Source organism: Streptomyces daqingensis (genome assembly GCF_014645895.1).
Classification (GTDB): Bacteria; Actinomycetota; Actinomycetes; order Streptomycetales; family Streptomycetaceae; genus Streptomyces; species Streptomyces daqingensis.
Genome location: NZ_BMMP01000001.1, coordinates 1 through 114,439 on the forward strand (window position 1 = coordinate 1; position 114,439 = coordinate 114,439).

96 protein-coding genes, 1 tRNA gene and 2 pseudogenes (1 of these 99 cut by a window edge) are annotated in these 114,439 nt (G+C 71.4%); 53 read left to right on the forward strand and 46 right to left on the reverse strand.

The window, feature by feature from the left end; translation table 11 throughout:
• Nucleotides 1–392 (reverse strand): annotated as a pseudogene (locus IEY56_RS00005) (IS5 family transposase); the annotation flags it as partial.
• A 169-nt stretch (nt 393–561) separates the two neighbouring features.
• Nucleotides 562–1,257, reverse strand: coding sequence for a histone deacetylase (locus IEY56_RS00010; protein WP_189034937.1), 696 nt, complete (start codon nt 1,255–1,257; stop codon nt 562–564).
• Nucleotides 1,258–1,467: 210 nt separating this feature from the next.
• Here IEY56_RS00010 and IEY56_RS00015 point away from each other — a divergent pair, with 210 nt between their 5' ends.
• Nucleotides 1,468–3,855, forward strand: coding sequence for an ATP-binding SpoIIE family protein phosphatase (locus IEY56_RS00015; RefSeq protein ID WP_189034938.1), 2,388 nt, complete (start codon nt 1,468–1,470; stop codon nt 3,853–3,855).
• A 42-nt stretch (nt 3,856–3,897) separates the two neighbouring features.
• Here IEY56_RS00015 and IEY56_RS28185 read toward each other — a convergent pair whose 3' ends face one another.
• Complete coding sequence (locus tag IEY56_RS28185) at nt 3,898–4,059, reverse strand: hypothetical protein (RefSeq protein WP_229711397.1); 162 nt, start codon at nt 4,057–4,059, stop codon at nt 3,898–3,900.
• Nucleotides 4,038–5,138, reverse strand: coding sequence for an FG-GAP repeat domain-containing protein (locus tag IEY56_RS00020; RefSeq protein WP_229711399.1), 1,101 nt, complete (start codon nt 5,136–5,138; stop codon nt 4,038–4,040). Before IEY56_RS00020 ends, IEY56_RS28185 begins: the two co-directional genes overlap by 22 nt.
• 252 nt (nt 5,139–5,390) lie before the next feature.
• Between IEY56_RS00020 and IEY56_RS00025 the strand changes: the two genes are divergently transcribed.
• The 5 genes from IEY56_RS00025 (at nt 5,391) to IEY56_RS00045 (ending at nt 11,694) form a co-directional block, all read left to right on the forward strand.
• The gene (locus IEY56_RS00025) at nt 5,391–5,789 is read left to right on the forward strand and encodes a GntR family transcriptional regulator (protein WP_229711401.1); all 399 of its coding nucleotides are present in this window, start codon (nt 5,391–5,393) and stop codon (nt 5,787–5,789) included.
• On the forward strand, nt 5,786–6,724 hold the full coding sequence (locus IEY56_RS00030; protein WP_189034940.1) for an ATP-binding cassette domain-containing protein: 939 nt from the start codon (nt 5,786–5,788) through the stop codon (nt 6,722–6,724). The genes IEY56_RS00025 and IEY56_RS00030 overlap by 4 nt, the downstream gene beginning before the upstream one ends.
• Nucleotides 6,721–7,653, forward strand: coding sequence for an ABC-2 membrane transporter-related protein (locus IEY56_RS00035; protein WP_189034941.1), 933 nt, complete (start codon nt 6,721–6,723; stop codon nt 7,651–7,653). Before IEY56_RS00030 ends, IEY56_RS00035 begins: the two co-directional genes overlap by 4 nt.
• Nucleotides 7,654–7,832: 179 nt before the next feature.
• The gene (locus tag IEY56_RS00040; protein WP_189034942.1) at nt 7,833–9,368 is read left to right on the forward strand and encodes a glycosyltransferase 87 family protein; all 1,536 of its coding nucleotides are present in this window, start codon (nt 7,833–7,835) and stop codon (nt 9,366–9,368) included.
• 388 nt (nt 9,369–9,756) lie between these two features.
• A complete protein-coding gene (locus IEY56_RS00045) occupies nt 9,757–11,694 on the forward strand; it encodes a LamG domain-containing protein (RefSeq protein WP_189034943.1) in 1,938 nt (645 codons plus the stop codon).
• Nucleotides 11,695–11,899: 205 nt separating this feature from the next.
• Here IEY56_RS00045 and IEY56_RS00050 read toward each other — a convergent pair whose 3' ends face one another.
• The 3 genes from IEY56_RS00050 to IEY56_RS00060 all read right to left on the reverse strand — a co-directional run bounded on the left by IEY56_RS00050 (nt 11,900) and on the right by IEY56_RS00060 (nt 15,090).
• Nucleotides 11,900–13,501 (reverse strand): ABC transporter substrate-binding protein, encoded by a 1,602-nt coding sequence (locus IEY56_RS00050; RefSeq protein ID WP_189034944.1) that lies wholly within the window; start codon nt 13,499–13,501, stop codon nt 11,900–11,902.
• A 904-nt stretch (nt 13,502–14,405) separates the two neighbouring features.
• The gene (locus IEY56_RS00055; RefSeq protein ID WP_189034945.1) at nt 14,406–14,648 is read right to left on the reverse strand and encodes a hypothetical protein; all 243 of its coding nucleotides are present in this window, start codon (nt 14,646–14,648) and stop codon (nt 14,406–14,408) included.
• Between the two features lies 1 nt (nt 14,649).
• Nucleotides 14,650–15,090, reverse strand: a complete 441-nt coding sequence (locus IEY56_RS00060; protein ID WP_189034946.1) for a DUF1622 domain-containing protein — start codon at nt 15,088–15,090, stop codon at nt 14,650–14,652.
• Nucleotides 15,091–15,286: 196 nt separating this feature from the next.
• On the opposite strand from IEY56_RS00060, the gene IEY56_RS00065 reads away from it, so the two are divergent.
• The 11 genes from IEY56_RS00065 (at nt 15,287) to IEY56_RS00115 (ending at nt 26,406) form a co-directional block, all read left to right on the forward strand.
• Entirely contained in the window at nt 15,287–15,634 is a 348-nt protein-coding gene (locus IEY56_RS00065; protein WP_189034947.1) for a DUF1330 domain-containing protein, read from the forward strand.
• A gap of 97 nt (nt 15,635–15,731) precedes the next feature.
• Nucleotides 15,732–16,448 carry a maleylpyruvate isomerase N-terminal domain-containing protein gene (locus IEY56_RS00070; protein ID WP_189034948.1) on the forward strand — a complete coding sequence of 239 codons (717 nt, stop codon included), beginning with the start codon at nt 15,732–15,734 and terminating at the stop codon, nt 16,446–16,448.
• Between the two features lie 104 nt (nt 16,449–16,552).
• Nucleotides 16,553–17,095 (forward strand): GNAT family N-acetyltransferase, encoded by a 543-nt coding sequence (locus IEY56_RS00075; protein ID WP_189034949.1) that lies wholly within the window; start codon nt 16,553–16,555, stop codon nt 17,093–17,095.
• A 176-nt stretch (nt 17,096–17,271) separates the two neighbouring features.
• A complete protein-coding gene (locus tag IEY56_RS00080) occupies nt 17,272–18,585 on the forward strand; it encodes an NAD-binding protein (protein WP_189034950.1) in 1,314 nt (437 codons plus the stop codon).
• Entirely contained in the window at nt 18,582–20,132 is a 1,551-nt protein-coding gene (locus IEY56_RS00085) for a TrkH family potassium uptake protein (protein ID WP_229711403.1), read from the forward strand. The genes IEY56_RS00080 and IEY56_RS00085 overlap by 4 nt, the downstream gene beginning before the upstream one ends.
• Nucleotides 20,133–20,269: 137 nt before the next feature.
• Nucleotides 20,270–21,613 carry an MFS transporter gene (locus IEY56_RS00090; RefSeq protein ID WP_189034951.1) on the forward strand — a complete coding sequence of 448 codons (1,344 nt, stop codon included), beginning with the start codon at nt 20,270–20,272 and terminating at the stop codon, nt 21,611–21,613.
• Between the two features lie 59 nt (nt 21,614–21,672).
• The gene (locus IEY56_RS00095) at nt 21,673–22,596 is read left to right on the forward strand and encodes a LysR family transcriptional regulator (protein WP_189034952.1); all 924 of its coding nucleotides are present in this window, start codon (nt 21,673–21,675) and stop codon (nt 22,594–22,596) included.
• A gap of 278 nt (nt 22,597–22,874) precedes the next feature.
• Entirely contained in the window at nt 22,875–24,140 is a 1,266-nt protein-coding gene (locus IEY56_RS00100) for a flavin-containing monooxygenase (RefSeq protein ID WP_189034953.1), read from the forward strand.
• A gap of 55 nt (nt 24,141–24,195) precedes the next feature.
• Nucleotides 24,196–24,612 (forward strand): RidA family protein, encoded by a 417-nt coding sequence (locus tag IEY56_RS00105; RefSeq protein ID WP_189034954.1) that lies wholly within the window; start codon nt 24,196–24,198, stop codon nt 24,610–24,612.
• The gene (locus IEY56_RS00110) at nt 24,609–25,277 is read left to right on the forward strand and encodes a DUF1028 domain-containing protein (protein WP_189034955.1); all 669 of its coding nucleotides are present in this window, start codon (nt 24,609–24,611) and stop codon (nt 25,275–25,277) included. Before IEY56_RS00105 ends, IEY56_RS00110 begins: the two co-directional genes overlap by 4 nt.
• A complete protein-coding gene (locus IEY56_RS00115; protein WP_189034956.1) occupies nt 25,270–26,406 on the forward strand; it encodes a M20 family metallopeptidase in 1,137 nt (378 codons plus the stop codon). The genes IEY56_RS00110 and IEY56_RS00115 overlap by 8 nt, the downstream gene beginning before the upstream one ends.
• 46 nt (nt 26,407–26,452) lie before the next feature.
• Here IEY56_RS00115 and IEY56_RS00120 read toward each other — a convergent pair.
• Together IEY56_RS00120 and IEY56_RS00125 are read right to left on the reverse strand one after the other, a co-directional pair.
• A pseudogene (locus IEY56_RS00120) lies at nt 26,453–26,773 on the reverse strand (hypothetical protein); the annotation flags it as partial.
• A gap of 51 nt (nt 26,774–26,824) precedes the next feature.
• Nucleotides 26,825–27,481 (reverse strand): TetR/AcrR family transcriptional regulator, encoded by a 657-nt coding sequence (locus IEY56_RS00125; RefSeq protein WP_189034957.1) that lies wholly within the window; start codon nt 27,479–27,481, stop codon nt 26,825–26,827.
• 326 nt (nt 27,482–27,807) lie between these two features.
• On the opposite strand from IEY56_RS00125, the gene IEY56_RS00130 reads away from it, so the two are divergent.
• From IEY56_RS00130 to IEY56_RS00140, 3 genes are all read left to right on the forward strand, one after another.
• The gene (locus tag IEY56_RS00130) at nt 27,808–29,205 is read left to right on the forward strand and encodes an MFS transporter (RefSeq protein WP_189034958.1); all 1,398 of its coding nucleotides are present in this window, start codon (nt 27,808–27,810) and stop codon (nt 29,203–29,205) included.
• Complete coding sequence (locus tag IEY56_RS00135; RefSeq protein WP_189034959.1) at nt 29,202–30,440, forward strand: FAD-dependent monooxygenase; 1,239 nt, start codon at nt 29,202–29,204, stop codon at nt 30,438–30,440. The genes IEY56_RS00130 and IEY56_RS00135 overlap by 4 nt, the downstream gene beginning before the upstream one ends.
• A gap of 526 nt (nt 30,441–30,966) precedes the next feature.
• Nucleotides 30,967–32,271 (forward strand): phospholipase D-like domain-containing protein, encoded by a 1,305-nt coding sequence (locus tag IEY56_RS00140; protein ID WP_189034960.1) that lies wholly within the window; start codon nt 30,967–30,969, stop codon nt 32,269–32,271.
• 240 nt (nt 32,272–32,511) lie between these two features.
• Here the strand turns inward: IEY56_RS00140 and IEY56_RS00145 are convergent, their stop codons facing one another.
• Nucleotides 32,512–32,910 (reverse strand): DUF5997 family protein, encoded by a 399-nt coding sequence (locus IEY56_RS00145; RefSeq protein WP_189034961.1) that lies wholly within the window; start codon nt 32,908–32,910, stop codon nt 32,512–32,514.
• A 58-nt stretch (nt 32,911–32,968) separates the two neighbouring features.
• On the opposite strand from IEY56_RS00145, the gene IEY56_RS00150 reads away from it, so the two are divergent.
• The 4 genes from IEY56_RS00150 (at nt 32,969) to IEY56_RS00165 (ending at nt 36,827) form a co-directional block, all read left to right on the forward strand.
• On the forward strand, nt 32,969–33,730 hold the full coding sequence (locus IEY56_RS00150) for a LysR family substrate-binding domain-containing protein (RefSeq protein WP_189034962.1): 762 nt from the start codon (nt 32,969–32,971) through the stop codon (nt 33,728–33,730).
• Nucleotides 33,731–34,181: 451 nt separating this feature from the next.
• The gene (locus IEY56_RS00155; protein ID WP_229711406.1) at nt 34,182–34,793 is read left to right on the forward strand and encodes an RNA polymerase sigma factor; all 612 of its coding nucleotides are present in this window, start codon (nt 34,182–34,184) and stop codon (nt 34,791–34,793) included.
• A gap of 1 nt (nt 34,794) precedes the next feature.
• On the forward strand, nt 34,795–35,790 hold the full coding sequence (locus IEY56_RS00160; protein WP_229711491.1) for a CU044_5270 family protein: 996 nt from the start codon (nt 34,795–34,797) through the stop codon (nt 35,788–35,790).
• Between the two features lie 107 nt (nt 35,791–35,897).
• Nucleotides 35,898–36,827 carry a CU044_5270 family protein gene (locus IEY56_RS00165; protein WP_189034964.1) on the forward strand — a complete coding sequence of 310 codons (930 nt, stop codon included), beginning with the start codon at nt 35,898–35,900 and terminating at the stop codon, nt 36,825–36,827.
• 306 nt (nt 36,828–37,133) lie between these two features.
• Here the strand turns inward: IEY56_RS00165 and IEY56_RS00170 are convergent, their stop codons facing one another.
• Nucleotides 37,134–38,183 carry a zinc-binding dehydrogenase gene (locus IEY56_RS00170; RefSeq protein WP_189034965.1) on the reverse strand — a complete coding sequence of 350 codons (1,050 nt, stop codon included), beginning with the start codon at nt 38,181–38,183 and terminating at the stop codon, nt 37,134–37,136.
• Between the two features lie 88 nt (nt 38,184–38,271).
• On the opposite strand from IEY56_RS00170, the gene IEY56_RS00175 reads away from it, so the two are divergent.
• Together IEY56_RS00175 and IEY56_RS00180 are read left to right on the forward strand one after the other, a co-directional pair.
• Nucleotides 38,272–38,829, forward strand: coding sequence for a TetR/AcrR family transcriptional regulator (locus IEY56_RS00175; protein ID WP_229711408.1), 558 nt, complete (start codon nt 38,272–38,274; stop codon nt 38,827–38,829).
• 304 nt (nt 38,830–39,133) lie between these two features.
• Nucleotides 39,134–39,595 carry a MarR family winged helix-turn-helix transcriptional regulator gene (locus tag IEY56_RS00180; protein ID WP_189034967.1) on the forward strand — a complete coding sequence of 154 codons (462 nt, stop codon included), beginning with the start codon at nt 39,134–39,136 and terminating at the stop codon, nt 39,593–39,595.
• Between the two features lie 133 nt (nt 39,596–39,728).
• Here IEY56_RS00180 and IEY56_RS00185 read toward each other — a convergent pair whose 3' ends face one another.
• Both IEY56_RS00185 and IEY56_RS00190 read right to left on the reverse strand, forming a co-directional pair.
• A complete protein-coding gene (locus IEY56_RS00185; RefSeq protein ID WP_189034968.1) occupies nt 39,729–40,286 on the reverse strand; it encodes a carboxymuconolactone decarboxylase family protein in 558 nt (185 codons plus the stop codon).
• A gap of 740 nt (nt 40,287–41,026) precedes the next feature.
• Complete coding sequence (locus IEY56_RS00190; protein ID WP_189034969.1) at nt 41,027–41,779, reverse strand: class I SAM-dependent methyltransferase; 753 nt, start codon at nt 41,777–41,779, stop codon at nt 41,027–41,029.
• 124 nt (nt 41,780–41,903) lie between these two features.
• Here IEY56_RS00190 and IEY56_RS00195 point away from each other — a divergent pair, with 124 nt between their 5' ends.
• Nucleotides 41,904–42,833, forward strand: a complete 930-nt coding sequence (locus IEY56_RS00195; RefSeq protein WP_189034970.1) for a helix-turn-helix transcriptional regulator — start codon at nt 41,904–41,906, stop codon at nt 42,831–42,833.
• 462 nt (nt 42,834–43,295) lie between these two features.
• Here the strand turns inward: IEY56_RS00195 and IEY56_RS00200 are convergent.
• Nucleotides 43,296–43,369: transfer RNA gene (locus IEY56_RS00200), tRNA-Pro, on the reverse strand.
• Between the two features lie 183 nt (nt 43,370–43,552).
• Here IEY56_RS00200 and IEY56_RS00205 point away from each other — a divergent pair.
• Entirely contained in the window at nt 43,553–44,911 is a 1,359-nt protein-coding gene (locus IEY56_RS00205) for an NAD(P)/FAD-dependent oxidoreductase (protein WP_189034971.1), read from the forward strand.
• 348 nt (nt 44,912–45,259) lie between these two features.
• Nucleotides 45,260–46,360 (forward strand): glycosyltransferase family 2 protein, encoded by a 1,101-nt coding sequence (locus IEY56_RS00210; RefSeq protein ID WP_189034972.1) that lies wholly within the window; start codon nt 45,260–45,262, stop codon nt 46,358–46,360.
• Here the strand turns inward: IEY56_RS00210 and IEY56_RS00215 are convergent.
• Nucleotides 46,294–47,622, reverse strand: a complete 1,329-nt coding sequence (locus tag IEY56_RS00215) for a 4-hydroxybenzoate 3-monooxygenase (RefSeq protein WP_189034973.1) — start codon at nt 47,620–47,622, stop codon at nt 46,294–46,296. The genes IEY56_RS00210 and IEY56_RS00215 overlap by 67 nt on opposite strands.
• A gap of 164 nt (nt 47,623–47,786) precedes the next feature.
• On the opposite strand from IEY56_RS00215, the gene IEY56_RS00220 reads away from it, so the two are divergent.
• Nucleotides 47,787–48,827 carry an NAD-dependent epimerase/dehydratase family protein gene (locus IEY56_RS00220; protein ID WP_189034974.1) on the forward strand — a complete coding sequence of 347 codons (1,041 nt, stop codon included), beginning with the start codon at nt 47,787–47,789 and terminating at the stop codon, nt 48,825–48,827.
• Between the two features lie 64 nt (nt 48,828–48,891).
• Here the strand turns inward: IEY56_RS00220 and IEY56_RS28190 are convergent, their stop codons facing one another.
• Nucleotides 48,892–50,139, reverse strand: coding sequence for a sensor histidine kinase (locus tag IEY56_RS28190; RefSeq protein WP_373292016.1), 1,248 nt, complete (start codon nt 50,137–50,139; stop codon nt 48,892–48,894).
• Nucleotides 50,140–50,182: 43 nt separating this feature from the next.
• Nucleotides 50,183–50,947: a response regulator transcription factor gene (locus IEY56_RS00230; protein ID WP_189034975.1), complete on the reverse strand. Its 765-nt coding sequence runs from the start codon at nt 50,945–50,947 to the stop codon at nt 50,183–50,185.
• 125 nt (nt 50,948–51,072) lie between these two features.
• On the opposite strand from IEY56_RS00230, the gene IEY56_RS00235 reads away from it, so the two are divergent.
• From IEY56_RS00235 to IEY56_RS00245, 3 genes are read left to right on the forward strand one after another with little or no spacing between them, the layout of a single operon-like run.
• Nucleotides 51,073–51,738, forward strand: coding sequence for a glycosyltransferase family 2 protein (locus IEY56_RS00235; RefSeq protein WP_189034976.1), 666 nt, complete (start codon nt 51,073–51,075; stop codon nt 51,736–51,738).
• A gap of 50 nt (nt 51,739–51,788) precedes the next feature.
• Nucleotides 51,789–52,481: a TIGR04282 family arsenosugar biosynthesis glycosyltransferase gene (locus IEY56_RS00240; protein ID WP_373292017.1), complete on the forward strand. Its 693-nt coding sequence runs from the start codon at nt 51,789–51,791 to the stop codon at nt 52,479–52,481.
• Complete coding sequence (locus IEY56_RS00245; protein WP_189034978.1) at nt 52,478–53,218, forward strand: methyltransferase domain-containing protein; 741 nt, start codon at nt 52,478–52,480, stop codon at nt 53,216–53,218. The genes IEY56_RS00240 and IEY56_RS00245 overlap by 4 nt, the downstream gene beginning before the upstream one ends.
• 57 nt (nt 53,219–53,275) lie before the next feature.
• On the opposite strand, the gene IEY56_RS00250 is transcribed toward IEY56_RS00245, so the two are convergent.
• Together IEY56_RS00250 and IEY56_RS00255 are read right to left on the reverse strand one after the other, a co-directional pair.
• A complete protein-coding gene (locus tag IEY56_RS00250; protein ID WP_189035339.1) occupies nt 53,276–54,592 on the reverse strand; it encodes a hypothetical protein in 1,317 nt (438 codons plus the stop codon).
• A 264-nt stretch (nt 54,593–54,856) separates the two neighbouring features.
• The gene (locus IEY56_RS00255) at nt 54,857–56,281 is read right to left on the reverse strand and encodes a lipase maturation factor family protein (RefSeq protein WP_189034979.1); all 1,425 of its coding nucleotides are present in this window, start codon (nt 56,279–56,281) and stop codon (nt 54,857–54,859) included.
• Nucleotides 56,282–56,396: 115 nt separating this feature from the next.
• Between IEY56_RS00255 and IEY56_RS00260 the strand changes: the two genes are divergently transcribed.
• Nucleotides 56,397–57,407, forward strand: a complete 1,011-nt coding sequence (locus tag IEY56_RS00260; protein ID WP_189034980.1) for an acetylxylan esterase — start codon at nt 56,397–56,399, stop codon at nt 57,405–57,407.
• Nucleotides 57,408–57,427: 20 nt separating this feature from the next.
• Here IEY56_RS00260 and IEY56_RS00265 read toward each other — a convergent pair whose 3' ends face one another.
• From IEY56_RS00265 to xylB, 6 genes are all read right to left on the reverse strand, one after another.
• Entirely contained in the window at nt 57,428–57,649 is a 222-nt protein-coding gene (locus IEY56_RS00265) for a hypothetical protein (protein WP_189034981.1), read from the reverse strand.
• A 146-nt stretch (nt 57,650–57,795) separates the two neighbouring features.
• Nucleotides 57,796–59,280: an acyl-CoA synthetase gene (locus IEY56_RS00270; protein WP_189034982.1), complete on the reverse strand. Its 1,485-nt coding sequence runs from the start codon at nt 59,278–59,280 to the stop codon at nt 57,796–57,798.
• Nucleotides 59,281–59,377: 97 nt separating this feature from the next.
• Complete coding sequence (locus tag IEY56_RS00275) at nt 59,378–60,142, reverse strand: bestrophin-like domain (RefSeq protein WP_189034983.1); 765 nt, start codon at nt 60,140–60,142, stop codon at nt 59,378–59,380.
• A 100-nt stretch (nt 60,143–60,242) separates the two neighbouring features.
• Nucleotides 60,243–60,422 (reverse strand): hypothetical protein, encoded by a 180-nt coding sequence (locus IEY56_RS00280; protein ID WP_189034984.1) that lies wholly within the window; start codon nt 60,420–60,422, stop codon nt 60,243–60,245.
• Between the two features lie 728 nt (nt 60,423–61,150).
• The gene (locus tag IEY56_RS00285) at nt 61,151–62,350 is read right to left on the reverse strand and encodes an ROK family transcriptional regulator (protein WP_189034985.1); all 1,200 of its coding nucleotides are present in this window, start codon (nt 62,348–62,350) and stop codon (nt 61,151–61,153) included.
• Nucleotides 62,351–62,397: 47 nt separating this feature from the next.
• Nucleotides 62,398–63,825 carry a xylulokinase gene (gene xylB, locus IEY56_RS00290; RefSeq protein WP_189034986.1) on the reverse strand — a complete coding sequence of 476 codons (1,428 nt, stop codon included), beginning with the start codon at nt 63,823–63,825 and terminating at the stop codon, nt 62,398–62,400.
• A 134-nt stretch (nt 63,826–63,959) separates the two neighbouring features.
• Between xylB and xylA the strand changes: the two genes are divergently transcribed.
• Nucleotides 63,960–65,126 carry a xylose isomerase gene (xylA, locus tag IEY56_RS00295; protein ID WP_189034987.1) on the forward strand — a complete coding sequence of 389 codons (1,167 nt, stop codon included), beginning with the start codon at nt 63,960–63,962 and terminating at the stop codon, nt 65,124–65,126.
• 47 nt (nt 65,127–65,173) lie between these two features.
• Here xylA and IEY56_RS00300 read toward each other — a convergent pair whose 3' ends face one another.
• Together IEY56_RS00300 and IEY56_RS00305 are read right to left on the reverse strand one after the other, a co-directional pair.
• Nucleotides 65,174–66,211 carry a sigma-70 family RNA polymerase sigma factor gene (locus IEY56_RS00300; protein WP_189034988.1) on the reverse strand — a complete coding sequence of 346 codons (1,038 nt, stop codon included), beginning with the start codon at nt 66,209–66,211 and terminating at the stop codon, nt 65,174–65,176.
• A gap of 445 nt (nt 66,212–66,656) precedes the next feature.
• Nucleotides 66,657–66,917, reverse strand: a complete 261-nt coding sequence (locus IEY56_RS00305; RefSeq protein WP_189034989.1) for an SGM_3592 family protein — start codon at nt 66,915–66,917, stop codon at nt 66,657–66,659.
• A 416-nt stretch (nt 66,918–67,333) separates the two neighbouring features.
• On the opposite strand from IEY56_RS00305, the gene IEY56_RS00310 reads away from it, so the two are divergent.
• Nucleotides 67,334–68,821 (forward strand): amino acid permease, encoded by a 1,488-nt coding sequence (locus IEY56_RS00310; protein ID WP_189034990.1) that lies wholly within the window; start codon nt 67,334–67,336, stop codon nt 68,819–68,821.
• 166 nt (nt 68,822–68,987) lie between these two features.
• Here IEY56_RS00310 and IEY56_RS00315 read toward each other — a convergent pair whose 3' ends face one another.
• Complete coding sequence (locus IEY56_RS00315) at nt 68,988–69,428, reverse strand: ATP-binding protein (protein WP_229711422.1); 441 nt, start codon at nt 69,426–69,428, stop codon at nt 68,988–68,990.
• Between the two features lie 185 nt (nt 69,429–69,613).
• Between IEY56_RS00315 and IEY56_RS00320 the strand changes: the two genes are divergently transcribed.
• From IEY56_RS00320 to IEY56_RS00330, 3 genes are read left to right on the forward strand one after another with little or no spacing between them, the layout of a single operon-like run.
• Complete coding sequence (locus tag IEY56_RS00320) at nt 69,614–70,483, forward strand: Sco1979 family transcriptional regulator (RefSeq protein WP_189034991.1); 870 nt, start codon at nt 69,614–69,616, stop codon at nt 70,481–70,483.
• 3 nt (nt 70,484–70,486) lie between these two features.
• Complete coding sequence (locus tag IEY56_RS00325; protein ID WP_189034992.1) at nt 70,487–70,723, forward strand: DUF397 domain-containing protein; 237 nt, start codon at nt 70,487–70,489, stop codon at nt 70,721–70,723.
• 29 nt (nt 70,724–70,752) lie between these two features.
• A complete protein-coding gene (locus IEY56_RS00330) occupies nt 70,753–71,568 on the forward strand; it encodes an SAM-dependent methyltransferase (RefSeq protein WP_373292006.1) in 816 nt (271 codons plus the stop codon).
• A 105-nt stretch (nt 71,569–71,673) separates the two neighbouring features.
• On the opposite strand, the gene IEY56_RS00335 is transcribed toward IEY56_RS00330, so the two are convergent.
• Nucleotides 71,674–74,670: a glycoside hydrolase family 2 TIM barrel-domain containing protein gene (locus IEY56_RS00335; RefSeq protein WP_373292007.1), complete on the reverse strand. Its 2,997-nt coding sequence runs from the start codon at nt 74,668–74,670 to the stop codon at nt 71,674–71,676.
• 345 nt (nt 74,671–75,015) lie between these two features.
• On the opposite strand from IEY56_RS00335, the gene IEY56_RS00340 reads away from it, so the two are divergent.
• Nucleotides 75,016–75,813 (forward strand): SGNH/GDSL hydrolase family protein, encoded by a 798-nt coding sequence (locus tag IEY56_RS00340; protein ID WP_189034995.1) that lies wholly within the window; start codon nt 75,016–75,018, stop codon nt 75,811–75,813.
• A gap of 81 nt (nt 75,814–75,894) precedes the next feature.
• Here IEY56_RS00340 and IEY56_RS00345 read toward each other — a convergent pair whose 3' ends face one another.
• On the reverse strand, nt 75,895–77,268 hold the full coding sequence (locus IEY56_RS00345; protein WP_189034996.1) for an SWF or SNF family helicase: 1,374 nt from the start codon (nt 77,266–77,268) through the stop codon (nt 75,895–75,897).
• Nucleotides 77,265–80,261, reverse strand: a complete 2,997-nt coding sequence (locus tag IEY56_RS00350) for an SCO1167/SCO6262 family helicase (RefSeq protein ID WP_189034997.1) — start codon at nt 80,259–80,261, stop codon at nt 77,265–77,267. Before IEY56_RS00350 ends, IEY56_RS00345 begins: the two co-directional genes overlap by 4 nt.
• Nucleotides 80,262–80,406: 145 nt before the next feature.
• On the opposite strand from IEY56_RS00350, the gene IEY56_RS00355 reads away from it, so the two are divergent.
• Both IEY56_RS00355 and IEY56_RS00360 read left to right on the forward strand, forming a co-directional pair.
• Nucleotides 80,407–80,589, forward strand: coding sequence for a tail-anchor membrane protein (locus IEY56_RS00355; protein WP_045862368.1), 183 nt, complete (start codon nt 80,407–80,409; stop codon nt 80,587–80,589).
• A gap of 206 nt (nt 80,590–80,795) precedes the next feature.
• Nucleotides 80,796–81,629, forward strand: coding sequence for a hypothetical protein (locus IEY56_RS00360; protein WP_189034998.1), 834 nt, complete (start codon nt 80,796–80,798; stop codon nt 81,627–81,629).
• A gap of 18 nt (nt 81,630–81,647) precedes the next feature.
• On the opposite strand, the gene IEY56_RS00365 is transcribed toward IEY56_RS00360, so the two are convergent.
• Entirely contained in the window at nt 81,648–82,430 is a 783-nt protein-coding gene (locus IEY56_RS00365; RefSeq protein WP_189034999.1) for a hypothetical protein, read from the reverse strand.
• An 88-nt stretch (nt 82,431–82,518) separates the two neighbouring features.
• On the opposite strand from IEY56_RS00365, the gene IEY56_RS00370 reads away from it, so the two are divergent.
• Nucleotides 82,519–83,430 (forward strand): oxygenase MpaB family protein, encoded by a 912-nt coding sequence (locus IEY56_RS00370; protein WP_189035000.1) that lies wholly within the window; start codon nt 82,519–82,521, stop codon nt 83,428–83,430.
• Between the two features lie 34 nt (nt 83,431–83,464).
• Here the strand turns inward: IEY56_RS00370 and IEY56_RS00375 are convergent, their stop codons facing one another.
• The gene (locus tag IEY56_RS00375) at nt 83,465–84,076 is read right to left on the reverse strand and encodes a class I SAM-dependent methyltransferase (protein ID WP_189035001.1); all 612 of its coding nucleotides are present in this window, start codon (nt 84,074–84,076) and stop codon (nt 83,465–83,467) included.
• A 63-nt stretch (nt 84,077–84,139) separates the two neighbouring features.
• Complete coding sequence (locus IEY56_RS00380; protein WP_189035002.1) at nt 84,140–84,568, reverse strand: PPOX class F420-dependent oxidoreductase; 429 nt, start codon at nt 84,566–84,568, stop codon at nt 84,140–84,142.
• A 128-nt stretch (nt 84,569–84,696) separates the two neighbouring features.
• On the opposite strand from IEY56_RS00380, the gene IEY56_RS00385 reads away from it, so the two are divergent.
• Together IEY56_RS00385 and IEY56_RS00390 are read left to right on the forward strand one after the other, a co-directional pair.
• Nucleotides 84,697–85,089: a roadblock/LC7 domain-containing protein gene (locus tag IEY56_RS00385; RefSeq protein ID WP_189035003.1), complete on the forward strand. Its 393-nt coding sequence runs from the start codon at nt 84,697–84,699 to the stop codon at nt 85,087–85,089.
• A gap of 114 nt (nt 85,090–85,203) precedes the next feature.
• Nucleotides 85,204–86,322, forward strand: coding sequence for a DUF6397 family protein (locus tag IEY56_RS00390; protein WP_189035004.1), 1,119 nt, complete (start codon nt 85,204–85,206; stop codon nt 86,320–86,322).
• 29 nt (nt 86,323–86,351) lie between these two features.
• On the opposite strand, the gene tesB is transcribed toward IEY56_RS00390, so the two are convergent.
• Both tesB and IEY56_RS00400 read right to left on the reverse strand, forming a co-directional pair.
• A complete protein-coding gene (gene tesB / locus IEY56_RS00395) occupies nt 86,352–87,212 on the reverse strand; it encodes an acyl-CoA thioesterase II (RefSeq protein ID WP_189035005.1) in 861 nt (286 codons plus the stop codon).
• A 34-nt stretch (nt 87,213–87,246) separates the two neighbouring features.
• A complete protein-coding gene (locus IEY56_RS00400; RefSeq protein ID WP_189035006.1) occupies nt 87,247–89,775 on the reverse strand; it encodes a DEAD/DEAH box helicase in 2,529 nt (842 codons plus the stop codon).
• 184 nt (nt 89,776–89,959) lie between these two features.
• Between IEY56_RS00400 and IEY56_RS00405 the strand changes: the two genes are divergently transcribed.
• Nucleotides 89,960–90,754 (forward strand): metal-dependent hydrolase, encoded by a 795-nt coding sequence (locus IEY56_RS00405; protein WP_189035007.1) that lies wholly within the window; start codon nt 89,960–89,962, stop codon nt 90,752–90,754.
• A 74-nt stretch (nt 90,755–90,828) separates the two neighbouring features.
• Nucleotides 90,829–91,461: a YdcF family protein gene (locus tag IEY56_RS00410; protein ID WP_189035008.1), complete on the forward strand. Its 633-nt coding sequence runs from the start codon at nt 90,829–90,831 to the stop codon at nt 91,459–91,461.
• Nucleotides 91,462–92,100: 639 nt separating this feature from the next.
• Here IEY56_RS00410 and IEY56_RS00415 read toward each other — a convergent pair.
• Nucleotides 92,101–93,891, reverse strand: coding sequence for an ABC transporter ATP-binding protein (locus IEY56_RS00415; RefSeq protein ID WP_189035009.1), 1,791 nt, complete (start codon nt 93,889–93,891; stop codon nt 92,101–92,103).
• On the reverse strand, nt 93,888–95,993 hold the full coding sequence (locus tag IEY56_RS00420) for an ABC transporter transmembrane domain-containing protein (RefSeq protein WP_189035010.1): 2,106 nt from the start codon (nt 95,991–95,993) through the stop codon (nt 93,888–93,890). Before IEY56_RS00420 ends, IEY56_RS00415 begins: the two co-directional genes overlap by 4 nt.
• Before the next feature lie 460 nt (nt 95,994–96,453).
• Here IEY56_RS00420 and IEY56_RS00425 point away from each other — a divergent pair, with 460 nt between their 5' ends.
• The gene (locus IEY56_RS00425; RefSeq protein WP_229711424.1) at nt 96,454–97,257 is read left to right on the forward strand and encodes a L,D-transpeptidase family protein; all 804 of its coding nucleotides are present in this window, start codon (nt 96,454–96,456) and stop codon (nt 97,255–97,257) included.
• A gap of 207 nt (nt 97,258–97,464) precedes the next feature.
• Entirely contained in the window at nt 97,465–98,832 is a 1,368-nt protein-coding gene (locus IEY56_RS00430) for an alpha-amylase (protein WP_189035011.1), read from the forward strand.
• A gap of 171 nt (nt 98,833–99,003) precedes the next feature.
• Here IEY56_RS00430 and IEY56_RS00435 read toward each other — a convergent pair whose 3' ends face one another.
• Nucleotides 99,004–101,967, reverse strand: a complete 2,964-nt coding sequence (locus IEY56_RS00435; RefSeq protein WP_189035012.1) for an FAD-binding and (Fe-S)-binding domain-containing protein — start codon at nt 101,965–101,967, stop codon at nt 99,004–99,006.
• Nucleotides 101,968–102,190: 223 nt separating this feature from the next.
• Here IEY56_RS00435 and IEY56_RS00440 point away from each other — a divergent pair, with 223 nt between their 5' ends.
• Together IEY56_RS00440 and IEY56_RS00445 are read left to right on the forward strand one after the other, a co-directional pair.
• Nucleotides 102,191–104,149 carry an ABC transporter ATP-binding protein gene (locus tag IEY56_RS00440; RefSeq protein ID WP_189035013.1) on the forward strand — a complete coding sequence of 653 codons (1,959 nt, stop codon included), beginning with the start codon at nt 102,191–102,193 and terminating at the stop codon, nt 104,147–104,149.
• 127 nt (nt 104,150–104,276) lie between these two features.
• A complete protein-coding gene (locus tag IEY56_RS00445) occupies nt 104,277–105,581 on the forward strand; it encodes an MFS transporter (RefSeq protein WP_189035014.1) in 1,305 nt (434 codons plus the stop codon).
• Nucleotides 105,582–105,650: 69 nt separating this feature from the next.
• Here IEY56_RS00445 and IEY56_RS00450 read toward each other — a convergent pair whose 3' ends face one another.
• The gene (locus IEY56_RS00450; RefSeq protein ID WP_189035015.1) at nt 105,651–106,937 is read right to left on the reverse strand and encodes an exo-beta-N-acetylmuramidase NamZ family protein; all 1,287 of its coding nucleotides are present in this window, start codon (nt 106,935–106,937) and stop codon (nt 105,651–105,653) included.
• A gap of 139 nt (nt 106,938–107,076) precedes the next feature.
• Here IEY56_RS00450 and IEY56_RS00455 point away from each other — a divergent pair, with 139 nt between their 5' ends.
• Nucleotides 107,077–107,589 (forward strand): O-acetyl-ADP-ribose deacetylase, encoded by a 513-nt coding sequence (locus tag IEY56_RS00455; RefSeq protein WP_189035016.1) that lies wholly within the window; start codon nt 107,077–107,079, stop codon nt 107,587–107,589.
• 17 nt (nt 107,590–107,606) lie between these two features.
• On the opposite strand, the gene IEY56_RS00460 is transcribed toward IEY56_RS00455, so the two are convergent.
• The 5 genes from IEY56_RS00460 to IEY56_RS00480 form a co-directional block, all read right to left on the reverse strand.
• Nucleotides 107,607–108,758, reverse strand: coding sequence for a questin oxidase family protein (locus tag IEY56_RS00460; protein ID WP_189035017.1), 1,152 nt, complete (start codon nt 108,756–108,758; stop codon nt 107,607–107,609).
• Nucleotides 108,759–108,897: 139 nt separating this feature from the next.
• Nucleotides 108,898–109,548, reverse strand: a complete 651-nt coding sequence (locus IEY56_RS00465; RefSeq protein WP_189035018.1) for a LutC/YkgG family protein — start codon at nt 109,546–109,548, stop codon at nt 108,898–108,900.
• Complete coding sequence (locus tag IEY56_RS00470) at nt 109,545–111,059, reverse strand: lactate utilization protein B (protein WP_229711426.1); 1,515 nt, start codon at nt 111,057–111,059, stop codon at nt 109,545–109,547. Before IEY56_RS00470 ends, IEY56_RS00465 begins: the two co-directional genes overlap by 4 nt.
• The gene (locus tag IEY56_RS00475) at nt 111,056–111,772 is read right to left on the reverse strand and encodes a (Fe-S)-binding protein (protein WP_189035019.1); all 717 of its coding nucleotides are present in this window, start codon (nt 111,770–111,772) and stop codon (nt 111,056–111,058) included. Before IEY56_RS00475 ends, IEY56_RS00470 begins: the two co-directional genes overlap by 4 nt.
• A gap of 493 nt (nt 111,773–112,265) precedes the next feature.
• A complete protein-coding gene (locus IEY56_RS00480) occupies nt 112,266–113,432 on the reverse strand; it encodes an NAD(P)-binding domain-containing protein (RefSeq protein WP_189035020.1) in 1,167 nt (388 codons plus the stop codon).
• Nucleotides 113,433–113,493: 61 nt separating this feature from the next.
• Between IEY56_RS00480 and IEY56_RS00485 the strand changes: the two genes are divergently transcribed.
• Nucleotides 113,494–113,928: a YjbQ family protein gene (locus IEY56_RS00485; protein WP_189035021.1), complete on the forward strand. Its 435-nt coding sequence runs from the start codon at nt 113,494–113,496 to the stop codon at nt 113,926–113,928.
• 155 nt (nt 113,929–114,083) lie between these two features.
• On the opposite strand, the gene IEY56_RS00490 is transcribed toward IEY56_RS00485, so the two are convergent.
• Nucleotides 114,084–114,439, reverse strand: the end of a protein-coding gene (locus IEY56_RS00490) for an IclR family transcriptional regulator (RefSeq protein ID WP_189035022.1). Its footprint extends 412 nt past the window's final position; the window shows 356 of its 768 coding nt (coding positions 413–768); the start codon falls outside the window, past its right edge; its stop codon occupies nt 114,084–114,086.

Below are 114,439 nucleotides of genomic sequence, written 5' to 3' on the forward strand. Positions count from 1 at the left end.
TTTGGACGTCAGTCCGCCTCTCGAGCGTCCGAGCGCCTGGCAGTGCCCCCTTTTCGTGCTCCGGCGGCGTGCTGGTGTGCGCGCACGGTGGTGGAGTCCACGCACACGATCGACCAGTCCACCGTGCCGACGGCGTCCGAGTGCTGCTGGACCCGGGACAGTATCCGGTCCCAGGTCCCGTCAGCCGACCAGCGGCGGAACCGTTCATAGACCGTTTTCCACGGCCCGTACCGCTCAGGCAGGTCCCGCCAGGCCGCACCGGTCGACAACTTCCACAGAATCCCGTTGATCACCTGACGTCTGTCCCGCACAGGGCGACCCATCCGAGAAGACGGCAACAGCGGCTCGATCCGTTCCCAGGCATGATCAGTCAGCTCATGACGACGAGGCACCACAACTAACCAACGCCGACACCCACTTTGCGGACACGCCCTAGGGCCTGTCGGACAAATCCCGCCTGGCTCGCGCCGCCTGGCACGCACGTCTGCTGCGTTGTCGAATCGACCGAGTAGCCCAGGCTTGGGGCGTGGCCCGCCCCGAACGTCGCGTCCGTCGGCTTCGCTACACCGGGTCCGCGTCCGGCTCGAACGTCGTGAGCAGTTCCGCCACGGCTTCTGCCGACCAGTGGCCGGCGGCTCCCGGGCGCGACGTCAGGTACGCGGCGATGCGCCCGGGGGACCACGCGTGCGCCTCCGCCAGCCCGGAGGCGAGCTGCCACAGGTAGGCGGCGGCCGGAGGGTTCCAGGCCACGTCGTCGCGGCCCCAGGGCGCCGTGAACGTCAGTACGGGCAGACCGTCGAGTGTGCCCGCGCAGATCAACGTCTCGTAGCGCCCCGGCCCCAGCTCGGCCCGGCCCGTGGCGAGTGCCTCGCCGAGGTCCAGGTCGGTGCCCGGTTCCCTGCGCATCTCCTGAGCGGCGATGTCGGAGAACTGCCCCGCGGTGAGGAGGTACGCCCGCGCCGCCGTCTCACCGGCGCAGCCGGGGTCGTAGAAGGCGAGGCCCCCCGTCCACGTCGGCGACTCCAGGGCGAAGTACAGCTGGCCCGGCAGCATGACCGGCACCGTGCGCTCGGGCCCGCGGGGGTCGCGGCAGCCGGGGCAGGCGTGGCGCGCCCCGGGCGGCCTCCCTCCCGTCAGGTAGTAGCCGAGCCGCGCGAGATGGAGGTTGGACCCGAAGGCCGCGTACCACACGCGGTCCACCTGCGCCGTGGACTCGAACCGCTGCTCCGCGGGCGCGAGTTGCCGGGGGATCGTCATGCACACCGTTCCGCGGGGCTCGTGGGGGCGACTGCGGGGCCGGACGGCGGGGGCACCGTCGGCGGGGCAACAGCATGCCAGCCGCTGCTCGCGGCGGCCGGAGCGGGCCGTCACCGGCCCGGTACGCGGGCCTCGGCGTCCCCGGAACGGTGAGGCCGCGGGGTCTCTCGCGACCCGAGGGACAATAGGTGTGTGGATGGGAGAAAAACCATGGGAAGCACCTCTCACCGACCCGGAAGAGGGCTGGGCTTCTGTCTCCCCTACACGGTCACCGTCGTACTCGACCACACAGGCACTGTGAGCGGCTGGTCGCAGGAAGCGAGCGAGCTGCTGGGGTACGGCGGCCCGGACGTGATCGGGAAGCCCTTCACCGACCTCGTGGCCGAGCCTCCGCCCAGGGGAGCGGTTCCCGAGGACGGCTTCACGCAGCTGCGGCACAGCGACGGCACCGGCCGCGAGGTGGCGCTGCGCGTCACCCCGCTCGACAGCGACGGCTACGGCAGCGGCCAGACCGGCTGGATGGTGCTCGCCACGCCCGCCGAGACCGCGGCGCAGTGCGAGCAGGGCGTCGCGATCCGCCGGGCTCTCGCAGCGCAGCCCGAGCAGCGCGGGATGGCCGTCCACGACACGGACCTGAACGTCCTGAGCACCAACGTCCCTCCCGGGGCGCCGGAGCTCGGCGGAGTGCTCTACGGGCCGGACGCCGAGGCCTTCCGCGCCGTGCTGCGTGAGGCGACCACCACCGGCCGCCCCGTCTTCGACCGGGAGGCGGCGCTGCGCACCGACGGGCGCCGCCGCACCGTCTCCCAGAGCGTGCTGCCGCTCTCCGACGTGCACGGCGACCGCAGCGGCGTGCTGTCGTTCTGGCGGGACACCACCGACCAGACGCGCATGCGCAAGCACCTCGAACTGCTGCGGGAGTCCGCGGTGCGGATCAGCGCCTCCCTGGACGTCCGCCGTGTCGCCCAGGACCTCGCGGACATCCTCGTGCCGGGCCTCGGCGACCTCGCCACGGTGGAGCTCGCGGAGTCCGTCCTGATCGGCGACGACCCTCCCGACGCCGGCCGCTGGGACCGCCAGCGCCTCGTCCGCGTCGCGGGAGCCACCACGGGGCCGTGGCCGGAAGGCCTGCTCGCACCCGGCACCCCGTGCCCGCCGCTTCCCGACAGCGAGGACCTGCGGACCGTGCGGAGCGGCGAGGCCGTCGTCACCGACCGCCGGGGCGCCGTCGCCGCCGTGGGCGAGGGGCAGCAGCGGCTCTTCGTCCCTCCCGGCGGCCACTCGCTCGCCGTCGCCCCCATCAGGGCCCGGGGCCTCGCCCTCGGCCTCGTCTCGGTGTGGCGCACCGACCAGACCGACGCCATCACCGAGGACGAGCGGGTGCTCCTCACGGAGATCTGCTCCCGCGCGTCGATCTCCCTGGACAACGCCCGCCGCTACACCCGCGAGCACCGCTCGGCCGGCGCCCTGCAGCAGCGGCTCCTCCCGCGGCCGGCGACCAGCACCATGGCGGCCGAGACGGCAGGCAGCTACCGCCCGGCGGGCGGCGGCAACAGGGTCGGCGGCGACTGGTTCGACGCGATCCCCCTTCCCGGCCTGAGGACCGCCCTCGTGGTCGGGGACGTCACGGGCCATGGCCTGTACGCGGCGGCTGCCATGGGGCGGCTGAGGACCGCCATCCAGACGCTCGCCGCGCTCGAACTCGACCCCGACGACCTCCTGCACCACGTCGACGACCTCGTCCACGACCTGGCCGCCGAAGCGGACCCGGAACAGGGGGACACGGGCGGAGCCACGTGCCTGGTGGCGGTCTGGGACCCCATCAACCAGCAGTGCACGATGGCCAGTGCCGGGCACCCTCCGCCCGTCCTCGTCACCCCCGACGGGGACGTGCGCCTGCTGGACCTTCCGCCGGGGCCGCCGCTCGGCGTGGGCGGCATGCCCTTCGAGAGCCACGTCGTGCGCCTGGAGCCCGGCAGCGTCCTCGCCCTCTACACGGACGGTCTCGTCTGCGACGACGGCGACTTGGAGCGCGGCATGCGGCGGCTCTGCGACGCCCTCCAGGAGCGCTGCCGCAACGTCGAACCCCTGCAGGAGGTCGGGCCCGCCCTCCTGCGCGACCTTCTGGAGGGCCACCAGCGCAACGACGACGTCGCGCTGCTGCTCGCCCGCACCCGCGCCATCTCGCCGTGGCACACCATGAGCTGGACGCTGCCCGCCGAAGCCGAGTCCGTCGGCCAGGCCCGTTCGGCGGCTGTGCGCCAGCTCGCCGCGTGGGGTCTGGGGGAGATCGCCTTCAGTGTCGAACTCGTGGTGAGCGAACTGGTCACGAACGCCGTCCGCTACGCCGGCGGCCCCGTCGGACTGCGTCTCATCCGCTCCCCGGACGCCCTCATCGTCGAGGTCACCGACCCGAGCAGCACGGCGCCCCGCCTGCGCCGGGCGCGGGAGACCGATGAGGGCGGGCGCGGACTGTGGCTCGTCGCGCAGATGACCACGCGGTGGGGGAGCCGGTACAGCCGGGAGGGCAACAAGACGATCTGGACGGAGCAGCCCCTCACCCCCGAGCCGCTGGTCGCGCCTCTCGAGACGGCGTGACCGCCGGGATGTCCCGGGCGGTACCGGTCCTCACGGGGTGTCTCAGGGGGTGTCCGGTTCCCGCGCCAGCCCGGCGGCCGCGAACGACGCCTCGTCGCGCGGCGTCGTGCCGTCCGTGATCCACCAGTGGGTGGGCCCTTCCCCGTACAGGCCGAACAGCCCGCCGTGTGCCCAGTTCAGGATCAGCTCGTCCTTTCCGTCCACGTCGAAGTCGGCAGCCCCCGCGGGGCGCGCGTTGCGGTCCCTGCGGGGCCCTTCCGCACCTCGCGGCCGACGGCGACGCGGTCGCCGCCGTCGATGAGCGTCGCGCCGTCGTAGGTGGCCACCAGGATGCCGTCGCGGCCGTCGCCGTCCGGGTCGGCCGCCAGGAAACCGCCGGGCCCGTAGTCGGTGGCGGCACCCTCGGGGACCTCGGGCAGCCGGTGCCTGGCCGGTGTGCCGGAGCGTCCGCTGTACACGGTGAGCGAGCCGCCGACCTCCGGCGGCTCGGTCTCGTAACCGGGCTCGTCATTGCGGCTGCCGTCGTCCCCTATGGCCACGTCGCGCTCACCGTCCCCGTCGAAGTCGCCGAACGCGTGGGCGTTGCCGGCGCGGAGCCGCTTGCTGACCGGAGTCAGGCCGGAGCCCCGGCGGGCACGGTGGAGGACGGCGCGGGACTGCTCGCCGTCGTTTGCCTCGTGGACGAGTACGGAGGTCGGCCGCGGCTCGCCGGACGGGTCGATGTCGTCCGCCGCGAGATCGCCCTCCGGGACCGTCACGTCGGTGTCGGTCCGCGCCGGCACGCCGGAGCGGGTGAACGGGCCGTACAGCACCGCCAGGGACGAGTCCTCGGCCCCCGGTCCGTTTCCGGTGCGCGCCGCGAGGTCGTGGTGCCCGTCTCCGTCGAAGTCGCCGCGTACGACGTCCGAGAGGCCGAGCGGCGAGACACCCTCCGGTAGCCGCACCGGGGTCGCGCGCGCTCCGGCCGCGGGGCCGCGGGAGCCGCCCCAGCTCACGTACGGGACGGCGCGGTACTCGTCCTCGGCCTCGTTCCCGACCCGCTTGTCCTCGACGACCGTCACGAAGTCCGGGAAGCCGTCGCCGTTCACGTCGTCGGGGTCCTGCGATCCCTTCCCCGGGACCGGCGGGCGGCTCTCGCGCGGCGGTCCGGGCACCGGGACCTCGTGGGAGACGCCGCGGCCGGCCGTCGTGTCCGTCGCGTCGGTGCCGCATGCGGTGAGCGTGGCCAGGACCGCCCACGCGACGGCGGCCGGCGGGACGGCCCGGGTCCTACGAGACTTCATGCGCACAACCTCGCAGCCGTGGCACGCCGTGCGGGCCGGATGCCCGCGACTGTTGCCCGTCTGTCGAACACCCCGCGGGGCGCGCTCCGTTCACCGCCTCCGTCCCGCATTTCTCCGGGGCGCGGCGCTGGTGGGAGCGCGGGCGGCCCGAGGCCGGGCCCCGGTCCGAGTGCGGGATCGACGATGCCGCTTGACATCCGCATCGAGGCTCGTCCACCCTTTCACTACTCAATTAGTGAAAGGGTTGAGTGTGTGAGCACCGGGGGAACCGTCGAGTTCCGCATCGACCGCCGCAGCGGGGTCGCGACCTACTGGCAGATCGTCCAGCAGGCGAAGCAGGCGCTGAGGCTCGGACTGCTGCGGCCCGGTGACAAGCTGCCCACCGCCCGCGAGGTCGTCGAGGCCACCGCGATCAACCCGAACACCGTCCTGAAGGCATACCGCGAACTCGAGCGTGAGGGCCTCGTCGAGGCCCGCCGGGGGCTGGGCACTTTCGTGCGGGCCTCGCTCGGCGCCGCCGGCGACTCGCGCTACAGGGCCGACCTGGAGGACTGGGTCGCCCGCGCCCACGAGGACGGTCTGGGCCGGGAGGACATCACGGCCCTCTTCGACTCCGTCCTCGACGGACATTTCCCGCAGGAGACCCCATGACCGACGCCGTGGCCGCGCTGGAAGCGGCCGGAGTGGGCATGTCCTGCTCGCGCCGGAGGGGAGCCGTCGTCGAAGACTGCTCCTTCCGCCTTCCCCAGGGCCGGATCTGCGCCCTCGTCGGGCCCAACGGGGCCGGGAAGACCACGCTCCTCCGGCTCGCCGCCGGGCTGCTCCGGCCGGCCCGCGGCACCCTGTCGGTCCTCGGCCGCACCCCGGCCGCCGCACGCGGACGCGTCGCCTACGTCGCCCAGTCCAAGCCGCTCCACCCCCACCTGTCCGTCGCCGACACGCTCCGCTTCGGCGCGGAGCTCAACCGGGACACGGGGCGGTGGGACCAGCCGGCCGCCGAGCGGATCGCGTACGGGGACGAGACCCTCGACCCGTTCACGAAGATCCGCGCCCTCTCCGGAGGGCAGCGCACGCGGGTGGCGCTCGCCCTGGCTCTCGGCAAGCGGGCCGAGCTGATGCTGCTCGACGAGCCCATGGGCGACCTGGATCCGCTGGCCCGAAGGCAGCTGACCGGTGCCCTGATGGCCGCCGCCGAGAGCGGCACCACCATCGTGATGTCCTCGCACGTCATCACCGAGCTCGAGAGCTCGTGCGACTTCCTGCTCCTGGTGGCGGGCGGCCGGCTGCGCCTCGCCGGCGCACTCGAGGAGGTGGTGTCCGCGCACACGCTGCTCACCGGCACGTCCGCTCTCGACACGTCCCGGCAGACGGTGATCGAGCAGCGCTCCGTGGGCCGCGGCCGCACCGCCCTGGTGAGGGCGGACGGCGCACCGGTCGGGGAGTGGCTGGCCGAGCGCCCCACCGTCGAGGAAGTCGTACTGGCCCACCTCCGCAACACCCAGGCACCACCCCTCCTCGCCGAGGAGGCCGCACCCGAATCCGCCCGGCGCGCACCGCACGCCCGATCACAGGAGAACGCCGCATGACCGCCAGCACCGAGCGGGGCGCCGACGCCCCCGACCGCATACCCGGCGACCACCGCCACCTCTGGACGGTGATCCGGCTCCACCGGCCCGCCATGTGGGTGTGGATCGCCTTCGTGGTGCTCACGACGGCGGCCATGCTCTGGCTGCGCTACGGCCCGTACGGAACGGGCGCCGTGGAGATCCAGGAAGGGTGCGGCACCGCGGGCGTGCGGGACTGCAGCATGATCCCGAACGACGCGGAGGCCCTCTTCCAGTTCTGGAACCTGCTCGACCAGATCTCCTCGGTGCTGCGGAACATCGCCCCGGTCGTCGCGGCCTGGGCCGGCGGGGCGGTCGTCGCACGCGAACTGGAGAACGGGACAGCAGAGTTGGCGTGGACCCAGGCCGTCACACCCACCCGCTGGCTGAAGGAGAAGCTTGCGGTCCCCGCTCTCTTCCTGACGGTCGGGACCGGCGCGCTCGTGCTGCACTTCCGCACGCTTCTGTACTGGGCCGACGCCCACAACCTGCTCGGGGCGGGCTACGACATCCAGGACTTCTACTTCGCGTTCGGGCCGTCCACCGTCGCCCTCGTCCTGTTCGGCCTGGCCATCGGCGTCCTCACCGGCTTCCTGGCACGCGGCACCCTGCCGGCCCTCGCGGTCGCGGGCGCCGTCACCTGGATCTCCACCTGGCTGATGAACCCCTGGCGCACCCAGATCTGGCCGACCGTCACACACCCCCGGAAGGGCGAGGGTCCCTTCGGTTACGCGGCGATGCCCTGCCAGTGGAAGCAGGCCGACCACAAGTACTCCGTGGACGCCTGCCTCGGCGCGAAGCCGGCCTCCCTCTACTGGCCCGTGCAGCTCGTGGAGACGGGATTCCTCCTCCTGATCGGCGGGCTCGCCGTCGCGGCCGCCTTCTGGCTGCTGCGCCGCCGCACCCCCTGAACTGAGCGCCGCGTCGCCGCCGTCAGCCCGACGAGGGGACGGTGGCGCCGTCCGGCGTGCCCGAAAACAGCCGCACGCGCGCCGCCGGGCGCCTCTGCCCGTCCCTCCCCGCGCGAGGCGGTCCGCTCGCCCCCCGAGTACCAGCCGGACCGAACACACCACGACCGAACGAGGGGACCATGACCGCGACCAAGCCGATGGAGCGAGCCGCGCCGGCACCCGGCGCGCCCCGCTGGAAACGGGACAGCGGACTGTGGGAGCCGGCGGGCCTGGCGCTGTGCGCGGCGCTCGCACTCGCTCTCGCCGTCTCGTCCCCGCCGTGGGTGCCGCAGCAGATCTGGGGCATGTGCGCGGCACCCGCCTACGCTGCCGCAGCCGTGGCGGCGTGGAGACGCCCCGGGCGGTGGGCGCCGCTCACCCGGGCGATCGCCGTGGCCGGAGCCATCGTGCTGCCGCTGGTGCTGCTGGCCGTGCTCGGCAAGGCGCAGATGGAGGTCGGCGTCGTCGAGCGGGCGGGGGAGCTCCTGCTGTCCACCGGCAGCCCCTACGCGGACGATCCGCGCCAGGTCAGCGACTTCAACCCCTACCTTCCCGGCATGGCGCTGTTCGGCCTGCCCGGAGCGGTGTCCGGCGACGTCCCCGGTCTCGGCCTCCTCGCCGGGCCGCGCCTGTGGTTCGCCGTCTGCTTCCTCGCGGCGATGGCCGCCGCGGCGCGTGTCGCGGGGGCTGGCTCCCGGACCCGTCCGGCGCTGACGCTGGTCGCCGCCTGCCCCGCCGTCGCGCTGCCGCTGGCGATCGGCGGCGTGGACCCGCCGGTCGTGGGGCTGATGTGCCTGGGGCTCGCCTTCGCGGGCAGGGGGGACGGCGGCCGTGCCGGCGTCGCACTGGGACTGGCCGCCGCGCTGAAGTGGACGGCCTGGCCGGCCCTGCCGGTCGTCTTCGTCCTGCTGGCGGTACGTCACCGCGAGGCCGTCCTGCGGTGCGCGGCGTCCGCGGCGGGCGTGCTCGCCCTGGTCTCCGCTCCGGTGCTCCTCACCGGTGCACGGGCGTGCGTGCAGCACGTCGTGCTCTATCCGCTGGGTCTCGCCGACGTCCCGTCGTCCGCCGCGAGCCCGCTCCCGGGGCACCTGCTGGCGACCCGCGTCCCGCACGGGAACGCCGTCGCCGTCGGCGCGCTGGCCGTCTGCGCCGCCTTGATGGCCGCGTCGCTCCTCGTCCGCCCGCCCCGCGGCGGCTCCGCCGCGGCCGAGCGGATCGCGCTGGGCCTGGCGCTGGCGATGCTGCTCGCGCCGGCCACCAGGAGCGGCTACGTCATCTACCCGCTCGTCCTGTTCTGCTGGTTCCGCCTCGCACGCCCCGGCGCCGACGGCGCGGACCCCGCGCCCGCACGAGCCGGAACGGCCTGCCGCTACGGCCGCCTCATCGCCGCCCGGGCACCGCGGACGCCCGTCCGTCCGCCCTGCAGCAGCGACCCGCACTGCGCGGGCCGTCACCCCCGCCGTGGAGGCACCGCGGGCGCAGCCGGACGCCGGTGCGCCGTCCACCGGCAGCCGGGACGGCGGGAGGTCCGCCACACCGCACGGACCGAAGGGCGGCGGGGCCGCACGAGGTTCGCCGCGCTGGCGCGCTGGTCCGGTCTCCTGCCGGGGTCGCGGTCCGGTTCGGGGTCGCCGTCCGGTTCGGGGCCGGGGGCCGGGACGCGGCCGCGGTCGTGACGAGCGGGGGTGTCGCGGGGGCGGAACGACGGGTCTGGCACAGCGTGTGCGGCTTCGCCGGATTCGCCTCCGCGGCAGCCGGGAGGCGGCGTGGCGCCCGGGCATAGTCCGCGGTGGAGGCGGGCCGGTGGGACGAACCGGCACCACTCGCCACCAACTCACTCACCGGCCGGACAAGCTTTGGCCCAAGGCTGCTAAGACTATGGCGCTCGGGGCCCGAGTGCGCTGGACTTGACGTCGACCACCCATGACATCGACGCGGATCCCGGCGTCGAATCCGCACGCGAAGCATCGCCTTGTGACCACGTCACCCCCGCGACCCCCGATGCCTCGCGACGGAGACGCCGTGAACCGCCGGGAATCGACCCGGGGGAACCGGATGGACTGCGTGAACCTCTCAGATGCGGAGCTGCTCCGTCTCGTACGGGCGGGCGGGGAGAGCTCCGCCTCCGCGCTCCAGGAGCTCGAGCAGCGCCACTTCCCCGCCGTGCGGACCTTCGCGGCAGTCAGCGCCGTCCACATGCAGGCCGCCGCCGAACTGGCCTACCAGGCCTGGCAGGGCGCGCTGCGGCAGCAGCTCGACGGCGGAGCGGACGGCGCCGTGCGCGCGGGCGCGCTCTCGTCCGTCCTGCGGACGGCGTCAGCCTGGGCGCAGGGCCACCAACGCTCCGTGCTGCACCCGCAGTTGGCTGCCTGGATCGACGCGACCGGCGCGATGATGCTGACCGGCACGGCGCCGGGGAACCCCTACTCGGTCGCCGCCCGCGCCTTCGCCGGCTTGCCGCCCCACAGCCAGACGGTCCTGTGGCACCGGACGGTCGAGGGCGACGACAGCACGTTCACCGGCCGGCTGGCAGGCGCCGGACCGGGCGAGGTGCCGATGCTGCTGAGCCGGGCGACGGAGGAGCTGTACAGCTCGTACATCCACGCCCTCGGCGACGCGACGCACGAAGAGTGCGGCCGCTACCACCGGCTCGTACTGGCCTACGCGGACACGCGGGCCGCCAACGTCGCCACCGAGGTCTCACCCCACCTCCAGCGGTGCTCCCGCTGCTCCGGGATCGTCACCGACCTCGGCAGCGTGCGCCACGACAGCGGTGCTCTGCTGGCGCAGGCGCTGCTGCCGTGGGGCGGCCTGGAGCACGCCACGCGCGGCACGTACGGGGACGCGACCTTCAGCCTCATGCCCGGCCCAGGCGAGACGGACACCGCCACCGCCGCACTGCCGGCCGACGACTGGAAGCCCGAGGGCCCGGCGCCCGCCCCCACCGCCGACGGGGGCCCGTGGCCCCGGACCCAGCCGGCCGGAGGAGGGAGGCACGCGGCCCTCGCGCCCGCGCAGAGCAGGAGGCGGCACGCGGCCCCCGCGGCTGCGGGCAGGGGGCACGCGCGTCCGAGCTCCAGGCGCCGCGTCGACCTGGTGGTGCGGTGCACCGCGCTCGCCGGCGTCTGCACCGTCGGCGCCGCCTTCGCCTTCGGCCTCGCCGGGAGCGACGGTGGGGGCAGCAGTCCGCAGGTCAAGGCGCCGGCGCTGTCGGCCAAGGAGGCGCCGGCCGCCATCGACACGCCCAGCCCGGCCCGTGCGACGGCCAAGGCGAAGTCCACCTCGCGGCCCTCCACGAAGCCGCCGGAGACGAGCGCTCCGGCACCCCGGCCGAGCGATCCGCGGCCCTCCGCGCCGTCCGTCGGCAGCGCCTCGGTGGCGTGGCTGTTCGAGCAGGCCGACGGCAGGAACGTGACGTCCGACAGCTCGGGCAACGGCAAGGACGGCTCGCTCTTCGGCGCGTCCCGTCCGACACCCGTCAACGGCGTTCTGCCCCTCGACGGCAGCCAGTTCGTGGCGGCCCCGGGCCCCGTGGTGGACACCAGCAGCAGCTTCTCCGTGTCGGTCCAGGTAAGGCTGGACCGCACGGACGTCTCGCAGACCGTCGTGAGCCAGGACTCGTCCGAGGCCAGCGCGTTCATGCTGCGGTACGACGCGGACGAGGCCCAGTGGGAGATGCGGCTGCCGAGGCAGGACTCGGGGGACGCAGAGGGGGAGGCGGACGTGGCCGTCTCGCAGGGCCCCGCCAGGCCCGGCGTCTCGACCCACCTGACCGGTGTCTACGACGACGCGGCCAACCAGGTCCGCCTGTACGTGGACGGCCGCCTGGCCCAGACCGTGCCGCGCACCGACGACTTCGCGTCGTCGGAGAGGTTCATCGTGGGCCGCGGGCTGTCCGGCAACGAGTTCTTCCAGGGGCTCGTCGGTGCGGTCGACGACGTCCAGGCGTTCGGGAGGGCCGTCTCCTCGGCCGAGGCGAAGGCGCTGGCACAGAAGTCCTGACGGGTTCCCGTCCCGCCCGCGCCTCACCGTGGCGCGGGCGGCGTGCGTCCTGCCCGGTTCCCCGGCTCGCGGGGCGGCGCGGCGTGCACGGCGCCCTGCGAGCCGGGGATCTCGCTGCCTCAGCAACGGACGGCCGCTGCACGGACGCACGCCCGTGCAGCGACCACCGCTCGCCTGACGTCCCGTGGCCGGAGCCCGGCCGGCCTCAGCTGCTCACCCCGCGGTCGAGCTCCCAGAGCTGCAGCAGCGACGAGGAGTTGAGCGCCCACTCCACGCCGGTGATGTCGTCGTGTGCCGCGACGTACTGCTTGCCCTGCCACAGCGGCAGCACGGGGACGTCGTCGGCCACGATGTCCTGGGCGCGCGCGAAGTTCTCCGAGGCGTCGGCGCGCTCCGGCTCCCGCCGGGTCTCCGGGATGAGCTCCTCGCGGATCTCCTTGCTGGAGTACGGGGAGTTGAGGACGTTGTCCTTGGCGAAGAAGGGCGCGATGAAGTTGTCCGCGTCGGGGAAGTCCGGCAGCCAGGCGAAGCCGTAGACCTGGTACTCCCCCCTGAGCGACGCGGTGCTGTACGACGTCGGGGGCTCGATCTCGACGCTCGCGTCGAACAGCCCGGAGCCGTTGAGCTGCTTCTCCAGCAGCGCGAACTCCTTGGCGCCGGAACCGCCCTTGCCGACCTGTGGGTAGTGGAGCGAGAGCCTCACCGGGGTCTTCACGTCGGCCTTGCGCAGGGTGCGCTTCGCGGCCTTCTCGTCCGGCTCCCCGTACTCGTTGAAGAAGGAGTTGGTGTGCCCCACCAGCCCGCCCGGCACGACCGAGAACAGGGGCTCGGCGGTACGCGGATACACCGTGCTGACGAGCTGCTTGCGGTCGATGACCTGGGCGAACGCCTGACGGACGGCGCGCTGGCCCACCGTCTCGTCCTCCGTGTCGAAGACGAGGTAGCGGACGGCCTGTCCGGGCTGCTCGACGAGCTTGATCTGGTCGTCGCGGTCCTTCTCCAGCTGCTCGATGTAGCGCGAGGAGACGCCGCCGTTCATCAGGTCGACGTCGCCCGAGTCGAGCGCCTTCTGGAGGCTCTTGGAGGAGTTGAAGAAGCGCAGCTCGATCTTCTGGCTCTTCGCCTGTGAGGCTCCCTGGTAGTCGGGGTTGCCGGAGAGGAGCACCTTGCGCCGCTTGGCGTCGAAGTCGTCGAGTACGTACGGTCCGGAGCCCGTTCCCTTGAAGCCCTTGGCGAGCCGGTCTGCGGGATAGGTCTGGCTGTCGACGATCGAGGCGGCGGGCGTGGCCAGCTTGTAGGGGAAGGTGGCGTCCGGCTTCTTGAGGTGGAAGACGACCTTGTTGCCGGCCTCCGCCTCGACCTCGTCGACGTTGCTGAACAGCGAGGCCGGCCCGCCCTTGAAGTCGATGAGGAGGAGGCGTTCGAGCGAGAACTCCACGTCCTCGGCGTTGAGTTTGTTCCCGTTGGAGAAGGTCAGCCCGTCTCGCAGCGTGCAGCTGTACTGCTCGTTCCGCTTGTCGGTGAAGCCGCACTTCTCGGCGGCGTCGGTCACCGGTTCGGTGCCGGTACGGGGCGGCCGCAGCAGCGTCTGGAACGTGTTGCGCATGATGTTCCAGGAGCTGTCGTCGTACGAGGCCGCGGGGTCGAAGGGCGCCGGGGTGTCCTCGGTGACCGCGACTCTCGCGGTCGTTCCCACCACGATGGTCCCGCCACTGCCCTCTTTCCCGCTCATCCCGCCGCTGCAGGCGGCGAGAGTGGAGGCGAGCAGCCCGGCCAGGGCAAGTGGCGTAAGAGTCCTGCGGTTCATGAACGGCGCCCTCCTTGATCTGTCCCACAGGCGAATGGCGCGGAGAGACGCCAATACTTCCGCAGTGACAGTCCGATGCCGGATGGCGCGGAACGCCACCCTGCACCGGACGAAAGATCACCGGGTCCGCAGGACGGATGCAGGAACGTATCGCACGTCAACGAACCAATGCGGGCACAGTGGTTCGTGGATCGCCCGTCTGACTCGATATCCACCACATGAGTTCGGAATTTTCGATGCCTTGCTCGATTATAAGCGCCGGAGCAGCAACTCCGGTGAGGTGCGGGCGAGTTCGTTCATCATTGAGCGTCCGTCAAGAACTGGAAAACGCCAATGTCCGGTGCCCCTTGGGGAATTGGTTCCTGATTTCCGGATCGCTGCGTCATTGTCCTGGTATGGCAAGCCGGATGGAAGGCGCCGGGGTGAACCGCGGGCGGTGAAATGTGTTCCGGTCCCGGGTGGTTCCAGAAGTCGTCTCGTGAATCCGGCTGGTGGAGATGGACCCCGGGCGTCCTGGCGCGACCGTATTCAGGTCCGCTCAGGCCGCCGAGTTCTTCCCGACATTGTGCGAGGTGGCTGGAATGGCAGGGGTCGAAACGTGGACTTTAGCACCGTCCGCAGTCCGTGAATGCCGGTCCGGACGGGGCCGCCGGGAATCGCCTCCCGGGTGCCCGGCGCGCGACGGCGGCCGACTGCGGGAAGGGGCCCTACGCGACGCCCGGAGGATGCGGGACCAGCGGGATGCCTCTTCGCGAACGCAGTCCGCTCCGGCCGGAACGCACGTCGGTCCGGGCTGCCGTGACCTCGCGGACGACGCGGACCAGCATGGCCGAAATGCGCCTCCCGACGCGGCAGGGGAAAGCTCCTCGTCCGTCGCGACGGCCCCCGCATGGCCCGGCTCCGGTCACGTGCTCTTCTCGGCGACGCCGTAGGCGGCGACCTTGCGGACGGCGATGATCGCCACCGTCAGCAGGATGCCGCTCCACGACAGATCCCCGGCGAGGCGCATCAGCCCGGCCGCCATGAGGAAGTCCAGGAGCAGCGGCAGCGCCGTGCGGATCCTGCGCGTGGCCGCGTAGGCCGTCAGGAAGACCACCACGCCGGCCGCGGTGACGAGGAGCGCCGCCGCCTCGATCGCCGTGGCCACCTCACGGCGCCTTTCGCCGGCCGGTGCCGGTGCCCGCCTCTGCTCCGGCGGGCCGGCCCGGTTCCGCTTCCGCGTCGCTCTCGATCTCGGCCCGCTCCTGGGCGATCTCGCGGCTCAGGAAGTAGTTGAGCGCGGTCCGGATGGCGGCGATCGCGGCGAGCTGCCCGATCTCGGTGAAGCTGGGCGCCACCGCGGTCCGCAGCACGTCGCCCGCGAGCTGGAACTCAAGGCCCAGCACGAGGAACCGTCCCAGCGTCAGCCGGATGCGGTTGAAGCCCTCCGCGCGCCCGCGGCCGCGTACGACCGTCGCGACGAAGCGCCCGAACGCCCAGCACGCCCCCAAGAAGATGATCAACGCGCCCGCGGTCTCCACCACCCGTACGAGGATGCCGATGGCCTCACGCAGGTCCGGTTCCGGCAGTACCTCCCACGAAAGGATCATGCCTGGGCGTTACCCGTCCGCCCGAGCCCCTCTCACCGGCCCTCTCCCAGGCCCTTCCAATGGCAGACACGCCAGGCCGCGGCGTCGGAGCCCGATGAGCTGCGGCCCTGGAGTCGATTACCCGTCAGGTAATCGACCCCGGTGGTCGACGGTGCGACGCTTCGGGCGACCGAGCCGGAACCGCTGGAAGGACGCCATGCCCGCCTACGTCATCGCGCATCTGCGAGAGGCACCCCCGCACCCGGACATCGCCGAGTACATCGAGCGCCTTCCCGCCACCTTCGAGCCGTACGGCGGGAGTTACCTCGTGCACGCCGCGCAGCACGAGATCAAGGAGGGCAGCTGGCCCGGGCACGTCGTGATGATCGGCTTCCCGGGGGCCGCCGAGGCGCAGGCCTGGTGGGACTCGCCCGCGTACCGGGAGATCGCGCCGCTGCGCCGCCGCCACATCGAGGGCGACATCATCCTGGTGGACGGCGTTCCCGAGGGCTACGACCCGGCCGCGACCGTGCGGGCGATGCGCGACGCCCTGCCTGCCGGATAACCCCGCCGGCGAGGCCGTCCAGGGCAGGCCAGGTGGGGCCCCGTCCGCGGGCGGCCCTCGTCGCCGGCCGGGTCAGCCGCCGCCGTACCGTTGCCGCATGTCACACGACCCGCACGACCCGCAACCGCCGCGGCCGGCCGAGGCGCTGCGCGCGGCCTACCGCGCCTTCGACGCCGTGGTCTCGACGGTCACGGACGAACAGTCGTGGCTGCCGAGCGGTTGCGCGGGCTGGTCGGTGCGCGACCTCGTCTTCCACTGCCTGGGCGACGCGCGCCGCGGTCTGGTCGCGCTGCACACACCCGCCGAAGGGCGCCCGGACCGGGACGCCGTCACGTACTGGGAGGACTGGCGCCCCGGGACGGCCCGCGCGGACGCCGGGCGAAGGCACGTGCGGGCCGTGGCCAGCTTGTTCCCGCACATGGACGAACTCCGCGAGGAGTACGCCGAGACGGCGGCCGCGGTCGCGCACGCAGCGGCGGTGACGGCAGCGGACGAGGAGGGAAGCGCGGCGGCCGGGAAGCCGGTGGCGACGCAGGGCCATGTCCTGACCGCCGGCGACCTGATGTGCACGCTCGCCGTCGAGGCGACGGTCCACCATCTCGACCTCGTCGTGTCGTTGCCCGACGCCCCCGGGCCTTCGCCGGAGGGCCTCCGGCTGGTGCGGCGCACGCTCGACGGGCTCCTCGGGCGGCCGGCACCGGCCGCGTGGGACGACGCGCGGTACGCACGGGTGGGAACCGGGCGCGAGTCCCTGACGGACGCCGACCGGGAGGCTCTGGGAGCGGACGCCGACCGCTTCCCGCTGTTCGGCTGAGCACCCGGCCGGCGCGGCCCGGGGCGCGAAAGCCGTCCCCAACCGCCTTCCGTGCCGAATTAATTGGTTTGCCGCCGTTCGGTCCGTGCGGATAGGAAACCTCCATGCTGAGGGGCGAGAAGGTCGGGCTCAGAGCCCGGCACGACGAGGACATTCCGATACTGCGGTCGGAGCTCTACGGCGACGTGGTCAACTCCTCGCGGTCCGACGGCGGGCCCTGGCGGCCGGTCACGCCCGGCTCGAAGGACGCGCCGTTCGTCGTCGACGACAAGGAGCAGCAGACCGCCTCGTTCTCCGTGGTGGAGCTGGAGGGCGGTTCGCTGATCGGCAGCGCGAACCTGTGGGGCATCGACACCCACAACCGGTTCGCGCACATCGGGGTGGGGCTTCTGCCGTCCTCCCGCGGCAAGGGCTACGGCACCGACGTGGTCGGGGTGCTGTGCCACTACGGGTTCGTCGTGCGCGGCCTGCAGCGGCTGCAGATCGAGACGCTGCCCGACAATGCCGGGATGCTGCGGGCCGCCGAGCGCAACGGCTTCGTCCGGGAGGGCGTGATGCGCGCCGCGGCCTGGGTGCTGGGCGAGTTCATGGACGAGGTGCTGCTGGGGCTGCTGGCCCACGAGTGGAAGCCGGCGTCGACGAGCTGACCCGTCCGCAACGGCACGGGGCATGACGCTCCGTGAGCGTCGAACCCCCGTGCCCGGGCCCCGGCCCGAGGCCCACGTCCCGGCACGCAGCCGCGTCGAACTGCCCCCCCGCCGTCCGGAGCCTGCCGCGGGCGGTGCGGCGGTCGTCAGGCATGCGTGCGTGCCACGATGCTGACATGCAGGTCATCGTGGTGGGTGCGGGCCAGGTCGGCCACACCGTGGTCAAGTCGCTCGCCGAGACGCACGAGTGCACGGTGATCGACCTCGACGAGGAGCGCCTGCAGGCCCTCTCGCACACCTACGACGTGCGGATCACGCACGGTAGCGGCGTCCGCCGCGAGACGCTGCTCGAAGCGGGCGTGGCCGATGCCGACCTCGTCCTGGCGTGCACGTCGCGGGACGAGGTCAATCTGGTCATCGCGATGCTCGCCCGCAGGCTGTCGTCGGCGCGGACGGTGGTGCGCGCCACCGACATGGACTACCTGGCGGCCTGGCGCGCGGGCGACCTGGACGTGGACCTCCTCGTCTCGACGGCGTTCGAGACCGCGAGCGCGGTAGCACGCGTCCTCGACGTTCCGGGCGCCCGCCACGTCGACTTCTTCGCCGGCGGGGAGGTGGTCGTACTCGGGATCGACGTGCGCGAGGAGAAGCCCCCGGAGTTCACCGGCTGCCTCAGTGGTGCCGCGGAGCGGCCCGCGGCGTCGCGGCTCGTCGCCGTCGTACGGGACGGGAGCTGGATCAAGCCCGGCTCCCCCGCGGAAGTCCGCCCCGGCGACTGGGCGATCGTGATGGCCTCGCTCCCCGCCGCGCGTGCGTGGAGCCGGCTGGTCGCGGGCGCCGACCCCGTCGACGACGTGGCGCTCTTCGGCGGCGGGCGCGTCGGGACGGCCGTCGCCCAGGTCCTGCTCGGCAAGGGGATCTCCGTGCGGCTCATCGAACCGGACCCGGTGCGGGCGCTCGCGGCCGCCGACTCGCTCGCCGGGGCGCGCGTGTTCCAGGGGACGGGCCTCGACCCGGAGTTCATCCGCCGCGAGCGCATCGGCACGGCCAGGGCGGCCGTGTTCGCCAGCGGCGACGACTCCCGCAACCTCCACGCCGCGGTACTGGCGAAGGCCCACGGGGTGGAGCTCACGATGACGGTCCTCCAAGACCCCGCCGCGGCCCCGGTCTTCGAGGCCGCGGGTGTCGACGTGACGATCGACCCCGGTGACGAGACCGCGGAGAAGATGGCCCGCTTCACGTTCCACGAACGTACGCACCAGGTGGCGATGCTGGAGGACGACCGTTTCGAGGTCCTCGACGTCACCGTCCGGCCGGAGAGCCGGTTCGCGCACCGCCCTGTCGACGCGCTCCCCGGAGCCGGTGTGGGAGCCCTCGTCCGCGACGGCACGGCGCTCTTCCCCGGCGGGGACGACCTGCTGCGCCCCGGAGACCGCGCGATCGTCCTCACCGAGCCCGAGAACGCCCCGGCGATCGAGCGCGACCTGTGACGCTCCCGCGCCTCACGCCGGTCCGCCGGCGGCGCCCGTACCGGCGGATCGGCGTCGACGTGCGGACGGCACTGGGGACCGTCGGCGCTCTGCTCACGTGGTTCGCCGTCGCGTTCGCCGCCCCGGCGGCCGTCGCGCTCGCGTCGGGCGGACCGCCGTGGCCCTTCCTCGCCGCGGGACTCGGAGCGGCCGCGGCGGGCCTGGCGCTGAAGCGGCTGACGGGCAGGCGTCCCCCGCTGGGCGTCCGGGAGGGGTTCCTGGTCGTCGTCGCCGTCTGGCTGCTCGTGCCCGCCTTCGGTGCGCTGCCGTTCGTCCTGGGCCGCGTCCCGCAGCTTCGCCACCCCGTCGACGCGTACTTCGAGGCGATGTCGGGGTTCACCGCCACCGGCGCGACCGTCCTGACCGACGTGAGCGCGCTCGAACCCGCCATGCTCTTCTGGCGCCAGTCCACCCAGGTGCTGGGTGGACTGGGAGTCATCGTCCTCGCGCTGGCGGTGCTGCCGCGGCTGCGCATCGGCGGCCGTGAACTCCTCAGCTACGAGCTGCCGGGAGGCTCCGTCGAGGTCGAGTCGCTCGGTACGACCATCCGCGACACGGCCCAGCGGCTCTGGAAGGTCTACGTCGCGGTGACGGTGCTCGGCGTCCTGGCCCTCGCCTCCCTCGGGTGGAGCGGGCTGGACCGGCGCATGGACCTCGCCGGTGCGTTCTCCTACGGGACGTCGGCCGTGGCCCTCGGCGGATTCGCCCCCGACGCCGGCTCGGCCCGGGGTCTCGCCCCCGTGACGCAGTGGGTGCTGTGCGGGCTGATGACCGTCGCGGGAGTGAACCTGCTGCGGCTGTACCGCCTCGCCGCGCTGCGCCAGTACCGGGGCGTGGCCCGGGACGAGGAACTGCGGCTGTATCTCTGCCTTCTCGTCGTGGGCACCGCGGTCCTGGCTGCCGAACTCGTGCCGGGCGGTTCCGCGGAGGACGCGCTGGGAGACGTCCGGCACGCGGCGTTCCAGGCGGTCTCCACCATGACCACCACCGGCCTGGCGACGCTGGACTGGTCGGCGTGGGGAACGCTCGCGACGGTCACCCTGCTGGGCCTGATGTTCGTCGGGGCCTGCGCCGGATCGGCGAGCGGCTCCATCAAGGTCGTCCGCCACCTCACGCTCTTCCGCTTCGCCCGCCGCGAACTGGAACAGGCCGTCCATCCCGACGCCGTCATCCCGGTACGGGTCAGCGGAAGGGTCGTCGCGGCCCCCGCGCTCCGCTCCGTACTGCTGTTCGTCGTCCTCTACGTGGTCACGCTCGCCCTCGGGACGCTCTGCGTCGCCGTCGACGCCGCGACGGGCAAAGGCGGCACGGACGCGTTCACGGCACTGGGCGCCGCCGCGGCGTGCCTGGGGAACGTGGGCCCGGCGTTCGGCGAGGTGGGCCCGTTCGGTTCCTACGCGCCGCTCGGCCCGGTGTCGAAGACCGCCCTGACGGCCCTCATGCTGCTCGGCAGAATCGAGATCGTCCCCCTGGCGGTGCTGCTCCACCGGAGCTACTGGCGCGCGTAGCAGCCGCAAGCGGAACCGGAGGGCATCGAAAAGACCGTGGGCACCATCGATTTTTTCCTCTGGTTGGAGACGGACACCGCGACCTACGCTGCTGCGCACTCCCGGGTACCGGGGTCCCCACTCGTGTAGGAGCACCGATGGCAGCCACGCCTGCGGATGACCGGACCACGCAAAAAGGGCTACGGCGCAGTGTCATCGCCGGGTCGATAGGCGTACTCGTCCACTGGTTCGACTGGGCGGTCTACGCCTATATGGCCACGACGATGGCGGACATCTTCTTCCCCGACCAGGACGGCACGGCCAGTCTCCTTTCCGTGTTCGCCGTTTTCGCCGTCGCGTTCTTCGTGCGTCCTCTCGGGTCGGTCATCTTCGGGCATCTCGGAGACCGCTTCGGCCGCAAGAAGACCCTTTCGATGGTCATCATCTCGATGGCCGCCGGGACCCTTCTGCTCGGTCTCATTCCGAGCTACGACACGATCGGTGTCGCGGCGCCGGTGCTCCTCGTCGTCGCCCGGGTCATACAGGGCCTCGCCGCCGGCGGCGAGTTCGGGTCGGCCGCCGCCTTCCTCGCGGAGTACTCGCCCGCGAAGCGCCGCGGCCTGGGGACCTCCTCGATCGAGGTCGGCTCCGTCCTCGGCTTCCTGCTGGCGTCCTTCGTGGTGTGGGCGCTGCACACGACGATGAGCGAGGAGACGATCCTCGCCAACGGCTGGCGCCTGCCCTTCCTGCTGACGGTGCCTCTCGCCCTCGTCGGGCTGTACATCCGCCTGAAGGTCGAGGACACCCCGGAGTACCGCGCGCTGGAAAAACTCGACACGGTCCCGGCGTCGCCCGTCGCCGAGGTCTTCAAGAGCAACCGCAGGCAGTTCCTGCAGACCGTCGGCGTCGAGACCTTCATGAACTGCACGTTCTACGTGGTGCTCGTCTACCTCCTCACGTACCAGGAGGAGGTAGTGGGGCTGCATCCGGATCAGGCGGCCCTGCTGTCGACGGTCGCGTCCCTGGTCGCCATCGCCCTCATCCCCCTCTCGGGCATGGCCTCCGACCGGGTGGGGCGCAAGCCGGTCCTGCTGACCGCCGCCGGACTGCTCATCGCGGGCGCCGTGCCCCTCTTCGCCCTCATGCGGCAGGGCTCCGAGGCGGCCGCCTTCGCGGCCACCGCCGGGCTCGCGGCCATCCTGGCGGTCATCCTCGGAACGCACTCCGCGACCGTCGCCGAGCTCTTCCCGACCCGCACCCGGCAGAGCGGGCTGTCCATGGCGTACGCCATCGCGGGCGCCTTCTTCGCCGGCACGCTGCCGTATCTCAACACGTGGCTCATCTCGGTCACGGACGATCCGATGGTCCCGGCCTACACCCTCGTCGCCGTCGGCGTCGTGGGGCTGCTGACGGTGCTGACGATCCCGGAGACCAAGGGCACCGACCTCCTCCATGAGGCGGACAAACCAGCAGGTGGACGAGTTTCCGCGCCCGTAGACTGAGCGGGCGGCGAGGGCATGGACGGTGTGCCTTCCGCGGCCCGTGACGGACGGGAGGGCCGATGCTCAACGTGACCCTGCGGCAGCTCGACTACCTCGTCGCGGTCGCCGAGCACGGCACGGTCACCGCCGCGGCGCAGGCCCTGCATCTCTCCCAGTCGACGGTGTCGACGGCGATCGCCGACCTCGAGCACATCCTCAAGATCAGCCTGTTCGTGCGGCACGCCCGCGGGCTGTCGCTCACCCGCGACGGCGAGATGGTCCTCGCCGAGGCCAGGCACCTGCTGCGGGACGCCGCGAACCTCGAACGGCGTGCGGCCGGGCTCAGAGGCGAACTGGCGGGGGAGCTGCACATCGGGTGCTACTCGACGATCGCGCCGCTGCTGCTGCCCGCCGTCGTCACCGAGTTCATGCACCGCTACCCGGCCGTCGACGTGAACTTCTCGGAGGGGTCGCAGAACGCGCTGCTGGAGGAGATGGACCAGGGGAAGAGCGACGTGGCCGTCATGTACGCGTACCGGTTCCGGGACCGCCTGACGGACCTCGGCCACGCGGCCACCAAGCTCACCGCCGTGCCGCCACACGTCCTGCTGCATCCGGAGCACCGTCTCGCCCAGTCGGACACCGTGTCCCTGCGCGATCTGGCCGGGGAGCCCTACATCCTCTTCGACCTCGAACCGGGCGGGCAGTACTTCCTCTCCCTTTTCGACGCGGAGGGCGTGAGACCCGACATCCGCTTCCGCACGCCCAATTCGGAACTCGTGCGCTGCCTCGTCGCCCGGGGCGCGGGATATTCGCTGCTGAGCCAGCGGCCGCGGACGACCGTCAGCTACGAGGGACTTCCGTATGTGACGAGAGAACTCACCGCAGGGCACGAAGGACTCGACGTCGTCGCCGTCACGCCGGGCGACCGCATGCGCAGCCAGCGGGTCGTCACGTTCATCGAGATGGCCGTGGAGCTCCTCAGACCCGAGGTATTGAATTAACCGAACGGACCTACGGAAATCCGTTCTGGCTGGCGGCACTTCCTCTCCGTACGATGATGAACGAAATCCCCGGGCGACGCCGCCGTGACGGATTCGCCGCGTGCGGCGACGCCGCATGCGGAACCCGTCGCATTCCGGAATGCGGGGGCCCCGGCGAGGCCGCCGGACCGACCGGGGCGCCGCCGATCTCGTTCCGTCCGGGGCCGTTCGCCGGAATGCGAAGCCACGCGGCCGGATCCGGCTCGCGGGCACAGCAGACGAAGTCAGTGGAGGTACGGATGTCGAGCACAGCGACGGAGGTTCTCGTCGTCGGCGGTGGCCAGGCCGGGATCGCGATGAGCGAGCACCTCGGCGCCTACGGCGTCCCGCACGTCGTCCTGGAGCGTGAACGCCTCGCGGAGCGGTGGCGTACGGCGCGGTGGGACTCCCTCGTGGCGAACGGCCCGGCGTGGCACGACCGCTTCCCGAACCTGGAGTTCCGGTGCGACCCCGACGCCTTCCCCACGAAGGACGAGGTGGCCGCCTACCTCGCCGAGTACGCGGAGAGGATCGGCGCTCCGATACGCAGCGGGGTAGAGGTCACCTCCGTCACCAAGAACATCGGCGAGCCCGGCTTCCGCGCGACGACGTCGGAGGGCACAGTCGACGCCCGCTACGTGGTGGCCGCGACGGGGCCCTTCCAGAAGCCGGTGATCCCGCCCGTCGTGCCGGGCTCGGCACGCGTCCACCAGATCCATTCCCACGACTACCACCATCCGGGCCAACTCCCGGACGGCGGCGTCCTCGTGGTCGGATCGGGGTCCTCCGGGGTGCAGATAGCCGACGAACTGCGGCGGGCGGGCCGGGAGGTCCACCTCGCCGTCAGCCCGCACGACAGGCCCCCGCGCCGCTACCGCGGCCGCGACTTCGTCTGGTGGCTCGGCGTCCTCAACAAGTGGGAGGCCGCGACCCCGCCCCAGGGCGCCCAGCACGTGACGATCGCGGTCAGCGGCGCACGCGGCGGCCACACCGTCGACTTCCGCGACCTCGCCGCAGAGGGCATCACACTGGTCGGCAGCGCCGAGTCGTGGGAGGACGGGAAGATCCGCTTCGCCCCGGACCTCGAGCACAACATCGCCCAGGGCGACCACAACCACCTGTCGCTACTGCGGGAGGCCGACGCCTACGTCGAGCGCAACGGGCTCGACCTGCCCGCCGAGCCGGAAGCCCACCGCCTCCGCCCCGCCCCGGAGTGCGTGACGAACCCGCTGCGCGAACTCGACCTCGCGGCGGCGAACGTCACCTCGATCGTCTGGGCCACCGGCTACACGCAGGACTTCGGCTGGCTGAAGGTCGACGCGTTCGACGAGCAGGGGCGTCCCCGGCACCGGCGGGGCATCTCCTCGGAGCCCGGCGTCTTCTTCCTCGGTCTGCCCTGGCAGTCACGACGGGGGTCGAGCTTCATCTGGGGCGTCTGGCACGACGCGAAGTTCCTCGCCGACCACATCATGATCCGCCGCTCCTACCGCGCCTACGGCTCCGTGGAGGAGCCCGCGGTCCTGTGAGCGGGGGAGCGGTTCCGCGTACCGTCCGGCAGCCCCGCGAGACTGGAGAACTCCCGTGAAGCACACCAGAATCCGCACCTTCAACACCAAGGACACCTACCCCGAGCAGAACCTCGACAACGACCTGTGCCAGGCCGTCGTCGCAGACGGCGTCGTATACCTGCGGGGCCAGATCGGGCAGGACCTCGAAACCGGCGAGAGCGTCGGCATCGGCGACGTCGAGGCGCAGGCGGAGAAGGCGATGGCGAACATCGCCATGCTGCTGGAGGAGGCGGGCGGCGAGCTCGAGGACGTCGTCAAGGTCGTCGTGTACCTCACCGACATCCGCTACCGCGAAGCCGTCTACCGCGTGATGGGGCGCTGGCTCAAGGGCGTCTTCCCCGTCTCGACCGGCATCGTGGTCGAGGCCCTCGCCCGCCCGGAGTGGCTCGTGGAGATCGACGCGACGGCGGTTCTCGGGGGGCGCGCATGACGTTCTCGATCCTGGCCAGGGACGGCTCCGGCGCCTTCGGCATGGCCGTGACCTCGTCCTCCCCGTGCGTGGCGGCTCGCTGCCTCCATCTGCGGTGCGGCGTGGGGGCCGTGGCCTCCCAGAACATCACCGACCCCCGCTTCGGCGACTGGCTCCTCGACAGGCTCGCCGAGGGGGACCCGGCCGGCGAGGCCCTGGCGAGGCTCCGCGAGCACGACGGCACGATGGACTACCGCCAGGTGGCCGTCGTCGCGGCGCAGGGCGCTCCGGCCGTGCACAGCGGCGGGCGGACCCTCGGCGTCCACCACGCGCGGACGTCGGACCACGCGGCGGCCGCCGGCAACCTGCTCGACAGCACCGGAGTCGTCGACGCGGTCCTGGAGGGATTCGAGTCCGCCGGCGGGGAGTTCGAGCAGAGGCTGCTCGCAGCGCTGGGCGCGGGTCTGGCGGCAGGCGGCGAAGCCGGCGACCTCCACTCGGCCGGCCTGGCGGTCGTACGCGACGCCGGCTGGCGCGAGACGGACCTCCGCGTCGACTGGAGCGGGACGCCCCTCGCCGATCTGGGCGCACTGCTGGACGTATGGCTGCCGCAGCGGCAGGACTACGTGACGCGAGGCATCGACCCCAGCACGGCCCCGGCGTACGGGGTGCCCGGCGATGAGTGACGTCAAGAGCCGCATCCAGGACGGCGTCGAAGCCGTCCGCGACGAACTGATCGCACTGTCGGAGGACTTGCACCGCCACCCGGAGACGGCCTGGGAAGAGGTCGAGTCCGCCGGGAAGGTGGCCGAGGTCCTCGGCCGCAACGGCTTCGAGATCACGCGGAACTTCGTCGGTCTTCCCACGGCCTTCCACGCCCGCCTCGGATCGGGAAGCCGGCGCATCGGCTTCATGGCCGAGTACGACGCCCTGCCGGGCATCGGGCACGCGTGCGGCCACAACCTGATCTCGGCGATGTCGGCGGGCGCGGCCATCGCCCTGGCCCGGCGAGCGGGCGAACTGGACCTCACCGTCGAGGTGTTCGGCACCCCTGCCGAGGAGGGCGGCGGCGGCAAGATCGAGATGCTCGACCGCGGCGCGTTCGAGGGGCTCGACTTCGCGATGATGGCCCACCCCGCCCCGGTGGACGTCGCCCGTGCCGCCCCCTTCGCGGTGTCGCACTCGGCCGTCCGCTACACGGGCAAGGCGGCGCACGCGGCGGCGTACCCCACCCATGGCCGGAACGCCGCGGACGCGTTCACCGTCGCGCAGGTCGCCATCGGGCTGCTGCGCCAGCAACTGCCCCCGAGCGTCCGCGTGCACGGCATCGTCACCTCGGGCGGGGAGGCGCCGAACGCCATCCCGCAGACGACCCGCGGGCGTTGGTACGTGCGGGCGAAGGACATGGCTGAACTCGCCGAGACCGAGGAGAAGGTGCGCCGCTGCTTCGAGGCCGGCGCCCTCGCCACCGGGTGCGAGCTGGAGATCGAGCCGGAGTCCCAGCCGTACTCCGACTTCCGCACCCATGAGGCCGCGTTGGAGCTGTACGAGCGGAACGCCGTGCGGCTGGGGCGCCGGCTCGTCACCGAGGGCGCCGAGATGCAGATGAGCCGCGCGTCGACCGACATGGGCAACGTCTCGCACGTCGTCCCCGCCATCCACCCCTACGTCGGGCTCGACTGCTTCCCGGTCCTCAACCACCAGAAGGAGTTCGCCGACCACTGCGTCGGTGAGGCCGCCGAACGCGCCATCACCGACGGTGCGACGGCGCTCGCCTGGACGGCGGCCGACCTGGCACAGCGCTGGATGAACTGACCCGACAGGACGGACGGGACGAGGCGGGCCGGCGGGCCCGGGAGTCTCAACTGCCCTGCCATGCCGCCATGTTGACCTTGACGCGAGTTTCACCAGAGGTGACCGGCCTGGTCGGCCTGCCGGGGAAGTCTCGGGCGGCCGACCAGACGGTGAGGTCGCGGGCGATCTCGTTGATGCCGGCCGCCGTGGTGACCTCGTGCTCGTCGCGGGAGGTGTCACGGCGGACGATCTCGTAGCCGCCTTCGTCCAGGACGGCCACTGAGGCGAACCACTCGGGGCCGTTCTCGTCGGGCTGGAGGACCACGAAGGTGTCGTCGGAGGCGTCGAGGTCGCTGATCATCATGAACAGCGCGTCCTCGGAGGGGTCAGGCGGTCATGACCTTCGCCGAGGCCGGCCGGCTCCAGGACCGACGTCACGTCACGCGCTGGCAGCCCTGGTCCGGTAGGCGCGGAGGAAGGTTCGCACTCCCTCGACGACGAGCGGCCGGACGCGGGCGTCCTCCACCGCGTTCGCCGAACCGAGCCTGTCCATCGCGACGCCGAACGTCAGCGCGATGAACTGGTCGGCTGCGAGCCGGGGGTCGGGGACGTCGAGCAGGCCGGCCTCGCCGAGGGCGGCGAACTGCTCGGCCAGCGCCTCGTCCGGGGTTTCGGCCATGGAGTTGTAGCCCCTTCGCGGCAGGTGGCCGGATTCCGCACGGACGAGGCGTTGCAACGTCGCGTACTCCGCCGAGCCGAGCATGTCGGTCGCGATGCGCATCGAGAACGTGACCAGGACGTCCTCGAGCCGGTCCTCCGCGCCGGCTGCGCCGGAGAGGCCGGCGAGGGTGTCGTCCAGGGTGCGCCGGATGGTGCTGATCAGTGACTGGCCGACGGTGTCGACGACTGCCAGCAGCAGCGTCCGCTTGTCGCCGAAGTAGTCGTAGACCGTCCGCTTGGAGACCCCTGCCCGGGCGGCGACCGCGTCGACGCTGGACCGGTCGAAGCCGTCGGCGAGGAACAGTTCCCGGGCCGCGGAGAGGATCGCGGCCCGCTTCGCAGCGGATCCCTCGCGCAGTGTCTTCGTGGTCGGCATGACGGCATCTTAGCCGTTCTACACTGCACGGTGTAGTGTAATAATGGCTTCGGTGCACCGGCCCTGCCGTCGTTCCGCCTGTCGGAGCCTGCAAGCGCACCCACGAGACCGCCCTTCCGGCCCCGTCCCGATTCCGTACTCCGCATCCATTCCGAAGGACGACGGACGAGGGACTCGGCCGTCCACGAAGCACGAAGCGCCGAAGACCAAGCACACCGCGCCACGCGTCGACGACGACGCGTGTGTCCGTACCAGGCACGGCGAGACGGCAGCGCCCCACGCGGGCGCGCCACGTCCACGCCCGGCCATCGAAGGAAGGAACGCCCATGACCGTGACTCTGGCTCCGCCCGCCCGTATCAGTAAGGTTCCCGTCGCGGCGCTCGGCCTGCTGGCGGTCGCCACCGGCGCCCTGGAGTCGGTGGTGACGCCGACGCTCCCGCTCCTGCAACGCGAGCTGCGAATGAGCCACGCCGAAGGCGCGTTACTGAGCATCGTGCTCCTCATCACCGGTGCACTCATCACCCCCGTCGCGGGCAAGCTCGGCGACCGGTACGGCGGGAAGCGCGTCCTGATCCGCCTGATGGCGGTGGTCTGCGCCGGCGGTCTGGTGTCAGCCCTCGCGCCGAACCTTCCGGTACTGCTGCTCGGTCAGGTACTGCAGGGAGCGATGGTGGGCGCGCTGCCGCTGTCGTTCATCCTGGTCCGCGACCATCTCCCCGCGGGAGAGGCGAAGGTGGCCATCGGGGTCGTCAGCGGTCTGTTCGTGGGCGGCGGGATGGCGGGAACGCTGTCGGCCGGACCCGTGGCCGAAGGGCTCTCCCGGCACTGGATGTTCGCGCTCCCGACCATCGCGGTCGTCGCTGCCACCGTGCTCGTGGGCAGGCTGATGCCGCACGACCGGCCGGGCCGCTCGCACGAGGCGGGCATCGACTGGCCGGGCCTCGGCCTCCTGAGCGGGACGCTGGTCACGCTCATGCTCCTGCTCGCGCTGGCGCCCGACATGGCCTCGCAGCCGCTCGTCCTCGGCGCCCTCGTCGTCGTCCTGGCCGGGTTCGCGACAGCGTGGACAGCCGTCGAGCGCCGTGCGGCCTCGCCGATGGTCGACCTGCGCATGCTGGCGCGCCCAGAGGTGTGGAAGTCGTGCGTACTCACGTTCGTGATCTGCGTCGGTACCTCGGTGGCGGTCTATCTCGTCCCGCAGCTCTTCGCGGTGTCCGCCGACGCCTACGGCTTCGGGGCCAGCGCCACCGAGATCGGCTTCTTCCTGCTGCCCGGCGCCGTGGCCGCGTCACTGGCCGGTCCGCTCGGCGGGCTCGGGGCCCGGCGCCTCGGCTCACGCGCCGTGGTCGTCGCCGGGGTCGTCATCATGGTCACCGCTCTGCTCGCGCTGGCCGCCGTACACACAGAGATCTGGCACCTCGTCGTCGGCAAGATGTTCATAGCCCTCGCCAACGGCCTGTGCGTCACGGCGATGGTGACCAGTACCGCCACGAACGTCGGCCAGGGTGACACCGGCATCGCCACGAGCCTGGTCCTCGTGACCCGCGTGGTCGGCTTCGCCGTGGGCGTGCAGATCAGCGGGGCGATCCTCACCGCCGGCACGCCTGCCGGGTCGGACGTCCCGGCGGAATCCGCCTTCGTCACCGGCTTCGCCGTCGCAGGGGCCGTCACGGCGCTCTCCCTGCTCGTCACCCGCACCATGCGCAAGGGAGCCGAGCGATGACCCGCAACGGTCCGACGGAAGGCACGCGTACGCCACGGGGGCGCGAGGTCCTGGTGTCCGGTGCCGGAGTCGCGGGACTCGCTCTCGCGTACTGGCTGCGCCGTCACGGGTTCCTCGTGACGGTGGTCGAGAAGGCGGGGTCCCCGCGGCGCGGGGGGTACCCGGTCGACGTGCGCGGCACCGCACTCGAGGTGGTCCGGAGGATGGGCGTCCTGCCGCCGCTGCGGGCCGCGCACATCGAACTGCGCCGTCTGACCTTCCTCGCAGGCGACGGCGGCGAGATCGCCTCGGTCGAGCCGCAACTGCTCACCGGCGGCGTCGCCGGCGAGGACCTGGAGGTGCGGCGCGGGGACCTCGCCTCCGCGCTGTACGCGGCCGTCGCCGACGACGTGGAGATGCAGTACGGCGACCGCATCGAGGCCCTCCAGGACTCCGGCCACGGGGTCGACGTCACCTTCCGCGGGGGCGGCAGGCGCACCTTCGACCTGGTGATCGGGGCCGACGGGCTGCACTCGCACACCCGCGAGCTGGTGTTCGGGCCTGAGGAGGACTTCCACCGGTACCTCGGCTACTGCTTCGCCGGATTCACCCTGCCCAACACCTTCGGGCTCTCCCGCGAGACGGTGCTGTGGAACGAACCGGGCAGGGCCGCCGCGCTCTACGCGGTGGAGGAGGGGGACGACGTGCACGCCCTCCTGAACTTCTCCCGTCCGGAACCGCCGTTCGGCGCGTTCCGGCATCCGGAAGCCCAACGGGACCTCGTCGCCGGGGTCTTCGCCGGAGCGGGATGGGAGGTCCCGGGACTGCTCGCCGCCATGCGCGACGCGGACGACCTGTTCTTCGACACCGTCAGCCAGATCCGCATGCCCCGCTGGTCCAAAGGCAGGGTCGCCCTCGTGGGCGATGCCGCGTTCGCGCCCTCATTCCTCACGGGGCAGGGCTCCAGCCTCGCGCTCGTCGGGGCGTACATGCTCGCCGGCTCGCTCGCCGGAAGGGGCCACGAGGCGGCGTTCGCCGCCTACGAGAACAGCACCCGGGAGTTCGTCACCCTGAACCAGGACCTCGTCGGCGAGGGCGGCGCCGCGCTCTTCCCGGCCACCGCCCGGGACTTGGAGCACCGCAACGCCATGCTGCGGGATCTGCCGGCGGCGCCGTCCGCACAGGGACGGCCGGCCCACTCGGCCCTCGCCCTGCCCGAGTTCGGCTCCGCGGCGTCCGCAGGACGCACGAGCTGAGGCGGCCGGTCACCGGTGGTCGGGCTGGGCGTCCGGTCCGGGCCCGTCGCCGGTGACCTCGGCGCGCTCACCGCGCAGCCCGGCCGGACCGCCCGGACCGGCTGAGCACCGGCGTCGCGGGTGCGCAACCCGCCCAGCAAGCCCCCGCCTGCCCGGCCGCCGGCACCGCTCGGCCCCCCCCCGACGGCTCCTCCCGCGGCGAGGCCGGTTCGTCCAGAGGCCCGCCCCGCGCCTCCTCGTCGGCGGCCACGCCCGGCTACAGAACCGGCCAAGGGGAAGTGAGCGATAACGGATTGATTACCCCGATTGTGTGACAACTGCTATGTCACGTTTCGGACCTCCCTGCAACCATTCCAAGTTCCTACATGTCGCAAGTGGTGGTACATCGGTCAACCAACCCTGAGGTCATGGGAGGTTCCTTGCTTTTCCGCTCGAACCGGTCAGCATCCGGGTCCCAGCCGCCGCAGCCCGGCGGCCCTCTGACGACCCGACCGGTCACCGTCGACAGCTCGGCGAAAGGCCGCCCGTGAAGCGAACGATCACCTTGATCATCGCGCTGATCGTCACCATGCTGCCGGTGACGACGGCGCACGCCGCCGTCAAGAAGGCCAGACCGCCGCTCAGTTGCGAGTCTCGGACGTTCACCTCGAGCCCGGGGCCGCGCTTCAACGATCCCGAGGACCCCGGCGCCCAGATGAAGATCATGGGTCCGATCATCGAGTCCATCGACAGCGCCAGCTGCGGGCAGACCATCCGCGTCGCCATGTACTCGATCAGCAACGCACAGCCGGGCCCGGACTTCGCCGACGCCCTGATAGCCGCCCATCAGCGCGGCGTCATCGTCAAAGCGCTGATGGACGTCCACAGCGACAACGCGGTCTGGCAGTCGCTGGTCGACGAGCTGGGCAACGACCCGCGGGCCTCCAGCTTCGCCGCGATGTGCCCGGGCGGCTGCCTCACCCACTTCCGCGGCTCGTCCCTGCACGCGAAGTACTACATGCTCAGCGGAGGGAGCGACGCGAACAGGACCGTGACGGTCAGCAGCGCCAACCCCACCTCCGCGCAGGCCAGTACGGCGTGGAACAGCAGCGCCACCGTCAAGGGCAACGTCGCCCTGTACAACTCCTACGTCCGGCACTTCGCCGCCATGGCCAAAGGCGCCCTGAACGGCCCGGGCCCGCTGTCGCCCGACTACTACAACTCCAGCAGCGGCAAGGCCGCCAGGAAGCTGTCGCCGCCCTCCTACCAGTGGCCCAAGGCACGGGCCAAGAGCGACACCTGGGTCGACTTCCTCGGCAACATCAAGGCACCGGCCACCGTCAACATCGCCATGTTCCAGTGGACTTCGCACGGGAAGCCGGGCGACCGCAACTACCTGGAGCTGCCGAAGAAGCTGGTGAGCCTGGCCCGTACCGGCGTGAAATTCCACATCCTGATCACCGCCGGCCAGGTCGACGACAGCGTGCAGGACTACCTGAAGAACCGGTCGAACATCTACGTCCACGACACCACCCGCGGCACCGACGGGAACGGCTACGCCCGGCACTACACGCACGACAAGTACATGATGGTCAGCGGCACTTACGCGGGAAAGCCCAACTCGAAACTCGTGTTCGTGGGTTCCGCGAACTGGACGAGCAACGGCGTCTGGCACAACGACGAGTCGGACCTGAAGCTGGTCGGCAGGACCGACTACGACACGTTCATGACGGACTGGCAGAACCAGTACGAGCGCTGCTGCGGGACCGCGGGACGGCAGATGAAGGCCGAGGAGCGCGCTGAGAACGTGGCGCGGGAGATTCCCGTCGACCCCCGGCAGGCCCGGGAGTAGGCGGCTCCGCCGGACAGCGACGGGGAGCCGGTGTCCGACGTCGAGAAGCTCCTGGCAGACGGCCGAAGGGTCATGGGGCCCGAGGGCCTTGGCCGTCGCCGAGAGCTTCTCGACGTGCTCACCGAAGCCGGCGCCGGGAGGCCCGTCCCGGCCCTGACTTCTGGCACTGCGGCGGACGCCGGCACCCGAGGCCGGAGTCGACGGCCCGGAATGTTCACCCCGGCGTCGCGGTCAGCGGGTTCATCCGCTCCGTTCCGCCTGCTCCTTCGCCTTGTTCTTCTCCTTGATGCGCGCCGCTTCCTTGCGCACCTCGGCCTGGGTGGCGCGTTCCCGCGTCAGCCACTCGGGGGGTTCCTTCTTCAGAGCTTCGATCTGCTCGGTGGTGAGGGGGTCGGTGACCCCGCCCCGCGCGAGGCCCGAGGTGGAGACACCCAGCTTCGCGGCCACAACCTGGCGGGGGTGCGGCCCGTTGCGGCGAAGTGTCACCAGCCACTCCGGAGGTTCGGCTTGCAGCGCGTTCAGCTCGCTGCGCGAGACGACACCCTCCTGGAACTCCGGGGGCGTGGCCTCGAGGTACACACCCAGCTTCTTCGCCGCCGTCGCGGGCTTCATGGTCTGGGAGTTCTGGCGCGACGTCATGGTGTCCAGGGTATCGAGTGGGCGCCGGGCTTCTGACCACGGTCGGTAACCTGGCGTTGTGACCAGCTCTGACGCATCCTCCTCGTTCCGGGTCGCCTACGTGCCGGGCGTGACGCCGACGAAGTGGGTGCGCGTCTGGAACGAGCGGCTGCCCGGCGTTCCGCTCACTCTCGTCGCGGTGAGCGCCGCGGAAGCGTCGGACGTGCTGCGGGACGGCGGCGCCGACGCGGGCTTCGTACGGCTGCCGGTCGACCGCGCGTACTTCAGCGCCATCCCCCTCTACACCGAGACGACGGTGGTCGTGGTTCCCAAGGACCACGAGATGACGGTGCTCGACGAGGTGACGACCGGGGATCTGGCCGACGACATCGTGCTGCATCCCCTCGACGACACCCTGGACTGGGAGCGTCCGCCGGGCCGGCCGGCGATCGAGCGGCCCGCCACGACGAAGGACGCGGTCGAACTGGTGGCGGCGGGAGTGGGCCTGCTCGTCGTCCCGCAGTCGCTCGCCCGTCTGCATCACCGCAGGGATCTCACGTACCGGCCGGTCACGGACGCCCCGCAGTCACGCGTCGCGCTGTCGTGGCCGGAGGAGGCGACCACCGACATGGTCGAGGACTTCATCGGGATCGTCCGGGGGCGGACCGTCAACAGCACGCGGGGGCGCGTAGCACCAGCGGCACAGCCGAAGCGCGCGTCCACGGGCAAGACGCAGGGCACGTCCGCCAAGACGCAGGGCAAGTCCGCGGGGAGAAACCCACGCCGGGCTACCGGTGGCCCTCGGGGCCACAAGCGCCGCGGGCCTCGCCGCCGGTCTTGACGGGGACTCCGCGCGCCTGATCGGACCCGGACCCCGGGTGGGGCCGTGGTCTTCCGGGAGGTCTGCTACGGCGTGGTGCCGGTGTGTGCCTCACTCCGGGCGGATCAGCCGGGTCCCGTAGGCGAAGACCACGGCCTGTACGCGGTCGTCAGCTCCAGCTTCGTGAGGACGCGGTTCAGATGCGTCTTGACGGCTCGCACGCCGGAGCCGGCGGACCGCCGCCGGTCCTCGTCCACCGCCGCAGAGCCGCAGAGCCGCAGAACCGCCGCGAGCTGCGGGCGTCTTCCCCGGCTCACGCCCCGGACGGCGGCGGGGGCCGTTCGCCGGACGCCGGGAGGAGCCCTCGGCGAAAGTGTCCGGGCGAAAGCGTGAACTCGACCCGTGCCTCGTGCGGAGTGGGAGTGACCGGGCTCGGTATTCGCCCGGCGAGGCGAGACGAACGGAGCCCGATGTGACAGCGCCCTCCCAGGTGGAGCGCCGGCCGGATCCCACGGAGGACTCGGCCCTGGTGCAGGCGTCACAGGCCGATCCGCAGCGGTTCGCCGAGCTGTACGACCGGCATGCGCCGGACATTCACAGATACGTGGCACGGCGCCTCGGGGAGAGCGCAGCGGACGACGTCGTGGCAGAGACCTTCCTCGTGGCCTTCCGCCGGCGGGACCGCTTCGACCCGTCCCGCGGCGCGGCCCGGCCGTGGCTGTACGGGATAGCCAGCAACTTGATCGCCGGACACCGCCGTTCGGAGGTCATGCAGTACCGCGTGCTGGCGAAGACCGCGGTCGACCCGGTGGTCGAGGGCCACCACGACCGCGCGGACAGCCGGGTGGCCGCGGCCGCCGTGGCCCGCCAGCTGGGTGCGGCTCTGGCCCGTCTCACCAAAGGCGACCGCGACGTACTGCTGCTGGTCGCGTGGGAGTCGCTGACCTACGACGAAGTGGCGCAGGCGCTCCGCATCCCCATCGGGACAGTGCGCTCCCGACTGAACCGGGCTCGCAAGAAGGTCCGGAAAGCGCTCGGTGGAGTCGATCCCACCGCGGCAAGCGAGGAGTTCACACGTGGATGAGATGACACCGCTGCGGCGTATGCGGGCCGAGATCCCGCGCCCCGGCGCGGATCGGCTGGCCACGGGCCGGGAGCGGCTCCAGGCCGCGATCGACGACGAAGCCGCCGCAGCCGGCACGGAGCTGCGACGACCGATCATCACAGGGGGATTCATGAACGGCACGAAGGAGAGCTCGCGCGATCCCGTACGCAGACGGCGAGTGCTGAGCGTCGCGGTGGCCGCCGCGGCGGCCGTCGCCGTCGCCGCCACCGCGGTCGTCACCGACAACATCGGCGAGAAGCCGGACGGTTCGGCGGACGTGGCGCGTCCGAAGAGCACGCACGCGGAGGGGGTGCTCCTCAGGGCGGCGGAAGAGGCACGCAGGGGCCCGCAGCCCGAAATCCCTCGGGACGACCAGTTCGTCTACACCAAGGACGTCACCGAGGAGACCGACCGCAAGACCGGCAAGAGCAAGACCCACACGGACGAGAGCTGGAACTCGGTCGACGGCTCGAAGCACTCGTGGAACGTCCATCTCGGGGAGGGAAATTGGACCAACCCGAACGAGGACGGCGTCCGGCCGCCGATGTACGACTGGAGCGAGCTGAAGAAACTCCCCACGGACCCGGTGAAGCTCGTTCTCAAACTGTGCAGCCCGGTCGATCCGCCGCTGAAGCCGAAGTCACTGAATGGAGTGAGCAAGGAGGAGTGGAGGGACCTCCACATGCAGCTGGAGGGGATCGTGCTGCGGGCGCCGGTGATACCCAAGGAGCTGCGGGCCACTGCCTTCGAAGCGCTCGCCATGGTCCCCGGGATCAAGGCCAAGCCGATGAAGGACGCCGAGGGCCGCCCCGCGGTCGGGGTCTGGGCCGAGAACGCGCTTTTCGAGGACAGTCTGCTCGTCCTCGGCAAGGACAGCCACAAGGTCGTCGGGCACACGGGCGTCCGTGGTCAGTACGACCAGTTCTCGCACACGGAGGAGTACGCGATCGTCGACAAGCTCAAGCAGAGGCCGTGAGGCCGGCAGAACCGGTCGGCGGGCACTCACGGCGCACGGGGGCCGTGGGTGCCGCCAACGACTCGGTGAGCCGGGCCGATTCGAATCGATCAGTGACGGAGGGAATCATGCGTGACATCAGGATCTCAGGCGGCAGCGGGCACGACTCCGGGGGTTTCCGTCACCGCAGGAAGCTGCTGACCGTCGTGCTGGCCGCTACGGCGGCGGTCGCCGTCACCGCCACCGTCGCTGTCGCCGTCGACTACGGCGACGGGAACGGCAGTTCGGCGTCGGCGGCCTCGGGCGCCTCCGACGCGCAGGGTCGCGGCGAGGGCAAGCGGGAGGTCGACGCGGCGAAGGTCCTCCGCGCCGCCGCGGACCGCCTCCGGGAGGAGGAGAAGGACGCGAAGACCGACGTTCCCCGCGACGACCAGTTCATCTACACCGAGAACATCGTCAAGGAGACCGACCGCAAGACCGGAAAGACCGATGTCAGACCGGCCGAGAACTGGGATTCAGTGGACCGCCGCAAGCGCGGGTGGGTGAACGAGATAGGCGGCAAGGGCTGGTCGGTCCCGCCGCTGGGAAGGCAGGAGTCCACGTGGCCGCCTCCCGGCTGGGAGGCGCGGGAGAAACTCCCCAAGGACCCGGAGGAGTTGATCCTCTACTTGGCGAAGGGCCACACCGGGGGAAAGAAGCCGAAGTCCCTCGACGAGATCGACGAATTCGAGTGGATGCAACTCCAGTTCTCGCTGAAGGGCCTGGCCACGAGCCCGGTGGAGCCCAAGGGGCTGCGGCCCGCCGCATTCGACGCCCTCGCGAAGGTTCCCGGAATGAGGGCCACGGCAGGCGTGAAGGACGGCGAGGGAAATCCGTCTGTGGGGGTCTGGTTCGACTACAAATTCAACAAGGACCAGAAGCTCGTCCTCGACGAGGACAGCCACGAATACCTCGGAGACAGGGCGATTCGCACCACGCTGAACAAGAAGAAGAGCTACGACCAGTTCATCCACATCGACGACTTCGGCGTCGTCGACGAGGTCAAGCAGCGGCCCTGACCTCCACTGCCGACCGGCACACATGAGGCAGGCGGCGCCACCGGAGCCCCCGGTGGCGCCGCCGTGTTCCGCCCCGGACCTACCGCCGGCAGCAGGTCCGAGGCGGCCTGCACCGTCAGACGCCGCCGGGGCGTGCCGCGGTCGGGGCCGGGACGCCCTTCCGCGCGACGGCCAATCGACCGGCGCCGCCGACCGCGGGGGATGGTGACGCTGGACAGCTCTGCGACGTCCAGCTCCGCGGCGTCCTCATCTGCGACGTCCTCGACGATGACGCCGAAGGACGCCGACACCCTGTGAACCGCGCCCTCAGGGATTCATGATGATCTTTCCCACGTGCCCCCTGCGGGCGAGCTCCTCCTGCGCCTGCGCCGCCTGCTCCAGCGGGAAGGCCGCGGCGACGACGGGGTGGATCTCGGCCCTGCGGGCCAGGTCCATGAGCATGTCGAAGTGAGTGGGCGTGTGCATCGCGGAGCCGATCACCTGCCCGTTGTGCAGGTAGAGGCGGCGCACATCGAACGTCACCTCGTACCCGCCGAGTGCCCCGGCGATGACCCATCGGCCGCCTTCCCGCAGCAGCGGCAGCCCCTCGCCCACCAGGTCGCCGGCGACGACGTCGAGGGCGACATCGACGCCCTCAGGGGCGGCGTCGTGAATCTGCGCGGCGATGTCCCGTGCGCGGTCGAGGACTTCGTGTGCACCTGCCTCGCGCACCGAACCGATCTTCGATCCGCTGCTGATGGCGAGCACCTTCGCGCCGCGCGCGCGGGCGATCTGCACGAGGGCGATGCCGACGCCGCCGGACGCTCCCGAGACCAGTACGGTCTCCCCTTCCGCCAGCCGGCCGCGCTCGATCATGCCGAGCGCCGTGCCGTAGGCGGTCGGCAGCGTCGCGAGCTGGTCGTCCGTGAGCGGGGAGTCCGTCACGTCGTGCACGCGCTCGGCCGGTGCGGACACGTACTCGGCGTAGCCGCCGTCGCGTTCGCTCCCCATGAGGCCCACCGGGTTCGCATGCGGGCCCTGGCCGTCGTAGATCGCCGGGTCGACCACCACCCGACGACCCACGAGGCCCCCGTCCGTGCCGGCGCCGACGGCCACGACCTGGCCGGCCACGTCGGCGCCCTGGATCCGCGGGAATTCGATGGGGCCTCGCCATCCCGACAGTGCGGTCGGGTCTCCCGGGCGGCCGTACGCGCCCTCGCGGGTCCACAGGTCGGTGTTGTTCAGCGCGACCGCGCTGACTCGAACGAGCACTTCACCGGTCTGCGGCGCGGGCACTGCCACCTCCGCAGGCTCGAGAACCTCCGGCCCGCCGTGCTCTGCGATCCGCACCGCTCGCATGGTCTCGGGTACGCGCATCGTCTGAACCTCCTCGTAGGTATACTGGTCTGTGAATCTGACGGTACACCGATCTGTGAAGGGTGTCCGAATGCAGGATGAGCCGCCCATGACACCGGCCGGCCGTCGCATCGTGACGGCTGCTGAGGAGCTTTTCTACGACCGCGGGATCACGTCGGTCGGTGTGGACCTGATCGCCGAGTACTCAGGGGTGACCAAGCGGACCCTCTACAACCAGTTCGGTTCGAAAGACCACCTCGTGGCGGTCTACCTCGCGGAGCGCGACAAGCGCTGGCGGTCGCGGGTCCGCGAGACCGTCGACGGCTGCGACGACCCCGCCGAAGCCGTCACCGCCCCCTTCGAAACGCTGCGGACCTGGAGCGAGGCCAATACCCGCGGATGCGCGTTCATCAACGCACTCGCCGAACTTCCGGACCCCTCACACCCCGCGCACCGCATCGCCGCGGACCAGAAGCACTGGCTGCTGACCCTGTTCAAGGAGCTCGCCACGGCTGCGGGATGCGCGGACGCCGACACCCTCGCCACCCGGCTCCTCGTACTGCACGAGGGTGCCCTCGCCACGCAGCCGCTCCCACTCGACACACTGCCGGTGAGCACCGACCTGGCACGCGCCCTGGTCCGAGCGAGCACAGCGCCCGGGCGGTAGGCCGAAGTCGCGTTCTGGCGCCTACCAATCCAGAACCCTTCGGCTTTCGAGACGAAAGGCATAGAGGCACCCCCAGGCCGCGCTCCTGCACCACACCGGGAACTGCTGACGCGGCCGGGGAGCGGCTCGGATCGGAGACTCGCAGTGCTGGCGGCGGTGGTACCTGCTGGCGATCTGTGCCCCGTCGACTGCTCTGTGCGCCGCGCGGTCCTTGAGTCTCCCACCACCCGGTACGGCAGCAGCCGTTGGCCGAACGGCCCGTAACATGAGGGGCCGACAGCCACGCGGGAGTGCCTCTTTCACCATGTCCTCCTCACGCCCCGGAAACCAGCTGCCGTTCCTCCTTCTGGCCACGTTCCGCAGCCTCATAGACGAGTTGCACGTACGCCTCGCCGAGCGGGGGCATCCGGACCTCCGGCCCTCGCACGGTTTTGCCATTCAGATGGTGAGCAGGGGCGGCAGCGTGTCGGACCTGGGCAGACGTCTCGGCGTGTCCAAGCAGGCCGCCAGCAAGACCGTCGCCGGACTGGAGGGGCTGGGCTATGCCCGTCGGGTCGCGAGCGTCACCGACCAGCGCCAGGTCGAAGTGCAGTTGACCCCGCGCGGCGTCGAGGCGCTGACCCTCTCGGGAGAGATCCTCAACGAGCTTCGTGAGGAGTGCGCCGCTGTCGTGGGTGAGCGGGAGATGGCCACGGTGGAGGACGCGTTGGCACGACTGGGCCCCCACGACGCGACGGAGCAGTTCCTCGGCTGGCTCGGTACCTGAAGCTGGCGCGCGGCCCCTTCTCGAGGCAAGCGGATGCCTGACGGCAGCGAGCAGTAACGTCCGCGCGTGCCGCATCGCGTCCACGCGCGACCGAGCGACCTGCAGCGGCAAGTAGGGAGACCGATGTGGGGAGTCAGTGGCCGGGGTGCCACTCGAACGCCTCGAAGGGCTCGTCCAGCGGCGCCTCGGTCATACGGTTCGCGTACGTCGAGATGGTGTACACGCCCAGGCCCAGCACGACCTCGAGAGCGTTGCGCCGCGTGAAGCCGGCCTTCAGGAAGGTCTCCATCTCCTCCGGCTCGACGTGCCCGTGCCCCTTCACGACCGCGGTGGTGAACAGCCGCATCGCCTCGAGTCTGGCGTCCTGAAGCGGCTTGCCTGTACGCAGTGCCTCGATCACGGCATCGTCGGTGCCGGAGCGAGCCAGCATGGACGAGTGCATGGCCACGCAGTAGTGGCACTCCACCCTGGCGGCCAGGGTGAGGATCAGCACCTCTCGTTCGAGCTGGCTCAGTGTGGTCTTGTTGAACACGCCGTTGCCGGTGATGAACGTTTCGAGCAGCTCGGGCGACTCCGCCATGAAGGAGACAGGCGCAGGCAGGAAGCCGAAGCCCTTACTGGTCCGCTCGAGGATGGGCCGGGAGGCTTCGGGAGCCGACTCGGCATCGTGACGTGTGAACTGGGGCGCCATCGGTTTCCTCTCGATTGTGGGACGGGCGCGGAAGCTCGCCGCTGGGGACGGAGCAGATCCGTGGGCGGGGGTCGTGGCAGCCGGGGCAGTTCCTCGGTGGGTCTTCCTGGAGCAGGTGGCTGGGTGGCCGGCACCGAGCCGAACAGGCCGCTCGGCCACAGCTGTTCGGCGAGGAGCGCGGAGGGATCGTCGGCCGTCGTCAGGCCGTCGCTCCGGCGACCCCGCTGTGCCGCCTCACCGGCGTGCGCGGCGTCTCCCACTCCGCTCTCCCGCGCCAACGCCCGACAGCGAGGCCGGAGTTGACGCGCTGAAACCGTCCCAGGCCGACATGGGTCGCGGCCCATGGCGACCACTTCGGCGTCGACCCCGCTGACCTTGGGGCCGTCCCGCGACAGTGCGTCAAGCAGTTCGTTGAGGTCTGCGCAGGTCGACGACTGACACCCCCTCCCCGTTAGTCAACTTGGTTGACGGTATCACGGTGAGTGTTGCGCAACCCCGGCCTCTCTCGGGGCAGTTGGCGGCTGCCAGAGGGCAACTGCGGGGCGTGACAGCTGCGTAAGCCGGGCGTCGGGCGCGGTGACCGCAATCCAGCGCCGCTGCCGGCGACTTCGCGCGCGTCGATGCGCTCTGCCGAAAAGGCAGTACAGGTGCTCATCGGTGACGCTTGAAAGAGCTGATCGAGGCGGCCCCGGAGCGCCTCTGCCGGGCGTCGCCGTCCAGAGTCGGCCCGGGCGAAATGCTCAAGGACGTGTTGCCTGCACGAAGGTGACCCGGCCGAACCTGAGATGGGCGTGCGCGACTTCCCGGGCGTCGCCGAACCCGGCCCCGGCCAGCAGTGCGACGAGGTCGTCGCCGTGATCGCGGGCCACGACCGGGCTTCGCGCCACCCGAGAACGCCCGAGGCGGGGCAGGTGACGGAAGGAGCGGATCACCCCGTGCTCCTTGCTCTGGCCGCGCTCGGACGAGCCGCCGTGCTCGCCGTGCGAGGCGGGGCCGGCGAGGTCGGCGATGGTGACCGTTCCTCCCGGCCGGAGGACGCGAAGCGCCTCGCGCGCGAACCCTGTCCGTCCCTCGTCGTCGACGTGGTGCAGGGCCAACGACGAGATCACGTGATCGAGCGACGCGTCCTCGGAGGGAAGCCGGTCGGCGTATCCCTGGACGAGGGTGAGAGGCAGACCGTGGCGGCGCGCCTTGCGCACAGCCCTGCGCAGCGCTTGTCCGTCGGGGTCGAGACCAGTCACCAGAGCGCCCGGCTGAGCCGCGAGCACGGTCAGCGACAGATTGGCCGTGCCGCACCCGACGTCGACCACCGCCTGGCCGGCTCCGACGTCCGCGAGCTCGGCCACCCTCTCGTGCAGGGCACGGACCCGGGCCACCCGCGAGAAGACGTCGTAGAGCGGGAGCAGCCAGGTCTTTCCCATGCCGGGCAGAAACGGGCGGTCCCGCTCCTCGGGGGTGCGCTGATCGAAGATCCGTACGCCGTTCGTCGTCATGGGCCCTCCTGTGGCCTGGGTGGCGGGTCTGCGGGTCACCTCGGGGGTCCCCGGGCAAACCCGGTGCCGGTACTCCCAGTCTTGGACATCCTGTGGTCAACCAGCAGGATGTACGTTGGCTCGTATGGCACATTCTTCGGTCACGGAGGCACCAGGAGCTGCCTCGGCGCTGCGGAGGGTGCGATCGGACGGAACGCCGGTCTACCGCTACCGGCAGCGGCCCGGCGCGCCGCCTGTCTCGGTGGCCCGCTTCGATGCCGCGGCCGCACACGCCGACCTGCCGCCCGACCACCGGCACGTCCACGACTTCCTCGTCCTGCTCCATGTCGAGGAAGGCACGGGCTTCTTCACCCTCGACGGAGCCGAACGGCGGCTGCACGCGGGCGAGGTCCACGCCGTGGCGCCCGGGCAGGTCATCGGTGTGTCTGCGTCGCAGCTCGCCGACTGCCGGGCCTGGTCGGTCGCGTTCACGCCGGACGCCGTCCCCGCGCTGGCATCGGTCTCCCCGCTGACCTGGGCACACCACCCGCTGCTCGCCCTGTTCACGCCCGGCGCGGGCTGCGGGCGGGTTGACGGGCCCGACCGGGAGAGTTGGTCGACCTGGATGGCGGACCTGGCCGACGAAGTCGCCGACCCGGACCGTCTCGGTGCCCACGAGGCCGTCGCCGCACTCCTCACCCGGATCCTGGTAGCCGCCGCGCGACTGGCACCGTCCGCGCCAGGCACGCCGGGCCCCCTTCTCGAGCGGGTCTTCGCCGAGATCGAGAAACGATTCCGCGAACCCGTCACCGCCACGGACATCGCCCGCGCACTCGGCTACACCCCGGGCCACCTCACGACCGTCCTACGCCGCCGCACCGGCCGCCCACTGCTGGAATGGATCACCGAACGCCGCATGACCGAGGTCCGGCGCATGCTGCGGGAGACCGAGCTGCCGCTGGACGCCGTTGCCGCCCGAACCGGCCTCCGCGACGCCACCTACCTCGTCCGCCGCTTCCGGGCCCGCTACGGCATCACCCCGCAACGATGGCGCCGCACCCTGACCGCCCCCTGACGACGGCCGACGGAACTACTCCGGGCTCTCGCTGAACCGCCGGCGAGCAGCGTCGATCAGGCTCACAGCACGGAGCCGCCGCCCGATACGACAAGCCAACAGGCCACGCCGGACGGACAGTTACCCCTCACGACCTGATCGTGCAAGCCCGAGCCCATCCTGCTGCGGGTAGCCGGGTGCGGCAAGCGCCCAGGCCTGTCACTTGCCCCGCTCGGCGACGTGGAGGTCAGCTGCCCTTGTCAGAAACTGCCGGGACGCTTTCTGAATCAGCCATGATCACAGGCGCCGGAACCTTGCAGCCGCTGGACAGCGACCCGCCGCCGGTCGCGAGACAGCCGATCCGCAATGCCTGAAGGCGGGTTCGGACGGGCTGGGGGATCTGCTGGGCGAAACTGGGAGAAACAAGCCCGCAGCATGAAGAAGAGGCACCCCGTAGGATGCCTCTCACCTGCTAATTCTCTGTCGGGACGGCGGGATTTGAACCCACGACCCCTTGACCCCCAGTCAAGTGCGCTACCAAACTGCGCCACGTCCCGGTGCTCGTCGGTCCGGGGCTTTGCCCCTCGCCGCTCGCGCACAAAGAACAATACATGACGTCCGAGGGTGCTCGCGCACCCCTTCCGTGGCCGGTGGGGGCGCCCGGGGGCGGGTTTGGTGATCGGGGCGGCGGGAACTGCGGGCAGGGTCCGCGTAGGTCCCCGAGGTCTGGAGTACCGACCGTGAGCCGGTCCCGCATAGTCATCGTCGGAGCCGGATTCGCCGGCTATCAGGCAGCACGGACGCTCTCCCGGAAGTACCGCGGAGTGGCAGAGGTCGTACTGGTGAATCCGAACGACTACTTTCTGTATCTGCCTCTGCTGCCCGAGGTCTCCGCCGGCGTGCTGGAGCCGCGGCGGGTGTCCGTTTCGCTGGCGGGGACGCTGCGGGGCGTGCGCCTGGTGCTGGGCGAGGTCGATGGTGTCGACCTGGCGTCGAGGAAGATCACTTACGTCGATCCGGAGGGCGAGGCCCGCGAGCTGGGCTACGACCGTCTCGTGCTGACCGTCGGCAGCGTCAACAAGCTGCTTCCCATTCCGGGTGTGGCCGAGCACGCGCACGGTTTCCGGGGCATGCCGGAGGCGCTGTACCTGCGTGACCACATCTCGCGGCAGATCGCGATGGCCGCGTCGTCCGACGACCCCGCCGAGCGGGACGCCCGGTGCACCTTCGTGGTGGTCGGCGCGGGGTATACGGGTACCGAAGTCGCGGCGCACGGCAAGCTGTTCACCGATTCGCTCGCGAGGCAGCACAGGCGGGCCGGCAACGGGCTGCCCGGAGACAAGCAGCCGCGGTGGATGCTGCTCGACGTCGCGCCCCGCGTGCTTCCGGGGCTCGACGAGCGGTTGTCGAAGACCGCGCACCGGGTGCTGGCGAAGCGCGGTGTCGACGTCCGTACGGGGACGTCCGTGAAGGAGGCCACGAGCGAGGGGGTGCTCCTCGACGACGGCGAGTTCGTCAGGACCGAGTCCCTGATCTGGTGTGTGGGTGTGCGGCCGGATCCGCTGGTCGAGGAGATGGGTCTGCCTTCGGAGAAGGGGCGGCTCTGCGTCGACGAGTACCTCCAAGTGCCGGACCACCCCGAGGTGTTCGCGTGCGGTGACGCCGCCGCGGTTCCGGACCTCACGAAGCCCGGTGAGTACACGCCGATGACGGCGCAGCATGCCGTACGGCAGGGCAAGGTCGTGGCGCGCAACGTCGCCGCGTCGCTGGGTACCGGGGAGCGGCGCCCGTACAAGCACCACGACATGGGGTTCACGGTCGATCTCGGTGGCGTGCAGGCGGCGGCCAACCCTCTGGGGGTGCCTCTGTCGGGGCCGGTGGCCAACGCGGTGATGCGCGGCTACCACCTGGCGTCGCTGCCGGGCAACAGGGTGCGTGTCGCGGCGGATTGGCTGCTGGACGCGGTGCTGCCGAGGCAGGCGGTGCAGCTGGGTCTGGTGAGGTCCTGGTCCGTGCCTCTGGAGTCGGCGTCGCCCGAGGTGGCGTCGCACCCCTACGAACCGCGGGGCGGATCTTCCGGGACTGCCAGTTCCGCTTGAGGTCTCGGAGCCGTCCCGGAGCCAGGGTGCGGCCCGCCTTCGCCGTATCAGGGGCCCGGGCCGCAGCTGGGGGGTGAGGGCTCTGTCCACAGATCGCGCTCCATCCACAGAAAGTAACGGGTCACGACGGAAAGTGACACGTGTCGGCTAGCTTCTCCATACCGCTGGCGAACGTCGCCGGGAGGGACGGAGAAGGGGGATGCCCATGCACGGGGGACTGCCCGTCATCGGGGTCAGTGTGCTGGTGTACGGGGTCGTCGGCGCCCTGGTCATAGGGCGCGACGCCCTGAACCGGTGCTTCCGCGGGCAGGGGCGCCGGAGGCGCGGCGGAGGACGGGGGGTGACGCCATGCGCAGCAGCGTCACAGTGATCGTCCCCGCTCATGACGAGGAAGAGGGGCTGCCCGCGACCCTTGAATCGGTGCTCAAGCAGACAGTGCCACCGGAGCAGGTGATCGTCGTGGACGACGCCTCCGGTGACGGCACGGGCGACGTGGCCCGCGGCTACGGCGTGCAGGTCCTGCGCCCTCCCCAGAACCTCGGCAGCAAGGCACGAGCGCAGAACTACGCGCTGCCGCACTGCACATCGGAGCTCGTGCTCGCGGTGGACGCCGACACAGTCCTGGCCCAGGACTACATCGAGCGGATCGTCCCGGCGTTCGACGATCCGGCCGTCGTGGTCGCGGCGGGCAACGTGCAGACGCGCTTCGCGAGGACGGTGTGGGAGCGGGGCCGCTCAGTGGAGTACCTCTTCGGCTTCCACTGGCACCGCCCGATCCAGCAACGGGCGAACAGCCCCATGGTGTGCTCGGGTTGCTGCTCGGTCTTCCGCAGGGAGGTGCTGGTCGGATTCGGCGGTTTCCCGGAGCGGACCATCGTGGAGGACATGGACTTCACCTGGTCGCAGCAGATCGCGGGGCGGCGTGCGCGGTACGTCGGCGAGGCCGTCGCGTGGGCGGCGGACCCGGAGACCCTGCTGTACCTGCGCAAGCAGGTCTGGCGCTGGATGGCGGGCTTCTGCCAGAACGTGCGCCTGCACACGGGGCAGTTGATCCGGCGCAAACCGATACTCGCGGTCTGGGTGCTGCTGGCGATGCTGGAGATCCTGACCGCACCGCTGTGGTGGAGCGCGCCGGTCGTGCTGACGGTCTGGCTGGGGCACGGCGTGGTGCCCACGCTGCTGTGGTGGCTGAGCGCGGAGCTGGTCTTCACGCTGCCACCGCTCATCTACGCCGCCCGAAAACGCAGACTCAAGCTGCGTGAGGTGCTGCTGAACATCCCCTGCGTCTACCCCGCCAAGCTCGTGAACCTCTGGTACGCGTGGAAGGCCGTCGCCGTGGAGCTCGTCCTCGTACCACTGCGCCTCTCCGAGGGGCTGACCGTCTACGAGAAGGGACGCGGGCCGGCAGCACCGTCGCCGGTGCTGTCGAGCAGAGCGAGCCCGGCGTAGTTCTCCGCCAGTTCGGCGGCCGCGGTGCGGGAGGAGGCGATGCGCTCCAGCTGTGCGAGCTGGAGGTGGGTGTCGAAGGGGGACTGGTCCGGAGCGTTGTGGAGGGTCGTCGTCATGAAGTAGGAGAAGTGCTCGGCCCGCCAGACGCTTCGCAGCCGGCGGGCTGAGTAGGTCTCGAGAGCGTCGGTGTCGCCGGAGGCCTGGTGTCGTGCGAAGGCGTCGGCCAGCACGGCGACGTCGGCGACCGCGAGGTTGAGGCCCTTGGCGCCGGTGGGCGGCACGATGTGCGCTGCGTCCCCGGCGAGGAAGAGCCTTCCGTGCTGCATGGGTTCGGTGACGCTGCTGCGCATGGGCAGCACCGCCTTGGAGGTGATGGCCCCGCGGTTGAGTCGCCAGTTCGGGTCGCTCGCGAGGGCGAACCGGGTGTCTAGCTCGTCCCAGATCCGCTCGTCCGGCCAGTCGTCCGGATCCGTCCCGTTCGGCACCTGGAGATAGAGGCGGCTGACGGTGGGGGACCGCATGCTGTGCAGCGCGAACCCGCGGGGCGAGTGCGCGTAGATCAGCTCCTCGCAGGAAGGCGGCGCGTCGGCGAGGACACCGAGCCAGGAATGGGGGTATTCGCGCTCGTAGGTACGGGCGACGGAGGCGGGCAGCGCCGCGCGCGAGACGCCGTGGAAGCCGTCGCAGCCGACGACGAAGTCGCAGTGCAGGACGCGTTCTTCGCCTCCGTAGGAGTACCGCACCGCGGGCTGCGTGGTGGGGCTGGAGAAGACCGTCCTGTGCTCAGCGGAGTCCGCCTCTTGGCCTGCGGCGATGCCGTCGACGGTGTGCACCTCTGCATCGAAGAGCAGGGGCGAGGTGTCCTGAAGCTCGGCGAGATGGAGGGAGATGAGGTCTTTGACGATTTCGGTCTGCGCGTAGATGGTCACGCGGCGGCCGTCGGCGAGTGACGGGAAGTCGATGTGGTGTGCGCGGCCGGCGAAGCGCAGTTCGATGCCGTCGTGCACGAGCCCTTCCCGGTCCATCCGTTCGCCCGCTCCGCATCCGCGGAGGACGTCGACTGTGGTCTGCTCCAGCATTCCCGCCCGCTGGCGATGCTCCGCGTACGCGCGGTCGCGGCTCTCCAGTACGACGCTGGCGATGTCGGCCTGGTGCAGCAGCCGGGCGAGCAGCAGACCGGCTGGTCCGGCGCCGATGATGGCGACGGTGGTCTCGTGCGGCACGTGCGCGGGGGCGGCTTGCGTTCGCGTTCCGTCCGTCATCAACGAACGGCTCCGCCTGTCGTGTGCTTGTCTGTCCCGCTCAGGTGTTCGTGGTGCATGCGGTGATCGTCTCAACCGGACGGCGGTCTGACCAGACCTTACGGAACGCTGACACACGGGGCGGAACGGGCGGACGCACCGAGGTGCGACCGTAGCGTTGCCTCATGCGCGTATTGGTCACAGGTGGAGCGGGGTTCATCGGTTCGCACGTCGTGTGCGCACTGGAGGCGGCGGGGCACGAGGCGGTGGTGCTCGACACGGCACCGGCAGGTCAGGGCCTTGTCGGAGATGTGCGGGACAGGCACGCGGTGCGCCGGGCTCTGGAGGGCGTCGACGTGGTCTGCCACCAGGCCGCCATGGTCGGCTTGGGCAAGGGCTTCAGCGACGCGGCCGAGTACGTCAGCCGCAACGACTTCGGCACGGCTGTGCTCCTCGAGGAGATGGCCGAGGCCGGAGTGCTGGGGCTCGTGCTGGCCGGCTCGATGGTGGTGTACGGGGAGGGGCGTTACAGCTGCCCGCTCCACGGTCCGGTGCGTCCTGGGCCGCGAGCCGTACAGGATCTGGACAGCGGCCGGTTCGAGCCGCCGTGTCCACACTGCGGTGCGGCGCTCGAGCCCGGCCTCGTCGGTGAGGAGGCACCCGTCGACCCGCGGAACGTCTACGCGACGACCAAGCTGGCGCAGGAGCACCTCGCGGCCGCATGGGCGCGCGCGACGGAGGGCCGGGTGCTGAGCCTGAGGTACCACAACGTCTACGGCGACGGCATGCCCCGGGACACGCCTTACGCGGGTGTGGCCTCCTTCTTCCGGTCGGCCCTGGAGCGTGGCGAGGCGCCGCGCGTGTTCGAGGACGGTGCGCAGCGGCGTGACTTCGTCCACGTCGACGACGTCGCCGCGGCCAACCTCCGGGCGCTGGAGGCCCTGAGCGAGCGGCCGGCGGGGCAGCTGCACGCGTACAACACGGGGAGCGGCACGCCGCACACCGTCGGGGAGATGGCTCACACGCTGGCTGCGGCGTTCGGGGGGCCCGAGCCGGTGGTGACGGGCGAGTACCGCCTGGGGGACGTCCGCCACATCACCGCTTCCTCCGAACGGTTCCTTCACGACCTCGGCTGGCGTGCTCGGGTGGGTTTCACGGAGGGGATGACGCGGTTCGCCCGCGCGGAGCTCGCCCCCTCTGCGGCGGTACCGGCCCTCGCTCGCTGAGCGCCCCGCGGTCGCCTGGGCCGGAGGACGTCACTACCCCGGGCGGACGGCGTACTACAGCGGTTCATTGCGCTGCGGGGAGGATGACCTCGAAGCAGCAGCCTCCCGGCACGTTGCGCACCGCAGCCCGTCCCCGGTGTGCTTCGACGATGCCGCGCACGATCGCCAGACCCAGCCCCGCCCCTTCGGTGGGCGTGCGGGCGTCGGTCCCGCGCCAGCCGGTGTCGAAGACCCGGGGGAGGTCCCCTGCCGGTATGCCGCCGCACTGATCGGTGACCGACAGCACGACGGTGCGGGCTTCCCTCCGTGCGGCGACAGCCACTGTGCCGTCAGCGGGGGTGCGGTGGATGGCGTTGACGAGGAGGTTGGCGAGGACCCGCGTCATCTCCCGGCCGTCCACTTCGACCGGGGCCTGTTCGACGCCTTCCTCGGCCAGGCGCACCCCGCGTTCCACCGCGAGCGCGTCGGCTCCGGCGATGGCGTCGCACACGAGGTCGTAGACCGATACGCGGGTGGGGGAGAGCGTGAGAGAACCGGCCTGGATGCGCGAGAGTTCGAACAGGTCGCCGACCATCCCCGTCATGCGTTCCACCTCCCCACGGATCTGACGGTGGTAGCGGGCGGGGTCCTCCGCTATGCCGTCCTCGAGGGCTTCCGCCATGGCCCGCAGGCCCGCGAGCGGCGAACGCAGGTCGTGCGAGATCCAGGCGACCAGTTCGCGTCGTGAGGCCTCCAGGGCTCGTTCGCGTTTCCGGGACGCCGCGAGCCTCGCGCTGGTGTCTTCCAACTGCCTTGCGAGAGCCGTGAGTTCGGCTGGCATGGGGGTGGCGGGCGGCACGAAACCCCCGTCGCGGGGCCGTGGAAACACGCTCGTGCGGCCCCCGCCGCGAGTGCGGCCGCTCTCGGCACCGGGGCGGGCGGGAGCCTCCATCGTGCCGGACACATCCGCCCGCTCCAGGCGACCGCCCTCGCCCGTGCTCCCGTCCACGCGCAGGGCCCCGCTCCCGTTCCCGACGCTTTCGGCGTCGCCGAAGCCGTCTTCTCCCAGCGCGCGCGCCGCCTGTTCAAGGGCCCGGTGACCGCTGATCACCCAGCGGCCGAGGAGCAGCGCCGTCACCGTCGCCGTCACGGCGGCGACGGCGCAGACCGTCGTCACCACTCCGAGGTCGTGCTTGTTGAGCAGCATCGCCCACGCCACGGACAGCGTGCCCGCCAGCATCGAGCCCACCGCCACGGCGGTCAGCACGGCAAGCGAGACGGCGACCGACCTGCGGCGCAGTGCCCGGAGCGCCACCAGGCCGGCGAGGCCCACGGCCGCCGCGCCGAGAGCCGCGTGCAGTGCTATGAGCAGAAGGTCACGCACCTGCGCCTCCGCGGTCCGTTCCGGGTGCCTGGTCTTCCGCTGCCCCTGCCGCGCCAGGGGCGTCGAAGCGGTAACCGACGCCCCACACCGTGGTGATCAGACGCGGATGTGCAGGGTCGGCTTCGACCTTGTGCCGCAGCCGCCGCACGTGCACCGTCACCGTCGACAGATCGCCGAAGTCCCAGCCCCATACCTGCGTCATCAACTCCTCGCGGCTGAACGCCCGTCCCGGATTCCGCAGGAAGTGCGCCAGAAGGTCGAACTCGCGCAGTGTCAGTGCGAGAGGGCCGCGTGCGTCGGAGACCGTACGGGCGGCGGGGTCGAGCGTGATGCCGCCTCCGCCCAGCAGCGGCCCCTGGACGGGCTGCGCGGCCGCGCGGCGCAGCACCGACTCGACGCGCAGTACCAGTTCGCGGGGGCTGAAGGGCTTGGTGACGTAGTCGTCGGCGCCTACCTCGAGGCCGAGGATGCGGTCCTCCTCGTCGCCACGAGCGGTCAGCATCACCACGGGGACCGGGCGTTCCTCGCGGAGCTTCCGGCACACTTTCAGACCGTCCAGGCCGGGCAGCATCAGGTCCAGCACGACGAGGTCGGGCGGAGCGGTGTGTGCGCGGTCGAGGGCCGCGAGCCCGTCGGCGGCGCGGTCGACCGTGAAGCCGGATCTGTCGAGGTATCCGGCCACCACCTCCGTCACGGTCGGGTCGTCGTCGACGACCAGTACCCGGCGGCGGGGCGGCGGCATGGGCTTCGTTCGCATGCCGGCGAGTCTGGCACCGGCGGCGGCTCCTGGGGATGTGCGGAACCCGCTCGGGGCGCTGACGTCAGCCTTCCGTAAGGTGCGTCGGTCCCTTATGTCCGTTCTGGGTTCGTAGGGTGAGGCAGATGACCAACTCCCAGCCATGGCAGGGCGACCTCGTCCTCCCCTGCCTCAACGAGGCCGAGGCGCTGCCCTGGGTTCTGAAGCGGATTCCGGCGGGATGGCGGGCTGTCGTCGTCGACAACGGCTCGACGGACGGGTCCGCCACGATCGCCCGCGAGCACGGGGCGCACGTCGTGCACGAGACGCGCCGCGGCTTCGGAGCCGCCTGCCACGCCGGACTGCTCGCCACTCAAGCCGAGTTCATCGCCTTCTGTGACTGCGACGCCACCCTGGACCCCGGTGCGCTGCCACGTGTCTCCGCACCCGTCCGGGCGGGCGAGGCGGATCTCGTACTGGCGCGCCGGCGGCCTGTACAGCGCGATGCCTGGCCGATGCACGCGCGTGTCGGCAACCGGGTCCTGTCACGGATGGTGCGACGGCGCACCGGAGTGCGCCTGAACGACCTCGGGCCGATGCGTGTGGCACGGCGCGAGGCGCTGCTGGACCTCGAACTGAGCGACAGGCGCAGCGGCTACCCCCTGCAGATGGTGGTGCGCGCTGCCGATTCCGGCTGGCGTATCACCGAGACCGAGATCGACTATCTGCCGCGGGCGGGGAAGTCGAAGGTGACCGGGACCTGGAGGGGCACCTGGCACGCGGTCCGGGACATGCGGGCGGTGCTGCGATGACCGGAGTGCCCCGCGCAGCAAGGAACGCCGCCGTGCCCTCGCCGGACGGCATGGCTCAGGAACTGCCCCTGACGGCCGGAGCCCCCTCGCAGCTGCGCGCCTCCCCGCCCTCCCGGACGACGGTCCTCGTCATCGCGAAGGAACCCGTACCCGGCCGCGTCAAGACACGGCTGACCCCGCCGTACAGCCCGACGGAAGCAGCCCGGCTGGCGGAGGCCGCGCTCCACGACACGCTGTGCACGGTTGCCCGCACACCCGCGGGCAGGCGCGTGCTGGTACTGGAGGGACGTCCCGGACCGTGGCTTCCCGCTGGATTCGAGGTCGTCCCGCAGGGCCGGGGAGGCCTCGACGAGAGAATCGCCTCCGCTTTCGAGCAATGCGACGGTCCCGCTCTGCTGATCGGCATGGACACCCCGCAGGTCACGCCGGGACTGCTGGCGCAGTCGACCGGTCCGCACGCGTGGGATGAATGCGATGCGTGCTTCGGACCTGCCGCGGACGGCGGTTTCTGGGCGCTCGGATTCCGCCGTCCCCGGCCCGACCTGGTCCGCGGAGTGCCCATGTCCACCTCCCGTACAGGTGAAATGCAGCGGCACCGCCTCGCCGAGGCGGGGTTGACTGTGCGGGAATTGCCCGTGCTGCGCGACGTGGACACCGCCGCCGACGCGGAGCAGATCGCGGCGCACTGTGACGGAAGCTTCGCCGCAGTGCACGCCGGCCTCAGCCGGGCGGTGGCCCCGTGAGCGCACCGGCACTTCCCTGGTGTGCGGACGCCGACCCGTACGCCGAGGCACTGCGCGCGGGCCGCGGCCCCCTGTTCCTCCGCCGCGCGGACGGATGGCTCCTGCCGCTGGAGGTGGAGCGGTGGTGCCGGGGCGCCGACTCCGGTGACATGAGCGTCCTGCGGCTGTGCGCGGGCGCCGTGCTCGACATCGGCTGCGGGCCGGGGCGCCTGGTGGCGGCGCTGTCCCGCATGGGGCTGCCCGTCCTCGGTGTCGACACGTCCCCGGCCGCCGTCAGCCGCACGAGACGGATGGGCGGCGCGGCGCTGAAGCGGTCCGTGTTCGCACCGCTGCCCGGGGAGGGCCGGTGGCAGTGCGCACTTCTGCTCGACGGCAACATCGGCATCGGCGGCGACCCCGTGGCGTTGCTGGACCGGGTCCGCGAACTCCTCGCACCACAGGGACGGTTGTACGTCGAAGCGGCATCTGTCGAGGTGGAGGAGCGGATAGAGGTCCGGCTCGACGACGGCACCGGAGGCTACGGTTCCGCGTTCCCCTGGGCCCGTCTGGGACGCAGCGCGCTGCGGGACGCGGCCGTCGGAGCCGGATGGAGCGTCGTACGTGAATGGCACTACCAGGAGCGCCCGTTCCTCTGCCTGCGGCCTCTCGCCATGAAGCGCACAGGGCTGGGAGAGCAGCCCGGAGGCAGGCGGATCATCGCCTCATCGGGACGAGCGGGTCTTCCCGCCGACAGCTGAAAGGCGTCCGGGCCGCGGCTCCGACTGCCGCCGGAGCGCTGCGCCGGCGTCCCGCGGTCACCATCCGGTGACGAGCAGATGGTTGACCGTCAGGGCCAGGCCCGCCTGCGCTCCCAGCCACCACCGCGTCGAAGGCGACGGCAGCAGCGCGGTCGCGGGCAGCAGCCACAGCGTGAACGGCAGCCAGATGCGTTCCGTCTCGCCCTTGCTCATCCCCGACAGGTCCGCGGCCAGCAGGCAGCACACTCCCGCTGCCGTCAGCAGCTTCAGTGCGCCCAGTCGCCGCTCCGGCCCGGCCCCCGCGTCCGGCACGCACGCCCGTCGCAGCGCAGCCACCACCGCGGGGCCGACGACCGCCACCTGGGCAGAGAGATTGCCCCACACGAAGTAGCTGTACGGGCGGACGCGTGCGGCGCCCTGGTAGTAGCGCTCGACGAGAGTGAAGTACCCCTCGAACCACCAGAATCCGGCAGCGGTGAAGGCGGCGAACCAGGGGGCCATCCCCAGCAGGACGACGGGCACCGGTCGCACTGTGCGCGCCGCGGCGAGCACACCCAGGGCGACGGCCGCCATGAGCACGAGGCCGTACGACAGGTAGCACAGAAGACCGAACAGCAGGCCGGAGCAGAGCGCAGCAGTTCGCGGGACTCGTGTCCTCCGTGTCGCCGACAGCGCGAGCAGAGCCACTGCCCAGGCGCTGACCGCGGTGAAGTACCCGTCGGCGGACACCCCCATCCACACCGCTGCGGGCGCGAGTACCACGAAGGGTGCGCACCGGCGGGCGGCGTCCTCCGTGACCAGCGCGCGGACAGTCACCAGTACCGCCGCAGCCGCGGAGGCACCCACCGTGATGGCGAAGGCCGCTGCCCACCCTCCGCCGTTCAGCCCCAGCCGGTCGAGGCCGACGAAGGTCAGCAGCGCGGCGGGGGGATGGCCGGCGACGTGGGGAGGCCAGTTGTCGGGTGCGTCCATGAGGATGCGGCCGGTGAACTCGCGCAGCGTGGCTCCGACGTCCCGCACCTCGTCGACCGACTGAAGGTATTCGTACTTGGCGGCGAGCCGATGGGCGACGCCCCTGTGCCATCCGTCGACGAGAGCGAGCGACCAGCTCCACGCCATCGCTCCCGCCCAGCAGACGACGGGAAGAGCGCGCCAGGGCAGCGTCCGGGCGAGTGACGGACCGTAGGCGACGGCCAGCACGGCGAAGCTGAGGGCGGCGAAAGTGCCCGGCCCCCAGTGCGGAAGCCAGTACGCGGACATCGGGGGCCAGCGCAGCCGGAGCGTCCCCGCGCTGTCCGGATAGGAGCGGCCCACGAGAGCGGCGGCGGTGAACAGCAGCACGGCCGCGGCAACTGCACACAAGTCGAACGGCACCCCGCGGGAGGCCGGGCGGCGGCTGCCATCCGGGGCTGCGGTGCGACGGCCGTCGCACCGTGTGTCCCGCGGAGTCTGCGCACCGCCGGCGGGATCGGAGGCACCGCGTGCGATGCCGGTCTTCCTGTCAGCGGAGGGAGAGGGAGTGGTCACCGTCCCACCGTAGGGCGCTGACCAGCGCACTTCGCGTCTCAGGCGGCAGGCGTAAGGCACATGTCATATCCGGCACGTGACGCCATGCCAGACGCTCCGCCGGCAGCGCGTTCAGTCCGGCTCAGGGGCCGGTAGGGCGGCCACCGGCGGAAGGTACTCGCGGACCAGCGTGCGGTGCCACCAGTCACCGGTCTCCCGCCGCTCCTGCCACGTCGTGAACCGGTAGCGGTACAGAAGCGCCCGTACGTGCCGCGGCGGCGACTGCGGAAAGGGGTTGCGGCGCAGCAGGCGCAGCGTGTCCCGGTCGCCTTCGAGCAGGCGGGCGACGAAGGGTTCGAACCATCCGAGCGCGTAGCCCGGCGAGAGGGCGGCGAACCACATCTGCCAGTCCAGTCGCAGATGGTAGGGCGCGAATTGGCGCGGCATGCGGCTCACGTCTCCCGGCTTGCCCTTGAACTCGTACTCCCACCAGCGGGTGTCCTCCGTCAGCCGCTCCTCGTCGGTGCCTTCGATCACGATCTCGTGCCGCAGCCTGGTGACGCTGCCGAACGCCCCGTAGGTGTTGGCCAGGTGGAGAGTGTTGAAGGAGGCGTTCATCTGCTGGCGGCGGCTGACCATGTTGCGCACGGGCCAGTAACTGAGCACCACCATCACCGCGGTGACGGCGCAGACCAGCACCGTGAACCACACAGGCGTCTCTCCGTACGAAGGTGGAGCCGCCAGGGGGGAGCTGTCCACGGCCGAGACGGCGAGGACGATCGTCAGCCAGTTCAGCCACGAGAAGTTCCCCGACAGCACCAGCCACAGCTGCGTGACGACGACGGCGGCCGCGGCGAACGTGGCAACGGGTTGCGGCAGCAGCAGCCCGAAGGGCACGACGAGTTGCGCCACGTGGTTCGCCGCCACCTCGACGCGGTGCAGTGGCTTCGGCAGCCGGTGGAAGAACCAGCTGAGCGGCCCCGGCATGGGCTGCGTCTCGTGGTGGTAGTCGAGGCACGTCAGCTCCCGCCAGCACCTGTCGCCGCGCCACTTGATGAGACCGGCCCCGAACTCGACGCGGAAGAGCAGCCAGCGCAGCAGCCACAGCACCAGTACGGGCGGCGCGGTTTCCGCGTTGCCCAGGAAGATCGCCAGGAAGCCCGTCTCCAGCAGCAGCGACTCCCAGCCGAAGCCGTACCAGAGCTGCCCGACGTTGACGATCGACAGGTACAGCAGCCACAGCGCCGCCCACATCAGCATCGACAGCCACAGTGGTACGGCGTCGGCGGCCCCCGCCGCGACCGCCGCGGCGAGCGCCGCCCCTGCCCAGGAACAGGCCGCGAACAACCGGTCCGAGTAGCGCCAGTGGAACACGCTGGGCGAGGCGCGGAACGGCACGCGCCGCACGAACACGGGTACGGGCGTGAGCCCCCGCGAACCGATGAGCGCGCGGAACTGCAGTGCGGCGGAGACGAACGCGACCAGATAGATCCCCGCCAGCGCACGCTGCAGTACGAGCCGGCTCAGCCAGTATTCGGATGCCGCAAACCAGTCCATGGTGCACGGATACCACCAGCGGGCGTTCTCACGGGCGGCCAAGTGCGGCGAGCCGCCGGTGCGCGGCCCCATGCGATGCTGTGGCCTGCAGTCGCGTACGTGTGAGGGGAATGCCGTGCCGTTGACCGACATGCCGCTGGAGGCGCTCCGCGCGTACCGGCCCTCAGTCCCGGAGCCGGAGGACTTCGACGACTTCTGGACGGGCACTCTCGCAGCAGCGCGCGAGGCCGCCGCGGCGGCTGCTCCCGCGGAGTTCCGTCGCCTGACGGAGTCCCCGTTGCGCACGGTCGAGGTCTACGACGTGCGGTTTCCCGGCTGGGGCGGTCAACCGGTCGCGGCCTGGCTGCTGCTGCCGGCAGGCGCCGACCGCCCGCTGCCCGCCGTCGTCAGCTACATCGGCTACAGCGGCGGCAGGGGACTGCACACCGACCATCTGCTGTGGAGCGCGGCAGGCTACGCCCACTTGGTGGTCGACAGCCGCGGCCAAGGACACGACACTCCTGACCCGGATCCGGTGCCGGGCCCCCAGTACGTTGCCGGGTTCATGACGCGCGGCATCGACGGTCCCGAGCACCACTACTACCGCCGTCTGATCACCGACGCCGTACGGGCTGTCGACGCGCTGCGGGGACACCCGGCCGTCGACCCCGCCCGTATCTCCGTCACGGGCCACAGCCAGGGCGGGGGACTGGCGCTCGCGGTGGCCGGACTGCTCGGCGCGGAGGTAGCCGCCTGCCTGCCGGACGTGCCGTTCATGTCGCACATCCGGCGCGGCGTCGAACTCGCGGCAGCGGGACCGTATCCGGAGGTCGCCCACTACTTGGGCGTGCACATGCGCATCGCCCCGGAGAGGGTCTTCACCACGCTCAACTACTTCGACGGGCTGCACTTCGCGAGGCGCGCCACTGCCCCCGCGCTGTTCAGCGTGGCGCTGATGGACCCCGTCTGCCCTCCGTCGACCGTGTTCGCCGCCTTCAACGCCTACGAGAGCGGCGACAAGGAGGTCGTCGTCTGGGAGTTCGGCGACCACGGGGGCGGCCGCGGTTCGCAGACGCCCGAAGCGCTGCGCTGGCTCCGCTCCCACGGCCTGGCGCCCGACCCCGTCGACGGTGCGCACAGCCGCTGAGGCGAGCAGCGCCCGCTGCGTCAGCGGCCCTGGCCTGCCTTGCCGCCCACCGTGTCGGAGGCGGCGCCCACCGCAACGCCGAGTACGACGAGGGCGCAGGCCGCGAATATCTCGTAGCCCTCGAGGAATCCGACGCGGGCGATGAGCCCCCAGCCGTCGAACCAGCCGGAGAAGTGGTGGACGACACCGCCCACTCCCTGCACGATCAGGACGAAACTGATGAAGCCAAGGATCTTGTTCATGACCGCAGGCTAGGAGCGGCCGCCGCCGGATCGCTGTCCGCCGAAGGCAGCCGCCGCCGCGACTTAAGTCGCCGTCTCAAGTCACCGTCTCAAATCACCGCCACGGGCAGGCGTCTTGGTGCGGTCCCGCCCGTCGGGGCCGCACCTCACTCCGTTCCGGTCTCGCCCGGCCCAGGCAGCACCAGGTCCCGCTTGAGGACCTTCCCCATGTCGTTGCGGGGCAAAGCCTTCAGGCAGTGCACCGTGCGCGGCCGCTTGTACGGGGCGAGCTGCGCGGACACGAACTCGGTCAGCTCTTCCGAGGACGGCGGCTGCGCCGGGTCGGTGGCCACGATCCACGCCACGACGTGCTCGCCGAGGTCCGGGTCGGGCGCGCCCGTCACCGCGACCTCGGCGACCTTCGGGTGCTCCAGCAGGACGTTCTCGATCTCCCCCGCCCCGATCTTGTAGCCGCCGCTCTTGATGAGGTCGGTGCCCTTGCGGCCCACCAGGCGCACGTTGCCCTCGTCGTCGAGCGTCGCCATGTCCCCGGTGCGGAACCAGCCGCCGTCGAACGCGTCGGCTGTGGCGTCCGGACGGTTGAGGTACTCGGTGAAGAGGTTCGGCCCTCGCACCTGCACCTCCCCGACGACTTCCGCGCCGGTCTCGCCGCCGGAGCCGACGCGCTGCCCCGACTCGTCCACGAGACGCAGATCGACGTCGGACAGCGGCACCCCCACCGTGCCCGGCCGGGGTTCGCCGCCGGCGCGAACGCTGGTGTTGATCAGCGTCTCGGACATGCCGTACCGCTCGATGACGTGACGTCCCGTCGCGGCGGCGATGCGTTCGTGGTCGGAGAGCGGCAGGGGAGCGGAGCCGGAGACCAGCAGCCTCGCTCCGGACAGCGCGGGCACCAGCCCCGGTTCGCTCTGCAGCGCCTCGGCGAGCCGGTGGTACATCGTCGGTACGCCGAAGAGCATCGTGCCGCCGGCCGAGAGGGCGGCAGCGACTCCTTCGGGTGAGAACCGGCCGAGGTGGTGCAGCCTCCCGCCGCGGCGCAGGGGGCCCAGGACTCCGAGGATCAGACCGTGCACGTGGAAGAGGGGCAGGCCGTGCACCAGTACGTCGTCCTCGGTCCACTCCCACGCGTCGGCAAGGGCGTCCAGGTTGCTGGCGACGGCGCGGCGGGAGAGGACGACTCCCTTCGGCGGCCCCGTCGTGCCGGAGGTGTACACGATCAGACCGGCCGACCCGGGATCCGGGTCGGGAGCCGACGCCCAGCGCGCGGAGGTGCCGTCCACGTGCGTGGCGACGTCCGCCCGGGGCAGCCCTCCCAGGGTCTCCGGCAGCGCGGTGTCCGCCGCGGCGAGCACCAGGGAAGGCGAACTGTCGGCGACGATGTGCGCGAGCTCCCGCTCCCCACTGCGGGGGTTGACCGGCACCGCGGGAACTCCCGCCAGCAACGCGGCAACGACCGCGACGCCCGTCTCCAGGGTCGGGGCGGCCCACACCAGGACCCGGTTCGCGTCGCCCAGGCGGACCGCCGTCTCCCCGGCCGCGGCGGCGAGTTGGCTGTAGCTGAGCGTGCGGTCGCCGAAACGCAGTGCCGTGCGGTCGGGCACAGAGTTCAGCGCGGGGAAGAGCGAGGACACCCGGCTCCCTCCTTCGTGATCCGGATCGGGAACCGTCAGCATCTCATCCGCCTGCGCCCCGGTGACCAGGCGTGCGCCGGGCGTCCCGGCGCGGCGGTCATCCGCCCGTGGAGTGCGGGAAGAGCGAGGTGAACGCGTCCATGGGATCCGTCAGGCCGCGCGAGAAGGGCGAGTCGAACTGCCAGACGAGGAAGAGCAGGAACGCGATGAGAGCGGTGAACAGTCCCGCCAGCAGCAGCTCCCTGGCGGACCGCTGGATCTGCAGGGCGAAGAGCATCCCGACCGACACCACCGCTCCCGCGAAGAGGCCCAGCCAGACCACCCCCGGCAGGGTCGGTTCGGCGCTCCCCTCCCGCTCCGTGCGGGCGGCGTCGACCGCGGCGACCTTCTCCGCCATCGCCGCGTAGGCCTGCTCCTCGCGTGTGCTGCGAGGCGCGAACTCGAGGACGTCCTCGCGGAGCTCTGCGAGCAACTGCTCCCCGCGCTGCGTCAGTTCGCCGTTCTCCTTCATGTGCGGCCATTCGGTCGCGACCGTGTGACGCACGTACGCGCGGACGTCCGACCTGATGCGGTCGCGCTCGGCAGGGGGAAGGACCTGCGCCCGCTCGTACACCTCGTGCAGGGCCTGGGCCTCGTCCCCGACCACCTCGTCGGCGACGTTGCGGGCCTCCCAGACGCCGGCGATCGCCAGCCCCAGCACGATCGCGTACACCACGCCGATCATCATCGTCATGTACTCGATCACGTCCGGTGTCTCGGACGGATCGGTCTCGGTGATGCGCCGCTGCCGCAGTACGACGACGCTCACCACGAGGGCGCAGGCCATGAGGATGCCGAGGAGCAGGACGAGCCAATCGGGCATGGATTTCTCCCGTGAGGTCGGATGCGGTGGTGTGCGGAAGCGCGCGGACGGCTGAACGGCCGCGGGGAGTACGACGGGTCGGCCCTTCGGCCGGGCAGGGTCAGCCGGAGAACGGGGACGAGCCGGACGTGCCCGTGCCGGACGACGACGTGCCGCGGCTGCTGCGGGAGCGCAGAGCGGCCGCCGCCAGAACGGCCGGGGCCACGATCAGCAGGGTGCGGGTGACCAGTGGCAGCTCGCCCCCGGAGTCCCGTTCGACGGGGGTGAGCCGGGCGGGCATCGGCCGCCGGGACGCGGCCGGTGCGGGCGGGGCCGGGGGCTTCGCTGCCGGCTCGCGGGCGGGAGGGGAGGACGGCGCCGGCGCAGGACGGGAGGGCGCCGCCGGCCGGTGCACGGCCGGGGACGGGGACGTCGAACTGCGGGAGGGTGTCGGCTCGGGCTCGGGCTCCGGCGGCGGGGGCTCGGCCGGCGGAGGAGGGGAGGGTTCGGGGGGCGGCGGGGGAGTGGGCCGCGGCGTTTCAGGAACGCACGGGCAACCGGCCTCCACCTGCACCCGTACGCCTCCGGCTACGACGACGAGCTCCGCGCCGGGGCAGCGTCCGTGCCGCGTCGTCAACTCGGCCGCCGCATCGCCTGCATGGACAGAGAGATGCGAACCACCCGGCGTGGCATGCCTGTTCACGCCCACCGGGGGGCGCGGCTCGTGCGTCTCCGGCGGACGGGCATCGCCGCCGGTGTGCGCCGAGGGTATGCCGGTGTCGTAGTGGGTTCCGGGCGGTCCGGGCGGGGACCAGGCCGCCGCGGGAGCGACACAGCCCAGGGCAAGGGCCGTACCGGACAGGGCTGTTGCCGCTGCGCCGTACCATCTCAGCAAGAGGTGCCGTCGGTTCACACGGTCGAGAATGTGCCGGGACGGTGATGCTCCGTGGTGGCATCCCGTCAGCTTTCCCCCGAAGTGCTGAATTCTCCGCTGTTGCCGGTTAGCGGACGGTGTGCCGCTCCGCGCGCTCAGCGTGCGGCGGCGTAGGGCAGCGGGTCGCTCAGCACCGTGCGCACCACCGAGTGCGCCGCCCCGAGCGACGGGCCGGCGCTTCCGATCGCGGAGACGGCCAGCTCCGGCACAGCGCCCGGCGCCGCGGTGCGCCGCCGCAGCTCGGCATCGAGAGAGGGCAGCAGCCACGGCGCCAGCCCGGCGAGCGTTCCGCCCAGCACCACTGCCCGCGGGTCGAGAAGGTTCACGGCCGCCGCGAGCGCGATGCCGAGCGCTCTGCCCGCCCGGCGCAGGGCGGCGAGCGCAGCGGTGTCGCCGCGCTCGGCCCGGGCCTGCAGCTCGGCGAGCGCCGCGCTGCGGCCGCCCGCGCCATGCGCCTCGACGCCCGCGGCGCCGAGCATCGCGGCCTCTCCCGCGTACTGCTCCAGGCAGCCCGATCCGCCGCAGGCGCAATCGGGGCCGTCCGGCTCCACGGGTACGTGGCCCAGCTCGCCGGCGAACCCCCGCCTGCCGCGCAGGAGCTGACCGTCCAGCACGACGGCCGCCCCGATGCCGACCTCGGCGGAGACGTGGACGAAGTCGGCCGGGGCGTCCTCCGGCTCCCGCTGCCACAGTTCGGCGAGCGCGCCGAAGTTGGCCTCGTTGTCGACGGTCAGCCGGAGGGGGCCGGGCAGGTGTTCGGCGATGTCGGTGTTGTGCCAGCCGAGGTTGGGGGCGTGCACGACGGTCGTGGAGGACCGGGTGACCAGACCCGGTACGGCCACCGCCAGTCCCGCGGGCCGCAGTCCGGCCGCGCCGGCGTCGTCCGTGACGCGTTCGGTGAGCGACCCGAGCCGCCGCAGCACGGCCGCCGGGCCCTCTCCGCGGTTCGGCGCCTCGTCCGTCCGGCGGGCACGTACCTGTCCGCGCAGGTCGACGGCGCACACGGTGAGATGGTCCACGCCGATCTCGGCTCCGAGACCGCACGGCCCGAGGTCGGTGAGGGCGAGGGCGTTGCCCGGCCTGCCGACGCCTCCGGAACGCCCGGGACCCAGCTCCACGAGGAACCCCGCACGCAGCAGCTCCTCGACGAGCGTGGAGACCGACGCCCTGGTCAGTCCGATCCGTGCGGCGACGGCGGCGCGCGAGACCTGGCCCGCCTCGGCGACCGCGTGCAGCACCCGGGACAGGTTGCGCCGCCGCATCTCCCGCTGCGAGCTGGGCGCGGGGATCGCCATCAAGGTCCCATCCTCCGGGGGTGTTTCGGGGAAAGCGAGGGCGCGGCTCAGGACCGCCGCAGCAGCGTATCCGCACCTGAGAGGGCGTCCGCGATCCGGGTCAGGGCGGCATCGTCGCGGGGCACGGCTTCGTAGGAGGGCCCTTCGGCGGTGCCCCAACGGCGCGCCACCGCGGCCGGATCCTCCTCCAGCAGCAGCCCCGCCGCCTGCGCCGCCGCACCGAGCGCCACCAGCTCCTCGGCGCGCGGCACCAGCACGGGCCTGCCGGACAGGCGACGCACCGTCTCGCGCCACGCCGTGCCCTTCGCGCCGCCGCCGATGAGCAGCAGCGGCGCGTCCGGTCGGCCGTCGTCCCCGAGTACCTGGTCGAGTGCGCGCAGCAGGGAGAAGACGGCGCCGTCGTAGGCGGCCTGCAGGACCTGACCGGCGGTCGTGCTGTGCCGGAGGCCGCTCAGCAGCCCTGAGGCGTAGGGCAAGTTGGGGGTGCGTTCACCGTCGAGGAACGGGAGGAGTGCGAGATCTCCGCCGCTCTCCACCGCCTCCCTGCCGAGAGAGAGCAGCGACGCGACGCGGTCCACGGCGAGCGTGCAGTTGAGGGTGCACGCCAGTGGCAGCCAGTCCCCGCGCGCGTCCGCGAAACCGGCGACGGTGCCCGTGGGGTCGGCGGGCCTGCGCTCGGAGACGGCGTAGACGGTGCCCGACGTGCCCAGGCTCAGCACCGGCAGGCCGGGCGTCAGGCCGAGCCCGAGAGCGGCGGCCATGTTGTCGCCCGTGCCGGCCGCGACGAGCGCGCCCGCGGGCAGGGGAAGTCCCGGCCGTACGGTGCCCGCGGCCTCACCCGGTTCGAGGACGCGCGGCAGCAACTCGGGCGGGAGCCCGATGAGTTCCAGCGTCTCCTCGTCGTAGGACCCGTCGGAGCCCGCCCACCATCCGGTACCGGAGACGTCGCCGCGGTCGGTGGTCCCGGCACCGGTGAGCCGTCCCGTCAGGTAGTCGTGCGGAAGCCGGACGGCAGCGGTCGCCGCCGCCGCGTCCGGTTCGTTCTCGCACAGCCACGCCCACTTGGTGACGGTGAAAGCGGGCCCGGGGACGCTCCCGATGCGGTCGGCCCACGCCCGCGGGCCGCCCAGCCGTTCGATGAGCCGGTCGCTCTGGGGCGCGGACCGTACGTCGTTCCACAGCAGGGCCGGGCGTACGGGCCGTCCGGCGGTGTCGAGGGTGACGAGTCCATGCTGCTGGCCGCCCACCGAGACGGCCGACACCTCCCGGACGGACGGGCCGCACTGTTCGAGGGCGCCCTCCAGAGCGCTCCACCACTCCTCCGGGTCGCTCTCGTGACCCGGGCCCGGGGTGACGGTGTGCGGGGCCTGGCCCCGTGCGACGACCTGGCCCGTGGCGGCGTCGACGACGAGTGCCTTGGCCGACTGCGTCGAGCTGTCCACGCCGACGACGAGCGGTCCCTCTGGTGCGGACATGAACCCCTCAGCTCCCTCTTCGACGTCTTCCCACAGTGCGTCCCTGGGCGCATACTAATTTGTCAATGGTCATGACGAATAGGGGTCGCGCCCCGCGCCGCCCCGCTCGGACACATGGGGAGAGAGACAGCGAGATGAAGTACCAGCCGACACCCGACGACAAGTTCAGCTTCGGCCTGTGGACCGTGGGCTGGCTGGGGCGCGACCCCTTCGGCGAGGCGACCCGCACCCCGCTCGACCCGGTGGAGGCCGTGGGCCGGCTGTCCGAACTCGGGGCCTACGGGATCACGTTCCACGACGACGACCTCATCCCCTTCGGCACCTCGCAGGCCGAACGCGAGGCCCACGTCAAGCGGTTCCGGCAGGCGCTGGAGTCCACCGGGATGACAGTCCCGATGGCGACGACGAACCTCTTCTCGCACCCCGTGTTCAAGGACGGCGCCTTCACGGCCAACGACCGCGACGTACGCCGCTACGCCCTCCGCAAGACGATGCGCAACATCGACCTCGCCGCTGAGCTGGGCGCACGGACCTACGTGGCCTGGGGCGGCCGTGAGGGCGCGGAATCGGGTGCGGCGAAGGACGTGCGTGCGGCGCTGGACCGCATGAAGGAAGCCTTCGACTTCCTCGCCCAGTATGTCACCGAGCAGGGATACGGCCTGCGCTTCGCCATCGAGCCGAAGCCGAACGAACCGCGCGGCGACATCCTGCTCCCGACGGTCGGACACGCCCTGGCGTTCATCGACCGCCTGGAGCGGCCCGAACTCTTCGGCGTCAACCCCGAGGTGGGCCACGAGCAGATGGCCGGCCTGAACTTCCCGCACGGCATCGCGCAGGCCATGTGGTCCGGCAAGCTCATCCACCTCGACCTCAACGGGCAGTCGGGCATCAAGTACGACCAGGACCTGCGCTTCGGGGCGGGCGACCTGCGGTCCGCCTTCTGGACGGTCGACCTGCTGGAGAGCGGAGGGTACGAAGGACCCCGGCACTTCGACTTCAAGCCCCCGCGTACCGAGGACTACGACGGCGTATGGGCGTCCGCCGCGGGCTGCATGCGCAACTACCTGATCCTCCGCGAACGGGCCGCCGCCTTCCGTGCCGACCCGGCCGTGCAGGAGGCGCTGCGCACCTCACGGCTCGACCAGCTCGCCCGGCCCACCCTGGGAGAGGGGGAGACGCCGGCACAACTGCTCGCGGACACCGCGGTCTTCGAGGAGTTCGACGTGGACGCAGCAGCCGAGCGGGGCATGGCCTTCGAGCGCCTGGACCAGCTCGCGATGGACCATCTCCTCGGCGTGTGAGACCCGGCCCCGTACTCCTTTCGCGAGGGCCTTCGCAGTGGCGCCGGTCAGCGCCGGTCCGCGTTCCGGGGCACGGACTCGGGGAGGCCGAACTTGCGGAAGAGGTCGTCGCCGAAGAAGGCGGTCACGCGCTCGACGCTGTCCCGGCCCAGGGTGAGCACGTGGAGCTGGAACGGGAGGTAGTCCCCGCCCTCGTGCCGGCTGTACAGCGCGAAGGCGGGCTGCCCGTTCGCCTCGGTGGGCAGCATCAGCCCTTCGCCGGGGCCTATAGGGCACTGTGCGCCGATCAGCCGCGCTATGGCGTCCCGGCCGCGGAACCACTCGGGGAACGGAGGCATCTCCCAGACGGCGTCCTCCTTGAACAGCTGCACGATCGCCGAGACGTCGCTGTTCTCGAAGGCCTTGGCATAGCGGTCCAGCAGCTCCCGCTGCGCCGGGTCGGTGGGTTCGGAGAGATCCTCCTCGGTGAGCTCGGCCTCCTGCAGCTGCGCCCGCGCGCGCTGCAGGGCGCTGTTGACGCTCGCCGTGGTGGTGTCCAGCAGCTCCGCGACCTCCGCCGCACGCCACTTGAGCACCTCCCGCAGCAGCAGTACGGCCCGCTGGCGGGGCGGAAGGTGCTGCAGCGCGGCGACGAGGGCGAGCCGCATGCTGGAGCGCGTGACGACGACCGCGGCCGGGTCGGACGGCTGCTCGCCCCGGAACATCGCGTCGGGCACCGGCTCCAGCCACGGCACGTCCGGGGCTTCGACGACCGGGCGCTCCGGGTCGTCGCTCGGCGCGCCGAGACCTGAGGGCAGCGGACGCCGGCCCCGGCTCTCGATGGCGGTCAGGCAGGCGTTCGTGGCGATCCGGTACAGCCAGGTGCGCAGGGAGGAACGCCCCTCGAAGCGGTCGGCGGCGCGCCAGGCCCGCAGGTAGGTGTCCTGGACCAGGTCCTCCGCGTCGTGCACCGAGCCCATCATCCGGTAGCAGTGCGCCAGCAGTTCCCGTCGATATGGCTGTGCCCGGTCGAGCAGGTCGTCGCGGCCCAGCGGGGCGTCGGGAGCAGGCGCAGTGAGGGAGTCGCTGCGGGTGCCGTCTGTCATCGTTTCGCCTTTCACCTTGTCCGACGCTGCCGAGAGCCTGCCAGGTGGAGCACGAGTTTGTCGCAAGAATGTGCGAATAAATTAGGGAGGCTCCGCGCATAGAGCTACCGATATGGACATTCTCCGCCCATATGGTGCCCGATCGGAATGGGGCCGGAGGTAAAGAAGCGCTAGGACCCGCCTTCGGATCTCCGCGGGTCCGCGACGACGGGCACGGCAGCTCTCCCTGCTTCGCGGAAGCCCTCACGGCGTTGGCCGGAGGCATCCGAGTGCGCCCGCTACGAGGCGGTCCTCCGCCCGGCGCTGCACCGCATGCGACGCCCCGGCTCGATCCATGGAGATGCGGACGGCAGGCCCGGGGTCCCGTTCCAGACACGCCGAGGAAGCGGCGGTGCGGCGCGGCCGGAGTGGGCCAGGGTGTCGCGCCGCCGGTGTGCGGCGGTCCTCAGTTGTTCTTGCCGCGGCGCCGCTTGCGCTCCCGGCGGCGGCTCTTGCTGAAGAACCAGCCCGCCGGGGGCTCGTCCGCGCGCCAGGGCTGCGGCTCCGGCGGCTGGTCCCGCCAGCGCTCCTGCAGCATCCTCGTCCTCGCGGCGGGCTCCTTCGACTCGGCGCCGCGTATGAACTCCTCGTCCAGTACGAGGTCCTCTTCCCAGTCGCCCTTTCCGGCGCCCTCGTCCGCGCTGCCGCCCCCCGGTCTGTCGTTCATCAAGCTGCCTCCGTCCGGTCTGCGGCCGGCCGGTCGGGCCCGCCGGGATCTCTTTGTGGAACGCCTTCCCCGTCGCCGGCGTTCCGCGCGCATCACGGCGGCGGCAGGGGGCAAGCGGGGCGAGTGGCCGGAAGCGGGTGCGGAGGAGGGGTGCGAAGAAGGGGTGGAGGGAAGGTGCGGGTGTCCGGGAAGGCCGACGGGTCTTATGCCTGCTTTCGTGGGCGACACCCGGGATGTCCGACCTCGCTGGGCAGGCGGTCGTTCACTGTCCGCTATGAGACTCAGGTCACCTTGACCGGCTGCTCGGTACGGGTTTCTAGTGGCCCATTGACTCTGACTGCGGAGTGAATTCTCGCAGAAGCCTTCGAATGAAGCGCCGAACGAGATTTCGCCCAGGGAACTGAAGGAACGTTGAGATGGGCGTGCGACCGTCGAATGTGACAGAGAGTGCTGAGCGTGAGCACTCAGGGCACCCGCCTTCCCCGGAAGGGCCCGCGGAGCAGGATTCCCTGAAGGCCGGACTGAAGAACCGGCACCTGTCGATGATCGCGATCGGCGGAGTCATCGGAGCCGGGCTCTTCGTCGGCTCGGGAGCGGGCATCGCCAAGGCCGGGCCCGGAATCCTCGTGTCCTATCTGCTGGCCGGGCTGCTGGTGGTGCTCGTCATGCGGATGCTCGGCGAGATGGCCGCGGCGAACCCCTCGTCGGGTTCCTTCTCCACCTACGCCGACCGCGCGCTCGGCCGGTGGGCGGGCTTCACCATCGGCTGGCTCTACTGGTTCTTCTGGGTCGTCGTCCTCGCCGTCGAGGCGACGGCGGCAGCCACCATCCTCACCGGGTGGCTCCCGTCCGTGCCCCAGTGGGCCTGGGCGCTGATCGTGATGGTGCTGCTGACCGCCACCAACCTCGCCTCGGTCGGCTCCTACGGCGAGTTCGAGTTCTGGTTCGCCGGGATCAAGGTCGTCGCGATCACCGCCTTCATCGTGATCGCGGGGCTCGCCGTCGTCGGGCTGCTGCCCGGCGCCGAGGCCACCGGCACCTCGAACCTGACGGACCACGGAGGATTCCTGCCGAACGGGCCGGGAGCCATCCTCTCCGGCATGCTGCTGGTGGTCTTCTCCTTCATGGGCAGCGAGATCGTCACCCTCGCCGCCGGCGAGTCCGCCCACCCGGAGAAGATGGTGCGCCGTGCCACGAACAGCGTCATCTGGCGCATCGGCAGCTTCTACCTGGGTTCGATCCTCCTCGTCGTCATGCTGCTCCCGTGGAACTCCAAGGCAGTGGTCGACGAGGGTCCGTACGTCGCCGCGCTGAACGAGATCGGCATCCCGCACGCGGGCACGATCATGGACGTGATCGTGGTGACCGCGGTCCTCTCCTGTCTCAACTCCGGTCTGTACACCGCCTCACGCATGGCGTTCTCGCTCGGAAGGCGCGGCGACGCGCCCAAGTCCTTCTCGCAGGTGGACAAACGGGGCGTGCCGGCGGTGGCCATCTGGTCCTCGGTGGCCTTCGGGTTCGTCGCGGTGATCTTCAACTACACGTCGCCGGACACCGTCTTCCAGTTCCTGCTCAACTCCTCAGGAGCCGTCGCGCTCTTCGTGTGGCTCGTCATCTGCCTCTCGCAGCTGCGGATGAGGCCGAAGATCGAACGGGAGACCCCGGAGCGGCACACGGTGCGCATGTGGTTGTACCCCTACCTGACGTACGCCACCATCGGGCTGATCCTCTTCGTCATCGGCTACATGTTCTACGACAAGGAGGGCCGGGAGCAGATGGTGATGTCCGTCGCCGTCGGCGCGGTCGTCCTGGCGATCGGCGTCTGGCTGCAGCGCAAGCACGGGAGCAGGGAGGAGACCGCGGAGAAGACCTCTGCGGAGGCGCACCCCGCGGCGAAGAGCTGAGCTCGCGGAGTGCCGGTCTACGGCCGGGGTGGCGGCGGTGCACCCCGGCCGGGCGCCGAGGCGCGTGACGGCTGTACCGGAGCGCGCGCAGCGGCGTGTCCAGCGACGGACGTCAGATGTGGTGGCCGAGAACGCGCTGCTTCCGGAACGGGGGGCGACCCGGTGCTCAGTAGTGCGTGGTGCAGCGCGAACAGGTCAGTTCCGCCCACACGGCGTGGCCCCGTGACGGTCCGCTGCACAGTGTGCCGGGGCGGATGCCCCAGTCGTCCGCGAGGACGCTGACGAGGAGCAGACCGCGTCCGCTCTCACCGTCGGCGTCCACCACCTTGTTCGCGCGCGGCTCCTTGGGGTGCGGTCCGCCGCCCTGGTCCGTGACTTCGAGGCACAGGCGCCGTCCCACCAGCCACAGTTCGCAGCTGACCTTCTGGCTCGCGGTGTGCCGCACGGCGTTCGTGAACAGCTCCGAGACCAGCAACTGCGCGTCGTCGCACGTCTCTTCGTCGACATGCCAATCGTGCAGGCGGTCGAGTACTCGTCTGCGCGCTTGAGCGACGGAGGTGTCCAGCGCGGGCAGACGGAACGCGTCGCGCAGTGGTCGAGCCGACACAGCGGGGGGCCGATCTTCTAAAGAGAGGGCGTCATGGGGGGAAGCCACAGCTCCACTATGGTCTGTGCGCTCACACCTGGCAAGGATCAGTATGCAAATTACAGAATCGTTCGAGCCAGGCTGTCGTCGCACGCGACGTCCGTGCCAAACTGCTTGCTCATGACAGGAGTTGGAGGCGAGCGATAGTGGTGGACTCTCGTGCGGGCGGTGGAGCACCCACCGTTCTACGGGTTGTTCTGGGCAGGCGTCTGCAGCATCTGCGTGAGAGCAGCGGGCTGTCGTACGAAGCGGCCGGCCGCGCACTCGACGTCACCCACGCCACCGTCCGGCGGATGGAGAAGGCCGAAGTCGGCCTGAAAGTTCCGTACGTCGAGAAGCTGCTGCAGACCTACGGGGTCACCGACCAGTCCGAGATCGACACCTTCCTGGAACTGGCGCGGCAGGCGAACCAGCCCGGCTGGTGGCACCGCTACCGCGACGTGCTGCCGGAATGGTTCAGCGCTTTCGTCAGCCTGGAGAGCGAGTCCCACGTCATCCGGGCGTACGAACCCCACTACGTACCCGGGCTGTTGCAGACGGAGGGCTACGCACGCGCGGTGCTGCGGGCCGGGATGCCGCAGGCGCCGGAGGAGGAGATCCAGCGTCAGGTGGCGCTCCGTCTGGAACGTCAGGCCGTCCTGGAGCGCGACGAGCCCCCGATGCTGTGGGTGGTGATGGACGAAACGGTGCTGCGGCGTTCCCTCGGCGGTTCCGAGGTGATGCGCGAGCAGCTGGACCACCTCATCGAAGCCTCACGGAAGCCTCATGTCCGGCTGCAGGTCATGCCGTTCAGCGTCGGTCCCCATCCGGCGATGTACGGGCCTTTCCATCTCTTCCGCTTCCCCCTGGAGGAGCTGCCGGACGTGGCCTGCTCGGAGAGCCTGGTCGGCGCCGTCTACTTCGACCACCGTGACGACGTGACGACCTTCCTGGAGGCACTCGACCGGATGTGCGCCCAGGCCGCACCGGTGTCGCGGACGGAGGCGATCCTCAGTGCAATGCGCAAGGAGATCTGAACCATGGGTCGTATCTACAACGGCATGCCCGCCAAACAGCTAGGCACCGAGGGCTGGCACAAGCCCTGGAGCGGAGGCAACGGCGGCAGCTGTGTGGAGGCGCTGAAACTCGCTGACGGGCGGGTGGCGCTGCGTCAGTCCGCCGACCCGGACGGGCCCGCCCTCATCTACACCCCCCACGCGATCGAGAAGTTCATCCAGGGCGCGAAGGACGGCGACGCCGACTTCCTGCTCGCATGACCTGCCACGACAATGACAAGGAGAGTGACGTGTCGGACAGTGGCTTCAGCACCGACCAGATCGACACCACCATCCCGCACCCGGCTCGGATGTACGACTACTACCTGGGCGGGATGGACAACTACGAGGTCGATCGCGAAGCCGCTGAGCGCGCACTGGGCCACGCCCCGTTCCTCCGTCCGACCGCACAGGGCAACAGGGGATTCCACCACCGGGCCGTGCGCACCGTAGTGGAACGCGGGATCAGGCAGATCATCGACATCGGCACCGGTATCCCCACCTCGCCCAACACCCACGAAGTCGCACGCGACATCGCGCCGGACACACGCGTCGCGTACGTCGACAACGACCCGATCGTGGCGACCTACGCCGGTGCGAAGCTCACCAACTCCGGTAACGCGGGCTTCGTGCTGGCCGATCTGCGCGAGCCGGAAGCGATCATGGACCATGCGGCGTCGCGGCAGCTGATCGACTTCGACCAGCCGGTCGCACTGATGCTCGTGGCGGTGCTCCACTTCATCCGGGACGACGAAGGACCGCTGGAAATCGTCCGGACGCTGACCGACCGTCTCCCCAAGGGGAGCTGTCTGATCTTCTCCCACCTCACCGCCGACTTCGACGACGATGACGCCCTCCAGCGGGCGGCGGAGATCTACAAGGGCTCGACGGCACAGCTCATCACGCGGAGCCGTGAGGAACTGATGCCGTACTTCGAGGGGTTCGAGCTGCTGGAACCGGGTTTCGTACGCCCGCCCCTGTGGCGTCCCGACGGACCTGTCCCGGAGGGCGACTCACTCCTCGTGCACCACGGGTACGCGGGCGTGGGAGTCAAGGGCGGCGCGTAGCCCCCGTCCCCCGCGGTGGCCGGAAGCCGCCGCGGGGCAGGGGCGTACGGAGGTCGGCGCCACACGCCCTGGAGCGGGCGGCGGCGCGGGATGCCTCCCGCGCCCTCAGGCGTCCGGAATGCCGAAGACGAGGGTGAACTCGGCCGGTGCCGCCGTCAGCCGGTGCTGGGGCAGAACTCCGGGACCGCATGACTGCGAGCCGATTCCGTGCTGCGCGTGGTCGAGGTTCACCCAGACCGTCTCTCCCGCGACGAGGTCCGTGGTGTGCTCCGCCGCGTCCAGTTCCTCGCTCGTCCAGCGTCGCGCGGTGAGCCAGAAGGGGTCTGCCTCCGCCTCGACGCGCAGTCCCGGACCGTGGGGCAGCGGCGGGTCCGGCGTGCCCGACCCGCCCGATCGCCCTGAGGAGTCGCGCAATTCGGCCCACTGCACGTCGGGGCGGGCGCCGTTCTCCTGGGGACGTACGTACGGCGTCTGCATGCCGTCGACGGTGCTGTGCCACAGTCCCGTCATGGAGGCCGCACGCGTGTCCGGGTAGGCCTCTCCGGGCCCTCCGCCGTACCACGTGACGTCCCCCAGGGCGGCCGGAACGCCCAGGCGCAGGCCCAGCCGGGGCAGCGGGAAGTCCCAGGCCCCCTCTGGTTCGACGGTCACGGCGAGCCGCACCTTCCCGGCGCTGGAGCTCCAGCGGTAGGTGGTGCGCAGGCCGAGACCGGTGGCCGCGGGCGCCACCCGGGTCCGCACCAGCAGTCCTTCCGGGCCGGCTTCCACGCAGTCGGTGCGGTGCCGCATCCGGTGCAGTCCGTATTCGCGCCACGTGGTGGCGCTGCGGGCCTCCGGCTGCCAGGGTGCGCCCTCGTCGTTGTCCGTGGGCGCACGCCACACGTCGAGCCGCGGACCGGTCAGTGCAAGTGGCCCCAGCCGTGTGAGGACGCCGGCCGTGTCGAAGACGGCGGAACCGAGGGTGATCGTCTCGCCGGCGTGACGGGCCGGCTCGGTCCCTGTGCGCGCGGCCGAAGAGGCGATGGCGGCCGGCGGGGAGACGGCCGACTGGCCCCAGGCGACGGTGTGCCCCTGCCCCGCCCAAGAGGTGTCCTGCGCGAGGACGGCTCGCACTGTCCAGAGGATCTCGCCCCTGCCGGACGGTCCGCCGGCCGCGCTGACCGCGTCCACGGGAAGGGTCACCGTGGCCGATTCGCCCGGACCGAGGGGCGGCACGGCCAGCGGTCCGCCGCCCGCCCGCTCACCCCGCACCTGGCAGGACCACTCGAAGTCGAGGTGCCCGAGACCGGCGAAGTCATGCAGATTGCGCACTCGTACGATCACGTCACTCGCCGTGCCGGACGTTCCGCCGGGCTCGGCGCGGGCGACCTCGATGCGGACGGGTTCGATCACCTTGGCGAACTCCGTCAGCCCGGGGGAGGGGGTGCGGTCGGGGAACAGGAGCCCGTCGCACACGAAGTTGCCGTCGTGCACCTCCTCGCCGAAGTCCCCTCCGTAGGCGAAGTAGGCCCGGCCGTCGTCCGTGCGGCGCAGCAGCCCGTGGTCGATCCACTCCCAGACGAACCCTCCCTGGCAGCGCTCGTAGGTCTCGAACAGCCGCTGGTACTCGCTGAGTCCGCCGGGGCCGTTGCCCATCGCGTGCGCGTACTCGCACAGGACGAACGGGAGAGCGCGCCGGCGCGCGTCGGCAGCGGCGTCCTCGAGCGGGGGCTCCTTCCGCTGCCCGATCAGCTCGACCTCGTCGTGCGTCGCGTACATGCGCGAGTAGAGGTCGGAGTCCGGGCACTCGGGGTCGTTCTCGTAGTGCAGGGGACGGGAGGGGTCCCTTTCGCGGATCCAGCGGGACATCGCGCCCAGTCCCGCTCCGCTGCCGCATTCGTTGCCCAGCGACCAGACGACGACCGACGGATGGTTCTTGTCGCGTTCCACCATGCGCTCGGCACGGTCCAACAGCGCCGCGGTCCACCGTTCGTCGTCGACGGGGTTGCCCTCCCAGTCGAGTTCGCCGAAGCCGTGGGTCTCCAGATCGCACTCGTCGACCACCCAGAGGCCGTACTCGTCGCACAGGTCGAGAAACGCCGGGTGCGGAGGAGCGTGGCTGGTGCGGACGGCGTTGATGTTGTGCCGCTTCATCAGCTGCACGTCCAGGCGCATCGTGGCTTCGTCCACTGCGCGCCCGTGTTCGGGGTGGAACTCGTGCCGGTTGACGCCCCGGAAGAGGACGCGCTTGCCGTTCACCTTCAGCTGACCGTCCTCGATACGGACGGTGCGGAACCCGATCCGGAAGTGCACTGTTTCGCCTGGGGTGGCCAGCCGGGCGTCGTACAGGCGGGGCGTCTCCGCGGTCCACGGTTCGACGGGCAGGACGACGTTCTCGCCTGTGGCGGCGTCGATGCCCAGCTCGGGTACGGTCACCCGTCCACGGGGCCGGCAGTCCACGCGCAAGGTCCCCTCACCCGACGTGTGGTCGTACGAGGAGTGCACTGTGTAGTCGTCCACGGCCCCTTCGGGCCGGTGGTGCAGCGCGACGTCGCGGAAGACGCCCGGCAGCCACCACATGTCCTGGTCCTCCAGGTAGCTGCCCGCCGACCACTGGTGCACCCGTACGGCCAGCACGTTCCGGCCGGGCCGCAGTACGCCGGTGACGCGGAACTCGTGCGGGAGGCGCGAGCCCTGGAACGTGCCGAGCTCGCGTCCGTTGAGCCAGACGCGGGCACAGGACTCCACACCGTCGAACCGCAGGAGAGTCTCCCCGCCACCGGGCCAGTCGGCGGGGAGGTCGAACAGGCAGCGGTGGTCGCCTGTCGGGTTCTCGTCGGGTACGCGCGGCGGGTCGACGGGGAAGGGATAACGGACGTTGGTGTACGCCGGGGCGCCGTGCCCCTGAAGCACCCAGTGACCTGGGACCACGGTCTTGTCCCAGTCGGAGCTGTCGTAGCCGTCCTCGGTGAACTCGGTGCCGGACCCGACGGCGGTGGGGGAGAGGCGGAAGTCCCAGGTTTCGTTCAGCGGGAGTCTCTTCGCGTCGGAGGCCGCGTACCAGGCGCGCGGTGCGAGGGTGCCGGTTGAGGGGGAGATGTCCTCGTAGTACTCGGGGCTCACTGCTCTCCTCGGGCGACGGTGCGTGGGAAGTCCGCTCCTGTCGCGTTTCGCGCACAGTGCTTCCCGATTCATGCACCACGTTCGCCGATCGTGCTTCGTGCTTCGACTTGTGATTGTCAGGCTTCTACAGATCCCCGTCGGCCGGAAGACGTATGCGCTTACGGTGAGGGCGGAATCTGCTACGGCTTCGCTGGTCATGCGCCGTGAAGCGTCAACTCCCGTGGTTCTGGAGGGCGTTCGCCTCTGTGACAACTTTGGCATGAACACTTCCAGTCAGGGCTGGGACCTGATACTCCTGCATGACAAAAGCACCCTCCATGTCGACCCCCCACCATGAGAGGTTCCATGAAGCTCAACAGATGGACAGCCACGGCCACGGTCGTGGCGTGCGTCGGAGTCACCACCTTCGGTGCCGCCGCCGCGTCCGCGCAGGAAGCCGCAACCGGGTACGTCGCCCTCGGCGACTCCTACTCGTCCGGCCTCGGCGCCGGTGACTACGACTCCGACAGCGGCGACTGCAAGCGCAGTGCGAACGCATACGCGAATCAGTGGGCAGCGGCCAACTCCCCCTCGTCGTTCGACTTCACCGCCTGCTCCGGCGCCCGTACCGGAGACGTGCTGAACGACCAGCTGGGCCCGCTCAGCGACTCGACCGGTCTGGTGAGCATCAGCATCGGAGGCAACGACGCGAGCTTCGCCGACACCATGCAGGCGTGCGTCCTGCAGGGCGAGGGCGTGTGCCTCGAGAAGATCGAGGAGGCCAAGGGGTACATCAGCGGCACCCTCCCCGGCCAGCTCGACTCCGTCTACAACGCGATCACCGACCGGGCACCGTCCGCCAAGGTCGTGGTGCTGGGCTACCCCCGGATGTACAAGCTGAACGGCGAGTGCTCCGTGGGCCTCAGCGAGAAGTCGCGTGAGGCGATCAACTCCGCGTCCGACGTACTCAACGACACCATCGCCAAGCGCGCGGCCGACCACGGCTTCACCTTCGGCGACGTGCGTGACTCCTTCACCGGACACGAGATCTGCTCCGGCGACTCGTGGCTGCACAGTGTCACTGTGCCGGTCGGGGAGTCCTACCACCCGACGAAGACCGGCCAGACCAGCGGTTACCTCCCGGTGCTGGAGGCCAACGCGTAGAACTGGCGGGCCGCGACGCGTCGCACTGGCGCGTCGTTGAAAGGCCCGGACAGTGCTTCGCCCCGGCCGGGGCGAGAGGCTTCAGTCCCTCTCGCCCCGGCCGGGCTCTTTCTGCCGCAGGGCGACGGCCAGCGCCGCCGCCGGATCCGTCTGCGCACCGCCCGCCGGCCACCACACGCCGCGCTCCGCGACGTAGGGCCACCAGCTTCCGTCCGGCCCGATCCGCAACTGGGCGCTCCCGTCCGGGGTGTTCCAGCTGCTGCCGGCGATGTTCAGTCCCGGCGGGTCGACTTCCTCCGCCCAGGCGGTGGCGAGCTGGTCGCGGGCCCAGGCCATCGTCTCCGGAGCCGGAGTCCATGACTCCTCCCACACGGTGAGGCCGAGTTCCCCGCCGACTTCCCAGGCGCGTACGGCGGCGCCGAACGACGCGGGAGGGACGCCGCAATGCGCCGAGAGGCGTTCGGCGATGCGCCTTCTCGGAGCCGACGCGGCCAGCCGCACCGCGTCCTGGAACGGCGTGAGCGGTTCAGGCAGGTCACTGTGCGCGTGAGCGGGTGAGAGGGCGGCGCAGAGCAACTGGTGCGCTCGGGACGCGGTTTCCGCGATCAGGAACTCGAGGGCCGCCGCGTCCACTCCGCTTGCCGGCTGCGTACCCGCACCCGTCAGCGACGGCGCGCCACCGGGGGCACTCCCGGGCGGAGGCTCGGCGGGCAGCGGACGCAGGTCCGCGCCGCGCGCGAAAACCTCCTCCGCGAGGACGCCCCGCGGCTCCACGTTGTGCCGGGTGCCGCCGAGGTCACCGGCCGGATCCTGTTCGCCCGCCGGCTCTGCCGCCGCGGACGCCGTCCCCGCAGAAGTGTGCGCCCCGAGCTCCTCCAGCAACTCCCGCTCGGTGCGGCCGCGCAACAACAGCAGCACGAAGGGATCCTCGTCCAACAGGCGCGCCAACTGGTAGGACAGCGCTGCCGTGTGCGGACAGTGGTCCCACGCCTCGCATCCGCACGAGGGGTCCAGATCGCCGATCCCCGGCAGCAGTTCGACGCCGACACTCAGGGCGTCCTCCACGAGGCGCGGCGGCATCTCGCCGTCCAGCAGCGCCGCCAGATGGCCGGACTCGCGTGCTGCCACCTCCAGCACGCGCTCCCAGTCGGCATCCGGAAGCTCCTGCAGCAGTACGTCGGAACGGTGAGCGGTTCCGTCGCGGTCGCGCACCACCGCTGTGATGCGTCCGGGCCGTACGGTGACGGCGCCGACTGCCCCCTGGCGCGCGAACCTGCGTCCCTTGCGGAGCTGTTCGCCGTCGAGCGCGGTGTCCTCAAGAGCCTGCAGCCAGCGCGTCCCCCACCACGTCCGCGCGAAGGCACGCCCCCGGGCGGGCGGGAGGGCGGCGAAAGTACGCTCGCGCTCACCGGCTCCGTCGCTCTGCCCGTGCGGTTCCCCGTGGGGCTGAGTCATGCTCCGCTCCTTCGCAGCGCGACCAGGTCGGACAGTTCGCTGTCCGAGAGTTCGGTGAGTGCCGCCTCACCGGAGCCGAGGACCGCGTCGGCGAGCTTCCTCTTGCGCCGCAGCATCTCGTCGATGCGGTCCTCCACGGTTCCCTCGGCGATCAGACGGTGCACCTGCACGGGACGGTCCTGTCCGATGCGGTACGCGCGGTCAGTGGCCTGGTCCTCCACGGCGGGGTTCCACCAGCGGTCGTAGTGCACGACGTGGGCCGCGCGCGTCAGATTCAGGCCGGTGCCCGCCGCCTTGAGCGACAGCAGGAAGACGGGGACGGCCCCGTCCTGGAAGTCGCGCACCATGTCCTCCCGCCGCTTCACCGGCGTCCCGCCGTGCAGGAGCCGGGTGGGCACGCCCCGCGACGTGAGATGGCGCTCGAGCAGTCGTGCCATCCGGACGTACTGGGTGAAGACGAGGACGCCGCCGGGATCCTCCTCGGCGAGGATCGCGCCCAGAAGTTCGTCGAGGAGCTCCAGCTTCCCCGACCGGCCCGCCAGCTCCGGGGCGTCCTCCTTGAGGTACTGGGCGGGGTGGTTGCAGATCTGCTTGAGCGACGTCAGCAGTTTCACGACGAGTCCGCGCCGTGCGAAGTCGCCGTCGCTGCCGGAGATCTCCTCCAGCCCCTCGCGTACGACCGCCTCGTACAACCCGGCCTGCTCGGAGGTGAGCGCTACGGTGCGGTCGGTCTCCGTCTTGGGCGGCAGCTCGGGTGCGATCCCGGGATCGCTCTTGTGGCGGCGGAGGAGGAACGGGCGCACCAGCCGGGCGAGCCGTTCAGCGCTCGCGGGGTCGCCGCCCTCCGCGGCGTCGGCGTAGCGCCTGCGGAAGGTCCCGAGCCGCCCCAGCAGTCCGGGCGTCGTCCAGTCCAGCACCGACCACAGCTCGGAGAGGTTGTTCTCCACGGGAGTCCCGGTCAGCGCGACGCGGGAGCGGCCCGGGATGGTGCGCAGGGCGCGGGCCGTGGCGGAGAAGGGGTTCTTCACGTGCTGCGCCTCGTCGGCGACGACCAAGCCCCAGCCTGGCGCGGGGAGTCCGGTCAGCGGACCCGCGTCGAGACGCATGGTCCCGTACGTCGTCAGGACGACTTCCCCGTCGTCCAGGCCGCCCAGGTGCCGGTCCGTCCCGTGATATCTGCGCACCGGTGTGCCCGGAGCGAAGCGTTCGATCTCGCGCTCCCAGTTGCCCAGCAGGGAGGCGGGGCAGACCACCAGCGTCGGACCGGACGTACCGGGCTGCTCCTGCCGGCGCAGATGGAGTGCGATGAGTGTGACGGTCTTGCCGAGCCCCATGTCGTCCGCGAGGCATCCGCCCAGCCCCATCGACGTCATCCGCTCCAGCCAGTCGAGCCCCCGCAGCTGGTAGTCGCGCAGCGTCGCTGCCAGCGCCTCCGGCTGCGAGGCCGGGCCGGAGTCCGGCTCCGGGGGGTCGGAGAGGTACCTGCGAAGCGATTCCAGCCAGCCCGACGCGCGTACCTCTACGGGCTCTCCGTTCTCTTCCGACGAGCCCGACAGGACCGCGCCTAGCGCGTCGGCTGTCGTGAGTTTGCGGCTCTTGCGATCCCGTGCGCGTTGCACTGCGGCGGGGTCCACCAGCACCCACTGCCCGCGGAGCCGCACCAAAGGGCGTCCCGCCTCTGCCAGTGCGTCCAGTTCGGGTCCGGTCAGCTCCGTGTCGCCGACGGCGAGGCGCCAGTCGAAGTGGAACAGCGCGTCGGTCGGCAGTTCGCGGGGCGGAGAACCCGCCGGCCCCTGCCCGGCCGGGTCTCGCGGTGCGGCTGGGCTGACGACGGCTCGCGAGGTGAGACGCCGCTGGAGCTGCCGGGGCCAGTGCACGCGCAGCCCCGCGGTCTCCAGAGCCGCGGAGACGGACGGGGTGAGAAGTTCGGCGATCTCTTCCTCCACCAGCGGCACGCGGTCCGGTACGGGTGAAGACAGCAGAGGGGTGAGCGGGTCCCAGGCGGCTGCCGCCCGGCGCAGCGTGAGCAGCGTGTCCCTCTGCACCCGCGGACCGAACGCCGCCGGGTTCGGGAAGGTGCCCGCCCAGATCTCTGCCGCGTCGCAGAGGACGGCGGGGTCGGTGACGCTGTGCACCTGCAGCACCGCCGAGAAGTGCGTCTGCTCGGTGAGACGGTCACCGGGGACGTCTGCGCCGTCGTCCCTCTCAGCGGTGTCATGTCTGCCCGTGGCACTGTCCGCGGCGTCGTCCGGCAGGCCGTCGACCTCGATACGCAACGACAGCCGTATGCCCGCGTCGTGGCCCGCCGCGACGTCGGCGGCCCAGTCGCGCAGCTGGGGGATGTGCTGTACCGGCACAGCGGCGAACGCGGCCCCACCGGCCGCGACCTCGGCCGCCGGGGTACGGGGCAGGGTGTCCGCGACGGCATCGAGGAAGGCGCGGAGCTCGCTCTCCGGCTCCGGCAGCCGCGGGCGGTCCGACGTCCCGGGCAGCGGAACGGCGTGCGCGTGCGGCGGCATGGCCGCGGCGAGGCCCCTCAGCTGCTCCGCGTCCGCCGCGTCGAGGGGCCCGAACCGCCAGGCGTCGTTGCTGGCTCCGCTCAGCCCCGGCAGCAGCCGGCCGCGTGCTGCCAGTCGTAGAGCGAGGAGGCAGGCCGCGCCCCAGAAGACCGCACCGGAGGGCCCCCGGGCGCCTGCTTCTTCCGCGGCCGCCCGTATCCGGGTGAGCACGGGCAGAGCCGCTCCCACGGGCAGTGCCAGTGCGGGCACCGCGCGCACAGTGATCACGCTGTCCGCCACCCCTTCTGGGGCGGGTAGCGCGACAGCCAGCTCTTGCAGACCGTCCCGCCCGGGAAGGGGCGGCGCACCGTCGGGGCGCCAGAAGGCGATACGTGTCAGGCGGGGCGGATCGGCGTGCAGGAGCACGGCGGAGGTCTGGGCGAGACGGGCGATCTCGGAGGGCGTCGTCACGGTCTGAGTCACAGAGCCACGCATTCTTCAAACTTGACTAGCTGCGGCGAGTGGCCGACCGTACATCAGCTCCGGGCGGAACAGGAAACGACGAGGGAACCCCGGAGCCCGGAGTGGCGTTTTACTGGACAGTGGAGGCGGGCGCACGCCGCCACGGAGGAGGCTGGAGATGACCAACAGAGGAAAGATCGCCGTCGGCGGTGTGGCCGTGGGGCTGCTCCTGTGGTGGCTGACGTCGTTCTGGATCGCCCTGGCGGTGATCGTCGGCGTTCCGGTCGTCGCCTATCTGACGCTCGACCCCTCGCAGCGCCGGCGCCTGCGCCGAGTGAGCCGCAGAGAACTGCGCCGCTGACAGCGGGACCGCCCGCTCAGGCGGTAGCCGGTCACATCGAGGTCAGCGGGAGTGTCCCGGTCGTCGCGGCGCCGGTCCGGTGCCGCCCGGCACCGGACCGGCGCCGCCGCAGGGCTGTCCGGGCTTGACGCGCGCGACGGGGCGCGCCTCGCGGCCAGCCCCGGTCAGTGGGCGCAACTCCCCTCGGACTACGTAGAGTTGCGCTCATGAGGTGGATCGCAATGGAGGCCGGTGACGCCGCGACCTGGGGCAGTACCGTCGTCGCGTTCGGCACGGCCTGCTTCGCGGTCGCCCAGGGCATCGCGCAGAGACGCGACCTGCGCCGCCAGAACGAACTGCAGGCCGAGGCCTCCCAGTTACAGCGTCGTCAGATCGAGACCGCTGAGCGCCGCGCGCTGGTCATGGAGCAGCTGCTGGCCCAGGTGACCGCCCCTTCACCGTATGTTCCGCCAGTGCCGTATCCGCCCCGGCAACGCCCGGAGGGCGCTCCCGCTGACCTGACCCCTTACGGCCAGCGCCCCGAAGTCCCAGCCCAGTGGGCCGGGGTAGGGGAGCCGGATGCCATGGCGGACGAGGACGCGCGTACCTTCGCCGCAGAACCGGTCGGCCGGACCCCGGACGGAGCGGCCGATCCGCCCATGGCCGACGCCGTGGAGCCGACGGCTGGCACCTTTGAGCCGGTCGCCGAACCGGTGAACGGCCACCCGCAGTCGATTCCCCAGCCCCCGAAACAGCAGTGGCCCGCGCCCCAGCAGTGGCCCCCGTCGCAGCAGGGCATCGGTCCATGGCACCTGGAGCGCTTCGGAAAGCACGGTTACGCCCTGCGCAACACCGGTCCCGTCACCCTCACCGGTGTCCGGGTGGACCCGGCGAATCTGCCTTCTTCGGCTCGCGGCGTTCCCGAGTACGCCGTCGTGCGGGCAGGCGAGGCCGCTGAGTTCCTGATGGCGCCGATGCGCGGAGAGCCTCTGCCCGCGCAGGTTCTGGTGACCTGGGAGGACCAGCCGCACGCTCTGTCCGTTCCCGTCCCGCCCGGGTGAGGCCGCCGGGCAGCCGCGTCAGGCCGCCGGGCGCAGGGCGACTTCGTCGAGCGCTTCAAGCAGTTGCGGGAGTTCGCTGCCACGCCCGACCGGCAGCACCTCGCCCGGCTCCTCGTCCAGCAGCAGGAACGCGATGTCGTCGGTACGCGCCACCATGCTCCAGCCAGGACCGTCGGCACGCAGCGTGCGCGCGTCGCCGGACGCGAACGCGGAGCGTATCCGGCCGGGTGGCGGCGGGTCGTGGAGGTAGGCCCGCACCTCGTCGAGGACGCGCTTCACCGATTCGTTGGGCTGCTCTCCGGCTTCGACGAACTCCACCTCGTCGTCGACCTGTTCACGCCAGGCCGCCCACTGCAGCGCGATCTCGTCGGCACCGAGCCGTCGTTGAGCGGGACCCCACTGCTCCGTGTCCGGCGGTACGAGCACGTCGTGGCCGCCTTCCTGCTGGGAGTCGGGCTCGGGATCGTGCGGCGCGGGCACGCCCGGTGCCGCGACCGCCAGAGCCAGCGGCCAGCCGGGAAGCACAGCCGCGACCGAACTCTCGGAGGGGGAGAGGTCGTACTCCATGCCGCAGTCCCAGGCCGCGACCGCGCAGGCGACGAGCGTCACGTCGTCCGTGGCGACCGTCCACCGGGCGCCCTCGCCGTCCTGCCCCAGCACGAGTCCGTAGCCCTCCGCGTACGGCTCCAGGCGGAGTCGTGCGCAGGCTTCGGGGTAGTCATCGCCGAGAACGCTGGGGAACTGGGCGGGAGTCAGCAGTACGGCCGTCAGCACGTACAGCGCGTCGTCGTCAGCGGCCACCTGGTCTCCCCTTCCGTCAGATGCCGGGAACCTTAACCCTAGAGTCAGTTCGCCGACAGGGCAGGGCCGCAGATGAGAGGGACGCAGCGTGCAGAGATACGACCGCCTCAAGCACATCCTGCAACTCGACCCCGAGACCGACTTCCTGGAGATCTACCGGCTCAGTGCCACCTACGAGTTCCCCTGGGACTACGCACGCTCCCTCGAACTCGCCCTCTACCGCACCTACGCGGTGCCCAGCATCGGACGTCTGCTCGCCCGTACGGCTGAACTCACCCAGCGGGCGCAGAAGCGCTACGACGACACCTCCCTGCTTCTCGACGCCGTCGTCGAACACGGCTTCTCCTCAGACGAGGGACGAACCGCGATCCGCCGGATCAACCAGATGCACCGCAGCTACGACATCACGAACGACGACATGCGGTACGTGCTGTGCACCTTCGTCGTGATGCCCAAGCGCTGGCTCGACGCCTACGGCTGGCGGCGCCTGTCCTCGCACGAGCAGCACGCGGCCGCCGTCTACTACCGCACTCTCGGCAGGCACATGGGCATCAGCGGCATCCCGTCCTGCTACGCGGAGTTCGAGAAGTGCCTCGACGAGTACGAAGAGGCCCACTTCGCCTGGGACCCGCAGGCCCGCACGGTCTCGGACTCGACGCTGGACCTCATGGCCTCCTGGTACCCCTCGCCCCTCGCACCCGCAGTGCGTGGTGCCGGCAAGGCACTGCTGGACGACTCGCTGCTGCGGACGTTCCGCTACTCCCCGCCGCACCCTGCTGTGCGGCGGGCCGTGCAGGGCGCGTTGCGGCTGCGGGGACGAGCGGTCCGGCTGCTGCCTCCGCGCCGTTCGCCGCACTACGCCCGGCAGAACCCGGAGATCAAGGGCTATCCGGGCTACCCGGCCGGCTACCGCATCGAGGACCTCGGGACGTTTCCGGGAACGGGCGGGCGGACGTCCCCTGGAACTCCGGGATGTCCCGTACCGCACGGCACGGAGTAGCCCGCAGACGGGTGGGCGGCGGCGGCCCTGGCGCTCAGGGCCTCCTGGTCGCCAGAGCCAGATAGCGGTCGTCCTCGTCCGCGTAGGACGTCAGTTCCCATCCCGCAGCGGCCAGCAGCGAACGGAGGTTGGGCAGGGCGCGCACGTCGTCCGCTGTCAGGGTGCGCCCCTTGTGCGCCGCGAGCGCAGCGCGGCCCACCGGGTGGAAGAGCGCGAGCCTGCCGTGCGGGCGCACCACGCGGGCCAGTTCGGACAGTCCCGGCCCCGCGGCGGGAAGATGGGAGATGAGGCCGGCGGCGAAGACGGCGTCGAGGCAGCCGTCGGACAGCGGCAGCCGCCCCACGTCGGCGACGAGCAGCTGCCCCAGGTTCCGCCGGCCGGCTTCGACCGCCGCAGCGAGCATCTCCGGCGTGAGGTCCGCCGCGAGTACCGTGCCGGTCCGCCCGACGGCGGCGCGCAGCGCAGGCAGTGCTCTCCCCGTTCCGCAGCCCGCGTCGAGCACGGTGTCGCCCTCGTGCAGGCCCAGTTCGTCCACCGCCATGGCGTATGCGGGCCCGTCGTCCGGGAAGCGTGCGTCCCATCCGGCGGCGCGGACGGCGAAGAACTCACGTACGCGGGCTGACTCGTCACTCGGCTGGTGCGGCATGCAGGCCATCATGTCGCACTGCCCGGAGCGCGGTCCGACGGTCGCACCGGGCAGCGCGCTTGGTCAGTCGGCGATGCCGGACAGCGCCACGACCTTCTCGATCCGCAGCCGCACGAGCAGTTCGCCGGGGACGGCGTTGCGAGCCCCGAACCGCTCCGCGGCGTCCTCGCCCATGTAGCGGCCGCCGATGCGCGTCGCCCAGTGCTTCATCGTCTCCAGATCGTCGCTCAGCTCCGCCCGGCCCTGGACGACGACGAACGCGTACGGCGGCCGCTCGTCGTCGACGCACAGGGCGGCACGCCCGTCCCGTGCCAGGTTGCGGCCCTTGACGGTCTCCTCGCCGGTGGTGAAGACGACGTCGTCGCCGTCGAGCACGAACCAGACAGGGGCAGTATGCGGGCTGCCGTCCGCGCGCACCGTCGAGAGTTTGGCGGTGCGGGTGCCCTCGGAGAGGAAACTGCGCCAGCCGTCTTCCGTCATCTTCTCAGCCATGCGTACATACTGCGCCCGTCGTACGTGGACCGCGGACGTGAATGCCGCATGTGAGCGTGTGGTTGCTCACCGCTTCGTGGTGGGTAGGGGTGGCACGGCAGCTGATGTGAAGAAGGGGGAACGCCGCAATGGCGCTGAATACAGGGCTCGACTGGCTGCTCGACGACCTCACCGAGCGGATACCGGCCGTGAAGCACGCAATGGTGCTCTCGACCGACGGTCTGGTCACCGCGAACAGTCAGAGCCTGGAGAAGACGGACGCCGAGCATCTCGCGGCCGTCGCGTCCGGCCTGCAGTCCCTTGCGAAGGGGTCGGGAGCACACTTCGGGGCGGGGCCCGTACGCCAGACGATGATCGAGTTCGAGGAGGGGCTGCTCTTCGTGACGGCAGCGGGCGAGGGCAGCTGCCTGTGCGTCCTCACGGGGGAGGAAGTGGACGTCGGCGCCGTCGCGTACGAGATGACCCTGCTGGTCAACCGCGTCGGCGAGCACCTCGGTCTGCCCGCGCGGAACGGGACGTAACGGCCCGGCCGGGGAGTTATCCACAGGGGAGGCGCGAAGTCCCGCAGACGTCTAATGTCGTCACTGTCAGTAGTCGCCGCAAGGGCGGCGGCTCGGATGACGACGGGGAGAGTCATGCAGGACGATGTCGCGATGAGCACGGCCGCGCGGGAGTTGGGACTGCGGCCCAAGATGCTGGAGCTGGCCGTCCAGATCGGGGAGATCCGCAGCGAAGGCGGCGCCAAGGACCAGCGCCGTGTTCCGCGAGAGGAGATTGCCCGGTTGGAGGAGTCGGCCGGGTTCCCGCAGAGCTTCGAGGAGCGGCTGCGTGTGGTGGACGCCGGTGAGGGCGCCGAGCTGCTGGGTATCTGCACCGCTCGATTCGCGCGGCTGGCGAGGGGCGGCTGCTTCAGCCCCGTGCGCTTCTACGTCAACCGCTACAGGGCCGTGGTCTGGCTGTACCTGGCCAGGGAGCTGGAGGCGTTCGCGGGGCGGCGCCCCGAGCTGCTCACCGGTGCGGTTCCGAGGGGGCTGCGGATGCTGCTGGGTGAGGGAGTGGATTACCGTCCCCGGCACTGGCGCGGGCGCAGGGTCGGCCAGCTCTGCCGTCAGGCGTCGGGGCGGCCGTGGGAAGTGGCAGCGGCACGGTCGGCGGTGCTGACGCCCGAAGTGCTGCGCGTAGCCGTACCGGACGCAGGGGAGCGTGCCCTGCTGCAGTCTCTCCGGCCTGAGTTGATGGTGGTGCGCGGCGAGTCGACGGCTACGAGGGAGGTAGCCGAAGCGCTCTGCGTGGCGGAGGCGGAGGACGAGGTCCTCTGGCACCGGCTGATGCTGGAGGCGGAGCTGCAGGACGCCCGCGCCGCACAGCACCGGGACGGCGAGGCCGGAGCCGAGCCGGAGGCCGGCGGTCCTTCCGCGCGGTGCCCGGCTCCACGCGGGGCGGGAGAGGCAGACGCCGGGGGAGGAGCCGAACCCGGCCCTCCGCTCACCCTGCCCGGCTCCGGGCCAGCTACAAGGAGGCGGCCGGACGTGGTCCCCGGGACGTACACCAGCAGCTCGGGAGGTGGCTTGCCCGGCCATGACCGGCCGGAGGCCGCCGGATGCAAGGCGCGGGCAGCCGGGCAGGATTCCGCCAGGACGGCAGGACCGTCCGTGGTGAGGCGCAGAGCGCAACTGCTCCACAGGATGCGTGGGCCACGCCGGGGAGCCGCCTGGTGGCGTCGCGAGGGAGAGCTGAGACGTCCGGCCTTCTGAAGGGCGGTTCCCGTGAGGGCTCGTTCGCCCTACAGCGGGCGGAACAGCCCTTCCTGCATCACCGACACGATCAACTTGCCGTCGCGGTCGAAGATCTGGCCTCTGGCCAGGCCGCGGCCGCTGGTCGCGATGGGTGACTCCTGCTGGTACAGAAACCACTCGTCGGCGCGGAACGGCCTGTGGAACCACATCGCGTGGTCGAGGGAGGCCATGTCGAACCCGCGCGGCCCCCACAGCGGTTCGACGGGGATACGCACCGCGTCCAGGAGGGTCATGTCGCTGGCGTAGGTCAACGCGCAGGTGTGGACGAGGGGATCGTCGCCGAGTGAGCCGATCGCCCGCATCCACACTCCGCTGCGCGGTTCGGCGTTCCTCAGGTCCTCCGTGTCCCAGCGCAGCCGCTCGACGTAGCGGATGTCGAACGCGACCCGGCGCTCCATGCGCTCCAGCGACTCGGGGAGTTCGCCCAGGTGGTCCCGGAGCTCGCCGGCGAGTTTCGGAAGGGTCTCGGGATCCGGGACCTCGGGCATGGAGACCTGATGCTCGATGCCCGGTTCGGGCTGATGGAAGGAGGCGGTGAGATTGAAGATGGTCCGGCCCTGCTGGACGGCGACGACGCGGCGGGTCGTGAAGGACCGCCCGTCCCGCACCCGCTCGACCTGGTACACGATGGGCACGCCCGGTGTCCCCGGGCGCAGGAAGTACGCGTGCAGCGAATGCACCGGCCGCTGCAAGTCGGTGGTGCGGCCCGCGGCGACGAGCGCCTGCCCGGCGACCTGGCCGCCGAAGACGCGCTGGAGGTTCTCCTGGGGGCTGCGCCCCCTGAAGATGTTGATCTCGATCTGTTCCAGGTCGAGGAGCCCGGCGAGCTGTTCGGCGGGGCTGGTCATCGTGCTTGCTCCCTGGTCGCGGCGTACGGAGTGCTCACAGCTGGCCCACGGACGTCACCTTGATCACGGCGCGCCCCTCCTCGTCCGAAGCAGTGAGATCCACCTCCGCGGAGATGCCCCAGTCGTGATCGCCGGAGGGGTCGGCGAAAGTCTGCCGGACCCGCCACAGCGCCTCCTCTGGGACCTCTTCGATCTGGAGGAGGCGCGGTCCCCGGGCGTCGGGTCCGGTGCCGAGGTCGTCGTACTCGTCCCAGTAGGCGTCCATGGCCTCTCCCCACGCGTCCTCGTCCCAGCCGGCGTCGGCGTCGAGTTCACCCAGCTCGGCCACCTTGTCGAGGGCGGCGAGTTCGACCCGACGGAACATGGCGTTCCGTACGAGGACCCGGAACGCGCGTGCGTTCGCGGTGACCGGCTTGACCTGATCGGCCCGCTCCTGCGCCTCCTCCGCGTTCTCGTCCTCGGGATTGGCCAGCTGCTCCCACTCGTCGAGCAGGCTGGAGTCGACCTGGCGGACCATCTCGCCGAGCCACTCGATGATGTCCTGGAAGTCTTCGGACTTCTTCTCGTCGGGGACGGTGTGCTCCAGCGCCTTGTAGGCGCCGGCGAGATAGCGCAGCACGATGCCCTCCGTGCGCGCGAGTTCGTAGAAGGAGACGAACTCGGAGAAGGTCATCGCCTTCTCGTACATGTCGCGGACGACGGACTTGGGCGCGAGAGGGTGGTCGCCCACCCACGGGTGCGACTTGCGGTAGAGGCCGTAGGCGTGGAAGAGCAACTCCTCCAGCGGACGGGGGTGGCTGATGTCCATCAGCCGTTCCATGCGCTCCTCGTACTCGATGCCCTCCGCCTTCATCTCGGCGACGGCCTCGCCCTTGGCCTTGTTGGTCTGGGCGGCGAGGATCTGCCGAGGGTCGTCGAGGGTCGACTCGACGACGGACACCATGTCCAGCGCGTAGGACGGCGACTCGGGGTCCAGCAGCTCGAACGAGGCCAGCGCGAAAGTCGAGAGGGGCTGGTTGAGCGCGAAGTCCTGCTGGAGGTCCACGGTGAGGCGGATGGTCCGGCCCTGCGCGTCCGGCTCGTCCAGCTGCTCGACGACTCCGCCGTCCAGCAGCGACCGGTAGATGGCGATGGCCCGGCGGATGTGGCGGAGCTGCGAGCGGCGGTCCTCGTGGTTGTCCTCCAGCAGCTTCCGCATCTGGCTGAAGGCGTCGCCCGGCCGGGCGATCACGGAGAGCAGCATCGCGTGCGTCACGCGGAAGCGGGAGTTGAGCGGTTCCGGATCGGAGGCGATCAGCTTCTCGAAGGTCTGCTGGCCCCAGTTGACGAAGCCCTCCGGCGCCTTCTTCCGGACGACCTTGCGGCGCTTCTTCGGGTCGTCCCCGGCTTTGGCGAGTGCCTTCTCGTTCTCGACGACGTGCTCGGGAGCCTGGGCGACGACGAAGCCGGAGGTGTCGAACCCGGCGCGGCCCGCACGGCCGGCGATCTGGTGGAACTCCCTGGCCCGCAGGGTGCGGACGCGCGTCCCGTCGTACTTGGTGAGGGCGGTGAACAGCACAGTGCGGATGGGCACGTTGACTCCGACGCCCAGCGTGTCCGTCCCGCAGATGACCTTCAACAGCCCCGCCTGGGCGAGGCGTTCGACCAGGCGGCGGTACTTGGGCAGCATGCCCGCGTGGTGCACACCGATGCCGTGGCGCACGTAGCGGGAGAGATTGCGGCCGAAGCGGGTGGTGAAGCGGAAGTTGCCGATGATCTTGGCGATCTCGTCCTTCTCGGCGCGGGTGCACATGTTGATGCTCATCAGCGCCTGCGCACGCTCCACGGCCTGAGCCTGCGTGAAGTGCACGATGTAGACGGGCGCCTGACGGGTCTCCAGCAGTTCGGTGACCGTCTCGGTGAGGGAGGTGGTCCGGTACTCGTAGGAGAGGGGGACGGGCCGGCTGGCCGACTTCACGACCGCCGTGTCGCGCCCTGTACGCCGTGTCAGGTCCTCTTCGAACCGTGTGACGTCTCCGAGAGTCGCCGACATCAGCACGAACTGCGCGTTCGGCAGTTCCAGGAGCGGAATCTGCCAGGCCCAGCCGCGGTCGGGCTCCGCGTAGAAGTGGAACTCGTCCATCACCACCTGACCGACGTCCGCGTCGGCTCCGTCGCGCAGCGCGATGGACGCGAGCACCTCGGCCGTGCAGCAGATGACGGGAGCGTCGGCGTTGACGGAGGCGTCGCCCGTGAGCATGCCGACGTTCTCGGTGCCGAAGATCTTGCACAGGTCGAAGAACTTCTCCGAGACCAGTGCCTTGATCGGCGCGGTGTAGAAGGTCACCTCGTCCCGGGCGAGAGCCGTGAAGTGAGCACCGGCGGCGACCAGGCTCTTCCCCGAGCCGGTCGGGGTCGAAAGGATCACGTTCGCGCCGGAGACAACCTCGATCAGCGCCTCCTCCTGTGCCGGATAGAGGGAGATCCCCCTCTCCTCGGCCCAGCCCGCGAAGGCTTCGTAGAGCGCGTCGGGCTCGGCGTCGTCCGGCATCTGATCGATAAGGGTGGCTGTCACGCCCCCCATACTGCCTCCCTCGGTCGCGGATACGGGAACCGGTGCTCGCGTGCTGATCATCTGCCGATACGCTGTGACGCCGGCCAGGCGTCAGAGGAACGGCCCATCACGGCGCCGACGGTGGTCAGTTGGCGGCCGGAGCCGGATGCGGAGCACGGCACCGGTGACAGAGAGAAGGCGGGGGAGACAGAACATGATGGGACCGGCGCATTCGCTGTCAGGAGCGGCGGCCTGGCTCGGAGCTGGAGCGGCCGCGGCTGCGCTGGACCACCCGATGCCCTGGCCCGTCCTTCTCGCGGGAACGCTGATCTGCTCCGGCGCCGCGCTGGCCCCCGACCTCGACCACAGGTCGGCGACGATATCCCGCGCCTTCGGTCCGATCTCCAGGGCGTTGTGCGGTGTGATCGACAAGATCTCGGAGAGCGTTTACAACGCGACGCGCAGCGGCGGGGAGCGCCGCCGCTCCGGCGGCCACCGGACGCTCACCCACACCTGGCCCTGGGCGCTCTTCCTCGGAGTCGGATTCTCCGCTGCGGCGGTCTTCGGCGGGCGCTGGGCAGTGCTGGTGATCCTCTTCATCCACATGGTGCTCGCGGTGGAAGGCCTCCTGTGGCGTGCGGCCCGTGTCTCCTCCGACGTGCTGGTCTGGCTGCTCGGGGCGACGAGCGCCTGGTCGCTCGCGGGAGTCCTCGACCAGCCCGGCAACGGATCCGACTGGCTGTTCTCGGGCCCCGGGCAGGAGTACCTGTGGCTGGGGCTGCCCATCGTGCTGGGCGCGCTCGTCCACAACATCGGGGACGCGATCACGATCTCCGGGTGCCCCGTCCTCTGGCCCGTGCCGATAAATGGGAAGCGCTGGTACCCGCTGGGCACACCGAAGTTCATGCGGTTCCGGGCAGGAGCATGGGTGGAGACGCGGGTGCTGATGCCGCTCTTCATGGTGCTCGGCGGGGCGGGCTGCCTGGTGGCCCTCGGCTTCCTCGGCTGAGCGTGCCCGCTCGCCTCTCTGGCCACCGATCGGTTTCTCGCGCGACCCGGCGCCGAGGTGCCTAGAGTCGCCGCATGCGGCGATGGACAGCACTGGCGATCGGAGGGGCTGCGACCCTGGTCTGGGGCGAATGCCTGAACTGGCGCTGGTCCCGAGCCCTTGTGGGGAACAGCGCGGGCGGTTCGGTGGCCGTGGTGGTGTTGGGCTACCGCAACACCCAGGCCACGGCGAACTTGGTCAACCGGTGGCGCGTCCGCGCTGGAATCCGCTCCATCGCCGCTGATGATGCGCGGCGGACTTGCGTGATCTTCAGTGGCGGCGCGACCGGCACCGGAACCGGCACCACGGAGGCTCAGGTGATGGCCCACTACGCGAAGTCTGTGCTCGGGTTCGACGGCACGGTGCTCCTCGAAGACCAGAGCACGACGACGTGGGAGAACATCATCAACGTCATCCCACTCCTCGAAGACGCGGACCGCGTCAAGATCGTCTCGCAGCCGGCCCATGCGCTCAAGGCGCGCGTGTACTTGCGGCGGCAGCGCCCGGACCTCGCTCAGAGACTGGTGCCTGCGGACGACTACCGTCCCGGCGAGCGGATCTTCGTCAAACCGTTGCTGGCCCTGTACGGGCTGTGGGCACTACACGGTCTCAGGGCCGACGAACACGTGGTCGCGCCGGAGGAAGGCGCTGGCGGCCACCGCCCGTAGCTCACCGTCAACTCCCGGCGTCATCAGACGGCGCCGCCGCACACCTCCGCATCGGCGGTCTTTGCGGGCTTCAACCGCCGCATAGCGGTGAACTGTTGCGACTTTCATGAGTGAATGTCCTGCGACCGCGCGGCCCCTGAAGAGACGTCACGCGTCACGACGGCGCAGACGAACCCTGCCGTGACGCCCGAGACGCCCGGACCGCGACGACCAGAGTTGACGGCGGCGGCTTCACGCGTCACGCCGCAGGACCTGCCCACGGACGACGACAGGTGCAGGAGGGATCTCACCCCCCCCGTCCGCCTACCCGTCGTTCGCCGGTGCCTCGGCGCCTCCCGGTCCGTCCCAGGGAGGCTCCCGGGTCCTGGGCGGCGAGTTCCAGCTCGGCCAGGGCACGACGTTTGGATCTTCGCGGGCTTGCGACGCCCAGCCCGCCCGTCTGCTGCGTTGTCGGAGTCGCCCGGGTACTCCCCTGGCCTTCGGCATGGGGGACCCCAAGTACGAGGGCGATCCTCCGCCTGGCATCTGGACGCACCGGACGCCGCTCGCCGAACCACGAAGATCCAAACAACGCACCCCTAGGGCCGAGCCGGACTCAACCCTGGCCGAACCGAAACCTTGCCGTCTCCGGGGCCGGAATCAGCCGTGCCAGGAGCGCCAGAGGGCCGCGTAGGCGCCGTCCGCCTCCACGAGCGCTTCATGGCCGCCCAGTTCGCTGATCCTGCCATCCTCCACGACGGCGATCACGTCGGCGTCGTGCGCGGTGTGCAGCCGGTGGGCGATCGCGACGACGGTACGTCCGTCGAGGACACGCGCCAGTGACCGCTCCAGGTGCCGGGCGGCACGCGGGTCAAGCAGAGACGTCGCCTCGTCCAGTACGAGAGTGTGCGGGTCGGCGAGGACGAGACGTGCGAGGGCGATCTGCTGCGCCTGCGCCGGGGTCACCGACAACCCGCCCGAGCCGATCTCGCTGTCCAGCCCGTCGGGCAGGGCGCGCGCCCAGGTGCCGGCGTCCACCGCGCCAAGCGCGGCCCACAGCTCGGCGTCGTCCGCGCCGGTCCTCGCCAGCAGGAGGTTGTCCCGCAGCGTCCCCACGAAGACGTGGTGCTCCTGGTTCACCAGCGCCACGTGCTGCCGCACCCGCTCCGCGGGCATTCGGGCCAACTCGGCATCTCCCAAGGCGACTTGCCCGGTCCGTGGGCCGTAGATCCCCGCCAGTAGCCGTCCGAGCGTGGACTTGCCCGCCCCCGACGGTCCGACGAGTGCCACTCGTGTCCCCCGGGGCACGCTCAGCGTCACCCCGTGCAGTACGTCCGTCCCCTCGCGGTAGCCGAACCGGACGTCCTGAGCGGCGAGTTCCCGTCCGGCAGGAGTGAGATCCTCCTCCCCGGAGTCGGGTTCGATCTCGCGTACACCCACCAGGCGTCCCAGCGACACCTGAGCGACCTGGAGCTCGTCGTACCAGCGCAGGATCATCCCGATGGGTTCGAAGAGCATCTGCGACAGCAGCGCCCCGGTGGTCAGCTGGCCCACGTCCATCCAGCCCCGCAGGACGAACACGCCGCCCAGCAGCAGAACCGCCGACGTGAGCAGCACGTTGCTGACGTTCACGACGGGGAAGAGGACCGAACGCAGCCACAGCGTGTAGCGCTCCCACGCCGTCCACTCGGCGATCCGCCTCTCGGACAGCGCGATTCGCCTCGCGCCCAGCTGGTGCGCCTCGACGGTGCGACCCGCGTCCACCGTCTCCGCCAGTGCGCCGGCGACAGCCGCATAGCCTGCGGCCTCGGAACGGTAGGCGGCGGGAGCCCTGCGGTAGTACCAGCGGCTTCCGATCAGCAGCACGGGAAGCGCGACGAGCACGGCGAGGGCCAGCGGCGGCGCGGTCGCGGTGAGAGCCCCCACCAGCAGCGCGGTCCACACGACGCCGATCGACAGCTGCGGTACGGCTTCGCGCATCGCGTTCGCCAGCCGGTCGATGTCCGTGGTGATCCGGGAGAGGAGGTCGCCCGTGCCGGCCCGTTCGAGGACGCCGGGCGGGAGGGCCACCGACCTGACGAGGAAGTCTTCCCGCAGATCGGCGAGCATCTCCTCGCCCAGCATGGCGCCGCGCAGGCGCACCTCCCGCACGAAGAACGTCTGGACGGCGAGCGCGAACACGAACAGGCCGACGACCCTGCCCAGTTGCAGGTCTCTCGACCCCGCGGACAGGTCCTCCACGAGGCCGCCCAGCAGGTATGGGCCCACCATGGAGGCGAGCACCGCGACGGAGTTGACCGCGATGAGCCTGAGGAAGGCCCGCCGGTGGCGCCGGAGCAGCTCGGCCACGTACGTCCGCACTGTCGCGGTCCCGCCGACCGGGAGGGTTGTGGCGTTCTCCGTATCCGCCGGATCGTAGGAGGGCAGTGGGGCACCGATGGCCGCTGTCATGCCCGCTCAGCTCCTTCCGCCGGGGCAAGCTCCCCGCGTTCGCCTGTTGCTGCGCTACCGTCCGCTGCTTGCGCCCCGACCGGTGCTTCGGACCCCTCCGCTGCGCTGTCGAGTACGTCGACCACTTCGACGGCCTCGCCCGCGGCCAGATCGCGGAGCGCACCCGCCGCTTCGGCAGAGCGGGCCGCGGCCGCCTCGTCGCCGACGGCGGTGAATGCCGCGGTGGCGGTGCCTGATGCGATGGATCGACCGGCGAGCTCTCCGCCCTCCGGGGTGCCTCCGTCCGAGCCGGGCGCCTCGCCCTCCTCGGGCTCGCGGGTGACGATGGAGCGGTATGCGGCGTGGCCGTGCAGCAGTTCGGGGTGCGAGCCGGTCGCCACCACCTGTTCGCCCTGGACGAGAACGACCGAGTCCGCCCGGTCCAGCATCAGCGGGCTGGAGGAGAAGACGACGGTCGTACGTCCCGCCCGGATCTCCCGCAGACCGTCGGCGATGCGTGCCTCTGTGTGCGCGTCGACGGCCGAAGTCGGCTCGTCCAGCACCAGCACCCGGGGGCACGCGACGAGTGAGCGGGCGAGCGCCAGCCGTTGCCGCTGCCCGCCAGAGAGTGAGCGTCCGCGTTCCGTGACGGAGGCGCTCAAGGCGTCGCCGTCCGCCTCGGGGCTGCCCTGGACCAGAGCGTCGAGCACGTCGCCGCACTCGGCCGCTCGGAGCGCGTGCCGCGCGGACACCTCTCCGGACGAGGGCACGTCGAGCAGTTCGCGCACCGTCCCGGACAGCAGCACGGGGTCCTTGTCCTGTACCAGCACCGCGGCGCGCACCGCTGCCAGCGGCTGCTCGTCCAGTGGCACGCCGCCGAGGCGCACCGACACGGCGCCGGTGCTGTCCGGCGGGTGCCCGCCGAGCCGGTCCGCCAGCTTCCCCGCCGCGTCCGGGTCGCCGCACACGACGGCCGTGAGCTTCCCTTCCGGCGCCCGCAACCCGGTGACAGGGTCGTAGAGGTCGCCGTCGAGCGCGTCCGCCTCCGGAGGCCTTCCGCGGCTGCCTGCGCTCCGCCCGCCGGCCGGCGAGACACCGTCCGTCACTGCCCCGTCGGCGTCCTCGGTGCCGCGCCGCAGTGACAGCACTCGCGTGGCGCGCTGGGCCGAGGGACGTGAGAAGGAGTAAGCCATGGCGAATTCCTGGAAGAGCCGGAGAGGGAACAGCAGGAAGGTCACCGCCCCGTAGACGGTGACGAGTTCGCCCACACCGATGCGCCCGTCGAGAGCGAGCCGCGCACCGTGCCAGACCACTGCCAGAAGCAGCAGACCGGGCAGGGCGACCTGGATCGCCTCGATCAGCGCCCACATGCGCGCCGTGCGCACCGCCGCGCGCCGGACCTCCTGCGAGGCGGTGCGGTAGCGCGTCAGGAACAGCTCCTCGCCTCCGATGCCCCGCAGCACGCGCAGTCCGGCGACGGTGTCGGCGGCCAGCTCCGTGGCGCGTCCGGCCTTCTCCCGCTGCAGGTCGGCGCGGCGCGTCGCCCGGGGGAGCAGCGGCAGCACGGTGACCGCGAGCACCGCCATCCCGCACGTGACGAGCAGCCCCAACTGCGGTTCGTAGACGACCAGTCCGGCGCACACTCCGGTCGCGCCCAGCAGAGCGGCGCTGAACCGGGACGCCGACTCCACGCACCAGCCGATCTTCTCGATGTCGCCGGTCGAGACGGCCACCACTTCGCCGGCGGCGACCCGTTGGGTGAGCGTGGCTCCCAGGGCCGCCGTCCTGCGGGCCAGCAACTGCTGCACCCTGGCGGCGGCGGTCACCCAGTTGGTGATGGCCGTGCGGTGGAGCATGGTGTCGCCCAGGGTGACGGTGAGCGCGAGGACCGCCATCAAAGCCCCGGCCCGCAGCAGTCCCGCCCCGGACCTCTCGACGACCGCTTCGACGGCTAGGCCCACGACGGCCGGTACGGAGGCGACCGACGCCATGTGGAGGGTGCCCCAGCCCAGGGACTTGGCCTGCCCTCCGAGTTGCATGCGGCCCAGCCACAGCAGGAAGCGGGGGCCGGTCCGTACATCGGGGACGCCGGGGTCGGTATACGGAAGGTCGCGAATCTGCATGACGTCCCATGCTGGTCGAGGGTGGTGTGGAGCGGTCGGGGCGGTGCATGGCGTGCACGCCGGGAGGGCAGGGCGCGGCGTACCGGGTCGGCCGGGTCAGGTCTCAGAGGGTCAGGTTGCGGAGGCCGGTGGAAGAGGGCCAGGTCACGGCGGGACGGAGGTGTTGCGGCCGCCCGGCCCAGACTTGCTGCGTCGGGTCCGTGACGCAACGGGTTTTTTCCGGGTGCGTCCGCCGTCTGGCGGGCCCCTGCGTCCGCCGCCCCGCCGCCCCGCCGTCCCTTGGCCTCCACGTCCGCTTCCGCCGTCTGTGCACCGCCCCCTGTCCGGTACTGCCGTCATCTCCGGTACCGCCGTCGGTGCCGTCCGCCGCAAGTGGCGCCGCAGGCAAGGGACCTGGGGTCCGCCGGCTGCGGGAGCCCGTCCGGTACGCCCCGTCCTGGGGGAGTGCGAGCATGGAGGCATGCGCGGTGGTGAAGTCGGAAGGAAGCGCCGGAAGGGTGGCACTCCGCTGGAGCGTGCGGCTGGGCGCCGGGGCGCGGCAGCCGCCGCCACGGTGACGGCCGCCGTGCTCGCCCTGGCGCTGGCCGGGTGCGGTGCGGGCTCCGGCCCGGGTGGTGGAGACGGCAGCGGCAAGCGGAACGGGGACGGCGGCGGCTCCGGCGGGACCGGTGCCCGGCGGGACCCGACCCGAGTGCCGGGCGTGGGCGATGCGCTGCAGCGCCGGATCCCGGAGGACGCCCGGCAGGTGGTGGCCGTCTACGGAAAGGGCGAGGACTCGGCCGAGGCGACCGTACGTCTGTACGTCCGCGAGGGCCGGACCTGGCGCGAGGACCGCGAATGGCCCGCGCACAACGGCCGCAAGGGCTGGACCGGCGACCACCGCGAGGACGACAAGCGCAGCCCGGTGGGGGTCTTCACGCTCACGGACGCCGGCGGTGTACTGCCCGCGCCGGATGCGAAGCTGCCGTACACCGAGAGCTCCGCCTTCACCCCGCCTCCGTACTGGCCGAAGAAGACGCGGCACGACTTCGACCACGTCATCGCCGTGGACTACAACCGGGTGAAGGGCACGTCGCCGCTCGATCCCACCCGTCCGCAGGGGAAGTCCAAGGGCGGCAGCATCTGGTTGCACATGGACCACGGCAGCGGCACGTCCGGCTGCGTCAGCATCTCGAAGTCCGGTATGAAGTACCTGCTGCGCACCTTGGATCCGGAGAAGAACCCGGCGGTGGTCATGGGCGACAAGGCGTCTCTCGCCCGCTGAGCGGCAGCCCGAACGGCCGTGCACCGCCCCGGCGTTGGGGGAGGACCGGTCGGCAAGACGTTGCTGAAATCTCTTGGAAATTCTTGCGCCCCACCTTGACGCGTGCACGGCGCGGCGGCAGGCTCCGTCGCGTACCCCCCACGGCGGCCTGGCGCGTGGCTGCCTTCAACGGCACGGGTGTGCCGTACGACGAAGGAGCCGCACACGATGAACAAGCGTCTTACCGGTGCGACGATGGCCGGCCTTCTGGTGGCCGGAGGCGTCACCGCTCTTGCCCCCTGGTCCTCGCAGGCCACTCCTCCTGGCGAGAAGACCGTCACCGCGACCCTCTTCGAGAGGCCGTTCTCGGAGGTCGGCAAGGCGTGCGAGGACTCCCTCGGTCCGGCGGGTTACGGCTACGTGGAGGTCTCGCCCGCCACGGAGCACATCGAGGGAAGCCAGTGGTGGACCTCCTACCAGCCCGTGAGCTACAAGGTCGCCGGACGGCTCGGGGACGAGGCCGCGTTCAAGAGCATGATCAGCACCTGCCATGAGGCGGGCGTGAAGGTCATCGCCGACGCCGTCATCAATCACATGGCCGCCGGCTCGGGCAAGGGCACGGGTGGAACGGAGTACAGCAAGTACGAGTACCCGGGCACTTACCGGGACGCCGACTTCCACGGCTGCCGCAAGGACATCAGCGACTACGCGAACCGCGAGAACGTCCAGACCTGCGAACTCGTCGGGCTCTCCGACCTGGACACCGGCAGCGACAACGTGCGCTCCACCATCGCCGCCTACCTCGACAGCCTGCGGGAGATGGGCGTCGACGGTTTCCGCATCGACGCCGCCAAGCACATGGCGGCCGACGACGTGGCGGCCATCAAGGACAAGATGGCCGACCCCGGATTCTGGGTGTCCGAGGTCATCTACGGCGGCGGGGAGGCCGTGCAGCCCGAGGAGTACACCGGGCTGGGCGACGTGGACGAGTTCCGCTACGGCGGCCACCTCAAGAGCGCTTTCCAGGGCGGCGACGTCGGCGGCCTGAAGAACATCGGCGAGGGCAAGCTGCCGAGCGACAAGGCCCGTTCGTTCGTCGACAACTGGGACACCGAGCGCAACGGCTCGACCCTCACCTACAAGGACGGCGACCTCTACAAGCTCGCCAACGCCTTCATGCTGGCGCACCCCTACGGCTCCCCGAACGTCTACTCGGGCTACGAGTGGTCGGAGAAGGACGCCGGTCCGCCCAGCGGCGGCGAGGGATGGACCGACATGCACGCGCAGCAGGCCGTCACCGGCATGGTCGGCTTCCGCAACTCCGTCGGTGACGCCGAGCTGACCGACTGGTGGTCGGAGGGCAGCGCGCTCTCCTTCGCGCGCGCAGGCAAGGGCTTCGTCGCGCTCAACGCCGGGGACGGCGAAGTGAAGCGGACGTTCACCACCGCGCTGCCGGCCGGCACGTACTGCAACGTCGCGAAGGCCGCGCCGGGGGACTGCGAGGGCAGCACCGTCACCGTCGGAGAGGACGGCAAGGCCGAGGCGACCGTGCCGGCCAAGGGCGTCGTGGCCCTGCACACCGGCGCGAAGTCCTGACCGTACGGCCGCAGTCGACGTAGCCACAGCCGGCCGGGGCCTCACGACCCGGCCGGCACCCGAAGGGCGATCCCTCCCGCACCACGCCGGCGCAGCGCTCCCGGACCGGCACCCCCCCCGCAGCCGGTCCGGGAGCGCACACGCGTGCGGCGCCTCACGCGAACCCGGGCCTTACGCGGGCCGGGTCGCCCGCTCCAGTTCGAGCAGCACGGAGCGGTAGCCGCGCCCGTCCGTCGCGTGGTCCATGCCGACCTCGCACATCCGGTTCGCCGAGAGGTGCGCGTCGAACTCGCGTGAGAGCACCTCCGCGGCCTCGCGTTCGGTCGCGGAGGCGGTCAGCTCCTTGTGCAGCATGCCCCGGTCGCCCGCGAAGCCGCAGCACCGAGCGTCGACGGGCACCACGACCTCCTCCGCGCACGCCTCCGCCACCGCGCGCAACTGCCCGGTGTCGCCGAGGTGCTGCTGCGAGCACGTGGGGTGCAGCACGGCCGAGCCGGAACGGCGTTCGACGGTCAGGTGCGGCAGCAGCTCCTCCGCCGCCCACACGACCGAGTCGACGACGCGCAGCCGTTCGTGGAGCTTGCGGTTGGCCGGGGTGAGGTACGGCACGACTTCCTCACCGAGACCGAGGGTGCAGGACGACGCGTCCACGACGAGGGGCAGTTCACCGCCGTCCGTCCACCGCCACGCCGCCTCCACGATGCGGTTGGCCATCAGCGTGTTGCCGTCTTCGTAGCCCTTCGAGTGCCAGATCGTCGCGCAGCACGTCCCCACCACGTCGTCGGGAATCCACACCGGCCGTCCCGCACGGGCGGAGACGATCACCATGGACTGCGGCAGCGACGGGCCGTCGTGGCCCTCCGGTTCGCCGAAGATTCGGTTGACGCACGCCGGGTAGTAGACGGCCGCGGCGCCCGCGCGGTCCGTGGCGGGCAGCCGCTTGGCCGCCGGCCCCGGAAGCTGCGGCAGCCACTCGGGTACGAGGTCGGGGCGTACGGCCTTGCGGGCGGCGCCCGTCAGCGACTGCAGGAGCCTGTCGCCGTGCCGCGGCAGCACCTTGCGGCGGATCCTGCCGGCGACGGAGAGCGCCAGCCTCGCGGACCGCTCCACCTTCCCGAAGTGGCGCGCGGCCCGTGCCGCGTTGCGCTCCTCGCGGGGGGAGTGGCGGCGCTGCCGGAAGTCCTTCATCATCGCCCCGGTGTCGATGCCGACGGGGCAGGCCAGCGCACACGTCGAGTCGCCCGCACAGGTGTCGACGGCGTCGTACCCGTAGGACTCCAGCAGGCTCTCGTTGACGGGCGACTCCGGCGCCTGGCGCATCATCTCGCGGCGCAGCACGATGCGCTGGCGCGGCGTGGTCGTCAAGTCGCCGCTGGGGCAGGCCGGTTCGCAGAAGCCGCACTCGATGCACGGGTCCGCGACCGCCTCGACCCGCGGGATGGCCTTCAGGCCGCGCAGGTGGGCCTTCGGGTCGCGGTCCAGCAGCACGCGGGGGGCGAGCACCCCTTCCGGATCCACTGTCTGCTTGATGCGCCACATCAGCGCCGTGGCCCGCTCACCCCACTCAAGCTCCAGGAACGGCGCGATGTTGCGGCCGGTGGCGTGCTCGGCCTTCAGGGAGCCGTCGAAGCGTTCCACCGTCAACGCGCAGAACTCGTCCATGAAGGCGGCGTAGCGCTCCACGTCCGACTCCAGGGAGGCGTCGAAGGCCAGCAGGAAGTGCAGGTTCCCGTGCGCCGCGTGCCCGGCGACCGCGGCGTCGAAGCCGTGCCGCTGCTGCAGCTCCAGCAGCGCCTCGCAGGCCTCGGCGAGCCGGGACGGCGGTACGGCGAAGTCCTCGGTGATCAACGTCGTACCGGCCGGACGTGAACCCCCCACCGCCGAGACGAACGCCTTCCGCGCCTTCCAGTAGAAGCCGATCGTGCCCGGATCGCGGGTGAAGGCGTTGGTCACCGACGGCACGGGGGCGACGAGCCGGAGGTCCTCCATCACCTCGGCGGCAGCGGACTCCATCGCCTCCTGCGCCGCCTCGTCGGGCGCGCGGAACTCGACGAGCAGCGCCGCCGTCTCCTTGGGCAGCTCCGCCCAGTCGTCGGGCACGCCCGCCACGCTGACCGACGCGCGCAGAGTGTTGCCGTCCATCAGCTCGACCGACATCGCTCCCGCTTCGTTGAAGCGGGGCACTGCCGTTGCGGCGGCCGAGAGCGAGGGGAAGAAGAGCAGCGCCGTCGAGGTGCGCCTGTGCAGCGGGAGCGTGTCGAAGACGATGTCGGAGATGAAGCCGAGCGTCCCCTCCGAGCCCACCGCGAGCCCGCGCAAAATGCCCGCCGGGGAGCCGCTGTCGAGGAAGGCGTCCAGGCGGTACCCGTTGGTGTTCTTCAGCTCGTACTTCGCGCGGATGCGGGCAACCAGCTCCGGGTCCGCCTCGATGTCCGCCTTGAGCGCCATCAGGCCCTCGCAGAGGGTGGGTTCGGCTTCGGCCAGCTTCGCGTCCGCCTCCGGGTCACCGGTGTCGACGACCGTGCCCGACGGCAGGACGAGGGTCAGGGAGGCCACCGTCCGGTAGGAGTTGCGCGTCGTACCGGCGGTCATGCCCGAGGCGTTGTTGGCGACGACACCGCCGACGGTGCACGCGATGGCGCTCGCGGGATCCGGTCCGATGAGCCTCCCGTACGGTGCCAGCGCGGCGTTCGCCCGCACGACGGTCGTGCCCGGCCGGATGCGGGCCTGTGCCCCGTCCCCGCTCAGCACCTCGACGCCCGACCAGTGGCGGCGGACGTCGACGAGGATGTCCTCGCCCTGCGCCTGCCCGTTCAGGGACGTGCCGGCGGCGCGGAAGACGACGTGCCGGCCGTTGCGCCGGGCGTAGGCGAGCACCGCGGAGACGTCCTCTACCGTCCCGGCCTGCACGACGACCTGCGGCACGAAGCGGTACGGGCTGGCGTCCGAGGCGTAGCGCACCAGGTCCGAGACCTTCCACAGCACCTTCTCCTCGCCCAGCAGCCGCGCGAGTTCACCGCGCAGCGGCTCCGGGGTGCCGCCCGCGAGGGAGTCCGGTACGCGGTCGGACGCGGGCCGGTGCCCGGCCCGGGCCTTCGGACGCAGCGCACCGGATGCGGGGTCGAGCAGCGGCATGGCATCTCCTGGGGCGCGTGCGGACGGATGTGCGACCCATGCTAGGCGCAGGTCACGAGTGCCCGTCCGGACGGTTTGCGCAGGTGCGACGAGCCGGGCACGCGGCGCCGCGTAACCTCGGAAGACCGGCCGGGCGCCCGCCGCCCGGCCGGACCGCGCGGCGGCAGCGGGCGCGATCCGCCGCCGCGCACCGTTCCCGGCCGCCCGACCCCAGAGGAGCCCGTTGCCCCGCGACACGATCGAGTGGACCCCGTCGCCCCAGGAGGACGGCACCGCTGCCCCGCAGCCCCGCCAACTGCGGCGCATCCTGCGGATCTTCCGCCCCTACCGCGGGCGTCTCGCCGTCGTCGGGCTGCTCGTCGGGGCGTCCTCGCTGGTCTCCGTCGCGTCCCCGTTCCTGCTGCGCGAGATCCTCGACGTGGCGATCCCGGAGCGGCGGACGGTGCTGCTCAGCCTCCTGGCTCTCGGGCTGATGGGCACCGCCGTCGTCAGCAGCGTCTTCAACGTCCTGCAGACCTACCTCTCCACCACCGTCGGGCAGCGCGTCATGCACGACCTGCGCACCGACGTCTACGCCAAGCTGCAGCGGATGCCGCTCGCGTTCTTCACGCGGACCCGCACCGGCGAGGTGCAGTCCCGCATCGCCAACGACATCGGCGGCATGCAGGCCACCGTCACCTCCACCGCGACCTCGCTGGTCTCGAACCTCACCGGGGTGGTGGCCACGGTCGCCGCCATGCTGGCCCTCGACTGGCGACTGACGGTGGCCTCGCTCCTGCTGCTGCCGGTGTTCGTGTGGATCAGCCGCCGCGTCGGCAGCGAACGCAAGCGGATCACCAGCCAGCGGCAGGCGCAGATGGCCGCCATGTCCGCACTGGTCACCGAGTCCCTGTCCGTGAGCGGCATCCTCCTGGGACGCACCATGGGCCGCGCCGACTCGCTGACCCGCGACTTCGCCGCCGAATCCGAACGTCTGGTCGGTCTGGAGATCCGCTCGCACATGGCGGGCCGCTGGCGGATGTCCACCATCGGCATCGTGATGGGCGCGATCCCCGCGCTGCTGTACTGGACCGCGGGCATGCTCGTCCACTTCGGAGGGCCGGGCTTCTCCATCGGGACGCTCGTCGCTTTCGTCACCCTCCAACAGGGGCTCCTCCGCCCGACCGTCTCGCTGCTGTCGACCGGCGTGGAGATGCAGACGTCGCTGGCGCTCTTCCAGCGCATCTTCGAGTACCTGGATCTGCCGGTGGACATCACCGAACCGTCCGCCCCGGTCCGGCTGCAACGGGTGAAGGGCAGGGTCCGCTTCGAGAACGTGGACTTCTCCTACGGCGGCGAGGACGCCCCGCTCACGCTGCGGGGCATCGACCTCACCGTCCCCGAGGGGGCCTCCCTCGCCGTGGTCGGCTCGACGGGCTCCGGCAAGAGCACGCTCAGCTACCTGGTGCCCAGGCTGTACGACGTGACGCGCGGGCGGGTCACACTCGACGGAGTCGACGTGCGCGACCTGGACTTCGCCACTCTCAGCAGCGCCGTCGGCGTCGTCTCGCAGGAGACGTACCTCTTCCACGCCTCCGTCGCGGACAACCTGCGCTTCGCCAAACCCGGCGCGACCGCCGCACAGCTGCGCGCCGCGGCCGAAGCCGCCCAGATCCACGACCACATCGCCGCGCTGCCCGACGGCTACGACACCCTCGTCGGAGAACGCGGCTACCGCTTCTCCGGCGGTGAGAAGCAGCGCCTCGCCCTGGCCCGCACGATCCTGCGCGACCCTCCCGTCCTCATCCTCGACGAGGCGACCAGCGCCCTGGACACCCGCACCGAACGGGAAGTGCAGCAGGCCATCGACGCGCTGTCCGCGGGCCGCACCACCCTCACCATCGCCCACCGCCTCTCCACGGTCCGTGACGCCGACCAGATCATCGTGCTGGAGCAAGGACGCATCGCCGAGCGCGGTACCCACGAGCAACTCCTCGCCGCCGACGGCAGATACGCGGCACTGGTGCGACGGGACGCGCTCACCGGCGGTGCTCCGGCGCGGGAGACGATCCCGTCCGGCACGGGGCCGGGCCCGGACCAGGGCACCGGCCGCGGCACGCCCGCCGTCGGCGGAGCCGGAGCCGCACCGCCCGCCGAGAGCGAGAACGAGAGCGGTTCCCCCGCCGACGCCCCCGCGCGGTGACCGCGCCGGGGCACGCCCGGCGGCAGCGCCCCGCGTCCCGGCAGCGGCAGGACCGCGCGCCCCCCGCCCCCGCAGGGCCTCTCACCGGACACGTATGCGCCCGTGAATTCTGGGGAGATGAGGGCACATGAAGCAGCCCATCGATGCCGGGTCCCCGCACGCGGCCCGCCAGGCTCCGCCCTCCCGCCCCGGACGCCAACTGCTCGCCGCCTCCATAGGCAACGCCGTCGAGTGGTACGACTGGCTCGCCTACACATTCCTCGCGACGTACATCGCCGCGGAGATCTTCCCCGAGAGCGCCGGCAACTCCCTCGTCCCGCTGCTCTCCACGTTCGCCGTCTTCGCCGTCGGCTTCTTCATGCGTCCCGTCGGCGGGCTCCTGATGGGAGCCGTGGCCGACCGCAGCGGACGCCGGGCCGCGCTGACGGTCACCATCCTGCTCATGGGCGGCAGCAGCTTGCTGCTGGCCCTGACCCCGACCTACGCGGCGGCCGGACTGGTCGGCCCCGTCGTACTGGTGATCGCCAGGCTGCTCCAGGGGCTCTCCGTCGGGGGCGAGTTCGCGGCCGCCACGACCTTTCTCGTCGAGTCGGCACCCCACGGCCGCAGGGGGCTCTTCTCGAGCTTCCAGTACGTCTCGACGACCGTCGGCCAGCTCATCGCCTCCGGCGTCACGGCGCTGCTCGTCGCCCGGATCGACGACGGGCAGATGCACCAGTGGGGATGGCGTGCCGCGTTCCTCATCGGCGCCGTGCTCAGCCTCGTCGGTTTCTGGATCCGCCGCGGCGCGGAGGAGACCCGCAGCCCCGAGCAGCAGGCGGCGTCCCGGCCGGGTCTCTTCGAGGCTCTGCGCACCCACCCGCGCGAGTCCCTGCTGATCTGCGGCATCACCACGGGCGCCACGATCGCCTACTACACGTGGACCTCCTACCTGCCGACGTACGCCCAGGTCAACGTGGGCTTCGACAAGGGCGATTCACTGCTGATCGGCACGATCTCGCTGGCGTTCTTCGCGCTGCTTCAGCCGCTGGGCGGCATGCTCTCCGACCGGGTAGGGCGCAAGCCGCTGCTGCTGACGTTCTCCGTGGGCTTCGCCGTGCTGTGCGTGCCGATGCTGAACGCGATCGACAAGTCCTTCGCGTCCCTGCTGATCGTCCAGTGCGCCGGCATGGTGCTGCTGACCTGCTACACCTCCATCGCCGCAGCCGTGAACGCGGAGGTCTTCCCCGCCCGCGTGCGGGCGGCCGGCATCGGCTTCCCCTACTCGCTGACGGTGGCACTCTTCGGCGGGACCGCGCCGTACATGGGCACCCTCTTCAAGGACCTGGGACGCCCCGACGCGTTCCCCTGGTACGTGGCGGCGCTGTGCCTGGTCTCCGCGCTGGTCTACCTGCGGCTGCCGGAGACAGCGAAGAAGCCCCTGGAGCGCTGAGGCCTGCCCGCCCCGGCTCCAGGGGTCCCGCGCGCGGCGCTCGCCCGGCGACGGCGAACCGCGCCATCTCTAGCGGTAGAGGAAATACCGGCGGCGGGTGCGGTCGAAGTCGCGGACCTCGGACTCCCAGGCCGCGACGACCGCGTCCACCGTCTCGCCCGCGTCCAGCATCGTCCGCAGGCGGGTGGAACCGGACAGCTTGTCGATCCAGTACGGGCGGGGGTCGTTGTCCTTGCGCCATGCGAACTCGTCGTACTTCATGGCCTCCGCCAGCATCGCCACAGCCGTGGGGACGGCCCGGTAGCGGCGCGGGTCAGTGATGTGCAGCTGCACCCCGGCGCACGTCTCGCCCTCGTGCTTGCTGAACGTCGGCACGAAGTAGCCCTCGCGGAAGCGGACCCCGGGCAGGCCGCGGGCGTTGAGCCGGTCGCTGTACTTGTAGTCGAGGTAGGGGGCGCCGATCAGCTCGAAGGGCCGTGTGGTCCCGCGGCCCTCGGAAAGGTTGGTGCCCTCGAAGTAGCCGGTTCCGGCGTAGGCGGTGGCGGTGTCGGGGAACGGCATGTTCGGCGACGGCGGCACCCAGGGGAGACCCGTCTCCTGGCCGGTCGCCTCCGGATCCAGACCGCGGGCGCGTACGACCTCCAGCTCGACCTTGCCGCCCTTGCCCTCCTTCGGCAGCAGCTCCCCGTTGAAGTAGCCGGCCAGCTCGCCGACCGTCAGGCCGTGCTGCTGGACGATGGGCTTCAGGCCCACGCCGGAGGTGTACTCCTCCGTCATCAGCGGCCCGTCCACCCGCCGTCCGCAGGGGTTGGGCCGGTCGAGGACGACGAAGGACGCACCGATGTCGCGGGCGGCGACCATCGCCTTGTACATCGTCCAGATGTAGGTGTAGAAGCGCACACCGACGTCCTGGATGTCGAAGACGACGGTGTCCGCTCCCGCCTTGCGGAAGAGCTTCGCCATCTTCGCGGCGTCCGCGCCGTACGCGTCGTAGACGGTCAGCCCCGTACGCGGGTCCTCGAACTCCGGCTCGGACTCGCCCGCCTGGGCGCTTCCGCGGAAGCCGTGCTCGGGGCCGAAGACCCCGACGACGTCGAGGCCCTCCGTGGCGGCCATGGAGTCCACGACGTGGCTGGTGTCCCGCAGAACGCCCGTGGGGTTGCTGACGACGCCGACCTTGCGGTCGCGCAGCATCTTCCAGCCGGCGGCCGCCGCGACGTCCGCGCCGGGCGTGACACGTCCGCCGCCGTGTCCGGGGGTGGCGGCGGACGCCGAACTGGCGGTCAGCAGCGGGGCGCCGAGGGCGGCAGCCGTGCCGCCGAGGAAGAGCGAACGGCGGGAGGGAGCGCTGGACATCGTGGACGTCCTTCCGGAGTCGGTCATTCGAGGGCACGGCTGAAGGGGCAAGTTATCCCACCGCCATGGTCGCTGCCAGAGTGTGCGCGCGCTGTCAGAGGTACGCGCAATGGCAGCCGCTGCTGCGAGGATGACCCGCATGCCGAACGTCAATCTCACGCTCGTGCAGGGCGACATCACGGAACAGGCGGTGGACGCGGTGGTCAACGCCGCCAACTCCTCGCTGCTCGGCGGCGGGGGAGTGGACGGGGCCATCCACCGCAAGGGCGGCCCCGAGATCCTGGCCGAGTGCCGCAGCCTGCGCGAGAGCCGGTACACCGAGGGGCTTCCCACAGGCGAGGCCGTCGCCACGACGGCCGGCCTGCTTCAGGCCCGCTGGGTGATCCACACCGTCGGTCCCGTCTGGGCGAAGAGCGAGGACCGCTCGGAGCTGCTGGCGTCCTGCTACCGCCAGTCCCTGCGCGTCGCGCGGGAGCTGGGCGCCCGCACGGTCGCGTTCCCGGCGGTCTCGACCGGGATCTACGGCTGGCCCCTCGACGACGGCGCCCGTATCGCGGTGGCAACGGCCCGGAGCGAGGGGGAGGGCTTCGAGGAGGTGCGGTTCGTGCTCTTCGACGAGCGCTCCTACGATGTCTTCGCGGCGGAGGTCTGAGCAGCCGGCCGGTTCGCTCACCCGAGCGGGTCGATGAGCTCCATCGAGCGCAGGGCGGCAGAGAGGGCGAGCCCTTCACCGGAAGACTCCCCGCCCTCCTGTCTGTCCCCTTGCACGTCTGCCTGACCCTCCCGGTCACGCTCCCAGGAGGCGACGTCGACGGCGGTGTCGGTGAGTTTGACGGAGTGTTCGTCGCCGTGAACGGCCGCCTGTTCGAAGACCTCTTCGGGTGTGAGGCCGCGGGGCACCCGCAGCGGCGCCGTCCCGGACGGAGGGGCGTAGGCGGCGGTCACGGCGGCGGCGGCCGACCACGCGGCGTGCAGGCTCGGCAGCCACAGCTCGCGCGGCAGCGCGGGCAGCGTGCGCAGCACGGCGTTGGGCGCGGTCGCGGCGTGGACGAGCATCACGGCTGAACCGTGGGCGTGGGTCGCGTAGCGGAGCGTCGCCGCCCGCACCGTGTCCTGGAGCAGCGCCCGGGCGTGCTCCGGGTCCTCGCCCTCCGGGACGGGCGCTGCCGGGAGCCGGCTGATCTGCGCCAGGCGCTCCCGGATGCCGCCGTCCTGGTCTTCGACCCGGGGCACAGCCGCCAGCCCGTCAGCGGGGGAGTCCACGGCGGGGAGCGCCGTGACCTCCGGCAGCGGCTGGTGCCGGGCGGCCCAGTAGCCGAGTGCGTGGGCGAGTTCCGTGCGGCGCGGCTCCTGCGCGGACGAGTCCGCCGCCGCGCCGGCCGTACCGACTTCTCCGTCGAGGAGGGTACGGACGGCATGGCCGACCCGGATCACGCCGTGCGTCGCCGCGGCGGGAATGCCGGGCAGCAGGCGGGGCCACCACTGAGCGAGTACGTCCCGCCAGGGACGTTCCCGCAGGGCGTGCGTGAAGTAGAGCGTCCAGTCCGTCAGGCGGCGCGGGTCCCCCAGCGCGTCCGGCCAGCCGGCGTCCGTGACGGGGGAGGACGGCGAGGGCATGTCCTCCAGCTTGTCGCGGTAGCGGTCGATCCAATGGTGCACAAGGGGCGCCTGACCGTGCCGCACCAGTGCCTCCACCGCCATCGGCGCGTGGTTGCTGAGCCAGCCGTCGCGTTCCGGGCCGCTCGAGTGCAGCCGCTGCAGGGCCTCGTCGAGTGTTCCGCTGGTGTCGCTTCCGCTGCTGTCGCCACTCCGGATGTTCATGCCGGTGACGCTAGGTGCGCATCGTCCGGTGCGTAACGGCCGTGCGTCCTACACCTCCCGGCGGGGCGGCCGGTGGGACGGAGGGCGGAGGGCCTCGGTCACGCGAGCGGCGCGGCAGCGCGGCGCGGGCTGACAGCCCCTAGCCGGCGCCCGGCGAGCTGATCACGACGTCGAGGCGGCGCGGCCCGTGCACGCCCTCCACCCGGTCGAGTTCGATGTCGCTGGTGGCGGAGGGCCCCGAGATCCAGGTCTGAGGGCGGGCGGGGTCGAGCCTGCTGAGTGCCTGCGGCACCGAATCGACGACCTGTGAGGGCGCGTGGACGACGCAGATGTGGTGGTCCGGCACGAGCGAGATGCGGCGCCTGCCCTGGTCCTCGCCGGCGTCGAGCACGATGGTCCCGGTCTCGGCGACGGCGACCGCGCAGCCGGTCACGACGCTGTCCACGGCGTCGAGGTCGCGCGGCGACTGGCCCGCCGAGTCGGCGACGCGTTCGACGTCGCCGGGAAGCCACCCGTCGGGCACCGCCCACGGCGCGACGACCCTGCGGGCCCCGCGATCCCGCAGCAGGCGCCCGATCACCACCGGCAGCTCCGTGGACGCGCAGCGGTGCACCACGGCGCGGTAGTCGCTCAGGTTCTCGGCGAGGAGGTCGATGCGCTGGGCGTCGTTGCGGACGGCGTGGCGCTGCCAGTAGTCGCGCGGGACGTGCGTCTCCTCCGGCCCTCCGTCGCGCGGAACGTCGGCGAGTGCGCGCCGGATCCGGGAGAGGACGATGTCGCGGCTGTTCACTCTGCGCTCTCCTTCCCCGTACGCGGGGCGTCGCTTCCGCCGCCGTCCCGACGGGTGTGCCGCCACCAGTCACGGAAGGACTGCGGGGCGGGGCGGGGCAGGTCGCGGCTGGCGGACCAGGCCTTGCCCGCGGCGGTGACGGGCAGGCGCCGGGGCGTGAACCGGCGGCCGCGGGCGGCGAGCCGCTGCCCGGCCCGCATGGCCCGCGGGTGGTCGAACGCCCATCGCGCGGCGCGCATCAGGGCTCTTTCGGCGGCGTGCCCCTTCGCGGGCTTGATCTTGGTCTTCTGGCCGCGGACCACGGCGGTGCCGCCCTCCACGACCCGCTCACGCAGGTGCACCAGGACCTCGGGGATGTCGATCGCGACGGGGCAGACCTCGTAGCAGGCGCCGCACAGCGACGACGCGTACGGCAGGGAGGCGTCCAAGTCGCTCTGCACACCGCGAAGTTGCGGGGTGAGGATCGCGCCGATGGGCCCGGGGTAGGGAGAACCGTAGGCGTGGCCGCCCGCGCGCTCGTACACCGGGCAGACGTTGAGGCAGGCCGAGCAGCGGATGCAGCGCAGCGCCTGCCGTCCGACGGTGTCGGCGAGGGCGTCGGTGCGGCCGTTGTCGAGCAGCACGAGGTGGAAGGCGGAGGGGCCGTCGTCGTCCGTCGTTCCCGTCCACGTCGAGGTGTAGGGATTCATCCGCTCCGCGGTCGAGGAGCGCGGCAGGGTCTGCAGGAACACCTCGAGGTCCTGCCAGGTGGGCACCAGCTTCTCGATTCCGACGACCGAGATCAGCGTCTCGGGGAGGGTCAGGCACATTCGGCCGTTCCCCTCGGACTCGACGACGACGAGGGTGCCCGTCTCGGCGACCATGAAGTTCGCGCCGGAGATGCCGACCTTGGCGGAGAGGAACTTCTCGCGCAGGTGGAGCCGTGCCGCCTCGGCGAGTTCCGCGGGGTCGTCGCTCAGGCCCTCGGGGGCGGCGCGGCCCCAACTGCCCATCTGCTTGCGGAAGATGTCGCGGATCTGGTCGCGGTTGCGGTGGATGGCGGGGACCAGGATGTGCGAGGGCAGATCGTCGCCTAGCTGGACGATCAGCTCGGCGAGGTCGGTCTCGTAGGCGGAGATGCCCGCCTTCGCGAGTGCCTCGTTGAGGCCGATCTCCTGCGTGGCCATGGACTTGACCTTGACGACCTCGCTCTCGCCCGTCTCGCGGACGAGTTCCGTCACGATCCGGTTGGCGTCGTCCGCGTCGGCCGCCCAGTGGACGACGCCGCCCGCGGCGGTCACGGCCGCCTCCAACTGCTCCAGGTAGTGGTCGAGATGGCGCAGCGTACGTTCTTTCAGCGCCGCGCCCGCCTCCCGCAACTCCGCCCAGTCGCCCAGCTCTTCGACGGCCTGGGCGCGCTTGGCCCGGATGGTGTGCGTCGCGTGCCGCAGGTTCCCGCGCAGCCGCATGTCGCGGGTGGAGTCCGCGGCCGCCCGGGGGAAGGACGGCATGCCCAGATACGTGCCGCTCACCGTGCTGCCTCCTCGGTGCTCGCCAGGATCTCCGCGAGGTGCACGGGCCGCACCGCCGAGCCGCGGCGTGAGAGGACCCCGCCGATGTGCATCAGGCAGGAGTTGTCGACGGTGCAGACGGCCTCGGCGTCGGTCTCCTCGATGTGCCGCGCCTTGTCCGCGCCCATCGCGGCGGAGACGTCGGGGTTCTTCACGGCGAAGGTGCCGCCGAAGCCGCAGCACTCCTCGGCGCCCTCCAGCTCCCGCAGCCGCAGCCCCTCCACGGCCTCCAGCAGGCGCCTCGGCCGGTCGCCGAGGCCGAGCATCCGCAGCCCGTGGCAGGTGGGGTGGTAGGTCACGGTGTGCGGGTAGTACGCGCCGACGTCCGTCACGCCGAGCACGTCCACCAGGAACTCCGTCAGCTCGTACGTGGCCGCCATGGGGCCCGCGACGTCCTCGGCGCCCAGGCGGGGGTAGTTCTCCCGCACCATCGCGGCGCACGAGCCGGACGGAACGACGATGTAGTCGTAACCCTCGAAGACCCGTGCGTAGCGGCGGGCGAGGGGTTCGGCCTCCCGCCGGTAGCCGGTGTTGAACTGCGGCTGCCCGCAGCAGCTCTGGCCCTGAGGGAAGTCCACCTCCACGCCCAGCCGCTCGAGAAGGGCGACGACTGCCTGCCCGGTGCCGGGATAGAGCGTGTCGTTGATGCAAGTGATGAAGAGTGCGACCCGCACGGCTCTCCTCGCTCTGCTCGGCTGTGTCCGCGGTCGCCGCGCCGGTCTTCTCCGGCGCGGACGCGGACGGCCGAGTGCCCGGGCCGGCGTTCGGCAGCCGCGCCACGGGAGGGTTCGTACGTCCGCAGGGGCAGGGTGTCATACAGCAGCCGTGCGACCTCCCCCCTCGTCATGTCCCGTCACGCTCCGTCGGGCGGGCCGCCGCGCAGTGTCACGCGTGCCCGGCCACGCGCCGCCGAACCGCGGCCCCGGCCGCACACACGACGGCGCCGCCCGCCGGGGGACCGGGGGCGGCGCCGCTGGGGACGTACGTCAGACGAGCCAGCCGACATAGTGGGCGAGACAGGCCAGCGCGTTGGTGATGACGTTCATGAAGTGCGTTCTCCTTGTATTCCTGATGGGACAACTCACCGGCCAGCGTGGGACGTTGAGCCGGGCGCCGCGTGGTCTGCAGCCCGCCGCCTGCGCCACGCAAGCATCTCCGAGCGCAGGGTCACCCCGGCCGGAATTCCGTCGCGGCCACACCTTCGGACGAACGGCCGCTTCCTTGTTCGGGCACCGCTGTCGGCTCCTCAACTTCGTTGTAAGAGCGGTCCGTTGGCGTCCCGTCGAGGAGACGCAGCACCTCGCGGGCGGCAGCCCGGCCGGCCCGTCCGGCGCCGACGGTGCTCGCCGAAGGGCCGTAACCGACCAGGTGGACGCGGGGATCGGCGGCCGCTCGCGTTCCGTCCAGGCGGATGCCCCCGCCCGGCTCGCGCAGCCGCAGCGGGGCCAGGTGGCCGACGGCAGGCCGGAATCCCGTCGCCCAGAGCAGGGTGTCCGCCCGCATGCGGCGCCCGTCGCTCCACTCGACGCCGTCCGGCAGGATGCGCTCGAACATCGGCTGCCGCGCCAGTACGCCGCGCTCGCGGGCCTCGCGCATCGCCTCGGTCATGGGCAGGCCCGTCACGGACACCACGCTCTGCGGCGGCAGGCCGCGCCGCACGCGGTCGGCGACGAGAGCGACCGCCGCGCGGCCCTGGTCCTCGGTGAACGGGCCCTCGCGGAAGACCGGTTCGCGCCGCGTGACCCACGCCGTCCCGGCCGCCACCTCCGCGACCTCCAGCAGGTGCTGCACGGCGGACGTGCCGCCCCCGATCACGACGACGTGCTTGTCCGTGAACGCGCCGGAGTGCGGTCCGGGATAGTCGGCGGTGTGCAGCTGGCGTCCGAGGAAGTCCTCGCCGCCCGGGTAGCGGGGACGGAAGGGGCGGTCCCAGGTGCCCGTCGCGTTGATCAGCGCACGGGTCGTCCAGGTGCGCCGGGACGTCTCCACACGCAGCCTCCCGTCCCCGGCCTCCCGCACGGAGCGCACGTGCACGGGGCGCCGTACCTCCAGGCCGAAGGCGCGCTCGTAGTCCGCGAAGTACCCGCCGATGACCTCGGACGACGGGCGGCCGGGGTCGGCGCCGGCCAGCTCCATGCCGGGCAGGGAGTGCATCCCGTGGACCCGTCCGTAGGTCAGCGTCGGCCAGCGGAACTGCCAGGCGCCCCCGGGTCGGGGCGCGTGGTCGAGCACCACGAAGTCCCGCCCCGGAACGAGACCGAGGCGCCGCAGATGGAAGGCGCTCGACAGCCCCGCCTGCCCCGCTCCCGCCACCACCACCGAGACGTCGTCCATACCTGTGCGAACGATGTGGGGGCCCCGGGCCTTCCCGGCGTCCGCGAGGCAGGATGGAGGCATGACCGACGCCGACGCCAGCACCCTCCGCACCCGCCTGCTGAACATCACCACCGGCTCGCGGGAGACCGTGACCGACCTCACAGGCGACTGCGAGTCCTTCCTGCGCGAAGCCGCCGCGGGCCGCGACGGCCTGCTGAACGTCTTCGTGCCGCACGCCACCGCCGGCATCGCGATCCTGGAGACGGGGGCGGGCAGCGACGACGACCTGCTCGCCGCGCTCCGGGACCTGCTGCCCGCCGACGACCGCTGGCGCCACCGGCACGGCAGTCCGGGCCACGGACGGGACCACGTGCTGCCGGCCGTCGTGCCGCCGCACGCCACGCTGCCGGTGATCGGCGGCGCGCTCGAACTCGGCACATGGCAGTCCGTCTGCCTCGTCGACACCAACCGCGACAACCCGCAGCGGAAGGTCCGGCTCTCCTTCCTCGGCTGACCTGGCACCGGGCAGGCGGCGGGCCGGTCCGTCGTCACGAACCGCACGGCCGCCGGGCCCGCCCACGTCGCTCCGCGCTCAACTGCCGTGCACGGGCGCGCTGTTCGGGAACAACAGCCTTCGGTCGGCGCACATGCCGCGTCCCGCGCGCGCCCTCACGCGCTCCGCAGGTTCGCCCCGATACGCCGGGCCGCGTCGACTGCGAGCGCGCCCAGCTCCACTGCGCGCGCCTCGTCGTAGCGCTGGATCGGCACGGAGACGGCGAGGGCGCCCAGCGGGCGCCCGTCCTTGTCCAGCAAGGGGGCGCCGACCGCGCCCACACCCGGCCGCCAGGCGCGGTCGTTCGTCGCGTATCCCGACTCCCGCACCCTCACGAGGTCCTCGACGACGGACTGCTTGTCGGCGGGCGTGTTCTCCGAGAAGCGTTCGAGCTCCCCGCTCAGCAGCCGGTCCACCTCGTCGTCGGGAAGGTGGGCGAGGACCGCGCGGCCGCTGCAGCTGGCGTGCATCG

Coding starts and splice junctions, on each gene's coding strand:
- IEY56_RS00010 (WP_189034937.1), bottom strand. CDS start 1,257: ATGACGATCCCCCGGCAACTCGCGCCCGCGGAGCAGCGGTTCGAGTCC.
- IEY56_RS00015 (WP_189034938.1), top strand. CDS start 1,468: ATGGGAAGCACCTCTCACCGACCCGGAAGAGGGCTGGGCTTCTGTCTC.
- IEY56_RS00020 (WP_229711399.1), bottom strand. CDS start 5,138: ATGAAGTCTCGTAGGACCCGGGCCGTCCCGCCGGCCGCCGTCGCGTGG.
- IEY56_RS00030 (WP_189034940.1), top strand. CDS start 5,786: ATGACCGACGCCGTGGCCGCGCTGGAAGCGGCCGGAGTGGGCATGTCC.
- IEY56_RS00035 (WP_189034941.1), top strand. CDS start 6,721: ATGACCGCCAGCACCGAGCGGGGCGCCGACGCCCCCGACCGCATACCC.
- IEY56_RS00040 (WP_189034942.1), top strand. CDS start 7,833: ATGACCGCGACCAAGCCGATGGAGCGAGCCGCGCCGGCACCCGGCGCG.
- IEY56_RS00050 (WP_189034944.1), bottom strand. CDS start 13,501: ATGAACCGCAGGACTCTTACGCCACTTGCCCTGGCCGGGCTGCTCGCC.
- IEY56_RS00060 (WP_189034946.1), bottom strand. CDS start 15,090: ATGATCCTTTCGTGGGAGGTACTGCCGGAACCGGACCTGCGTGAGGCC.
- IEY56_RS00065 (WP_189034947.1), top strand. CDS start 15,287: ATGCCCGCCTACGTCATCGCGCATCTGCGAGAGGCACCCCCGCACCCG.
- IEY56_RS00070 (WP_189034948.1), top strand. CDS start 15,732: ATGTCACACGACCCGCACGACCCGCAACCGCCGCGGCCGGCCGAGGCG.
- IEY56_RS00075 (WP_189034949.1), top strand. CDS start 16,553: ATGCTGAGGGGCGAGAAGGTCGGGCTCAGAGCCCGGCACGACGAGGAC.
- IEY56_RS00080 (WP_189034950.1), top strand. CDS start 17,272: ATGCAGGTCATCGTGGTGGGTGCGGGCCAGGTCGGCCACACCGTGGTC.
- IEY56_RS00090 (WP_189034951.1), top strand. CDS start 20,270: ATGGCAGCCACGCCTGCGGATGACCGGACCACGCAAAAAGGGCTACGG.
- IEY56_RS00095 (WP_189034952.1), top strand. CDS start 21,673: ATGCTCAACGTGACCCTGCGGCAGCTCGACTACCTCGTCGCGGTCGCC.
- IEY56_RS00100 (WP_189034953.1), top strand. CDS start 22,875: ATGTCGAGCACAGCGACGGAGGTTCTCGTCGTCGGCGGTGGCCAGGCC.
- IEY56_RS00110 (WP_189034955.1), top strand. CDS start 24,609: ATGACGTTCTCGATCCTGGCCAGGGACGGCTCCGGCGCCTTCGGCATG.
- IEY56_RS00115 (WP_189034956.1), top strand. CDS start 25,270: ATGAGTGACGTCAAGAGCCGCATCCAGGACGGCGTCGAAGCCGTCCGC.
- IEY56_RS00125 (WP_189034957.1), bottom strand. CDS start 27,481: ATGCCGACCACGAAGACACTGCGCGAGGGATCCGCTGCGAAGCGGGCC.
- IEY56_RS00130 (WP_189034958.1), top strand. CDS start 27,808: ATGACCGTGACTCTGGCTCCGCCCGCCCGTATCAGTAAGGTTCCCGTC.
- IEY56_RS00135 (WP_189034959.1), top strand. CDS start 29,202: ATGACCCGCAACGGTCCGACGGAAGGCACGCGTACGCCACGGGGGCGC.
- IEY56_RS00145 (WP_189034961.1), bottom strand. CDS start 32,910: ATGACGTCGCGCCAGAACTCCCAGACCATGAAGCCCGCGACGGCGGCG.
- IEY56_RS00160 (WP_229711491.1), top strand. CDS start 34,795: ATGACACCGCTGCGGCGTATGCGGGCCGAGATCCCGCGCCCCGGCGCG.
- IEY56_RS00165 (WP_189034964.1), top strand. CDS start 35,898: ATGCGTGACATCAGGATCTCAGGCGGCAGCGGGCACGACTCCGGGGGT.
- IEY56_RS00170 (WP_189034965.1), bottom strand. CDS start 38,183: ATGCGCGTACCCGAGACCATGCGAGCGGTGCGGATCGCAGAGCACGGC.
- IEY56_RS00175 (WP_229711408.1), top strand. CDS start 38,272: ATGACACCGGCCGGCCGTCGCATCGTGACGGCTGCTGAGGAGCTTTTC.
- IEY56_RS00180 (WP_189034967.1), top strand. CDS start 39,134: ATGTCCTCCTCACGCCCCGGAAACCAGCTGCCGTTCCTCCTTCTGGCC.
- IEY56_RS00185 (WP_189034968.1), bottom strand. CDS start 40,286: ATGGCGCCCCAGTTCACACGTCACGATGCCGAGTCGGCTCCCGAAGCC.
- IEY56_RS00190 (WP_189034969.1), bottom strand. CDS start 41,779: ATGACGACGAACGGCGTACGGATCTTCGATCAGCGCACCCCCGAGGAG.
- IEY56_RS00195 (WP_189034970.1), top strand. CDS start 41,904: ATGGCACATTCTTCGGTCACGGAGGCACCAGGAGCTGCCTCGGCGCTG.
- IEY56_RS00210 (WP_189034972.1), top strand. CDS start 45,260: ATGCGCAGCAGCGTCACAGTGATCGTCCCCGCTCATGACGAGGAAGAG.
- IEY56_RS00215 (WP_189034973.1), bottom strand. CDS start 47,622: ATGACGGACGGAACGCGAACGCAAGCCGCCCCCGCGCACGTGCCGCAC.
- IEY56_RS00220 (WP_189034974.1), top strand. CDS start 47,787: ATGCGCGTATTGGTCACAGGTGGAGCGGGGTTCATCGGTTCGCACGTC.
- IEY56_RS00230 (WP_189034975.1), bottom strand. CDS start 50,947: ATGCGAACGAAGCCCATGCCGCCGCCCCGCCGCCGGGTACTGGTCGTC.
- IEY56_RS00235 (WP_189034976.1), top strand. CDS start 51,073: ATGACCAACTCCCAGCCATGGCAGGGCGACCTCGTCCTCCCCTGCCTC.
- IEY56_RS00240 (WP_373292017.1), top strand. CDS start 51,789: ATGGCTCAGGAACTGCCCCTGACGGCCGGAGCCCCCTCGCAGCTGCGC.
- IEY56_RS00255 (WP_189034979.1), bottom strand. CDS start 56,281: ATGGACTGGTTTGCGGCATCCGAATACTGGCTGAGCCGGCTCGTACTG.
- IEY56_RS00265 (WP_189034981.1), bottom strand. CDS start 57,649: ATGAACAAGATCCTTGGCTTCATCAGTTTCGTCCTGATCGTGCAGGGA.
- IEY56_RS00275 (WP_189034983.1), bottom strand. CDS start 60,142: ATGCCCGATTGGCTCGTCCTGCTCCTCGGCATCCTCATGGCCTGCGCC.
- IEY56_RS00280 (WP_189034984.1), bottom strand. CDS start 60,422: ATGCCCGCCCGGCTCACCCCCGTCGAACGGGACTCCGGGGGCGAGCTG.
- IEY56_RS00285 (WP_189034985.1), bottom strand. CDS start 62,350: ATGGCGATCCCCGCGCCCAGCTCGCAGCGGGAGATGCGGCGGCGCAAC.
- xylB (WP_189034986.1), bottom strand. CDS start 63,825: ATGTCCGCACCAGAGGGACCGCTCGTCGTCGGCGTGGACAGCTCGACG.
- xylA (WP_189034987.1), top strand. CDS start 63,960: ATGAAGTACCAGCCGACACCCGACGACAAGTTCAGCTTCGGCCTGTGG.
- IEY56_RS00300 (WP_189034988.1), bottom strand. CDS start 66,211: ATGACAGACGGCACCCGCAGCGACTCCCTCACTGCGCCTGCTCCCGAC.
- IEY56_RS00305 (WP_189034989.1), bottom strand. CDS start 66,917: ATGAACGACAGACCGGGGGGCGGCAGCGCGGACGAGGGCGCCGGAAAG.
- IEY56_RS00310 (WP_189034990.1), top strand. CDS start 67,334: ATGGGCGTGCGACCGTCGAATGTGACAGAGAGTGCTGAGCGTGAGCAC.
- IEY56_RS00325 (WP_189034992.1), top strand. CDS start 70,487: ATGGGTCGTATCTACAACGGCATGCCCGCCAAACAGCTAGGCACCGAG.
- IEY56_RS00340 (WP_189034995.1), top strand. CDS start 75,016: ATGAAGCTCAACAGATGGACAGCCACGGCCACGGTCGTGGCGTGCGTC.
- IEY56_RS00345 (WP_189034996.1), bottom strand. CDS start 77,268: ATGACTCAGCCCCACGGGGAACCGCACGGGCAGAGCGACGGAGCCGGT.
- IEY56_RS00350 (WP_189034997.1), bottom strand. CDS start 80,261: ATGCGTGGCTCTGTGACTCAGACCGTGACGACGCCCTCCGAGATCGCC.
- IEY56_RS00355 (WP_045862368.1), top strand. CDS start 80,407: ATGACCAACAGAGGAAAGATCGCCGTCGGCGGTGTGGCCGTGGGGCTG.
- IEY56_RS00360 (WP_189034998.1), top strand. CDS start 80,796: ATGAGGTGGATCGCAATGGAGGCCGGTGACGCCGCGACCTGGGGCAGT.
- IEY56_RS00375 (WP_189035001.1), bottom strand. CDS start 84,076: ATGCCGCACCAGCCGAGTGACGAGTCAGCCCGCGTACGTGAGTTCTTC.
- IEY56_RS00380 (WP_189035002.1), bottom strand. CDS start 84,568: ATGGCTGAGAAGATGACGGAAGACGGCTGGCGCAGTTTCCTCTCCGAG.
- IEY56_RS00385 (WP_189035003.1), top strand. CDS start 84,697: ATGGCGCTGAATACAGGGCTCGACTGGCTGCTCGACGACCTCACCGAG.
- IEY56_RS00390 (WP_189035004.1), top strand. CDS start 85,204: ATGCAGGACGATGTCGCGATGAGCACGGCCGCGCGGGAGTTGGGACTG.
- tesB (WP_189035005.1), bottom strand. CDS start 87,212: ATGACCAGCCCCGCCGAACAGCTCGCCGGGCTCCTCGACCTGGAACAG.
- IEY56_RS00400 (WP_189035006.1), bottom strand. CDS start 89,775: ATGGGGGGCGTGACAGCCACCCTTATCGATCAGATGCCGGACGACGCC.
- IEY56_RS00405 (WP_189035007.1), top strand. CDS start 89,960: ATGATGGGACCGGCGCATTCGCTGTCAGGAGCGGCGGCCTGGCTCGGA.
- IEY56_RS00410 (WP_189035008.1), top strand. CDS start 90,829: ATGCGGCGATGGACAGCACTGGCGATCGGAGGGGCTGCGACCCTGGTC.
- IEY56_RS00415 (WP_189035009.1), bottom strand. CDS start 93,891: ATGACAGCGGCCATCGGTGCCCCACTGCCCTCCTACGATCCGGCGGAT.
- IEY56_RS00420 (WP_189035010.1), bottom strand. CDS start 95,993: ATGCAGATTCGCGACCTTCCGTATACCGACCCCGGCGTCCCCGATGTA.
- IEY56_RS00425 (WP_229711424.1), top strand. CDS start 96,454: ATGCGCGGTGGTGAAGTCGGAAGGAAGCGCCGGAAGGGTGGCACTCCG.
- IEY56_RS00430 (WP_189035011.1), top strand. CDS start 97,465: ATGAACAAGCGTCTTACCGGTGCGACGATGGCCGGCCTTCTGGTGGCC.
- IEY56_RS00435 (WP_189035012.1), bottom strand. CDS start 101,967: ATGCCGCTGCTCGACCCCGCATCCGGTGCGCTGCGTCCGAAGGCCCGG.
- IEY56_RS00445 (WP_189035014.1), top strand. CDS start 104,277: ATGAAGCAGCCCATCGATGCCGGGTCCCCGCACGCGGCCCGCCAGGCT.
- IEY56_RS00450 (WP_189035015.1), bottom strand. CDS start 106,937: ATGTCCAGCGCTCCCTCCCGCCGTTCGCTCTTCCTCGGCGGCACGGCT.
- IEY56_RS00455 (WP_189035016.1), top strand. CDS start 107,077: ATGCCGAACGTCAATCTCACGCTCGTGCAGGGCGACATCACGGAACAG.
- IEY56_RS00460 (WP_189035017.1), bottom strand. CDS start 108,758: ATGAACATCCGGAGTGGCGACAGCAGCGGAAGCGACACCAGCGGAACA.
- IEY56_RS00480 (WP_189035020.1), bottom strand. CDS start 113,432: ATGGACGACGTCTCGGTGGTGGTGGCGGGAGCGGGGCAGGCGGGGCTG.
- IEY56_RS00485 (WP_189035021.1), top strand. CDS start 113,494: ATGACCGACGCCGACGCCAGCACCCTCCGCACCCGCCTGCTGAACATC.